Origin of the sequence: Micromonospora sp. CPCC 205546, from assembly GCF_036902715.1 — a bacterium.
Lineage (GTDB): Bacteria > Actinomycetota > Actinomycetes > Mycobacteriales > Micromonosporaceae > Micromonospora.
Genome location: NZ_JBAKHL010000010.1, coordinates 55208 through 153863, shown reverse-complemented (window position 1 = coordinate 153863; position 98656 = coordinate 55208). Strand labels below are relative to the sequence as shown.

At 74.7% G+C, this 98656-nt stretch carries 87 protein-coding genes, 5 tRNA genes and 1 pseudogene; 42 read left to right on the top strand and 51 right to left on the bottom strand.

Translation table 11 applies throughout. The annotated features are described in order from the left end of the window. The 4 genes and pseudogenes from V6U77_RS08915 to V6U77_RS08900 form a co-directional block, all read right to left on the bottom strand. Positions 1–210, bottom strand: a pseudogene (locus V6U77_RS08915) (DUF4870 domain-containing protein); the annotation flags it as partial. Positions 211–372: 162 nt separating this feature from the next. After that, positions 373–2442, bottom strand: a complete 2070-nt coding sequence (locus V6U77_RS08910) for a 3-hydroxyacyl-CoA dehydrogenase NAD-binding domain-containing protein (RefSeq protein ID WP_334605755.1) — start codon at positions 2440–2442, stop codon at positions 373–375. Then, positions 2439–3635 (bottom strand): thiolase family protein, encoded by a 1197-nt coding sequence (locus V6U77_RS08905; protein WP_089001369.1) that lies wholly within the window; start codon positions 3633–3635, stop codon positions 2439–2441. The genes V6U77_RS08910 and V6U77_RS08905 overlap by 4 nt, the downstream gene beginning before the upstream one ends. Before the next feature lie 156 nt (positions 3636–3791). Continuing rightward, the gene (locus tag V6U77_RS08900) at positions 3792–5120 is read right to left on the bottom strand and encodes a ribonuclease D (protein WP_334605754.1); all 1329 of its coding nucleotides are present in this window, start codon (positions 5118–5120) and stop codon (positions 3792–3794) included. Between the two features lie 203 nt (positions 5121–5323). Between V6U77_RS08900 and V6U77_RS08895 the strand changes: the two genes are divergently transcribed. Then, positions 5324–6526: a S1C family serine protease gene (locus tag V6U77_RS08895; RefSeq protein ID WP_334605753.1), complete on the top strand. Its 1203-nt coding sequence runs from the start codon at positions 5324–5326 to the stop codon at positions 6524–6526. A 73-nt stretch (positions 6527–6599) separates the two neighbouring features. Continuing rightward, positions 6600–7454: a hypothetical protein gene (locus V6U77_RS08890; protein ID WP_334605752.1), complete on the top strand. Its 855-nt coding sequence runs from the start codon at positions 6600–6602 to the stop codon at positions 7452–7454. A gap of 17 nt (positions 7455–7471) precedes the next feature. On the opposite strand, the gene V6U77_RS08885 is transcribed toward V6U77_RS08890, so the two are convergent. Next, a complete protein-coding gene (locus V6U77_RS08885; RefSeq protein ID WP_334605751.1) occupies positions 7472–8044 on the bottom strand; it encodes a DUF3000 domain-containing protein in 573 nt (190 codons plus the stop codon). 169 nt (positions 8045–8213) lie between these two features. Here V6U77_RS08885 and hemE point away from each other — a divergent pair, with 169 nt between their 5' ends. Genes hemE through hemQ form a run of 3 tightly spaced genes read left to right on the top strand, consistent with a single transcriptional unit; the run spans position 8214 to position 11424 of the window. Then, complete coding sequence (gene hemE, locus V6U77_RS08880; protein WP_334605750.1) at positions 8214–9311, top strand: uroporphyrinogen decarboxylase; 1098 nt, start codon at positions 8214–8216, stop codon at positions 9309–9311. Between the two features lie 5 nt (positions 9312–9316). Next, positions 9317–10726: a protoporphyrinogen oxidase gene (gene hemG / locus V6U77_RS08875; protein WP_334605749.1), complete on the top strand. Its 1410-nt coding sequence runs from the start codon at positions 9317–9319 to the stop codon at positions 10724–10726. Beyond that, positions 10723–11424, top strand: a complete 702-nt coding sequence (gene hemQ, locus V6U77_RS08870; protein WP_334605748.1) for a hydrogen peroxide-dependent heme synthase — start codon at positions 10723–10725, stop codon at positions 11422–11424. Before hemG ends, hemQ begins: the two co-directional genes overlap by 4 nt. 84 nt (positions 11425–11508) lie before the next feature. Here the strand turns inward: hemQ and V6U77_RS08865 are convergent, their stop codons facing one another. From V6U77_RS08865 to V6U77_RS08855, 3 genes are all read right to left on the bottom strand, one after another. Beyond that, positions 11509–12612 carry a lytic polysaccharide monooxygenase auxiliary activity family 9 protein gene (locus V6U77_RS08865; RefSeq protein WP_334605747.1) on the bottom strand — a complete coding sequence of 368 codons (1104 nt, stop codon included), beginning with the start codon at positions 12610–12612 and terminating at the stop codon, positions 11509–11511. 111 nt (positions 12613–12723) lie between these two features. Continuing rightward, positions 12724–13182 (bottom strand): GNAT family N-acetyltransferase, encoded by a 459-nt coding sequence (locus tag V6U77_RS08860; RefSeq protein ID WP_334605746.1) that lies wholly within the window; start codon positions 13180–13182, stop codon positions 12724–12726. Between the two features lie 63 nt (positions 13183–13245). Continuing rightward, a complete protein-coding gene (locus V6U77_RS08855) occupies positions 13246–13506 on the bottom strand; it encodes a Prokaryotic metallothionein (RefSeq protein ID WP_334605745.1) in 261 nt (86 codons plus the stop codon). A gap of 162 nt (positions 13507–13668) precedes the next feature. Between V6U77_RS08855 and V6U77_RS08850 the strand changes: the two genes are divergently transcribed. The 3 genes from V6U77_RS08850 to V6U77_RS08840 all read left to right on the top strand — a co-directional run bounded on the left by V6U77_RS08850 (position 13669) and on the right by V6U77_RS08840 (position 15449). After that, positions 13669–13944, top strand: coding sequence for an isoamylase early set domain-containing protein (locus V6U77_RS08850; RefSeq protein ID WP_132233095.1), 276 nt, complete (start codon positions 13669–13671; stop codon positions 13942–13944). Positions 13945–14064: 120 nt separating this feature from the next. Next, the gene (locus V6U77_RS08845; protein ID WP_334605744.1) at positions 14065–14811 is read left to right on the top strand and encodes a lytic polysaccharide monooxygenase; all 747 of its coding nucleotides are present in this window, start codon (positions 14065–14067) and stop codon (positions 14809–14811) included. A gap of 68 nt (positions 14812–14879) precedes the next feature. Continuing rightward, the gene (locus tag V6U77_RS08840; protein WP_334605743.1) at positions 14880–15449 is read left to right on the top strand and encodes a DUF305 domain-containing protein; all 570 of its coding nucleotides are present in this window, start codon (positions 14880–14882) and stop codon (positions 15447–15449) included. 68 nt (positions 15450–15517) lie between these two features. Here V6U77_RS08840 and msrB read toward each other — a convergent pair whose 3' ends face one another. Both msrB and V6U77_RS08830 read right to left on the bottom strand, forming a co-directional pair. Then, positions 15518–15928 carry a peptide-methionine (R)-S-oxide reductase MsrB gene (gene msrB / locus V6U77_RS08835; protein ID WP_334605742.1) on the bottom strand — a complete coding sequence of 137 codons (411 nt, stop codon included), beginning with the start codon at positions 15926–15928 and terminating at the stop codon, positions 15518–15520. 95 nt (positions 15929–16023) lie between these two features. After that, a complete protein-coding gene (locus V6U77_RS08830) occupies positions 16024–17061 on the bottom strand; it encodes a hypothetical protein (protein WP_334605740.1) in 1038 nt (345 codons plus the stop codon). A 67-nt stretch (positions 17062–17128) separates the two neighbouring features. Here V6U77_RS08830 and V6U77_RS08825 point away from each other — a divergent pair, with 67 nt between their 5' ends. Further along, positions 17129–17710: a TetR/AcrR family transcriptional regulator gene (locus V6U77_RS08825; protein WP_334605739.1), complete on the top strand. Its 582-nt coding sequence runs from the start codon at positions 17129–17131 to the stop codon at positions 17708–17710. A 171-nt stretch (positions 17711–17881) separates the two neighbouring features. Continuing rightward, complete coding sequence (ligD, locus tag V6U77_RS08820; RefSeq protein ID WP_334605738.1) at positions 17882–18907, top strand: non-homologous end-joining DNA ligase; 1026 nt, start codon at positions 17882–17884, stop codon at positions 18905–18907. 79 nt (positions 18908–18986) lie between these two features. Here the strand turns inward: ligD and V6U77_RS08815 are convergent, their stop codons facing one another. Next, the gene (locus V6U77_RS08815; RefSeq protein WP_334605737.1) at positions 18987–19280 is read right to left on the bottom strand and encodes a hypothetical protein; all 294 of its coding nucleotides are present in this window, start codon (positions 19278–19280) and stop codon (positions 18987–18989) included. Between the two features lie 157 nt (positions 19281–19437). On the opposite strand from V6U77_RS08815, the gene V6U77_RS08810 reads away from it, so the two are divergent. The 4 genes from V6U77_RS08810 (at position 19438) to V6U77_RS08795 (ending at position 27170) form a co-directional block, all read left to right on the top strand. Then, the gene (locus tag V6U77_RS08810) at positions 19438–22632 is read left to right on the top strand and encodes an FtsX-like permease family protein (protein WP_334605736.1); all 3195 of its coding nucleotides are present in this window, start codon (positions 19438–19440) and stop codon (positions 22630–22632) included. Positions 22633–22636: 4 nt separating this feature from the next. After that, complete coding sequence (locus V6U77_RS08805) at positions 22637–25384, top strand: ABC transporter permease (protein WP_334605735.1); 2748 nt, start codon at positions 22637–22639, stop codon at positions 25382–25384. A 2-nt stretch (positions 25385–25386) separates the two neighbouring features. Further along, positions 25387–26385: an ABC transporter ATP-binding protein gene (locus V6U77_RS08800; protein ID WP_334605734.1), complete on the top strand. Its 999-nt coding sequence runs from the start codon at positions 25387–25389 to the stop codon at positions 26383–26385. A gap of 62 nt (positions 26386–26447) precedes the next feature. Then, positions 26448–27170, top strand: coding sequence for an ABC transporter ATP-binding protein (locus tag V6U77_RS08795; protein ID WP_334605763.1), 723 nt, complete (start codon positions 26448–26450; stop codon positions 27168–27170). Positions 27171–27332: 162 nt separating this feature from the next. Here the strand turns inward: V6U77_RS08795 and V6U77_RS08790 are convergent, their stop codons facing one another. After that, positions 27333–27785, bottom strand: a complete 453-nt coding sequence (locus V6U77_RS08790; protein WP_334605733.1) for a GNAT family N-acetyltransferase — start codon at positions 27783–27785, stop codon at positions 27333–27335. Between the two features lie 74 nt (positions 27786–27859). On the opposite strand from V6U77_RS08790, the gene V6U77_RS08785 reads away from it, so the two are divergent. Beyond that, positions 27860–28372 (top strand): potassium channel family protein, encoded by a 513-nt coding sequence (locus tag V6U77_RS08785; protein ID WP_334605732.1) that lies wholly within the window; start codon positions 27860–27862, stop codon positions 28370–28372. On the opposite strand, the gene V6U77_RS08780 is transcribed toward V6U77_RS08785, so the two are convergent. After that, the gene (locus V6U77_RS08780; protein ID WP_334605731.1) at positions 28299–29888 is read right to left on the bottom strand and encodes an alpha/beta hydrolase; all 1590 of its coding nucleotides are present in this window, start codon (positions 29886–29888) and stop codon (positions 28299–28301) included. The genes V6U77_RS08785 and V6U77_RS08780 overlap by 74 nt on opposite strands. A gap of 34 nt (positions 29889–29922) precedes the next feature. Next, positions 29923–31035: an ATP-dependent DNA ligase gene (locus V6U77_RS08775; protein ID WP_334605729.1), complete on the bottom strand. Its 1113-nt coding sequence runs from the start codon at positions 31033–31035 to the stop codon at positions 29923–29925. A 136-nt stretch (positions 31036–31171) separates the two neighbouring features. Between V6U77_RS08775 and V6U77_RS08770 the strand changes: the two genes are divergently transcribed. After that, positions 31172–31384: a hypothetical protein gene (locus V6U77_RS08770; protein WP_334605727.1), complete on the top strand. Its 213-nt coding sequence runs from the start codon at positions 31172–31174 to the stop codon at positions 31382–31384. A gap of 141 nt (positions 31385–31525) precedes the next feature. Continuing rightward, a complete protein-coding gene (locus tag V6U77_RS08765; protein WP_334605726.1) occupies positions 31526–31948 on the top strand; it encodes an SRPBCC family protein in 423 nt (140 codons plus the stop codon). Here V6U77_RS08765 and V6U77_RS08760 read toward each other — a convergent pair. Then, positions 31923–32414 (bottom strand): GNAT family N-acetyltransferase, encoded by a 492-nt coding sequence (locus V6U77_RS08760; protein ID WP_442934401.1) that lies wholly within the window; start codon positions 32412–32414, stop codon positions 31923–31925. The genes V6U77_RS08765 and V6U77_RS08760 overlap by 26 nt on opposite strands. Before the next feature lie 74 nt (positions 32415–32488). Here V6U77_RS08760 and V6U77_RS08755 point away from each other — a divergent pair, with 74 nt between their 5' ends. After that, positions 32489–32992, top strand: a complete 504-nt coding sequence (locus V6U77_RS08755) for a DUF1990 family protein (protein ID WP_334605724.1) — start codon at positions 32489–32491, stop codon at positions 32990–32992. A 124-nt stretch (positions 32993–33116) separates the two neighbouring features. Here V6U77_RS08755 and V6U77_RS08750 read toward each other — a convergent pair whose 3' ends face one another. The 10 genes from V6U77_RS08750 to V6U77_RS08705 form a co-directional block, all read right to left on the bottom strand. After that, positions 33117–34037 (bottom strand): DNA-3-methyladenine glycosylase family protein, encoded by a 921-nt coding sequence (locus V6U77_RS08750; protein WP_334605722.1) that lies wholly within the window; start codon positions 34035–34037, stop codon positions 33117–33119. Between the two features lie 133 nt (positions 34038–34170). Then, positions 34171–34815, bottom strand: a complete 645-nt coding sequence (locus V6U77_RS08745; protein WP_334605721.1) for a COG4315 family predicted lipoprotein — start codon at positions 34813–34815, stop codon at positions 34171–34173. Between the two features lie 219 nt (positions 34816–35034). Continuing rightward, positions 35035–35814, bottom strand: coding sequence for a zf-HC2 domain-containing protein (locus V6U77_RS08740; protein WP_334605720.1), 780 nt, complete (start codon positions 35812–35814; stop codon positions 35035–35037). Beyond that, positions 35811–36506, bottom strand: a complete 696-nt coding sequence (locus tag V6U77_RS08735; protein WP_334605719.1) for a sigma-70 family RNA polymerase sigma factor — start codon at positions 36504–36506, stop codon at positions 35811–35813. The genes V6U77_RS08740 and V6U77_RS08735 overlap by 4 nt, the downstream gene beginning before the upstream one ends. A 108-nt stretch (positions 36507–36614) precedes the next feature. After that, positions 36615–37472: a spermidine synthase gene (locus V6U77_RS08730; RefSeq protein WP_334605718.1), complete on the bottom strand. Its 858-nt coding sequence runs from the start codon at positions 37470–37472 to the stop codon at positions 36615–36617. Further along, on the bottom strand, positions 37472–38431 hold the full coding sequence (locus V6U77_RS08725; RefSeq protein WP_334605717.1) for a hypothetical protein: 960 nt from the start codon (positions 38429–38431) through the stop codon (positions 37472–37474). The genes V6U77_RS08730 and V6U77_RS08725 overlap by 1 nt, the downstream gene beginning before the upstream one ends. Positions 38432–38468: 37 nt before the next feature. Next, on the bottom strand, positions 38469–40943 hold the full coding sequence (locus V6U77_RS08720) for an SMC family ATPase (protein WP_334605716.1): 2475 nt from the start codon (positions 40941–40943) through the stop codon (positions 38469–38471). Continuing rightward, positions 40943–42094: an exonuclease SbcCD subunit D gene (locus V6U77_RS08715; protein WP_334605715.1), complete on the bottom strand. Its 1152-nt coding sequence runs from the start codon at positions 42092–42094 to the stop codon at positions 40943–40945. The genes V6U77_RS08720 and V6U77_RS08715 overlap by 1 nt, the downstream gene beginning before the upstream one ends. Positions 42095–42161: 67 nt before the next feature. Next, positions 42162–43916 (bottom strand): ATP-binding protein, encoded by a 1755-nt coding sequence (locus V6U77_RS08710; RefSeq protein WP_334605714.1) that lies wholly within the window; start codon positions 43914–43916, stop codon positions 42162–42164. 144 nt (positions 43917–44060) lie between these two features. After that, the gene (locus tag V6U77_RS08705; protein ID WP_334605713.1) at positions 44061–44807 is read right to left on the bottom strand and encodes a pyrimidine reductase family protein; all 747 of its coding nucleotides are present in this window, start codon (positions 44805–44807) and stop codon (positions 44061–44063) included. A gap of 150 nt (positions 44808–44957) precedes the next feature. On the opposite strand from V6U77_RS08705, the gene V6U77_RS08700 reads away from it, so the two are divergent. The 6 genes from V6U77_RS08700 (at position 44958) to V6U77_RS08675 (ending at position 51698) form a co-directional block, all read left to right on the top strand. After that, positions 44958–45503 (top strand): plasmid pRiA4b ORF-3 family protein, encoded by a 546-nt coding sequence (locus V6U77_RS08700; RefSeq protein ID WP_334605712.1) that lies wholly within the window; start codon positions 44958–44960, stop codon positions 45501–45503. A 360-nt stretch (positions 45504–45863) separates the two neighbouring features. Continuing rightward, a complete protein-coding gene (locus V6U77_RS08695) occupies positions 45864–47153 on the top strand; it encodes an ABC transporter substrate-binding protein (protein ID WP_334605711.1) in 1290 nt (429 codons plus the stop codon). 157 nt (positions 47154–47310) lie between these two features. After that, a complete protein-coding gene (locus V6U77_RS08690) occupies positions 47311–48282 on the top strand; it encodes a carbohydrate ABC transporter permease (RefSeq protein ID WP_334605710.1) in 972 nt (323 codons plus the stop codon). An 11-nt stretch (positions 48283–48293) separates the two neighbouring features. Beyond that, the gene (locus V6U77_RS08685; RefSeq protein ID WP_089001331.1) at positions 48294–49136 is read left to right on the top strand and encodes a carbohydrate ABC transporter permease; all 843 of its coding nucleotides are present in this window, start codon (positions 48294–48296) and stop codon (positions 49134–49136) included. Further along, positions 49133–50566, top strand: a complete 1434-nt coding sequence (locus V6U77_RS08680; protein WP_334605709.1) for a GH1 family beta-glucosidase — start codon at positions 49133–49135, stop codon at positions 50564–50566. Before V6U77_RS08685 ends, V6U77_RS08680 begins: the two co-directional genes overlap by 4 nt. Before the next feature lie 85 nt (positions 50567–50651). Next, complete coding sequence (locus V6U77_RS08675) at positions 50652–51698, top strand: LacI family DNA-binding transcriptional regulator (protein WP_334605708.1); 1047 nt, start codon at positions 50652–50654, stop codon at positions 51696–51698. A gap of 644 nt (positions 51699–52342) precedes the next feature. Here V6U77_RS08675 and V6U77_RS08670 read toward each other — a convergent pair. Further along, positions 52343–53557 carry an acyl-CoA dehydrogenase family protein gene (locus V6U77_RS08670; protein WP_334605707.1) on the bottom strand — a complete coding sequence of 405 codons (1215 nt, stop codon included), beginning with the start codon at positions 53555–53557 and terminating at the stop codon, positions 52343–52345. After that, positions 53557–54645, bottom strand: coding sequence for a phosphotransferase family protein (locus V6U77_RS08665; protein WP_334605706.1), 1089 nt, complete (start codon positions 54643–54645; stop codon positions 53557–53559). The genes V6U77_RS08670 and V6U77_RS08665 overlap by 1 nt, the downstream gene beginning before the upstream one ends. Positions 54646–54796: 151 nt before the next feature. Here V6U77_RS08665 and V6U77_RS08660 point away from each other — a divergent pair, with 151 nt between their 5' ends. Both V6U77_RS08660 and V6U77_RS08655 read left to right on the top strand, forming a co-directional pair. Then, a complete protein-coding gene (locus V6U77_RS08660; RefSeq protein WP_334605705.1) occupies positions 54797–55501 on the top strand; it encodes an amino acid-binding protein in 705 nt (234 codons plus the stop codon). A gap of 116 nt (positions 55502–55617) precedes the next feature. Next, on the top strand, positions 55618–56679 hold the full coding sequence (locus V6U77_RS08655) for a GNAT family N-acetyltransferase (RefSeq protein WP_334605704.1): 1062 nt from the start codon (positions 55618–55620) through the stop codon (positions 56677–56679). Between the two features lie 21 nt (positions 56680–56700). Here V6U77_RS08655 and V6U77_RS08650 read toward each other — a convergent pair whose 3' ends face one another. From V6U77_RS08650 to V6U77_RS08640, 3 genes are all read right to left on the bottom strand, one after another. Continuing rightward, entirely contained in the window at positions 56701–57096 is a 396-nt protein-coding gene (locus V6U77_RS08650; RefSeq protein WP_334605703.1) for a VOC family protein, read from the bottom strand. Positions 57097–57167: 71 nt separating this feature from the next. Further along, a complete protein-coding gene (locus V6U77_RS08645) occupies positions 57168–58733 on the bottom strand; it encodes an aldehyde dehydrogenase family protein (protein ID WP_334605702.1) in 1566 nt (521 codons plus the stop codon). Positions 58734–59066: 333 nt separating this feature from the next. Continuing rightward, the gene (locus V6U77_RS08640) at positions 59067–59849 is read right to left on the bottom strand and encodes an LPXTG cell wall anchor domain-containing protein (RefSeq protein WP_334605701.1); all 783 of its coding nucleotides are present in this window, start codon (positions 59847–59849) and stop codon (positions 59067–59069) included. A gap of 415 nt (positions 59850–60264) precedes the next feature. On the opposite strand from V6U77_RS08640, the gene V6U77_RS08635 reads away from it, so the two are divergent. Then, on the top strand, positions 60265–63195 hold the full coding sequence (locus V6U77_RS08635) for a glycoside hydrolase family 9 protein (RefSeq protein WP_334605700.1): 2931 nt from the start codon (positions 60265–60267) through the stop codon (positions 63193–63195). 190 nt (positions 63196–63385) lie between these two features. Here V6U77_RS08635 and V6U77_RS08630 read toward each other — a convergent pair whose 3' ends face one another. Continuing rightward, positions 63386–64204 (bottom strand): hypothetical protein, encoded by an 819-nt coding sequence (locus V6U77_RS08630; RefSeq protein WP_334605699.1) that lies wholly within the window; start codon positions 64202–64204, stop codon positions 63386–63388. Positions 64205–64315: 111 nt separating this feature from the next. On the opposite strand from V6U77_RS08630, the gene V6U77_RS08625 reads away from it, so the two are divergent. Further along, entirely contained in the window at positions 64316–64840 is a 525-nt protein-coding gene (locus V6U77_RS08625) for a DUF488 domain-containing protein (RefSeq protein WP_334605698.1), read from the top strand. A gap of 32 nt (positions 64841–64872) precedes the next feature. On the opposite strand, the gene V6U77_RS08620 is transcribed toward V6U77_RS08625, so the two are convergent. From V6U77_RS08620 to bioB, 3 genes are read right to left on the bottom strand one after another with little or no spacing between them, the layout of a single operon-like run. Beyond that, the gene (locus V6U77_RS08620; protein ID WP_334605697.1) at positions 64873–65379 is read right to left on the bottom strand and encodes a GNAT family N-acetyltransferase; all 507 of its coding nucleotides are present in this window, start codon (positions 65377–65379) and stop codon (positions 64873–64875) included. Positions 65380–65384: 5 nt separating this feature from the next. Next, positions 65385–65606, bottom strand: a complete 222-nt coding sequence (bsaP, locus tag V6U77_RS08615; RefSeq protein ID WP_334605696.1) for a biotin synthase auxiliary protein BsaP — start codon at positions 65604–65606, stop codon at positions 65385–65387. An 8-nt stretch (positions 65607–65614) separates the two neighbouring features. After that, complete coding sequence (gene bioB, locus V6U77_RS08610; protein WP_334605695.1) at positions 65615–66610, bottom strand: biotin synthase BioB; 996 nt, start codon at positions 66608–66610, stop codon at positions 65615–65617. Between the two features lie 154 nt (positions 66611–66764). On the opposite strand from bioB, the gene V6U77_RS08605 reads away from it, so the two are divergent. From V6U77_RS08605 to V6U77_RS08590, 4 genes are read left to right on the top strand one after another with little or no spacing between them, the layout of a single operon-like run. Then, positions 66765–67901 (top strand): 8-amino-7-oxononanoate synthase, encoded by a 1137-nt coding sequence (locus tag V6U77_RS08605; RefSeq protein ID WP_334605761.1) that lies wholly within the window; start codon positions 66765–66767, stop codon positions 67899–67901. A 41-nt stretch (positions 67902–67942) separates the two neighbouring features. Next, positions 67943–68647, top strand: coding sequence for a dethiobiotin synthase (bioD, locus tag V6U77_RS08600; protein WP_334605760.1), 705 nt, complete (start codon positions 67943–67945; stop codon positions 68645–68647). Between the two features lie 54 nt (positions 68648–68701). Continuing rightward, the gene (locus tag V6U77_RS08595; RefSeq protein ID WP_334605694.1) at positions 68702–70306 is read left to right on the top strand and encodes a sensor histidine kinase; all 1605 of its coding nucleotides are present in this window, start codon (positions 68702–68704) and stop codon (positions 70304–70306) included. Then, complete coding sequence (locus V6U77_RS08590; protein WP_334605693.1) at positions 70303–70980, top strand: response regulator transcription factor; 678 nt, start codon at positions 70303–70305, stop codon at positions 70978–70980. The genes V6U77_RS08595 and V6U77_RS08590 overlap by 4 nt, the downstream gene beginning before the upstream one ends. Positions 70981–71034: 54 nt before the next feature. On the opposite strand, the gene V6U77_RS08585 is transcribed toward V6U77_RS08590, so the two are convergent. The 5 genes from V6U77_RS08585 to V6U77_RS08565 all read right to left on the bottom strand — a co-directional run bounded on the left by V6U77_RS08585 (position 71035) and on the right by V6U77_RS08565 (position 75629). Further along, the gene (locus tag V6U77_RS08585; RefSeq protein WP_334605692.1) at positions 71035–71787 is read right to left on the bottom strand and encodes an ABC transporter permease; all 753 of its coding nucleotides are present in this window, start codon (positions 71785–71787) and stop codon (positions 71035–71037) included. Beyond that, complete coding sequence (locus V6U77_RS08580; protein WP_334605691.1) at positions 71784–72716, bottom strand: ATP-binding cassette domain-containing protein; 933 nt, start codon at positions 72714–72716, stop codon at positions 71784–71786. Before V6U77_RS08580 ends, V6U77_RS08585 begins: the two co-directional genes overlap by 4 nt. Positions 72717–72835: 119 nt before the next feature. Beyond that, positions 72836–73975 (bottom strand): MFS transporter, encoded by a 1140-nt coding sequence (locus tag V6U77_RS08575; protein WP_334605690.1) that lies wholly within the window; start codon positions 73973–73975, stop codon positions 72836–72838. Positions 73976–74048: 73 nt separating this feature from the next. Further along, complete coding sequence (locus V6U77_RS08570; protein ID WP_334605689.1) at positions 74049–74900, bottom strand: EamA family transporter; 852 nt, start codon at positions 74898–74900, stop codon at positions 74049–74051. An 87-nt stretch (positions 74901–74987) separates the two neighbouring features. Then, a complete protein-coding gene (locus V6U77_RS08565) occupies positions 74988–75629 on the bottom strand; it encodes a mycothiol-dependent nitroreductase Rv2466c family protein (protein ID WP_334605688.1) in 642 nt (213 codons plus the stop codon). A gap of 265 nt (positions 75630–75894) precedes the next feature. On the opposite strand from V6U77_RS08565, the gene V6U77_RS08560 reads away from it, so the two are divergent. Further along, a complete protein-coding gene (locus tag V6U77_RS08560) occupies positions 75895–76770 on the top strand; it encodes a LysR family transcriptional regulator (RefSeq protein ID WP_334605687.1) in 876 nt (291 codons plus the stop codon). Positions 76771–76863: 93 nt separating this feature from the next. On the opposite strand, the gene V6U77_RS08555 is transcribed toward V6U77_RS08560, so the two are convergent. Next, positions 76864–78027 carry a cytochrome P450 gene (locus tag V6U77_RS08555; protein WP_334605686.1) on the bottom strand — a complete coding sequence of 388 codons (1164 nt, stop codon included), beginning with the start codon at positions 78025–78027 and terminating at the stop codon, positions 76864–76866. Between the two features lie 9 nt (positions 78028–78036). Further along, complete coding sequence (locus tag V6U77_RS08550; RefSeq protein WP_334605685.1) at positions 78037–78705, bottom strand: class I SAM-dependent methyltransferase; 669 nt, start codon at positions 78703–78705, stop codon at positions 78037–78039. Positions 78706–78986: 281 nt separating this feature from the next. On the opposite strand from V6U77_RS08550, the gene V6U77_RS08545 reads away from it, so the two are divergent. Beyond that, complete coding sequence (locus V6U77_RS08545; RefSeq protein ID WP_334605684.1) at positions 78987–79868, top strand: hypothetical protein; 882 nt, start codon at positions 78987–78989, stop codon at positions 79866–79868. A gap of 65 nt (positions 79869–79933) precedes the next feature. Here the strand turns inward: V6U77_RS08545 and V6U77_RS08540 are convergent, their stop codons facing one another. The 3 genes from V6U77_RS08540 to V6U77_RS08530 all read right to left on the bottom strand — a co-directional run bounded on the left by V6U77_RS08540 (position 79934) and on the right by V6U77_RS08530 (position 84397). Next, on the bottom strand, positions 79934–82864 hold the full coding sequence (locus V6U77_RS08540; protein WP_334605683.1) for a M36 family metallopeptidase: 2931 nt from the start codon (positions 82862–82864) through the stop codon (positions 79934–79936). Positions 82865–83141: 277 nt separating this feature from the next. After that, the gene (locus V6U77_RS08535) at positions 83142–83717 is read right to left on the bottom strand and encodes a TIGR03086 family metal-binding protein (RefSeq protein WP_334605682.1); all 576 of its coding nucleotides are present in this window, start codon (positions 83715–83717) and stop codon (positions 83142–83144) included. Positions 83718–83794: 77 nt separating this feature from the next. Further along, entirely contained in the window at positions 83795–84397 is a 603-nt protein-coding gene (locus V6U77_RS08530; RefSeq protein ID WP_334605681.1) for a TetR/AcrR family transcriptional regulator, read from the bottom strand. Between the two features lie 435 nt (positions 84398–84832). Here V6U77_RS08530 and V6U77_RS08525 point away from each other — a divergent pair. The 3 genes from V6U77_RS08525 to V6U77_RS08515 all read left to right on the top strand — a co-directional run bounded on the left by V6U77_RS08525 (position 84833) and on the right by V6U77_RS08515 (position 85098). Then, positions 84833–84905, top strand: a tRNA-Gly gene (locus V6U77_RS08525). 34 nt (positions 84906–84939) lie between these two features. After that, positions 84940–85010: transfer RNA gene (locus V6U77_RS08520), tRNA-Cys, on the top strand. 13 nt (positions 85011–85023) lie between these two features. Beyond that, a tRNA-Val gene (locus tag V6U77_RS08515) sits at positions 85024–85098 on the top strand. Between the two features lie 155 nt (positions 85099–85253). Here V6U77_RS08515 and V6U77_RS08510 read toward each other — a convergent pair. Continuing rightward, the gene (locus tag V6U77_RS08510) at positions 85254–85493 is read right to left on the bottom strand and encodes a DUF6458 family protein (RefSeq protein ID WP_091620076.1); all 240 of its coding nucleotides are present in this window, start codon (positions 85491–85493) and stop codon (positions 85254–85256) included. A 163-nt stretch (positions 85494–85656) separates the two neighbouring features. On the opposite strand from V6U77_RS08510, the gene V6U77_RS08505 reads away from it, so the two are divergent. The 3 genes from V6U77_RS08505 to V6U77_RS08495 all read left to right on the top strand — a co-directional run bounded on the left by V6U77_RS08505 (position 85657) and on the right by V6U77_RS08495 (position 87036). Further along, positions 85657–85729: transfer RNA gene (locus V6U77_RS08505), tRNA-Gly, on the top strand. Between the two features lie 49 nt (positions 85730–85778). Beyond that, positions 85779–85853, top strand: a tRNA-Val gene (locus tag V6U77_RS08500). Between the two features lie 172 nt (positions 85854–86025). Beyond that, positions 86026–87036 carry an NAD-dependent epimerase/dehydratase family protein gene (locus tag V6U77_RS08495; RefSeq protein ID WP_334605680.1) on the top strand — a complete coding sequence of 337 codons (1011 nt, stop codon included), beginning with the start codon at positions 86026–86028 and terminating at the stop codon, positions 87034–87036. A 23-nt stretch (positions 87037–87059) separates the two neighbouring features. On the opposite strand, the gene V6U77_RS08490 is transcribed toward V6U77_RS08495, so the two are convergent. Continuing rightward, entirely contained in the window at positions 87060–88034 is a 975-nt protein-coding gene (locus V6U77_RS08490) for an Acg family FMN-binding oxidoreductase (protein WP_334605679.1), read from the bottom strand. 239 nt (positions 88035–88273) lie between these two features. On the opposite strand from V6U77_RS08490, the gene V6U77_RS08485 reads away from it, so the two are divergent. Then, positions 88274–88912 carry a response regulator transcription factor gene (locus tag V6U77_RS08485; RefSeq protein WP_334605678.1) on the top strand — a complete coding sequence of 213 codons (639 nt, stop codon included), beginning with the start codon at positions 88274–88276 and terminating at the stop codon, positions 88910–88912. Between the two features lie 12 nt (positions 88913–88924). Here the strand turns inward: V6U77_RS08485 and V6U77_RS08480 are convergent, their stop codons facing one another. Both V6U77_RS08480 and V6U77_RS08475 read right to left on the bottom strand, forming a co-directional pair. Next, positions 88925–90556, bottom strand: a complete 1632-nt coding sequence (locus V6U77_RS08480) for a sensor histidine kinase (RefSeq protein WP_334605759.1) — start codon at positions 90554–90556, stop codon at positions 88925–88927. A gap of 143 nt (positions 90557–90699) precedes the next feature. Next, on the bottom strand, positions 90700–91710 hold the full coding sequence (locus tag V6U77_RS08475) for an Acg family FMN-binding oxidoreductase (protein WP_334605677.1): 1011 nt from the start codon (positions 91708–91710) through the stop codon (positions 90700–90702). A gap of 189 nt (positions 91711–91899) precedes the next feature. On the opposite strand from V6U77_RS08475, the gene V6U77_RS08470 reads away from it, so the two are divergent. After that, positions 91900–94242 carry a heavy metal translocating P-type ATPase gene (locus V6U77_RS08470; protein WP_334605676.1) on the top strand — a complete coding sequence of 781 codons (2343 nt, stop codon included), beginning with the start codon at positions 91900–91902 and terminating at the stop codon, positions 94240–94242. 57 nt (positions 94243–94299) lie between these two features. Here the strand turns inward: V6U77_RS08470 and V6U77_RS08465 are convergent, their stop codons facing one another. The 3 genes from V6U77_RS08465 to V6U77_RS08455 form a co-directional block, all read right to left on the bottom strand. Next, positions 94300–95172 (bottom strand): universal stress protein, encoded by an 873-nt coding sequence (locus tag V6U77_RS08465; protein ID WP_334605675.1) that lies wholly within the window; start codon positions 95170–95172, stop codon positions 94300–94302. A 52-nt stretch (positions 95173–95224) separates the two neighbouring features. Then, positions 95225–97627, bottom strand: coding sequence for a phosphoketolase family protein (locus V6U77_RS08460; RefSeq protein ID WP_334605674.1), 2403 nt, complete (start codon positions 97625–97627; stop codon positions 95225–95227). Positions 97628–97722: 95 nt separating this feature from the next. Then, positions 97723–98580: a universal stress protein gene (locus V6U77_RS08455; RefSeq protein WP_334605673.1), complete on the bottom strand. Its 858-nt coding sequence runs from the start codon at positions 98578–98580 to the stop codon at positions 97723–97725. Between the last annotated feature and the right edge of the window lie 76 nt (positions 98581–98656).

Here is a 98656-nt window from a genome sequence, read left to right as displayed (position 1 = left end):
ACGATCCGACTTCAGCGGGGGGGTGGGCCACCCGCCTCGGGGCGGGGGCTGGCCGCCGGGCGGCGGGTTGCCGGGCGGCGGCTGGCTGCCGGGCGGGGGCGTCCAGCCGCCGGCGGGCGGTCCCGGGTAGCCGTCCGGTCGCGGATGGAAGTCGTAGTGCGTGTCGTGCTCCGGCTGCCCGGACCAGGGATCGACCGGCGGTGAGGACATGATCAGCTCCAGGCGAGGGTGCGAACGGGTGATCGTAGCCAGCCACGGCACGGTACCGCTGTCCCGATCCCGACCGTACCGTCCGGCCGCAACGACGATCGCGGTGGCCACCACCATCCAAGCGGGACGGGGCAACCACCGCGAACGCGGGGGCGGTGTGGATCAGGCGGGCAGGCTGGCCACCCCGTGCGGCAGGAACCGGCGACCGGTGACCCGCTCGGAGGTGCCGGTGCGGTCCAGGTACGGCGTGACGCCGCCCAGGTGGAACGGCCAGCCCGCGCCGAGGATCATGCACAGGTCGATGTCCTGCGCCTCGGCGACGACGCCCTCGTCGAGCATGAGCCGGATCTCCTGCGCCAGCGCGTCGAGCGCGTTCTGGCGTACCTGCTCGGCGGTGAGCGGCTGGTCGCCGACCACGAGCAGCTTGGCCACCTCGTCGTTGATCTGGTCGTCGACCACGATCGGCTGACCGGAGTCGGCGATCCGCTTGAGGTTCTCGCTGACGGCGAAGCGGTCCGGGAACGCGGCGTGCAGGGTGCCGCCCACGTGGTACGCGACGGCCGGCCCGACGAGCTGGAGCAGGGCGAGCGGGCGCATCGGCAGGCCCAGCGGGTCCAGCGCGGCGTTCGCCACGTCCAGCGGGGTGCCGGCGTCGACGGCGGCGAAGACGGTGCCCAGGAAGCGCGTGAGCAGCCGGTTGACCACGAACGCCGGGGCGTCCTTCACCAGCACGCTCGACTTCTTCAGCTGCTTGCCGACCGCGAACGCGGTGGCGAGCGTGGCGTCGTCGGTGCGCTCGCCCCGGACGATCTCCAGCAGCGGCAGCACCGCGACCGGGTTGAAGAAGTGGAAGCCGACCACCCGCTCGGGATGCTCCAGCTCCTCGGCCATCTCGGTGATCGACAGGCTGGAGGTGTTGGTGGCGAGCACCGTCTCCGGCTTGACGATCTTCTCCAGGTCGGCCCAGACCTGCTTCTTGACGCCCAGGTCCTCGAAGACGGCCTCGATGATGAAGTCAGCGTCGGCGAAGACGCCCTTGTCGACCGAGCCGCTGACCAGGCCGTACAGCTTGGCGGCCGTGCCCTTGTCCATCCGGCCCTTGCTGACGGCCTTCTCGATCTGGGTGTGCACGTAGCCGACGCCCTTGTCGACGCGGGCCTGGTCCAGGTCGGTCATGACGACCGGCACCTGGAGGCGGCGGGCGAAGAGCAGGGCGAGCTGGCTGGCCATCAGGCCGGCGCCGACGATGCCCACCTTGGTGACCGGGCGGGCCAGACCCTTGTCCGGCGCGCCGGCCGGCCGCTTGGCCCGCCGCTGCACCAGGTCGAAGGCGTAGAGGCCGCTGCGCAGCTCCTCGGAGAAGACCAGGTCCGCGAGGGCCTCGTCCTCGGCGGCGGTGCCGGTGGCGAAGTCGGCGTCCTTCGCCGTCTCCAGCAGGTCCAGCGCCTTGTACGCGGCCGGGACCCCGCCGTGCAGCCGCGCGTCGAGGGTCTGCCGGGCGAAGTAGAGCACGCCCGCCCACATGTCCTTGTCGACCTCGGGCCGGGTCACGGTGACCTCGCCCCGGACCACGCCGGCGGCCCATTCGAGGGACCGCTCCAGGAAGTCCGCCGGCTCCAGCAGGACGTCCGCGATGCCCATCTCGGCGGCCTGCTTCGGCTTGAGCATCTTGTTCTGCATCAGCGGGTTCTGGATGATCACCTGCGTCGCGGCCGGGATGCCGATCAGGTTCGGCAACAGCTGGGTGCCGCCCCAGCCGGGGACCAGGCCGAGCGAGACCTCGGGCAGGGCCAGCGCCGCCGCGCCACCGGAGAGCGTCCGGTAGTGGCAGTGCAGGGCCAGCTCCAGGCCGCCGCCCATCGCCGCGCCGTTGACGAAGGCGAAGGTCGGGATCTCGCTGTCCTTGAGCCGGGCGAAGACCCGGTGGCCGAGCCGGCCGATCTCCAACGCCTGCTCGCGGTCGGCGAGCTGCGGGAGGCTGGTGATGTCCGCGCCCACGCAGAAGACGTACGGCTTGCCGGTGACCGCGATGAACGCCGGGTCCGCGGCGAGGGCGGCGGTGATCGCCTCGTCCAGGCTGGTCAGGCCGCCCGGGCCGAAGCTGTTGGGCTTGGTGTGGTCGAAGCCGTTGTCGAGGGTGATCAGGGCGGCCGGCCGGTCCAGCCCCGGCACGTTCACCTGGCGCAGCAGCGCCCTGGTGACGACCTCGTTCGTAGCGGCGAGCGCGCTCACTTGTCTCCACCCTCCCAGTGCGGGTTCTCCCAGATGACCGTGCCGCCCATGCCGATGCCGATGCACATGGCGGTGACGCCGTAGCGGACCTCGGGGTGCTCGGCGAACTGCCGGGCGAGCTGGGTCATCAGCCGGACGCCCGAGGAGGCGAGCGGGTGGCCGATGGCGATCGCGCCGCCCCACGGGTTGACCCGCGGGTCGTCGTCGGCGATGCCGAAGTGGTCGAGGAAGGCGAGCACCTGCACGGCGAACGCCTCGTTCAGCTCGAACAGGCCGATGTCGTCGATGGTCAGGCCGGCGAGGCGCAGCGCCTTCTCGGTCGACGGGATCGGGCCGACGCCCATCACCTCGGGCTCGACGCCGACGAAGCCGAACGACACCAGCCGCATGGCGACCGGCAGGCCCAGCTCGCGGGCGACGTCCTCCGAGGCGAGCAGGCTGGCCGTGGCGCCGTCGTTCAGGCCGGCCGCGTTGCCCGCGGTGACCTTGCCGTGCGGGCGGAACGGGGTCTTCAGGGTGGCGAGCTTCTCCAGCGAGGTGTCCCGGGGGGCCTCGTCGACCGTGGCCATTCCCCAGGCGTTCTCCTCGTCGCGGACCGCCACCGACACGAGGTCGTCCTGGAGCTTGCCGTTGGCGTACGCCTTGGCGGTCTTCTGCTGCGAGGCGAGCGCGAACGCGTCCGTGCGCTCCTTGGTGATGTGCGGGACCCGGTCGTGCAGGTTCTCCGCGGTCGCGCCCATGACCAGCGCGGACGGGTCGACCAGCTTCTCGGCGACGATCCGCGGGTTGGGGTCGACGCCCTCGCCCATCGGGTGGCGGCCCATGTGCTCGACGCCGCCGGCGATGGCGACGTCGTAGGCGCCCATGGCGATGCCGCTGGCGACGGTGGTCACCGCGGTCATGGCGCCGGCGCACATCCGGTCGATCGCGAAGCCGGGGACGGTCTTGGGCAGGCCCGCCAGCAGGGCGGCGGTCCGGCCGATGGTCAGGCCCTGGTCGCCGATCTGGGTGGTGGCGGCGATCGCGACCTCCTCGACCCGCTCCGGCGGCAGCTGCGGGTTACGGCGCAGCAGCTCGCGGATGCAGCGGATCACCAGGTCGTCGGCGCGGGTGTTGGCGTACATCCCACCCGCCTTGCCGAACGGGGTACGGACGCCGTCGACGAAGACGACATCCCGGACTTCACGGGGCACTTGAGCCTCCTCTTCGACCACGATCCGGCCGCCGCGCCGACGGGCGGCACCACGGACGGAACGAAGGTCGCCGGCACGGGCGTGTTCCTCCGGATGCTACTTGCCAGTAACCACTGCTCGCACCCACTTCGGTGTGGCCCACCCCACACCCACAGGTCAGGGGGTCGGGGGCGGGTCGGCGAGCGCCTCGGCGAGGGCGGGCAGGAGCAGGGTGATCTGCCACTCCCGGGCGTTGAGGCCCCGGAGAGTCTCCGCGACCGTCGCCTCCGTGACCTCCTCCGGCGGCACCCAGGCCAGCCGGCGGACCGAGTCGGGGGCGATCAGGTTCTCCGGCGGCAGGTGGTGCGCGCCGGCGACGCGGACCACCACCTCCCGGCAGCGGGCCAGCCGGGCCGCCGCCACCGGGTCGCGTTCCGCCCAGCGGTGCGGCGGCGGGGGCCCCTCGACCGTCGGGGCGACCGGCAGCGCGTCGTCGGGCAACTGCCGCGCGTCGTCCAGCGCGGCCAGCCAGGTGCGGGCCAGCCGGCGCACCGAGCGGCCGCCGAAGCCGGGCAGGGTGAGCAGGGTCTTCTCGTCCTTCGGGTCCAGCTCCGCCGCCGCGACGATGGCCGAGTCCGGCAGCACCCGCCCCGGAGCGGCGTCCCGCCGGGCGGCGATCTGGTCCCGCGCGTACCAGAGGGAACGCACGCGGGCCTGGGCCCGCGCCCCGCGCACCCGGTGGATGCCGGAGGTGCGGCGCCACGGCTCGGCCCGCACCTTCGGCGGCCGGGCACCCGTGCGCACCAGCGCGGCGAACTCCTCCGCCGCCCACGCGGACTTGCCCTGGCGGGTCAACTCCTCGTCGAGCGCGTCGCGCAGGTCGACGAGCATCTCCACGTCGAGCGCGGCATAGGTCAGCCAGGACTCCGGCAGCGGGCGGCTCGACCAGTCGGCCGCCGAGTGGTGCTTCTCCAGGCTGAACCCGAGTAGCTGCTCGGTCAGCGCGGCCAGGCCGACCCGCTCGAATCCGGCCAGCCGGGCGGCCAGCTCGGTGTCGAACAGCCGGCGCGGGCGCAGGCCCACCTCGGCCAGGCAGGGCAGGTCCTGGCTGGCCGCATGGAGCACCCACTCGGCCTCGCCGATGACCGTGTCGAGGGCGCTCAGGTCGGGCAGCGGCAGCGGGTCGATCAGCGCCGTGCCGGAACCCGCCCGGCGCAGCTGCACCAGGTAGGCGCGCTGGCTGTAGCGGTAGCCCGAGGCGCGTTCGGCGTCCAGGGCGACGGGGCCCGTGCCCGCCGCGAACCGGGCCACGACCTCGTGCAGCTCGTCGGGCGTGGCCGCGGGCTGCGGTGTGCCATCGCGTGGCGCGGTCAGCGGAACGGGCCCGTCGGGGCTCGGTTCGGTCCCCGCGGCCTCCGGCTCCGGTCGGGCCGACGGCGGGTGGTGCGCATCGTTTCCCGTACGGCTTTCGGCGGGCCGACGGCGCAGGGGTGGTTCGTCGGTCACCTGACAACCCTAGTGCGCGACGCGACGCGGTGGGTGAAGCCGGTCCCGTGTGTGTCGGCCGGACGGCCGCCCGGCGTCCTCCCGACGGCCGGACATAGGGGAAGACAAAGCCCGTTGACGCAGGTACGGTCCAGCGAGCCGTTGCGCGGGTAGGGCATCATCGGTCCCGGAACGGAGCGGGGCGTCTAGGGGAGGCAAGGCGAATGACTGCTGGCTACGGGTCGGCGGACACGGGACCGGGCGACGGCGGATTCCCGCCGGGGACGGCTCGGCCCGGGCCACTGCCGCCCCGGATCGAGCCCGCCGCCTCCGCGTACCGTCCGCCGGGCGCCCCCGCGCAACCCCCGTCCCCCCGGCCCGCCTGGTCTCCACCGGCGCAGCCCGGCCAGTGGGGCGCGGCCCCCGCCAAACCGTCGGCGCCGCCCGCCGCCCCCGCCGGTGGCTGGGGGCACGGCGGAGCGTCGCCCACACCCCCCGGCCCGTCGGCGCCGCCGCCCGGGAACCCGCCGGGGCCCGCCTGGCCCCCCGCGTCCCCGTCGCTGCCGCCGCAGGCCGCCGGTCAGCCGCCCGCCCACGGTCACGGTCAGCCTCCCGCGCCTGGACAGCCGTACCCCGCCGCTCCGGCGACGAAGGGGCGCGGGCTCACCGTCACCGCTCTCGTGCTCGCCGGCCTGCTGGCCGTGGTGACGGGCCTGCAGGCATACCAGATCAACCGCCTGTCGAACCGGCTGGGCGACACCGACAGCCGGGTGGCGGCGGCGCAGGCGGCCGACAACACCCGGCTGGACGGCCTGGAGTCGCGGGCGGGGGCACTGGAGAAGCAGGCCGGCGCCGCCTTCAACCCCGAGGCCGTCGCCAGCGCCGTGCTGCCCAGCGTGTTCCGGGTCCGGGCCGGCAACTCCACGGGCACCGCGTTCGCGATCGGCAAGCCGTCCGCGGGCGGGGGCACGAACCTCTTCACCAACTACCACGTGGTGGACGCGCTCTGGCAGACCGGCGAGCGCGAGGTCTTCCTGGAGCGCACCAACCAGCGTTTCCCGGCCACCATCGTCCGGGTCGACGAGGCGAACGACGTCGCCCACCTGCGTACCAACGGCAAGTTCACCGGCCTGGTCGCCGCCCCCGCCGCGGTGAAGTCCGGGCAGCAGATCGTGGTCGTCGGCGCGCCGCTGGGCCTGGAGGACAGCGTCACCACCGGCGTGGTGAGCGCGTTCCGCGAGGCCGGCGGCGGCGAGGGCCCGGTCATCCAGTTCGACGCCCCGATCAACCCCGGCAACTCGGGCGGCCCGGTCATCAACGGCAGCAAGCAGGTCGTCGGCATCGCCACCGCCAAGGCCCGCAACGCCGAGGGCATCGGCCTCGCCGTGCCGATCAAGGTCGCCTGCAACGGTTTCAAGATCTGCTGACCCGGTCAGCGCCCAACCACCCCCGGCCCGGCGGATCACGCGCCCGGACCAGCACACGTGGAGGAAGAACGAGATGTCCCAGCCACCGACCGGGCCGGAGGGCTATCCGCCGTACCCGCCGGCCGCGCCCGGTCAGCCGCCGTCGGGCGGCACCACGTACGGCAGCCCGCGCCAGTACACGCCCGAACAGCCGGACGCCGGCCAGCAGTACGCCCCGGCCCCGCAGCAGTACGCCCCGGCGCCGCCCGCCGGTCACCCGCAGTCCGCCCCGCCGGCCGGGCCCGGCGGCTTCCCCCAGTCCGCGCCGCCGGCGTCGCCGGGCTTCCCCCAGTCCGCGCCGCCCGGCTACACCCCCGGCACCGCGTCGCCCGGCTACGGCGGCCAGGCATCCGGCGGGCCGGCCTTCGGGCAGCCGATGTCCGTGCCCCCGGCCTCCGGCCCGGCCTACGGGCAGCCGATGTCCACCCCGCCCGGCTCCGCCCCGCCCTTCGGCGCCCCCGCGCCCGGCGGCCCCCGCAAGAGCCACAAGGTGCTGATCCTGGCGGTCGTGGCCGGGCTGCTCTTCGTCCTGGGCGGGGTGATGACCGGCCTGTTCGTGACGACCAACAACGAGCTCGGCCGGACCGAGAAGAAGATGGCCAGCGAGATCAGCCAGCGCGACGGCACCATCGCGGCGAACGGCAAGGAGATCGAGAAGCTCAAGACCGACCTCCAGGCGGTCCGGGACAAGCTCGGCGACACGGAGCAGGACCTCACCGGCACCCGCAACGACCGGGACGAGCAGGCCCGGCAGAAGAAGGTCATCGCCAACTGCCTCGACAAGCTCACCACCGCGCTCGCCGCGGCGGCGAACGGCAACAAGGCGGCCTACGACAGGGCCATCCAGGGCATGGACAAGGTCTGCAACGAGGCCGAGAAGTATCTGTGAGGTGATCCGTCGCGGGGTCAGGCCGCGCCGGCGGGGCGACGCTCCGGCAGCGCGGTCACCCCGGGCGGGGGAAGCCCGGCGGTCGAGGCCAGCAGCGCGCACCAGGCCAGCAGGTGCGGGGCGAGGTCGTCGTCGACCGGCGTCCAGGAGGCGCGGATCTCGATGTCGGCGGCGGCGGGCGGCCCGGCCAGGTCACCGAAGCGCGTCGACATGGTCTGGGTGATCGTGCCGCCGATCGCCCGGTGCTCCGCGTCCTGCGCCTCCAGCGCGTCGGTCAGCCACGTCCAGCCCACCCCCGGCAGCAGCGGGTCGGCGGCCAGGTCGACCTCCAGCTCCGCCGTCACGTAGGTGACCAGCCGCAGGGTGCCCTGCCACGCCTCGTGCCCGGCCGGGTCGTGCAGCAGGATCAGCCGCCCGGAGGCCACCTCCTCGCCGTCGCGCAGGACGGTGGCGGAGAGCGCGAAGGCGTACGGGGCGAGTCGCTGCGGTGCGCCGACCTCCTCCAGCACGATCTCCGACCGGGGCGCCGCGGACCGCAGCCCGGTGACCGCGCGGGCGAAGGTCTCCGGGAGCGCGATCGGGGGGGCCATGCCGGCAGCCTATGCCGCCGGCCGCCCGCCCGCCCGAGAGGCGCGCCGATGCCGCCCGCGCCACGGCGGCGCCAGCGCGCGGGGCACCCGGCCCCCGCCGGGCCGACCCGGGTCACAAAAGGCGGCGCTGCCCGCTGTGCGTCGCGTCCCCCGTGGCACGATGGCCGCGATGACCACCACCACGACGGGCGCCGACGCCCGAGACGAAGACCCCCGCCCCGGCGGACCGGCCGACTCGGCCTTCGTCCGGGCCTGCCGGCGCCAGCCCGGTCCCCACACCCCCGTCTGGTTCATGCGCCAGGCCGGCCGGTCGCTGCCGGAGTACCGCGCGATCAGGGCCAACGTGGCGATGCTGGAGTCCTGCCGCCGCCCCGACCTGGTCACCGAGATCACCCTCCAGCCGGTCCGCCGGCACGGCGTGGACGCCGCGATCCTGTTCAGCGACATCGTGGTGCCGGTCGCCGCCGCCGGGGTGGACCTGGACATCGTGCCGGGCACCGGCCCGGTGGTCGCCGAGCCCGTACGCACCCTGGACGACGTGGAGCGGATCCGGCCGATCACCCGCGACGACGTGTCGTACGTGGACGAGGCGGTCCGGATGCTCGTCGCCGAACTGGGCGACACCCCGCTGATCGGCTTCGCCGGCGCGCCGTTCACCCTGGCCAGCTACCTGGTCGAGGGCGGCCCGTCGCGGACCCACGCGAAGACCAAGGCGATGATGTACGGCCAGCCGGAGCTGTGGCACGCGCTCTGCGGCCGGCTGGCCGAGGTGACGCTGGAGTTCCTGCGGGTCCAGGTGGCCGCCGGGGTGTCCGCGGTGCAGCTCTTCGACTCGTGGGCCGGGGCGCTGTCGGAGGCCGACTACCGCCGCTTCGTGCTGCCGCACTCGGCGGGTGTGCTGGCCGGGCTGGCCGACGCGGGCGTGCCCCGGATCCACTTCGGGGTGGGCACCGGCGAGCTGCTCGGCGCGATGGGCGAGGCCGGCGCCGACGTGGTCGGCGTCGACTGGCGTACGCCACTGGACGCGGCGACCCGGCGGATCGGCCCGGACCGGGCGGTGCAGGGCAACCTGGACCCGTGCGTGCTGTTCGCGCCGTGGCCGGTCGTCGAGACCGAGGTGCGGCGGATCCTGGAGCAGGGCCGGGCCGCCCCCGGGCACGTGTTCAACCTGGGGCACGGCGTGCTGCCGGAGACCGACCCCCACGTGCTGACCCGGGTGGTCGCCCTGGTGCACGAGCTGTCCGCCCAGTCGGCCGACCGGGGCTGAGCGGCATGCGGGGGCCGTGGCGGGTGGCGGTGGTCGGCGGCGGGATCGCCGGGCTGGCCGCCGCGCTCCGGTTGCGCGACCGGGCCCCCGTCGGGACCGAGATCACGGTGTACGAGCAGTCGGGCGCGCTGGGCGGCAAGCTGCGCACCGGCGAGGTGGCCGGCTCGGTGGTGGAGTTCGGTGCCGAGTCGTTCCTGATGCGCGACCCGGCGGGGGGCGAGTCCGCCGCGGTGGCCCTGGTGCGCCGGCTCGGGCTGGGCGAGCGGATCGTGCACCCCACGGTCGGTCAGGCCGCCCTCGTCATCGACGGCGGGCTGCGCCCGATTCCCGGCGGCACGCTGGTCGGCGTACCCGGGGACCTGGAGCGGGTGGCCACGGTCGCGCGGCCGGCGGCGGACGCCGACGTCGACGCCGGCCGCCCGCTGCTCGGCGCGGACGACGACGTCTCCGTCGGCGCGCTGGTCCGGGCCCGCTTCGGCGACGAGGTGGTCGACCGGCTGGTCGACCCGATGCTCGGCGGCGTCTACGCCGGCCGGGCCGACGACCTTTCCCTGGTCACGACCATGCCCGCGCTGGCCCGGGCCGCGCGGGTGGAGCACACCCTGGTGGGTGCGGTCCGCGCCGCGCAGGCGGCGGCGCCCCGCGCGCCGGGGGCGCCGGTCTTCGGCACCCTGGCCGGCGGGCTCAGCACCCTGGTCGATGCCGCGGCGGCGGCCAGCGGGGCGACGATCCGGCGCGGCGCGGTTGTCCGGGAGCTGACCCCGACCGGGGCCGGGTGGCGGCTGACCGTCGGCCCCACCCGCGATCCGGAGCTGGTCGACACCGACGCCGTGGTGCTGGCCGTGCCGGCCCGCCCGGCGGCCCGGCTGCTCGCCGGCTGCGTCCCGGAGGCGGCCGACGGCGTCGGCGGGCTGGACTACGCCAGCGTCGCGCTAATCACCCTGGCGCTGCCCGAGCCGAAGCTGCCGGAGCTGTCCGGCTTCCTGGTGCCGAGCACCGAGGGCCTGCTGATCAAGGCGTCGACCTTCTTCACCACCAAGTGGGGCCACCTGCGCCGCACCGACGGGCTGGCGCTGGTCCGCGCCTCGGTGGGCCGCTACGGCGAACAACGGCAGGTGCAGCGCACCGACGAGGACCTGGCCGCCACCGTGCACCGGGAACTGTCGGCGGTGCTCGGCGTGCCGCTGCCCGCACCGGTCGCTGGCCACGTGCAGCGCTGGGGCGGGTCGCTGCCGCAGTACACCCCCGGTCACGCCGACCGGGTTGCCGCCGCGCGGGCGGCCCTGCGGGCGAGCCACCCGACGCTGGTCCTGGCCGGCGCCGGGTACGACGGGGTCGGCATCCCCATCTGCGTCCGCTCCGGCGAGACGGCGGCCGAGGAGATCATCACAGCACTGGGAGGATCGGGGACATGACCGAGCAGACCAACGCGGCCCGGCTGCGGGAACTCAACGACAGCATCCGCTACACGATGTGGTCGGTGTACCGGGCCACCAGCCCGCTGCCGTCGTTGCGCGAGAACGTCACCGGCGAGGTCGAGGCCCTCTTCGCGGAGCTGGCCGGCAAGGACGTGGTGGTCCGCGGCACGTACGACGTCTCGGGGCTGCGCGCCGACGCCGACCTGATGATCTGGTGGCACTCCGCCTCAAGCGACGACCTCCAGGACGCGTACCTGCGGTTCCGCCGCACCACGCTCGGCCGGGCGCTCACGCCGGTGTGGTCGCAGATGGCCCTGCACCGGCCGGCGGAGTTCAACAAGAGCCACATCCCGGCGTTCCTCGCCGGCGAGGAGGCGCGCTCCTACATCTGCGTCTACCCGTTCGTCCGCTCCTACGAGTGGTACCTGCTGCCGGACGCCGAGCGGCGCGAGCTGCTCGCCGAGCACGGCAAGATGGCCCGCGGCTACCCGGACGTGCGGGCCAACACGGTCGCCTCGTTCGCGCTCGGCGACTACGAGTGGATGCTCGCCTTCGAGGCCGACGAGCTGCACCGCATCGTCGACCTGATGCGTGACCTGCGGGGCTCGGGTGCCCGCCGGCACGTCCGCGAGGAGATCCCGTTCTACACCGGTCGCCGCCGCTCGGTCGCGGACATCGTCAACGGCCTCGTCTGACACGCGGCCGCCCGTCGCGCGGGCCGGCCGGGGTCGCGTCCCGGAGGGATGGGGACGCGGCCCCGGCCGGGGCTCCGGTGCGGGTCAGACGACGGTCGTGCAGGTGGGCGTCGGCGTGCTGTTGGTGCCGGACCACGAGCCCAGGAAGCCGAACGTGGTGCTCGCCCCGGGGGCCAACGACCCGTTGTGGCCCGCGTTGCGGGCGACGATCCGGGTGCCGCTGGTGGTCACGGTCGCGTTCCAGGCCGACGTGACCTGCTGGCCGTCGGCGTAGGTCCAGGTCACGGACCAACCCTTGACGGCCCCGCCGCCGGCGGTCACCGTCACCTCACCCTGGAAGCCTCCGCCCCACTGCCCGGTGACCCGGTAGGTGGCGGTGCAGGCCCCGGCCGGCGGCGGGGTCGTCGGGGGCGGGGTGGTGGGCGGGGGAGTGGTCGGCGGCGGCGTGGTGGGCGGCGGAGTGGTCGGCGGCGGCGTCGTCGGCGGGGGGTTGGTCGGCCCGCCGGAGAAGTCGACGTCGCTGCACAGGTAGTACGACTGGTCCAGGTGGCTGGCCTGCCAGATGGTGTAGACGACGTGCCGTCCGGTCCGCCCCGGCGCGGTCGCCGGGATCTCGATCGACACACCGGTGGGCTCCGGCTTCCACCCCGACGCCGGGGTGTTGCCGATCTGGCCGGCCAGTTCCAGGTCGTCCCAGCCCAGCGGCTCGGTGAGCGCGTCGAAGCCCTGCTTGGTCACGTACACCCGGATGTAGTCGGCGCCGTGACTGGCCTGGTCGTACAGGCGGACCCGGAAGTTGCTGGAGACCGGGGCGGTCTTCCAGGCGCCGACCGTGTCGAGGGCGTTGTACCGGCCGCCCTCGGTCCGGCCGCCCGAGCAGAGTTGGCCGTTGGGGATGGCGGCCTGGTGGTTGCCGGCGACGCCCTCGCGGAACAGGCCGTTCCAGTTCCACATGGCGTTCGGATTGGCCTGCCAGGCCTGCCAGCACATCGGATCCTCGGTGGCCATCCGGGGATTCTGGAAGTCGCTGCCCCAGCGCTGCCAGCAGCCGTAGTTGCGTGACGCCGGGTCCACCACGGAGCCGTGCGCCGACACGGGATTGGCCAGTGCGGTGGTCAGCAGCAGCACGGCGGTCGCCGCGACGGCCAGCAGCCACGCCAGGCGGGACGATCGAAGTTGAGTGGACATGGAGCCCCCGGGGGGAGAGGTCGGACGACGACGCCCGGACGGCGCGGGAGTTGCCCCTCCCGTGCGCGCTTGCGTGGCTTCCGCGACGGCTCTGCCCGGAGGCTGTCACATCTATTGGCTTCGGTCAATGCCTTCGCGGCGCATCGGGGTGTGCGGGATGCCGTCCTCGACGTACCCGGGGCCGCTGACGGCGAAGCCGTGACGGGCGTAGAGGCCGACCAGGTGGGACTGGGCCTCCAGCGCGCAGGGGCGGTCGCCGACCAGCTCCAGCGCCGCGACCATCAGCCGGCCCGCGTGTCCACTGCCGCGGGCTTCCGGGGCCACCACCACCCGCCCGATCCGTGCCACGCCGCCCGGGTCGGCGAGGATCCGCAGGTACGCCAGGGGCGTGCCGCCGTCGTCGAGCCAGAGGTGCCGGGTGCCCGGCTCGACGTCGCGCCCGTCGAGTTCCGGGTAGGGGCACGCCTGCTCCACCACGAACACGTCGATGCGGAGCCGGAGCAGGTCGTGGAAGGTGCGGGCGTCGAGTTCGGCGAACGAGGCGATCCTCGTCACGGGGGTCTGCGGCACCCCGCGATGGTAGGCCGCGTCCGCCGGTCGTCGCCCCGGCCGTCGTCCGATCCGGTCCCGCGCTCAGGCGGGGCGGGCGCCGACCGCGTCGCGGATCTCGGCGCCCCGGGAGCCCTCCTCCGCGCGGGCGCAGTGCGCGCAGCAGAAGAACCGGCCGGACACCTCCACCCCGTGCCCGACGATCTTGACCTCGCAGTGCTCGCAGATCGGCGCCAGCTTGTGCGCGGCGCACTCGAAGCAGTCGAAGGTGTGCACGTCGCCGCTGACGGTCCGCACCTCGAACGCCATCCAGTAGTCGTTACCGCAGACCTCGCACGTCGCCACGACAGAACCCCCCGAACGCCGACACGGTTTCCCCGAGCGTGCGGCAGCCGAACCGTGCCGGGCGGGCGGAACGGCCCGGGTCACTCCGGGGTGGCGGCGTGTCGCCCCCGGCGTGTCGGGCGTTGTACCGGGTGACCGCGCACGACCCCGGAGGAACACGACATGATCAAGCGAAACAAGCTCTTCGGCAACCAGGTACGGGTCACCTTCAGCCTGCCCCGTGACACCCCGCCCGGCCCGGTCAGCGTGGTCGGCTCCTTCAACGGCTGGGAGCCGGGGCGCCACGAACTCCTTCCGCGCCGCGACGGCACCCGGACGGTCACCGTGCGGCTCGGCCCGGGAGAGTACCGCTTCCGTTACCTCGCCACCGGCGGCGTGTGGCTGGACGACGAGTCGGCCGACCGGGTGGACGAACGGGGCAGCCTGCTGCTGCTCTGACCGTGACGCTGCGTGCTCGGGGCGGCCGACGCCTTTATTGACATGAGTCTTTACTGTTAACAAGCTTTAATTTATGTTGGAGGGCACCTCACCAGGCCGAAGCCCGAAGGAGCTGCCACCATGCGCCGAAGAATCACGATCCCGCTCGTGGCGACGGGTGCCGTCGTCTCCGCACTGGCCGTCGCCGCGCCCGCCCAGGCCCACGGCTACGTCTCCGGCCCGCCGAGCCGCCAGGCGCTCTGCGCGCAGGGGCGGGTCCCCGACTGTGGGCAGATCAAGTACGAGCCGCAGAGCGTCGAGGGGCCGAAGGGGCTGCGCACCTGCCACGCGGGGATCGCCCAGTTCGCCGTGCTGAACGACGACAGCCGGGGCTGGCCCGCCACCTCGGTCGGCAGCTCCGTCACCTTCACCTGGACCAACACCGCCCGGCACGCCACCAGCAACTGGGAGTACTTCATCGGCGGCACCCGGGTGGCCGTCTTCAGTGGCGGCGGGCAGCAGCCCGGCGCCACCGTCTCGCACACCGTCAACCTGGGCGGCTACCCGGGGCGGCAGAAGGTCCTCGCCGTGTGGAACATCGCGGACACGGCGAACGCCTTCTACTCCTGCGTGGACCTCCAGGTCGGCGGGGGCGGCAACCCGTCGCCCACGCCGAGCCCGACGCCGCCGGCCCCGTCGCCCACGCCGACCCCCACCGCCGCCCCGACCACCCCGCCCGCGCCGGGCGGCAGCTGGACGGCGGGCCGGGCGTACCAGGTCGGTGACCAGGTCACCTACGGCGGGCTGACGTACCGCTGCCGGCAGGCGCACACCGCGCTCCCCGGCTGGGAACCGCCGCACGTGCCGGCTCTCTGGAGCCAGGTCTGACCGGACGGGTGCGGCCCGCCTGCCGGCGTCCGCCGCGCCCGTCACCCCTTCGCGGATGGGAGTACGCCATGCGACGGCTGCCCACGGTCGTCCTGCTCACCGCACTGCTGCTGGTCCCCGCCTGCGCCGCGCGGACCGCCCCCGCGCCGCCGGGGACGGCGGCGACCGCCGGGACCGAGATGAACGGCCTCGACGTGGTCTTCCTGGCCACACTGGCGGCGCACACCGAACAGACCCTGGAGATGGTGCGGCTCAGCCGCGACCGGCTGATCGACCGGGAGCTGCGTACGCTGGTCGCCGCCATCGAGGTCACCGAGACCGACGAGCTCGCCACGATGCGCGGCTGGCTGCGCGACGCCGGGCCGGCCGCCGCCGAGGCCGCCCGCCGGCACGACCACGGAGACCACGGCACCGCCGCCGAGGACATGGCCCGCCTGCGGACCGCCCCGGACGAGCAGGTCGACCGCGTCCTGCTCGACCTGCTCTCCCCGCACCAGGACGCGGCGGCCGACCTGGCCCGGGCCCACCAGACGGTCGGCGCCGACCCGCGGGTACGCGACTTCGCCCGGCGCGTCGAGCAGTCCCGTACGGCCGAGGTCTCGCTGATGGCCGGCCTGACGCCGGCCCGGCGGGCCTGACCCCCGGGCGCGCCGCCGCCGGCCCGCGACCCGGCGGCCGGTCCCCGGCCCCGCCGCCGGCGGACGGCTCAGGCGTCGGCGCGCGGCTCCAGCCGGATGGAGACGGAGTTGACGCAGTGCCGGGTGTCCTTCGGGGTGAAGCCCTCGCCCCGGAAGACGTGCCCGAGGTGGCTGTCGCACCGGGCGCAGCGGATCTCGGTGCGGGCCATGCCGAGGCTGCGATCCTCGATCTCCTTGACCGCGCCGGGGATCGCGTCGTCGAAGCTGGGCCACCCGCAGTGCGAGTCGAACTTCGTGTCGCTGGGGTAGAGCTGCGCGCCGCAGGCCCGGCAGTGGTAGGTCCCCGGCGTCTTCGTGTCGACGTACTCGCCGGTCCACGGGCGCTCGGTGCCGGCCTCCCGCAGCACCCGGAACTCCTCCGGGCTGAGCCGGACCCGCCACTCTTCCTCGGTACGGGGCAGTTCACTCTCCACGGTCATGCCTCCAGAGCCACTCACAGATTCGGATGAAAGTACCCGCACTGAACAGGAACAGGCCCCGCGGCCTGGGAATTCCGGTGCGGCGGGTGCGGCCGTCAGTAAGTGCCGGGGTCCGACGTCCAGGAGGCGGACCGGCTCAGCGTGCGGGAACGACCGTACTCGGCGAGGGCGTGAAAAGCGGCCTTGGGCGTCCATGAGCCGTCCGGCAGCACCCGCACGATCCCACGTGCGGCCAGGTCGTAGTCGTGCTCGGGGTCGCCGGTGGTCGGTAGGTGCCGGTTCGCGAAGGTGTACACGAAGGCCGCCTCCACCCCGCCGGCCTCGTAGTCGCGCAGCAGGTCGACGACGTAGCGCGCCTGGCCCTCCTCGTCGCGCTCCAGCTCCGCGGTCAGCTTCACGGCACGACCGTGCTCGTCGTACGTCACCGGTTCCGCCCCGCCGGCCACGTCGGCCGCGCCGCGGAACGTGCAACAGCCGAATTCGGTCGCGGCGTACGGCTTGCCTCGACCCACCGCCGCCGCCAGGGTCCAGGGGAACGCCGCGGAGTTGGTCGCGTCGCGGTAGCCGGCGTCGCTGGCGATGATGTCGAACGGCGTCCAGTCGACGTCCTCGAGCGGGATCGAGGCGTATCCGACGAGACCACCGAACCGCTCGCGCACCGCGGGTACCGCTTCGGCGAGGAAGTCGCGCACCGCGGCCCGGGCGGCCGGGACCGCCTCCCGCATCCGCATCGGATCGGTGAACAGCGCCATCCGCTCCTGCAGGTCACGGCCGGGCAGGAAACCGTCGGTGAACATCGAGATCTCGGAACCGGTGAGATACACGACCGAGGCGCCGCCGCGCCGCAGCCGTTCGGCCCGCTCGGCGCCGTCGAGCACGAACGCCATGAGCCCGTCGCGGTCGAGGCCGTTGGTGAAGGGGCAGTACCACACCTCGAGCCCGATCTCGGCCGCGAGCCGCGCGGTCAGCTCCAGCCGGTCCTGGACACCGCCGGTGACGCGGACCGCGTCGCAGTGCAACTCGTCGCGGATGACCCGCAGGTCGCTCCGGACGGTCTCGGGGTCGAACGGCTCGTGGGTGGTGGATCCGGCGCTCACGAAGCCGGTGTCGTAGTTCATGCCGAAGACGCGCATCGAGAGTTCCTCTCCCTATTACGGTACGCCGCGTACCCTATAAGGTACGTCCAGTACCCTGCAAGCCATGGGCACGAGGCGTCGGGGCGAGGAGCTGGAACAGGCGATCCTGCAGGCCGCGGCGGCCGAACTGCGGGAGTCCGGGTATGCGGGGATGACGATGGACCGGGTCGCCGCCCGCGCCGGGACCAACAAGAATGCGATCTACCGCCGATGGCCGCGTCGGGCGGCCCTGGGCATCGCGGCGTATCGCCAGCTGTCCGACGCCGCCATGCCGAACCCCGACACGGGCACCCTGCGAGGCGACGCACTCGAGATGCTCCGACAGGCCAACGAGACGTGGTCGTCGCCGCACGGAGCGGTCCTGCGCGGTCTGCTCGCCGCCGCGGCCGACGACCCGGAGCTGCTCACCCTCATGCGCGAACGGTCCGGCGCGGACACCATGGACCGCGCGTGGCTCGGGATGCTCGAACGGGCCGCGGCCCGGGGCGAGGCACCGGCGGCGGCCGTCCATCACCGGGTGGCGACGACACCGATGATGCTGCTACGCGCCGAGTACGCGATGCGCGGCATCCCCTCGGTCCCCGACGAAGTGCTGGTCGAGATCGTGGACGAGGTGTTCCTGCCCCTGGTGCGCGGTCGCGGCTGACACGGCACCGACCGGATCGTCGGCCCGGCGACGGAGGGACCGGATGTCGCCAGGGTCGACCGGTACTCGGCACACGCTGGGACCTGGCGGGGAAGCGTCGGTGACCTTTTCGGGCGGGACTCACCCGCCAACGGTGCGCCGGACGTCGGGGGTGTGGCATATGGTCGCGCAATGGGTGGCACGAAGGCCGCGGCCGAACAGATCGAAGTGGCCGGGCGCGACGTCCGGCTGACCAGCCCCGACCGGGTGATCTTCCCGCAGCGCGGCTTCACCAAGGCCGACGTCTTCCACTACTACCTCGCGGTGGGCGACGGCATCATGCGCGCCCTGCGCGACCGTCCCACCACGTTGCAGCGCTTCCCCGAGGGCGTCGAGGGGGAGGCGTTCTTCCAGAAGCGGGTGCCCACCCGGGGCGTGCCGCCGTGGGTGCAGACGGCGACCATCAGCTTCCCGAGCGGTCGCAGCGCGGCAGAGCTCTGCCCGGCCGACCTCGCCCACGTGGCGTGGGCCGCCCAGATGGGCACCATCGTCTTCCACCCGTGGCCGGTGCGCGCCGCCGACGTCGACCGCCCCGACGAGCTGCGCGTCGACCTCGACCCACAGCCCGGCACCGACTTCGCCGACGCGGCCGCTGCCGCCGCCGAGCTGCGCGGGCTGCTCGACGAGCTGGGCGTCACCGGCTGGCCGAAGACCTCCGGCGGCCGTGGCGTGCACGTCTACCTGCGGATCGCGCCACGCTGGACGTTCACCGAGGTGCGCCGGGCCACCATCGCGCTGGCCCGCGAGCTTGAGCGGCGCCGGCCGGAGCTGGTGACCACCGCCTGGTGGAAGGAGCAGCGGGGCGAGCGCGTCTTCGTCGACTACAACCAGATGGCCCGCGACCGCACGATCGCCTGCGCGTACTCGCTGCGGGCCAACGCCCGGGCCACCGTGTCCACCCCGGTCACCTGGGACGAGCTGCCCGACGTCGACCCGGACGACTTCGACCTGCGTACCGTCCCGGCCCGGCTGGCCGAGCGCGGCGACCCGCACGCCGGCATCGACGACACCGCCTGGGACATCACCCCGCTGCTGCAGTGGGCAGACCGGGACGCCGCCGCCGACCAGGGCGACATGCCCTACCCGCCGGACCACCCGAAGATGCCCGGCGAGCCGAAGCGCGTGCAGCCCTCCAAGGACCGCGACCGCCCCCGCTGACCCGCTGACCCGACGTGACCGGTCACGCCCCGCTGACGGTCGCCCCGACTTCACCGTCGCGCCCCCGGCGCGGCCTGCCTCAGCCCTGGCCCCCGTACGCCTCGACGGCCTCCTTGGCCGAGCGCAGGTCGGCCCCCGTCGCCTTCCGGTACGCGGCGATCGCCTTGATCTTGTCGCCCCGGGCCAGGTGCTGCCGCACCTCCGGCGGCACGGGCGAGGTGTCCACCACGCCCAGGTGCTCCGTCACCAGCCGGAGCCGGCGCTCGATCTCGGCGAGGCGGTACGCGGTCCGCGCCTGCTCGGCCCTGCCCGGCAACTGGGCGACGAGCAGGGCGACGACGGCCGCCAGCAGGACGGTGAGGGCGATCTCCATCCGGTGATGGAAGCACATCGGCGCCAACCGGCCACCGCCGCCCGCGTCGGCGGCCCGACACCCTCGATAACGATCAAGTAACGGGCGCGAACCTTTCCCGGCCCGTCGCCGCTCTCCCTGATCGTCGGCCCGACCCCGGGCCAGGGGAGGGCGTCGGATGAAGCTGGTGTGGAGGCGGGCCCGCGAGGCGCGCGGGTTGCTGCTCGCCGCAGTGGTCGCGGCCCTGGTGGCGGTCGCATTGGTCACCGGGCTGTCCGACTACAACCGGCGGGCCGTCGAGGCGGGCCAGCGCGCCCTGCTCGGCGGGGCGTCGTTCGAGGAGCGCAGCGTCCTGGTGGGCGGTACGAGCGGCCGGGACGCGGCCGAGTTCGCCACCCGCGACCGGGCGATCCGCGACGGGTTCGCCGCCCGCCTCGGCGGCACACCGGTCACCGTCGACGCCGCCCGGTACGGCGGTGGTCGCGAGCTGATCGGCGACCTCGGCCCCGTGGCGCGCGACGGCGACGACCCGGTCTTCGCCACCCTGGCGACCCTCGACGACCTGCCCGGCCGGGCCGAGTTGACCAGCGGCGCCTGGCCCACCCCGGGAGCCTCGCCGTTGCAGGTCACGCTGCCGGAGAAGGTCGCCGCCGGGCTCGGGATGACCATCGGCGACCAGGTGCCGATGCTGGACCGCCGCTCCGACGAGGCCAGCCGGGTGGTGCTCGTCGGGACCTGGCAGCCCCGCGATCCGACCGAGGCGTACTGGCGGTTGGCGCCCGGGACCGGCACCGGCGGCGTCGCGGACGCCGACACCTCGTACGGGCCGTTCGTGCTCGACCCGGCGGACTTCGTCGCCACCTACCCGGGCTCGGTGTCGGCGTCCTGGGTCGTCGAGCCGGACCTCGCGGCGGCGGCCGGCGCGGGCCGGCTGCCCGACGTCCGGCAGGCGCTGACCGTGGCCCTCGCCGAGGTGCCCGAGGCCGCCGGGCTCGGCTCGTCCGGTCAGACCGTCACGGCGATCGACCGGCTCCTCGACCGGGTCACCCGGGCCGACCTGGTGGGTCGCTCCTCGCTGGCCACCCCGCTGCTGCTGATCGTCGTCCTCGGCGGGTACGCGCTGGTGCTGGTCGCCGCGCTGCTGCACGAGGACCGGCGCAGCCAGACCGCCCTGCTCCGGGCCCGGGGCGCCGCGCGGCGGCAACTGGCCGGCCTGGCGGCCCGGGAGGCGGCCCTGGTCGTCCTGCCCGCCGGCGTGCTGGGACCCCTGATCGCCGGCGAGGCGTTGCGGCACGTGGGCACCGGCGGCACCGCCCCGCTGACGCTCTCCTCCGGCGACACCACGCTGGTCTGGGCCGCCGCGGCCGCCACCGCCGCCGGCTGCCTGGTCGCGATGGTCGTTCCGACGTTGCGGGGGGCCGGCACGTACGTCGCCGACATGGCGGCCCGGTCCCGTCCCACCCGCGCCGCCAGCGTCCAACGGGCCAGCCTCGACCTGGTGCTGGTCGGCTTCGCGGTGCTGGCCTGGACCCAGCTGCGGCAGTACTCGTCGCCGGTCGCCGGGGCGGCCGGCCGGCTCGGGGTGGACCCGCTGCTGGTCGCCGCGCCGACGCTGGGCGTGCTGGCCGGCGCGGTCGTGGCGCTGCGACTGCTGCCGCCCGCGACCCGCTTCGCCGAGCGGTTCGTCGACCGCAGGCCGTGGACGGCGACCATGTTCGGCATGTGGCAGGCGGGGCGGCGCCCGCACGCCGGCCCGGTGCTGCTGCTCGCCCTCGCCGTCGGCGGCAGCACCCTGGCCTGGTCGCTGGTGACCACGGGCGAGCTGTCGCAGGCCGACCAGGCCGACCACACCGTCGGCGCCGACCTTCGGGTCGTCGAGCGCACCGGCGCGGCACCCGACGACCGGGCCGGTCAGCTCGCCGCGCTGCCCGGCGTCGGCGGGGCGCTGCCGGCCTGGCGCGACGAGATCCGCCTCGGCCGTGCCGACCTGCCGACGACGGTGGTGAGCCTCGACGCCGCGGCCGCGGCCGACGTGCTGCGCCTCAACGAGCGGCTGGCCGACGAGCCGATGCCGACGCTGCTCGACCGGCTGACCCGGGCGCGCGCCGCACCGGCCGGCCTGGAGCTGCCCGCCGGGACCCGGTCGCTCACCGGCACGGTACGCACGCCCGTGCGCGACGCCGTCACGCCGCACCGGGTCGGCCTGTGGGTGCTGCTGACCCGGGCGGACGGGCTGGCCTTCCGGATCCCGGCGGGCGACACCGGCAGCGACGGCCGGCCCGCGCCGTTCACCGTCGCCGTCCCCGCCGGGGAGGGCCCCGTGCGGCTGTCCGGCTTCGAGGTCGACGGCGGGAGCGCGCGTGGGCAGGCGTACCGCGTGGAGGTGTCGGACCTGCGACTGGTCGGCGCCGACGGCGCGGCCCGACCGGCGTCGCTGCCCGGCGGCTGGTCCGCCGTCGACGGCCAGGGCAAACCGGTCGGCGCGAGGGTCACGGCCACCGGCCTGAGCGCCGACTGGGCGGTCGAGTACCGGGCGGGCGGCCGGTTCGCCTACCAGCCGCCGAGCCGTTTCGCCGTGGTGCCGGCCGACGAGAACCGGCCGGTACCCGCGCTGATGACCCCGGCCGTACGCGACGCGTTGAGCCTGGAGGTCGGTGAGACGGTCGACCTCGTGCTGTCCGGCGCGACGGTGCCGGTGACGCTCGTCGGCGAGCTGGACGAGGTGCCCTCCACGGCCGGCGAGGGCGTGCTGCTGGACCTGCCGGCGGCGGCGGAGTGGCTGATCCGGGACCGGGGCGGCGTCCGGCCGGTCGCCGAGTGGTGGCTGGGCACCGACGGCGGCGGCCACGCCGAGGCGGCCCGCGCGGCGGCCGGGCTGACCGGCACCACGCTGCTCGACCGGCGGGCGGTGGCCGAGCGGGCCGCCGACGACCCGTACTGGCAGGGGGCCCGCACGGGGCTGCTGGCCGCCGCGCTCGGCTCGGTGCTGCTGGCCCTGGTCGGCCTGATCGTCGACGTCTGGGCGACCGCCCGGCACCGGTTGGGGGAGTTCGCCGTGCTGCACACACTCGGTGCCAGCCCCCGGTTGCTGGCCCGGGCGTTGCTGGCCGAGCAGACCTTCCTGGCCGGGATCGGCGTCGGCGTCGGCCTGCTGCTGGGCGCCGCGGTCGGCGCGACCATGGCCCCGCTGGTCATCCTCACGCCGTCCGCCGGGCGGCCGGTGCCGGAGGCCGCCTTCGTGCTGCCCTGGCTGCCCATCGGTCTGACCGCGCTCGGCCTGCTGCTGGCGGCACTCGCCTTCAGCGCGTTCATCGCCCTCGGCATCCGGCAGCGGGTGGCCGTGGCGCAGCTGCGGATCGGGGGAGACCGGTGACCGGGTGGAACGTAGGGACGAGCGGGATCGGAGCCGGGGCGTGGTGAGCATCGGGGCGGTCGTCCGCCGGGTAGGGGCGTACGGCGGGCAGTTCCTGCTGCTCGCCGCGCTGGCGCTGGTCGCCACGCTGATCATCAGCGGGGTGCCGAGGATCGTCAACGGGCACGCCGAGAAGGGTCTGCGGGCGCACCTGGGCACCGTGCCGGCGCAGCAGCGGGACGTGACGTACTCGACCGGTCCGCTCGTCCCGACGAATGAGGGCGGCTCCCCGGTGGCCACCCGCCAGGGCGACCTGGCGACGCTGGAGGCCGGGATGCCGCCGGTCGTACGCCGGATGGTCGAACGGCGGTGGTTCACCGCGGAGACCAGGCCCAGCCGGGTGGTCGGCCCGGACCTGGCGGCGAAGAACCTCCTGGTCGACCTCGGCCTGCGGGCCGTGCCCGGCACCGAGGAGGCCGGCACGCTGGTCGAGGGGCGCTGGCCGGCCGACGCGCCGAAGGGCGGGCCGGTGCAGGTGGCGCTGGCCGCCGACGTGGCTCGCCAGCTGAACCTGCGGGTCGGCAGCCGGCTCACCCTCGCCGCGCCGGGACCCGTCTCACCCGCTGCCCCGCTCCGCGCCCCGGTCGACGTGGTCGGTCTCTTCGCGCCCCGCGACGACACCGACGGGTTCTGGGACGGCCTGCCGCCGTTGCTGCGGGTGGGCGAGCCGCCCTCGGACGGCGATCCCTTCATCGCCGTGGGGGTCGTCGACGCCGCCGCGTTGAATCGTCAGGCCGTCGCAGGCTGGCCGCTGACGTACAACTGGCGCTACCGCATGGGTGCCGACGGCATCGACGTCCGCGAGCTGGACCAGGTGATCGACGGCCTGCAGCAGCTGACCCGGGAGTCGGCCGGCCGCAACGTCGTCCAGGGGCTGGACATTCCGCTGCGGCAGTTCTCCGCCGAGGTGGACAGCGCCCGGACGGTGCTCGGGGTGATCGCCGCGGGCGTACTGGCCACGCTGGCGGGGCTCGTCGTGCTGGCCGCCGGGCTGCTCGTGCGCCGACGCCGGGCGGAGTTCGCCCTGCTGCGCGCCCGGGGCGGGGCGAGGACCACGAGCGCCGGCCGCAGCCTGGCCGAGGCACTGCTGGTGGTGCCGCCCGCCGGAGCGCTCGGCTGGCTGGTCGGCAGTCTCGCCCCCGGGACACCGGGGGAGACGTGGTGGCTCGCCGTCGCCGCGACCGTCCTGGTGGCGGCGACGCTGCCGGTGGCCACCCTCGCCGCGTCCACCGGCGGCGCCGGGCGACGCGACCTCGTCCGGTCGCGCCCCGGCGTGCGTCGGCTCACCATGGAGGCGGGACTGCTGGTCCTCGCGGGTCTCGCGGTCGTGCTGCTGCGCCGCCGCGGCCTCACCCCGGGGGAGGTCGACCCGCTGCTGGTCTCGGTCCCGGTGCTGCTGGCCGTCGCCGCGGCGGTGGTCGCGATGCGGGCGTACCCGTGGCCGCTGCGGCTGGTCAGTCGGCTCGCGGCCCGGGCCCGGGGCAGCGTGGCCTTCCTGGGCACCGCCCGGGCCGGCCGGTCGGTCGTCGCCGTGCCGCTGGTGGTCGTCGTGCTGGCCATCGCGACCGCGGCGTTCTGCGCGGTGACCGCCGCCGGGATCGAGGCGAGCCGGGACCGGGCCGCCAGCCGGGTGGTCCCGACCGACGCCCTGATCCTGGGGGACCGGATCGCCCCCGACACGGGCGTCGAGCTGGAGCGGCTGCCAGGGGTCCGGGCCGCGAGCCCGGTGCTGTACGAGGCGGGCCAGCGCCTCGCGAAGGACGCGGTCGGCACCGACACCCGGCTCGGCGGGGTGACCGTGCTCATGGTCGACGGTCCCGCCCTGGCGCGGATGGTCGAGCAGGCCGACGTCGACGTGTCGGTGCCCATGGCGCTGCTCGCCCCCGCCGGGGGAGCCGGTCCGCTGCCCGCGGTGGTCTCCCCGACGGTCGCCGCCGAGTTGGCCGGCGCCGGCCTGGCCGGCTCCGCCTTCGTCGGCGCCCAGGGCCAGCGCTACGAGTTCCGGGTCGCCGGGCAGGTGGAGAGCTTCCCGCTGCTGCGCGCGGACAGCAGCCGCTTCGTGCTCCTGCCCTGGCAGTCCCTGCCCCGCCGCGACTACGCCGCCGTGCCGACCGGCTTCCTGGTGACCGGCGACGACCTGGACGCCGACGTCCTGCGCCGGGTCGGCGACGCGGGGCAGTCCCGCTTCCAGACCGGCGGGACGGTGGTTGGCCGGGAGCCCCCGCGCGGCGTGGAGGTGTTGACCTTCGCGGACATCCGTCGCCAGGTGGGCGAGGGCGGCGCGAACGGGGTGCTCGCCTTCGGCTTCGCCGCCGGCGCGGCCGGCGGGACGGCGCTGGGCCTGCTCGCGATCGCCTTCACGGTGCTCGCCGGCGCCCGCGAGCGCGGCCAGGTGCTGTCCCGGCTGCGCACCCTCGGCCTGTCCCGACGCCAGTGGCGCGGGCTGCTGCTGGTGGAACTGGCTCCGCTGGTGGGCGTCTCGGTGGTGACCGGTGCGCTGGTCGGCACGGCCCTGCCGCTGCTGCTGACGCCGGTGCTCGGCCTGTCCGCCTTCACCGACGGCGTCGAGGTCCGGGTGGCGTTCGAGCCCGGCCTGCTGGTCGCCGTCGTCGCGCTCGGGGCCCTCGCCCTCGGCTTCGCGGTCGCCGTCGAGGCCCTGAACAACCGCCGGATGCGCCTCGGTGAGGTGCTCCGGCTCGGAGAGGAGAACTGACAATGACGGCTACCGCGGAGACCACCGCCGTGCCGGACCTGGCCGCCCTGCAACAGCGGGCCGCCGAGCGTGCGGCGCAGCGGGCCGGCGGCCGGGACCGGTTGCGTGGGCACATCGTCTGCGACGGACTGGTCCGGATCTTCAAGACCGAGGGGATGGAGGTGGTCGCCCTGCAGGGGCTCGACCTGGTCATCGACCGGGGTGAGCTGGTGGCGATCGTGGGCGCCTCCGGGTCCGGCAAGTCGACGCTGCTGAACATCCTCTCCGGGCTCGACACCCCGACCGCCGGCATCGCCCGCGTCGGGGAGTACGACCTGCTCAACCTCTCCGCCGGGCGGCGGCTGAGCTACCGGCGGAAGATGGTCGGGTTCGTCTGGCAGCAGACCGGCCGCAACCTGCTGCCGTACCTGTCGGCGCTGGAGAACGTCGAGCTGCCGATGCGCCTCGCCGGGCGGCGGGGTGGCCGGCGGGCCCGCCGCGAACGGGCCCGGGAGCTGTTGGACATGGTCGGGGTGGCTCACTGCGCCGACCGGCGGCCCGGGCAGCTCAGCGGTGGCGAGCAGCAGCGCTGCGCGGTGGCGGTGGCGGTGGCCAACGATCCCGAGGTGCTCTTCGCCGACGAGCCGACCGGTGAGCTGGACGAGGCGACCGGGGCCGACGTCTTCGGGGCGCTGCGCACCATCAACGCGGAGCTGGGCGTCACCATCGTGGTGGTCACCCACGACCACGCCGTCGCCACCCAGGTCCGCCGCACCGTCGCGATCCGCGACGGCCGGACCGCCTCGGAGGTACGCCGGACCGCGCGGATCGGCGCGGACGGCAGCACCGAACTGGTCAGCGAGGAGTACGCCGTGCTCGACCGCAGCGGCCGGTTGCAGCTGCCGGCACCGTTCGTGGACGCGTTGTCGCTGCGCGACCGGGTGCGGCTCAACCTGGAACCGGACCACGTGGAGGTGCGCCCGGGCGACCGGCCGCAGGACGAGCGGGAGGCGAAGCAGTGAGCGAGCGGGACGCGGCACGGGCCGGACGGCAGGCCGGGGCGGAGGTCGCCGACGTCGCGCTGGTGGGCGCGGGGAGCACCGACGGAGCGGCGGTCGGCGCCACGGTCGTCGACGAGGTGGTCCGGGTCGAGGGGGTCAACCGCACGTTCGGCCGCGGCGAGCACGCCGTGCACGCCGTACGGGACGTCTCGTTCTCGGCCGGGCGGGGCGAACTGGTCGCCGTGCGGGGCCGCTCCGGGGCGGGCAAGACGACCCTGCTGAACCTGGTCGGTGGGCTGGACCGGCCCGACTCGGGCCGGGTGGTGGTCGCCGGGCACGACGTCACCGGCGCCGGGGAGAAGGAGCTGCTGGAGTTGCGCCGCGGCACCGTCGGCTTCGTGTTCCAGACCTTCGGGCTGGTGCCGATCCTCTCCGCCGCCGAGAACGTCGGCGTACCGCTGCGGCTGGCGCGGGTCCCGGCGGCCGAGCGGGAGGAACGGGTGGCGGTGCTGCTGGAGCTGGTGGGCCTCGGCGGCCACGCGGGCCAGCGGCCGTACGAGCTCTCGGGCGGGCAGCAGCAGCGGGTGGCGGTGGCGCGGGCCCTGGCCAACGAGCCCGACCTGCTGATCGCCGACGAACCCACGGGTCAACTCGACTCCGAGACCGGCCGGTCGATCATGGACCTGCTCCGGGCGGTCGTGCACGCCCGCGGCATGACCGCGCTGGTGGCCACCCACGATCCGGCCCTGATCGACCTCGCCGACCGCGTCCTCACCCTCCGCGACGGCCACCTCCTCCCCACCTGACCCGCCCGTCTTCCCCTCCCGTCCCCCCTCCCGCCCTTCCGCCCTCCCCGCGTCGATCATGCAGTTGTGGTGGGGCATTTCATCTGGCCTATCCCTTTTGTCGAGCAGCACAACTGCATGATCGACGGGATCAGGGGGCGGGGCGGGGGTGGGAGGGGTGGGTCAGAGCGGGAGTTTCATGCCCTCGTGGGTGGGGAGGAAGCCCAGGCCGAGGTAGAAGCGGTGGGCGTCGTGGCGGGCCTTGTCGGTGGTGAGCTGGACCAGGGCGCAGCCGCGCCGCCTCGCCTGGTCGATCGCCCAGGTGATCATCTGCCGGCCGAGGCCACGCCCGCGCAGGTCGGAGCGGACCCGGACCGCCTCGATGAGCTGCCGTTCCGCGCCGTGCCGGCCCAGGCCGGGGATGTAGGTGAGCTGCATGCAGCCGAGCAGCTCACCGTCCGTGTCGGCGACGATCAGCTGGTTGCGCGGGTCGGCGTCGATGTCGGCGAACGCCTTCTCGTACGCGGCGTCGACCTCCGTGAGGTCGCGGGTCCTGCCGAGCACGTCGTCGGCGAGCAGGGCGATCACGGCGGGCAGGTCGGCTCGGACGGCCTCGCGGAAGATCACGTCACTCATGCGGCTCAGCGTGGCACAGTGAGCCGGACCGATGGGCGGGCAGCGCTCGCGTGCGGGGTGCAACATGACTGTCCATGGACGTCCTGCTGTTGCCGTTCCGGTTGATCTACCGGGGGCTGGTCTGGTTCGCCAACTCGCCCCGTACGTTGATCATCTCCTACCTGCTGATGATCGTGGTGGCCGGCGTGATCTACGGCCACGTGGAGAAGCGCAGCCCGGCGGACGCCGTCTGGTGGGCGGTGGTGACCGCGTCCACCGTCGGCTACGGCGACATCTCCCCGGTGAGCTGGCAGGGCCGTACCCTCGCCGCGCTGCTCATCTCGACCATGGTGCTGCTGGTCATCCCGTTGATCACCGCGCACTTCGCCAGTCAGCTCATCGTCGACGACGACGCCTTCGAGCACGAGGAGCAGGAGCAGCTGAAGGCCGACGTGCGCCGGATGCGGGCGCTGCTGGAGGAGATGGCGGCCCGGCAGGGCATCGACCTGCCCGACCTGCCGCCGGAGCGACCGGTCAGCGGGCCGGGCAGCGCAGCCCTTCCCTGGGCACGACCAGGTCGATCAGGTAGGCGTCGACCGCCTGGGTGACGCAGGAGGTCTGCGGGTACGCGGTGTGCCCCTCGCCCTCCCAGGTGAGCACCCGGCCCACGCCCAGCATCGCGGCCAGCGCCGGGGTCTGCTCGTACGGCGTCGCGGGGTCGCCGGTGGTGCCCACCACCAGGATCGGCGGCGCCCCGGCGGCCGGGCCCGTCGGGTACGGGTCGCGCCCCCCGGGCCACTCGGCGCAGGAGAGCAGGCCGACGGCCAGGGCCGGGCCGAACAGGGGGTACTTCGCGCGCCACTGCGACTGGAGCTGCCGGATCCGTTCGTGGCTCGGCTTCTCCTGCTCGTCGGCGCAGTTGATCGCCAGGTTGGCGTCGAACATGTTCGAGTAGCGCCCGTCGGCGTCCCGGTCGGCGTACGCGTCGGCGAGGCGGAACACGTCCTTCGGGTCGCCGCCCTCCAGCTTGTCGATGGCGCCCGCCAGCTCCTGCCACCCCGACTCGGTGTAGAGCGACGAGATGATCGCGTAGAAGACCCAGCCCGCGGTGGCCTCCCGGCCGTCGTCGCCGCGCACCGGGGACACCCGCGCCTTGTCGATCGCCGAGGTGACCGCGGCCCGGGCGTCCGGGGCGATCGGGCAGCGCCCGGCGTTGGCCGCGCACCACGTGGTGAAGTTGCCGAAGGCCCGCTCGAAGCCCTTGGCCTGGCCCTCCGAGCCGGCGATGAGACCCTGCCGCGGGTCGACCGCGCCGTCGAGCACCAGCGCCCGCACCCGCCGGGGGTAGAGCTGGGCGTAGGTGGCGCCGAGCAGGGTGCCGTAGGAGTAGCCGAGGTAGGTCAGCTTGTCGTCGCCGACGGCGGCGCGGACCGCGTCCATGTCCCGGGCGGCCTGCTCGGTGCCGTAGAGCGGCAACTGGTCGCCGTAGCGTTCGCCGCAGCCGCGCCCGATCTTCCGGCTGAGCGCGACGAACCCGTCGAACGACTCCTGGCTCCGGGGGTCGGGGTCGTAGCCGAAGCTGGCGTCCAGCTCGGCGTCGGGGATGCACTCGACCGGGCTGGACCGGGACACCCCGCGCGGGTCGAAGCCGACGATGTCGAACCGGTCGGTGACCGAGGCCGGCAGGCCGCCGAACGCCGGGCCGAAGGAGAGGTAGACGGCCGTGTCCACGCCGGAGCCGCCGGGACCGCCCGGGTTGATCACCAGCGAGCCGATCCGGTCGCGCTGCTTGGTCGACCGGGCCCGCAGCAGCGCGATCTCGAAGGTCTGCCCGGCGCCCGGGCCGGTGGTGGCCCCGCCGCCCGCGTCCGTGCCCCAGTTGCGCGGCACCTTGATCCGCGCGCACTCGTAGCGCATGTTCGCGGCCCGGCGCCCGACCAACTCCTCGGCCACCTCCGGGCAGGCCCGCCAGGTGGGCGTGGTGCCGGGTGCGGCGGCCTCGCCGCCGGCCTCCGTCCGGGGCGCGATCGCCGGCAGGGTGCAGCCGGCGGCGACCAGCGCGGCGGCGGCCAGCCCGACGAGGGCGAGCCGGAAGCGGCGGATCCGGTCGGGGGTGCGGGTCACGAGCGGGCCTTTCGTGGTCGAGTCGACGGCCAGGCTACGCCGGACCGGTGGCGGGCCCCACGGTCACCGTGGGATCGCCGCGCAGCACCTGGTCCACATCGAACCGTACGGGCCGCTCGAGCTGGTCGTAGCGGCAGGAGCGGGGATCACGGTCGGGCCGCCAGCGGACGAACCGGGCGGTGTGTCGGAACCGGTCGCCCTCCATGGCGTCGTAGCCGACCTCGACCACCAGCTCGGGGCGCAGCGGCTCCCACTCGAGGTTGCGGGTGCCCGTCCAGCGGCTCACCCCGCCGGGGAGGCGCTGGCCGCGCTCGTGGTCGCCGTGCACCCACGGGTGGTCGGCGCCGACGTCGCGGTAGGGCTCCAGCTCCTCCAGCAGCTCCGCGCGGCGGGCCATGGTGAACGACGCGCTCACCCCGACGTGGTGCAGGACCCCGTCGTCGTCGTGCAGGCCGAGCAGGAGCGAGCCGACCACCGGACCGGACTTGTGCCAGCGGAAGCCGGCCACCACCACGTCGGCCGTGCGGGCGTGCTTGACCTTGAACATGAGCCGCTTGCCCGGCTCGTAGGGCAGGTCGGCCGGCTTGGCGATCAGACCGTCGAGGCCGGCGCCCTCGAAGACGTCGAACCAGCGGTGGGCGGTGTCGACGTCGGTGGTGACCTGGGTGACGTGCACCGGCGGGCGGACCCCGGCCAGCGCCGACTCCAGCCGGGCCCGACGCCGGGGATAGGGCTCGTCGAGCAGCGTCTCGTCGTCGAGGGCGAGCAGGTCGAAGGCGACGAAGTCGGCGGGCGTGGTCTCGGCCAGCAGCTTCACCCGGGACGCGGCGGGGTGGACGCGCTGGGCCAGCAGCTCGAAGTCGAGCCGGGGCTGCCCGTCCGGGCCGTCGCGCCGGATCACGATCAGCTCGCCGTCGACCGCGCACCGTCGGGGAAGCTGGCGGCGCGCCTGCTCGACCACCTCGGGGAAGTAGCGGGTCATCGACTTGCCGCCCCGGCTGGCCAGCTCGACCTCGTCGCCGTCGCGGAACACGATGCACCGGAAGCCGTCCCACTTCGGCTCGTAGGTCATCCCGGGCGCGGTCGGCACCCGTGCGACGCTCTTGGCCAGCATCGGCTCGACCGGCGGGGAGATCGGCAGCTTCACGGCGACCAGTCAACCAGACCGCACCGACAGTCGTGAGGCAGATCACGCGCGGTGAACGGGCGGCGTGTCCGGTCGCGCGCTGCCCGTACCGCACCGGGCGAATCAGGAAACCGCAGGTCAGAGCTACTTTCGCGGGGTGTCGGAGTGGGCCTGCGGGTGCTGCGGACGGTGGCGGGTCAGCGTCGAGCTGATCCGGGGCCGCTACCGCTACCGCCTGGTGCGCCGCTATCCCCGCCGGTTCGGCGGGGGCAAGGACGTGCTCGGCGAGGTCGGCTCCGTGGCGGAGCTGGAGGAGCTGCTGCGTCGGCGTACCCCTCTCGGGCTGGCCGACCTGCGCGAGGCCGCCTGACCCGGCGGCGGCCGAGCCCGGCGGACCCCGCTCGGCCCGGCGCCGGCCCGTCCGGTGCGACGGCCCCTGTCACGATCCGCCCCGCGGCCTCGTCGAGACTGGCAGCGGCGCCGCCGGGCGCCACCACGGGGAGGGGACGCGATGAGGTTCGAGGCCGGTACGGAGGTGGCCGCCGAGGCCGGACGGGTCTGGGCGGTGCTGGTGGACGTCGAGCGGTGGCCGGAGTGGACGCCCTCGGTGCGCCGGGCGCTCCGGGGGGAGCCGGGGCCGCTCACGCCGGGCGCCACCGCCCGGCTCGCGCAGCCGAAGCTGCGAGCGGCGGTGTGGCGGGTCACGGAGCTGACCGAGGGGCGGTCGTTCACCTGGGTCTCGGGCAGCCCGGGGGTGCGCACCATCGGCGAGCACCGGGTGCTGCCGCTGCCCGACGGACGCAGCCGCGTCGAGCTGGCGCTCACGCAGTCCGGGCCGCTGGCCGGGCCCGTCGGCTGGCTCTACGGCGACCTGATGCGTCGCTACCTGCGACAGGAGGCCGACGGGCTCAGGCGTCGCTGCGAGCGGGACTGACCGCCTTCTCCAGCAGGGCGAGCCGGATGCCGTTCGGGTCCGGCCGGTGCCCGACGACCCGGTAGCCGTGCCGCTGGTACAACCGCAGGTTCTGCGCGCTGTCGGCGCCGGTGAAGAGCGCGAAGCGGCGTACCCGGGCGGCACAGGCCGCCTCCACCGCGCGCAACAGCCGCCCGCCGACGCCCCGGCCCTGCTGGTCCGGGGCGACGGAGAGCCGCCCGACGTGCGCGGTGTCGCCGTCGACGTGCGCCCGCACGGAGCCGACCAGCCGGTCGCCGAGCCGGGCGGCGAGCACGGTCGCGGGGCCCGCCAGCGCGGCCCGCACCTCGTCCAGGGTCTCGGTCAGCGGGGGCAGGAACGGATCGGTGTAGCGCTGTGCCTCGGTCAGGTACGCGGCGCGCTGCACGGTGAGGATCTCTCCGGCGTCCGTGACGTCGGCGGGAACGATGCGCGGCTCGGTGATCACCGCGACAGCCAACCACAGGCCGCCGGACGTGCGCCCGTACGCTGGCGGTGTCCGTCGAGCCGTGGGGGTGAGCCGTGCCGGCCCTGACCTATCCGCACGTGGGCGCCACCGAGACCGGCGAACTGCCGGCCGGCTGGCGGCACGTGCGCCACCGCGTCCGGCTGCCCGACTCCTGCTTCGCGGCGGCCGGGGACGCCGTGCTCGGCTGGCGCCTGCACCGGGCGGCCGGCATCCGCATCGACGCCGGCGCCGAGCGGGCCGCGCCCGGGGTCCGGGTGGTCTCCGGGCTGGGCGTCGGCGCGCTGCGGCTGGCCGCGCCCTGCGAGGTGGTCTGGGCCGTCGACGACGGGCGGCGCGCCGGCTTCGGCTACGGCACGCTGCCCGGACACCCGGCGCGCGGCGAGGAGGCGTTCGTGGTCAGCCGCGACGCCGCCGGCCGCGTCTGGTTCGAGGTGCTCGCGTTCAGCCGCCCGGACCGCTGGGTCATGCGCGCCGCGGGGCCGGCCGGTCGGGCCTTCCAGCGGGCGTACGCCTGGTGGCTCGGGCGTACCCTGCGCCGCCTCTGCGCGCGCCCCTGACCCGCACCGCCCCCACCCGTCGGCCGTCGTCGCGGCCCTCCACGACGACCCGCATGCCGGCCGTCGCCGCGCCGCACAGCGGTGGCACCCCGGGCGCGAAGCCCGCCGGGGCGGCGGGACCCGGTCAGAACCGGGCGAAGGAGCGGATCGGCATCCGCGGGCCGTACTTCGGCGCCTGGACGCCGCCCGCCGCCAGCAGCACGCAGACCCGCCCCCGGTGCCCCCGGAACGGCTCCAGCAGGGCGAGCATCCGGGCGTCGTCGCCGCGCGGCTCGCCCGCCAGCGCCCAGGTGACCGTGTTCGGCACGTGGAAGTCGCCGACGCTGACCGCGTCCGGGTCGCCGTACGCGATCCGCACCACCTCGGCGGCGGTCCACGCGCCGATGCCGGCGATCGCGGTCAGCCGACGGGTGGCCTCGGCGGAGTCCGCGCAGCGCTCCAGCCGGTCGGCGACGGCCGCCGCGCGCCGCAGCGTCTCGGCCCGGCGCTGCTCCACGCCGAACGGGTGGAACACCCAGTACGGCGTGGCGGCCACCGCCGCCGGGTCCGGCGGCAGCAGCAGCGGCTGCATCGGTCCGGGCGCCGCCTCGGCGAAGTGCCGCACCGTCGCCGCGTACGCCCGGTAGGCCTCCTTGCCGGTCACCTTCTGCTCGAAGACCGCCCGCAGCAGCCGGGGGAAGACCTGCCCGGTGGCCGGCATCCGCAGCCCCCGGTACTGGGCCGCGAGCCGCGCCACCACGGGGTGGGCGGCGGCGAGCGCCGCGAACCCGGACACGTCGTCGCGGAGCCCGGCGACCGCGTCCGCCCGCTGCACCACCCGGTCGGCGCCCGGGCCGTAGCCCTCGGCGAGCAGGGCGCCGCCGGCCGGCCGCAGCGCGAGGGTGGCCGGACCGTCCGGGGTGCGGGCGGCCCACCAGAAGGTGCCGGCCGCGACCCGCGCGCAGGGGTCGTACGGGCTGAAGGTCAGCGTCCGCACCGACGCGGCCAGCCGGTACCCGGCGGGCGGGCGCAGCTCCCGACGCGCGGTGGGTTCGGTCCCGGTCACCCGCACATGCTGTCACGTCCCCGCCCCGTGACCGGCGACACCGCCGGCGCGCGGCGGCGTCGCCCACGCCGGCCGGCGTGCGGTGACCGGCCAGGCCGTCCCGCGGCTGCGACCGGCCACCGGTCCCCGGGAATCAGTACGAGTAGTTCGGGTCGCCCTGCCCGGCCTGCTGGCCGGCCGGCGGGGCGACCGGTTTCGGGGTGCCCGTCGGCAGGCAGCTGAGGTTCTTCCTGCCGTCCGGGGCCACCACGAACCAGGTGCCCCCGACGCCCTGGCCCTTCCACTGGCCGGGCTTCTTGTCCCCGACGTAGCGGTACAGCGGCCAGCCGTCGAGGGTGAGCTGCCGGCTGCCGTCCTGACGGGTCACGGTGCCGACCTTGTCGTCGGAGACGCCGTTGAGCTCCGGGTCGCCGTCGGTCAGCGCCGGGGGCCACACCTGGGCGCACTTGTCGACGCAGTTCGACGAGGGCGGGTCGTTGCTGTCCTTGTCGAAGCGGTAGAGGATCCAGCCGTCCTGGTCGGTGACCACGCTGCCCATCCGGGCGACCTTCCGGCCGTTCAGTTCCTCGGTCAGGTCCGCGTCGGCGGGCGGCGCGTCGGCAGCCGGAGCGGCCGGGGACGGCGAGGTCTGGGGCTCGGCCGCCGCGGTGGGTTCGGCGGCGGTCACGGCGACCGGTTCGGCGGCGCCCGGGTTCGCCCCTTCGTAACCCGCGGGAGCGCAGGCCGTCAACGCGACCATCGCACTCGCGACGATGACGGTTCGCTTCATCTGTGCCACGTGCCCTCCTCGGTAATGGCGGTTCACCGGTTGATACGGCAGCGGGCACTGTCAAAGTTGAATGCGAAACCGTGGTCGATGTCACGGAGAATCGTTGAACCGAAAGGGCCGTGAATTCGTTTCCGCGACGAGGGCGAACACCGCGGGACAACTGCCGGAAACGGCAGGCGGCATCGGCGCCGGTCGTCGTGCCGACCGGCGCCGATGCCGCGACGGGTGCTACATCTGCACCGTGACCAGCGGGCTCGCCACCCCACCGGCGTCCACCGACTGCACCTGGAACTGCTTGACGTCGCTCAGCCGCGTCGACGTCGACGCCGACAGGCTCAGCTTCTCGGGGCGCGCGTTGGTGCCGTACCCGGTGCCGGGCACCGACCAGGTGGAGACCACCTCGATGCTGTTGTTCTTGCGCACCACGACGAGGCGGCACGTCCGGGGGCCGGGCAACTTCGCGAGGATGAAGTCCACGGCAGTGCCGAAGTCCTTCGACACCACGAAGAAGGTCGCCTCGACGCCGGTGGTCGGGTCGACGACGTTGACGGGGTCGCCCTCCGGCAGCGTCCCGCCGATGTCCGGGTCGTTCGGGTCGCTGGAGCGGCTGACCGTGGGCGGGTCGACCGGCGCCGTGGCGGCCGGCTCGGCCACCACCCGGGGCGCGTCGTCGCCGACGACGCTGACGAGGCCGAGCCCGGTCAGGCCACCGAGCACCAGCACCGCGGCCGCCGTGGCGAGCAGCTGCCGGACCCGGTTGCGCCGCCGGTGGGCGCGGACCGCGACCAGCGTCCGGTCCAGCAGGGCCGGATCCGTACGCGCCTGCTCCATCGCGGCCATCGTCTCGCCGTCGATGTCGGAGAGCAGGCCGGCGACCGGCACCATCGTCTCCAACTCGGCCGCGCACGCCCAGCAGGTGGCGAGGTGTTCCTCGAACCGTTCCGTGTCGCGCTCGTCCAGCACGCCCAGCGCGTACGCCGCGACGTCCATGTGGTCCGCCCGGCTCATTCCGTCACCCCCCGTTCCTGCAGGGCCGTGCGCAGCGCGCGCAGCGCGTAGTAGACCCGCGACTTGGCGGTGCCGAGCGGAAGGCCCAGCTCCTCCGCCGCCTCCGGCACCGTCCGACCCCGGAAGTACGTGGCCACCAGGATCTCCCGGTGCGACTGGCTCAGCGTACGCAGCGCGTCCGCCACCGTCATCGTGCGCAGCACCCGGTCGGTGCTGTCCGACTCGGCGAACGCCGTCAGGTCCCGGTCGTACGTCTCGGCCGGCCGGGCCTGCACGCTGCGGTGCTCGTCGATGGCGATGCGCCGGGCGACCGTGACCAGCCACGGCCGCAGGGAGCCCTGCCCCTGCGCGCCCAGCCGGTGCGCGTTGCGCCACGCCCGCAGCAGCGTCTCCTGGACGATGTCCTCCGCCCGCTGCCGGTCGCCGCCGGTGAGCCGCATGACGAACGCCAGCAGCGGCCCGGCGTGCTCGGCGTAGAGCAACCGGATCAACCGGTCCGAGTGACCCGCCTCCGTGGACGGTGTCGCCTGGTGGCGCCCGGGGGCGGATCTCGGCGTCACCGGCCCATTCTGGCGAGGCGCCTCGCGGGCGTCGACCCCACGGGCCGCCGTGCCCGGCCGGGACTGGGACCGCGCGGACAACCAGTCCCCGCGCGCCCCGTCGCCGTGCCAACCGGCCGCCACCGCATGCATGCAGACCTCCGGGTGTCCGATGACATCGGCCGTCCCCCACGGGTACGGCCGCCCGGTGGTACGCAACGCCGGCGCGAACGGATCAACGGCCCCCGGAAAAGATCGCGGTCAACGTCGCACGGAGAAGATGCCGGGCGGCGGCGGGGTCGAGTCGGTGGCGTCGGCGTCGCGCACCACCGCCGCACCGCCCGCGAAGCGGTCGAGTTCCTCGCCGGCCAGCACCCGGCCCGGGAACCAGTCCCCGGCGGCGCGCCGGGTCAGCTCCGGCACCGGCGGCTCGACCCGCCCGGCCACCAGCACCAGGTTGCCGTGCCGCCGCCCGCGCAGCACCGCCGCGTCACCGACGAGGCAGGCCCGGGGCAGCACCGACCGGACCGTGGCCACCTGCCGCCGGGCGTGGCGCAGCGGCGGGCCGTCGGCGACGTTCGCCAGGTGGAAGCCGGCGGGACGCAGCACCCGGGCCACCTCGGCGGCGTACTCCACCGAGGTCAGGTGGGCCGGGGTGCGGGCACCGGCGAAGACGTCGGCGAGCACGACGTCGTAGCTGGCGTCGCGGCTGGCGGCGAGCACCGTGCGCGCGTCGGCCACCCGGACCTTGAGCCGGGGATCCGGCTGCCACGGCAGGGCCCGACGGACCAGCTCCACCAGCGCGCCGTCCACCTCGACCACCCGCTGGGTGGAGCCGGGCCGGGTGGCCGACACGTAGCGGGGCAGGGTGAGCGCGCCGCCGCCGAGGTGCAGCACCCGCAGCGGCGCGCCGGCCGGCGCCACCAGGTCGATCGCGGCGGCGAGCCGCCGGACGTACTCGAACTCCAGGTGCGTGGGATCGTCGAGATCCACGTGCGACTGCGGGGCGCCGTCCAGCAGCAGGGTCCACGACCCCGGCCGGTCCGGATCCGGCACCAGCTCGGCCTGGCCGGTGTCCACCCGCGTGGCCACCGTGTCGGTCGCCCGCCTGCGGCCCATCAGCGCCGTCCCCGGGCGGCGGCGGTGAGCACCCGGTGCAGCAGCCGCGCGTCGCCGAGCAGCGCCCGCAGCCGCCGCTCCAGGCCGGCGATCGGGATCAGGTTCTGCGGCGCCCGTGGGTCCTTGTAGGGGGTGGAGGCGAACCGGGGCAGCGTGACCAGCGACAGGTCGGCCAGGCCCACCGCCTCGTCGATGCCCAGCTCGGCGGAGCACTCCATCCGGACGATGCCCGCCCACGGCGCGCCGAGGGCGACCGGCAGCCGCAGGTACCACGACCAGCCGCCCCAGGCGGTGCCGAGCTTGAAGACCGGGGAGCGCTCGCCGGCCGCCAACCCGGTGACCACGGCGGTCAGCCGGGCGTCCAGGTACTGGCTGTGCTGCGTCTTGATGTAGCCGAGGGTGCGCGGCAACTGCCGCCGGTTGCGCAGCGGACCGTCGACCACCAGCAGGTCCCCGTCCGTGCGGGCGGCCCCCGAGACCTCCACCTCCAGCGCGGTCAGCGGCCCCTGCACGGCGGCCGGGAGCTTGTTCAGCTCGCCCGTGCCGCTGACCCGGTGCACGGGGTAGCGGACGCTGCCGGCCACCACGTCCACCGCCGAGGGGCTGGCGGTGAACAACCCCCGACCGACCCGGGCGCCGGCGAGCTGCGCCGCGCCGCGCTCCAGGTCGCAGCGGACCACGCCGGCGGCGTACGAGGCGGCCAGGCCGGGAAAGGACGCCCCGTCCTCCTCCGCCGTCCACACGCTCGCGTCGATGCGGCGCACCCCGTCGACGAGCAGCACCACGTCGGGGGCGCGCACGTCGGGGCGTGGCCCGATCGCCCGCCAGTCCACCGCCGGCAGCTCGGCGTCCGGGTCGACCTGGGCGCTGCTCGGCGCGGCGGGACCGCCGCCGCCCGCCTCGAACGAGGCGCCGTACGCGGGATCCCACGCGTCGACGAAGAACCGGGGATCGGTCACCGCGGCGGACCTCCCGTCACGCGCGCCGGGGCCCCGCTCACCGGCCGGTCCGTTCGACGCGGGCCGACCGGGCGTCCTTGCTGACCTCGAAGCGGACCGGGATGCGCTCGGCCAGGGCCGGCACGTGGGTGACCACGCCGACCATCCGGTCGCCCCGGGCGGCCAGGTTCTCCAGCGTGGCGGCCACCGTGTCGAGGGTGGCCGCGTCGAGCGTGCCGAAGCCCTCGTCCAGCACGATCGACTCCAGGCTCGCCGCCGTCGTGGACATCCCCGCGAGCTGCTCCGACAGGGCCAACGCCAGCGCCAGCGACGCCTGGAAGGTCTCCCCGCCGGAGAGGGTGCGCACGCCGCGACGCAGCCCCGCGTCGTGGTGGTCGACCACGAAGAACTCGCCCTTGTCGTGCACCAGGTCGTACTGCCCGCCGGAGAGCTCCCGCAGGATGCCCGAGGCGCCGTCGACCAGCAGGTCCAACGCCTCGGCGAGCAGCCACCGCTCGAAGTTGTTGGCCCGCAGGTGCCCCGCGAGGGCCCGCGCCACCTGCGCCTGGCGCTCGTAGCCGGCCCGCTGCTCGCGCAGGCCACCGGCCTGCTCCCGGCGCCGCTCCAGCTCGCGCAGGTCGGCCTCGGCCCGCTGCAGGGCGCGATCGGTGGCGCGTACCGGATCGTCGGCGGGCGGCAGGCCGGCGGCGGCGAGGACGGCCGCGATGCGCTCGCCGACCCCGGCGGCCACCGCCTCGGCCTGCGCCACCGCCGTGGCCCGCCCGGCCCGCTCCGCGCGGCGACGCTGCGCCTCCTCGCCGGCCCATCCGGTGAGGACCGCCCACGCGGCGCCCAGGTCGTCCCGGTCCGCCGCCGGCGGCCCGAACCGGGCCAGCCCGTCGCGGGCCGCGTCGAACGCCCGCCAGGTCGCCCGCAGCCGCTCCTCGGCGGCGTCCACCGCCGCCCGGGTCCGCCGGGCGGCGTCCCGGCCCGCCCGCACCGCCGCCGCCGACTCCTCCAACGCCCGGCGCAGCCGCGCGTGGTCGTCCAGCTCACGGCGCAGCACCGCCGGCTCGGCCGACCCGGCCAGCTGGTCGTCCAGCTCGGCCAGCCGGGCCTGCACCTGGTCCTGCCGGGCCCGCGCGCGCACCAGCACCCGCTCCAGTTCCCGGGCCGCGCCGTCGCGCTCCTGCACCACCGACTGGGCGGCCTTGCTGGCGGCCCGCGCCGCCCGTCCCGCCGCCGTCGCGGCGGCCACCGCCGAGTCGGCCGGCACCGCCGGCACCGCCGCCACGGTCTGCTCGCAGACCGGGCAGGACGCCCCGGCGCGCAGGTGCGCGCGCAGCGCCACCGCCTGGTCCGTCGCCTTCGCCTCCTCGTGGGCGCGGAAGGCCGCCTCCAGCTCCGCCTCGGCCCGCTCGGCCGCCGCCCGCGCCTCGGCCAGCGCCGCGACCGCCGCGCCGTGCTCGGCCTGCGCCCCGGTCACCGCCGCGCGCACCGCCGCCGCCTCGCCGGCCAGCTTCTCCCGGTCGGTGTGCGCGCGCAGCAGCAGCCGCAGCGCGCTCTCGTCACCGGCGGCGGCCAGCTCGCCGCGCAGCTTCTCCTCCCGCTCCTCGGCCAGCGACACCACCGTCGCCGCCTCGTCCGCGCCGGCCCGCGCCGCCGCGACCGCCCGGGCCACCTCCGCCACCCCGTCCGGCGCGCGCACGGCGGCCAGCACCGCCAGATCGGCGTCGAGCGCCGCCAGGACCGCGCCCGCCTCGCGCGCCGTCGCCCGGGCCGCCGCCAGCTCCGGTACGGCGCTCGCCACCACCCCGGCCAGCTCCCGCATCCGGTCGACCTGCCCGGTCGCCGCCTCGAGCGCGGCGTCGTCGACGTCGGTGAGCCCGGCGAGCGCCCGGTCGACCGCCTCCAGCTTCGCCTCGGCCTGCGTGGCCCGCGCGGTCGCCCGCTTCTGCACGTCCTCGTAGACCCCGAGGCCCAGCAGGTTGACCAGGATCTGCTGCCGGGTGGCGGGCTTGGCGTGCAGGAAGTCCGCGAACTGCCCCTGCGGCAGCACCACGCAGCTGGTGAACTGCTCGTACGGCAGCCCGACCGCCTCCAGCACCGCCTCCTCCATCTCGGCGGGGGTGCCGGCCACCACCTCCCCGAGGTCGTCCGGGCTCAGCCCGGTGTCGAGCTTGGTCACGTCGAAGCCGGCCGGCATCAGCTGCAACCCGGCGTTGGCCGTCTTGACGTTGCCCCGGCCGTCCCGGCGGACCACCCGGGTCGCCACGTAGCGGGAGCCGGCGGACTCGAAGACCAGCCGGACCCGCCCCTCGGTGGTCGACGGCGCCAGGGCGTTGGCCAGCCCCCGCGCCCCACCCCAGCGGGGCACGGTGCCGTAGAGGGCGAAGCAGATGGCGTCGAGCACCGTCGACTTGCCGGAGCCGGTCGGCCCGACCAGCGCGAAGAAGTCGGCGTCGGTGAAGTCGATCGTGGTCTCGTCGCGGAAGACGGTGAAGCCCGCCATGTCCAGCCGGATCGGCCGCATCAGTGGTCGACCTCCTCGAAGAGCTCGTCGAAGAGCTCCCGCACCCCGTCGTCGGTGTGCCCCCGGCTGTCCAGGTAGTCGGCGAAGAGCTGCCGGGGCGAGCGGCCCGCCCGCTGCGCCGCCCGGGCGCCGCCGCCCGGGGCGGGCACCAGCTCCGGGTCGATCCGGATCTCCAACGCCGAGGGGAGCAGCTCCTGCACCTCCTCGCGCAGCCCGGCGCGCGGCTGCTCGCGGACGAACACCCGCAGCCAGGCCTCGTCCGGGACCTGCATCTCGGCGAGCTGGGCCAGGGTCCCCCGGACGGTGCGCAGCGTGGTGGCGGCGGTCACCGGCACCTCCCGCACCTGCGCCGCCGTGGTCGCGGTGACCTCGACGACGGTCACCGACGGCACGTTCTCCTGCTCGCCGAAGTCGACCGCCAGCGGGCTGCCGCTGTAGCGGATCGGGCAGGGGCCCTGCACCCGCTGCGAGCGGTGCAGGTGACCCAGCGCCACGTAGTGCGCCGTGCCCGGGAACACGGTCGCCGGCACCGCGTAGCCCAGCACGGTGTGCGCGTCGCGCTCCCCGCCGCCGGTGGTCGCGCCCACCACGGTCAGGTGGGCGGTGACCAGGTGCACCCGGTCCGGCTCGGTGAAGCTCTCGGTCAGCCGGCCCAGCACCCGGCCCAGGTGGTCGGCGTAGGTCTGGGTGGTCTCGGCGGCGGTCAGCTCGTACATCTCCACGGCGCGGATGGCGTAGCGCTGGGAGAGGAACGGCAGCGCGGCCAGCCGCCAGCGCTCGCCGCCGGCGGTCGTACCGTCGACGACGTGCTCGTCCGGGTTGTCCCGGACCCCGCCGCGCAGCGTGATCCCGGCGGCCTCGGCCCAGGGCCGCAGCGCGTCGAGGGCCTGGCCGTTGTCGTGGTTGCCGCCGATGGCCACCACGTCGGCGCCGGTGCGGCGCAGCGCCGTGAGCGCCCGGGTGACCAGCCGGGTGGCCTCGGGCGACGGCGCGGCGGTGTCGTAGAGGTCACCGGCGACGATGACCAGGTCGGGCGCCTCGGCGCGGGCGACGTCGATCACGCCGGCCAGGACCCGCTTGTGCTCCTCGGCCCGCGACTGCCCCTTGAGGACCTTGCCGACGTGCCAGTCGGAGGTGTGCAGGATCTTCACGGTGCCAGCCTTTCGTTCGCGACTGCGGGGCTCGCAAGCTCACTCCTCGCGCTCACCGGTGTCTCCCCTAGAACGGGATGTCGTCGTCGCTGGTGCCGCCGCCGGAGCCCACGACCGCGAACGGGTCGGCGGACTGGGTGATCGACCGGAGCGTCTCCGACGGGGCGCGGCCGGCCTCGGAGACCCGGGTGGCCCAGGCCGGGAACGGGAACTCCAGGCAGAGCGGCACCGGGATGTCGGGCTGGTTGACGAACATCGTGCCCGGCTTGGCCAGCAGCGCGCGCTGCCGCTGGGCGGGCGGTAGGAAGCCGTATTCCGGGCGGGACGCCTCGGCCGGGTCGAGCCGGCCCACCACCCGGATCGCCGAGTTGGTGACGATCCGCCGCTCCACCTCGCTCGCCGTCTGCTGGGCGCCGACCAGGATCACCCCGAGCGAGCGACCCCGCTCGGCGATGTCGAGCAGCACCTCCTTGATGGGGGAGGAGCCCTCGCGGGGGGCGTACTTGTTGAGCTCGTCGAGCACCACGAAGAGCAGCGGCTTGGCGGTGCCGGACTTCTCCTTGCGCTCGAACTCGCTCTTGAGCGTCACGCCGACCACGAACCGCTGCGCGCGGTCGGGGAGGTTGTGCAGGTCGACGACGGTGACCTGGGCGCTCTCGGCGGTGTTGATCGAGTGCGGGCGGCGGGTGGCCAGGTCGCCCCGGATCAGCCGGGACAGGTCCTTCTTGCTGCCGATCAGCCGGCGGGCGAACGCGTTGACCGTGCCCAGCCCGACGGCGCTGCCGGCCCAGTCGGATCGGGTCTCGTCGTCGTTGAGTTGCTCGACGACGTGGTCGACCAGGTCCGCGTACGAGCCGAGCCGCACCCCGTCGATGCTGATGCCGCCGTCGGCGGGCTGGGCGTGGCGGGCCAGGTGGGCGGTGACCGAGTGCACCACCATCGTGTACTGCTGGCGTTCGTCGTCGGCGTCGGCGAACACGTAGGGCAGCAGGCGGTCGGCGCAGAACTCGGCGAGCGTCCAGTAGAAGCTGTCCACCCCGGTGAGCCGGCTGCTCACGTCGGGCGTGCCGGTGGAGTCGCCGACCCTCGGCGGGGCGTAGACCCGCACGTCGGGGAAGGCGCCGGCGACCAGGCCGAGCTTCGCGTAGGCGGCGCGGGTGGGGTCGTCGAGCCGGGTGTTGGGATGGTCGAGGAAGAGCAGGTCCTCGCCCTTGACGTTGAAGATGAGCGCCTTGGCGTTGACCGCGTCGCCGCCGAGCACGCCGGAGCGGAAGACCGAGTAGAGCAGGAAGGTGGCGAAGCTCGTCTTCGTGGCGACCCCGGAGATGCCGGAGATCGACACGTGTGCGCCCCGGCTGCCGTCGAGGAAGTCGGCGTTGAGGTAGACCGGCACCCCGTCGCGGCCCATGCCCATCGGGATGCGCCGCTCCATCCGGTCGAAGTGCAGCGCCCGGGCCCGGGCGTCGCCCTCGGCGCGGTGCACCACGGCGCCGGGCGTCGGCGGCACGTAGAGCTCCGGGTCGACGCGGGTGGTGGTGACCTCGGCGGCCTCCTGCACCTGGGCGGGCAGGGTGCCGTCGGCGATGGCGAAGACGTCGGAGTCGAACTGGGCGCCCTCGTGCCGGGCGCGGACCTGGGTGACCACCCCGGCGATCGTCACCGGCTCGCGGTCGGGCAGCTCGCGGCGGGTCACCACGACGTCGTCGAGCTGCAGGTAGCTGCCGGGCGAGACCGCGGTCCAGAACTGCAGGGGGGTGGCGTCGGCGGTGCCCAGCACCCGGCCGACCACCTCGCCCGGGCCGTCGAACCCGTCGTCAGTCATCGGGCAACTCCGGTCGGCTGGTCGTCGCGGTCGGGGCACACGCCCTGCATCCTGCCCGAGGAGTACGACAGGTCGCCACGCGACGCGGCGGACGCCACGCGGCCGTCGGCGGCCCTCAGCCGCAGCGTGCCCGCGCGAGCACGGTCAGTCGCGTGCGTAGCGGAGCATGAGCACCCCGTCGGCGGCGGCGAGCACGTGCCGCAGCGGCAGATGGCGTACGTCGCTGGCGGCACCGGCGGTGATCCGCCCCGGGCCCGCCCCGGCGAGCAGCGGGGCGACGGTGAGGCAGACCTCGTCCACCAGGTCGGCGGCGGTGAGCGCGCCGAACAGGTGCGGGCCGCCCTCGCAGAGCACCTGGTCGAGCCCGCGGCGGCGCAGCTCGGCCAGGCCCGCCGCGAGGTCGACCCGGTCGTCGCCGCAGCGCACCACGTCGGCGACCCCGGTCAGGCCGGGCGACGCCACGGCGTCGGCCCGGGTGAGCACCACGGGCCGCACCGGCGCGTCGGCGAACGCGGCCTGCGCCGGGTCGAGGTCCAGCGAGCCGGAGACGACGACCAGCGTCGGGTACTCGGGCAGGCCGTGCCCGCGGCGCCACGCCCGGCGCCGCTCGTCGAGGCGTACCGCCCGGTAGCCCTCGTGCCGCAACGTGCCGGCGGCCACGACCAGGGCGTCGCAGAGCATGCGCAGCAGCCCGAAGACGCGCTTGTCCGGCTCCCCGGAGAGCCCGGCGGAGTAGCCGTCGACGGAGACGCCGCCGTCGACGCTGGTCACGAAGTTCACCCGCAGGTGGGGGCGGTCGGCCCGGCCGTAGAAGGCGGTGAGGGCGGCGTCGTCCAGCGGACGCGCCGACGGCTGCGGCCAGAGCGCCGAGATCGGGATTCCGACGCTCATTCGCCGGCCGGACCCGTGACCGGAGGGGTGGGTCGGGGGGTACGGTGCTGGCAGTCGCACCAGTTGCGCCCCGGACAGTCGTCGTGCCGCCTGGCCCGGCACGCTCGGCAGATCATGCCCGCAGCCTATGCCGAGGAAGGATGGGACAGCATGCCGCGTCAGATCTTCCAGCTGAAGATTTCCCTGGCCGGGGTCCGGCCGTCCGTCTGGCGCCGGGTGCTCGTCCCCGGCGGCTACACCCTGGACCGGCTGCATCGGGTGGTGCAGCACGCCATGGGCTGGCGGGACTGTCACCTGCACTCGTTCGAGATCGAGGGCCGCCAGTACGGCGAGCCCGACCCCGACGGCGAGCTGGCCCTGCACGACGAGCTGGACGTCCGGCTCGACGCGGTCGTCGGCAAGGGCAGCCGCCTGCACTACACGTACGACTTCGGCGACTGGTGGGAGCACGACCTGGTGGTCGAGGACGCCTTCACCGCCGACCCGGACGAGCGGTACCCGTCCTGTCCGGACGGCGAGCGGGCGTGCCCGCCGGAGGACGTCGGCGGCCCGGCCGGCTACCAGGCGCTGTTGGCCGTGCTGGCGGACCCGGGGCACCCGGAGCACCCGCGGACGCGGGACCGGGTGGGCGACCGGTTCGACCCGGCCGCCTTCGACGCGCACCGCGCCGGCACCCTGCTGCGTCGCTTCTGCTGAACGTTCCGCCCCGCCGCCTGCCACGGGTGCGCGGCCGGCTGCGCGGCGTGCCCGTCGCCCCTGGTAGCACGCGCTGAACCGCTTCATCGGGCGGATCCCCAGGTGGCGTGGGTCCGGTCGGGTGGCGCGGCCCGGCCGGACCGGCAAACGTACGTGCGGTAACGATCTGGGAACGCTCCCACGGGCCTATTGACACTCCCGACACCTGCCGGCAACCTCATGGGAGCGCTCCCGCGAATGTGGCACGACTCACCCGCGCCCCGCTCCGGTCGTCGACCGCCGGCCCCGCCCGGTGTCGACGGCGCGCACGGCACCCCCCACCACACCCAGTCAGCCTCACCACCGAAAGAGGGGTCTCCGATGAGCCTCACCACGCGGCGCACCCGCATGGCGGCTGCCGCCCTGGCCGCGATAACCGCCCTCGGCGGTCTCGCGGCCTGCGGCAAGGACGACGCGCCCGCGGCCGGCGAGAAGCCCGCCAAGCTGGTCGTCGACACGTTCGGCGAGTTCGGTTACGACGAGATCATCAAGCAGTACGAGAAGGACACCGGCATCAAGGTTGAGCTGCGCAAGACCGCCCAGCTCAACGAGTACCGGCCGAAGATCGTCCGGGCGCTGGCCACCGGCAAGGGCGCGGCCGACGTGGTCGCCCTGGAAGAGGGCATCCTCAACGAGTTCAAGGCCAACCCCGCCAACTGGGCCGACCTCGCCCCGCTGGTCGCCGACCACAGCAAGGACTACCTGCCTTGGAAGTGGGAGCTGGGCAAGGCGCCCGACGGCCGGCTGATCGGCCTGCCGACCGACGTCGGCAGCCTCGCCGTCTGCTACCGCCGGGACCTCTTCCAGGCCGCCAAGCTGCCGGTCGAGCGCGACCAGGTCGCGGCCCTCTGGCCCGACTGGAACGCCTTCATCGAGACCGGTAAGAAGTACCGCACCGCCACGGGCAAGGGCCTGCTCGACTCGGTCACCACCGCCGCCAGCGCGGTCATGTTCCAGCAGGGCGGCGAGCTGTTCTACGACAAGGACGACAACGTCGTGGCCGACAAGAGCGCGGCGGTGAAGACCTCCTGGGACACCGCGGTCGCGATGGCCGACGCCAACATCACCGCCGAGACGGCCACCTGGTCGCCGGAGTGGTCGGCCGGCTTCAAGCAGGGCACCTTCGCGGCCACCTTCTGCCCGTCCTGGATGCTCGGCATCGTCGCGGACAACTCCGGTCCCGAGAACAAGGGCAAGTGGGACGTGGCGCCCGTGCCCGGCGGCGCCGGCAACTGGGGTGGCTCCTGGCTCGGCGTGCCGACCCAGAGCAAGTACCCCAAGGAGGCGGCGAAGCTCGCCGAGTACCTGACCAACGCGCAGAGCCAGGTGGCGGCGTTCAAGCTCAAGGGCCCGCTGCCCACCAACCTGGAGGCGCTGAAGAACCAGGAGTTCCTCGCCTACACCAACGAGTACTTCAACAACGCGCCGACCGGCAAGATCTTCGGTGAGAGCGTCGCCAAGATCCAGCCGCTGCACCTCGGCCCGAAGCACCAGGCGGTGAAGGAGAACGCGTTCGAGCCCGCGCTGCGCTCGTACGAGCAGGGGCAGGCCACGAAGGACAAGGCCTGGGAGCAGTTCGCCAAGGACGCCAAGACGCAGGGCGCCTTCTGACCCACCTCGTCGCCAGGTGGCGTCCGGGTCCCCACACCCGGACGCCACCGCGCCGTCCCCGTTCCGCCCCCGGACGCCATCGGCGCCGTCCCGTTTTCGCGTAACAGCGCCTGGGCGTCGGCGCGCGCCCGCGCCGACGCCGGGAAAGGACCCCCGCATGAGCCTCTCGGCCACGACGGCGCCGCCGTCACCCGCCGCACCGCCACCCCGCCCGCCCGCGCGGCGCCGGTCCCGGTCGCACTCGCTGACCCGGTTGGACCTGAAGTACTCGCCGTACCTCTACATCGCGCCGTTCTTCGTCGTCTTCGGCATCTTCGGCCTCTACCCGATGCTGCGGACCGCCTGGATGTCCCTGCACGACTGGAACCTGATCGGCGAGCACAGCTTCATCGGCTTCGACAACTACGTTGCCCTGGTCAAGGACGAGTACTTCTGGAACGCCACCCTCAACACGTTCGGCATCTTCCTGCTGTCGACCATCCCGCAGCTGCTGCTCGCGCTGTTCCTGGCGAACCTGCTCAACCGCACCTTCCTGCGCGCCCGCACGTTCTTCCGGATGGCGATCTTCATGCCGAACGTGGTCTCGGTGGCCGCCGTGGCGATCGTCTTCGGCATGCTCTTCCAGCGCGACTTCGGCGTGATCAACTGGCTGCTGAGCTTCGTCGGGATCGACGCGATCGACTGGGACGCCGAGCGCTGGAGCTCCTGGACCGCCATCGCCTCCATGGTCAACTGGCGGTGGACCGGCTACAACACCCTGATCCTGCTCGCGGGCATGCAGGCCATCCCGCGCGACCTGTACGAGGCGGCGGCGCTCGACGGCGCCAGCCAGTGGAAGCAGTTCTGGCGGATCACCCTGCCGATGCTCACGCCGACCTTCGTCTTCGTGGTGATCCTCTCCACGATCGGCGGGCTCCAGCTCTTCACCGAGCCGCTCGTCTTCGCCAACGGCAACATCATCGGCGGCGACCAGCGCGAGTTCCAGACCCTGGCCATGTACATGTACGAGCTGGGCATCGAGAACCTCAACACCGCCGGCTACGGCGCCGCGGTCGCCTGGGCGATGTTCCTGATGATCGCCCTCGTCTCGGGGATCAACTTCCTGCTCGTCCGCCGCACGGTGAAGTGAGGAACGCCCAGATGAACTCGGCATCCCGGCGCCTGTGGCGCACCAGCCCGTTGACCTACGTCGCGCTCGTCCTGGCGACGCTCTTCTCGATCTACCCGTTCTACTACATGGTGGTCATCGCCACCCGCAGCCTCGACTCGATCAACGACGTCCCGCCGCCGGTCGCGCCCGCAGGGTCGTTCGGCGACAACTTCGGCCGGGTGCTCGACAACGAGGCGGCGAACTTCCTCACCGGCCTGCTCAACTCGGTGATCGTCTCCGGCATCGTGACGGTCTCCGTGGTGATCACCGGATCGCTGGCCGGATTCGCCTTCGCCAAGCTGCGCTTCCGGGGCCGCAACGCCCTGCTGCTGACGATCATCGTCACCATGATGATCCCGACGCAGCTCGGGCTCATCCCGCTGTGGGGCATGATCCAGGACCTGAACTGGTTCGACACCCTCTACGCGGTGACCGTGCCGTTCCTGGTCAGCGCGTTCGGCGTGTTCATGATGCGGCAGTACGCCACCCAGGCCATCTCCGACGAGCTGATCGAGGCGGGCCGGGTGGACGGGGCGAGCACCTTCCGGATCTACTGGAACATCGTGCTGCCCGCGCTGCGCCCGGCCGCCGCCGTGCTCGGCCTGCTCACGTTCATGGAGACCTGGAACTCGTTCCTGTGGCCGTACGCGGTGCTGACCAGCGAGAACCCGACGCTCCAGGTCTCGCTGGCCTTCCTGTCGTACGCCTACTACACCGACTACTCGCAGGTGTTCGCCGCCACGGCGGTGGGCACCCTACCGTTGGTCATCGTGTTCATCGTGTTCGGCCGCCAGATCGTGGGCGGCATCATGGAAGGTGCCGTCAAGTCGTGAGCAACCCCGCCAGCCCGCCCGCCGTCGGCGTCGTCGACGACCGTCCGCCGCTGACCTTCCCACCCGGCTTCCTCTGGGGCGCGGCCACCGCCGCGTACCAGATCGAGGGCGCCGCGGCCAAGGGCGGCCGGACGCCGTCGATCTGGGACACGTTCAGCCACACCCCGGGACGGGTCGTCGAGGGGCACACCGGCGACGTGGCCTGCGACCACTACCACCGCCTCGGCTCCGACGTCGCCCTGATGGCCGAGCTGGGGCTGAGGTCGTACCGGTTCTCGGTCTCCTGGCCGCGGGTGCAGCCGGGCGGCACGGGCCCCGCGAACGCCGAGGGGCTCGACTTCTACCGGCGGCTCGTCGACGAGCTGCTGGCGCACGGGATCGAGCCGTGGCTCACCCTCTACCACTGGGACCTGCCGCAGCCGCTGGAGGACGTCGGCGGCTGGCCGGCCCGGGACACCGCCGCGCGCTTCGCCGACTACGCCACGCTCGTCGCCGACGCGCTCGGCGACCGGGTGCGCTACTGGACCACGCTCAACGAGCCGTGGTGCTCGGCGTTCCTCGGTTACGGCTCCGGGGTGCACGCGCCGGGCCGCTCGGACGGCGCCGACGCCGTCCGGGCCGGACACCACCTGATGCTCGGCCACGGCCTCGCGGTGCAGGCGCTGCGCGCGGCCCGGCCGACCGCCGAGGTCGGGGTGACGGTCAACCTCTACCCGGTCACCCCGGCCAGCGACGCGCCCGCCGATGTCGACGCCGCGCGGCGCATCGACGGGCTGGCCAACCGCTTCTTCCTGGACCCGCTGCTGCGCGGGTCCTACCCGGCGGACCTGATGGCCGACCTCGCCAAGGTCACCGACTTCGGGCACGTGCGCGACGGGGACCTGGCGACCATCTCCACCCCGCTGGACGTGGTCGGCGTCAACTACTACAGCCGCCACGTGGTCGCCGCGCCGGTCCCCGGCGCGCAGCCGGAGCCGTACTGGCGGGCGCCGTCGTGCTGGCCGGGCAGCGAGGACGTCCGGTTCGTCACCCGGGGCGTCCCCGTCACCGACATGAACTGGGAGATCGACGCGCCCGGTCTGGTGGAGACGCTGCGTCGGGTCCACGAGGAGTACACCGACCTGCCGCTCTACGTCACCGAGAACGGCTCCGCCTTCGTCGACGAGGTGGTCGACGGGCGGGTGGACGACGTCGACCGGCTGGCGTACTTCGACGCCCACCTGCGCGCCGCGCACGAGGCGATCGAGGCCGGGGTGCCCCTGCGCGGATACTTCGCCTGGTCGCTGATGGATAATTTCGAGTGGGCCTGGGGCTACACCAAGCGGTTCGGGATGATCCACGTCGACTACGACACCCAGGTCCGCATCCCCAAGTCCAGTGCCAGGTGGTACGCCGAGGTGATCCGACGCAACGGTCTGGCCGCACAATAGGCCAGGGCCAGCCATCAACGGGCGGCCCCGGCACCACCCCGCACCGGGTGGCGCCGGGGCCGGTCCGCCGTCGGAGGAGCAGACAATGACAACGCAGCGCACCCGGTCGCTCGGGCGCCCGACCCTCGACGCCGTCGCCGCCCGCGCCGGCGTCGGTCGCGGGACGGTCTCCCGGGTGGTCAACGGCTCACCCCAGGTGAGCCCCGAGGCGCGCGCCGCGGTGCAGCAGGCCATCGCCGAGCTGGGGTACGTGCCGAACCGGGCCGCCCGCGCCCTGGTCACCCAGCGCACCGACTCGATCGCCCTGGTGGTCTCGGAATCCGGCGACCGGGTCTTCACCGAGCCGTTCTTCGCCGGCATCGTCCGGGGCGTCAGCTCGGGGCTGCTGGAGACCCCGTTGCAGCTCTGGCTGGCCATGGTGCAGTCGCCGATCGAGCGGGAGCGGGTCGAGCACCACCTGACCAACCAGCACGTCGACGGGGTCCTGCTGCTGTCGCTGCACGACTCCGACCCGCTGCCCACCCTGCTGGAGGAGCGCGGCCTGCCCACGGTGCTCGGCGGTCGCCCGGCCCGGATGCTGCAACCCGGGGCGCAGCCGGCGTACTACGTCGACGTGGACAACGTCGGCGGCGCCCGGCGGGCGGTGGAACACCTGGCCGGCCGGGGGCGGCGGCGCATCGCCACGATCGCCGGCCCGCAGGACATGGGCGCCGGCCTCGGCCGGCTGACCGGCTACCGGGAGGCGGTCAGGGCCGCCGGGGGCGCCGTCGACCCCGCCATGATCGCGTACGGCGACTTCAGCGAGGGCAGCGGGGCGGCCGGCATGCGCCGGCTGCTGGAGGTCTGCCCCGACCTCGACGCCGTCTTCGTCGCCTCGGACCTGATGGCGTTCGGGGCGCTGCGCGCGCTGCGCGAGGCGGGCCGGCGGGTGCCGGAGGACGTCGCGATGGTCGGCTTCGACGACGCCCCGATCGCCCGGCAGGCCGAGCCGCCGCTGACCACGGTCTTCCAGCCGGTGGAGGAGATGGGCCGGCAGATGGCCCGCCTGCTGGTCTCCCGCATCCGCGGCGACGAGCTCCCGTCGCCGCACATCCTGCTCGACACCCAGCTGATCGAACGCGCCTCCGCCTGATCCCCGGTCGCCGCACCTGCCCGACCCGGGGACGCAGCCGGCAGCGTGCCGCAGCGACGGTCTCCTCCGGCTGGACAAGTCGGCCTCCGTCCGCCACGGGGCCCGGCCTCCGTCCGCTGCGGGCCGCCGCGGGTCCCCGCCCCGCCGCCGGCCGTGGCCTTGCCCCCGGCTGCCGGCCCCGGGCCACCGCCTTCGCCGGCGACGACCGGCCTCGTGCCGCACCCTCCGCCCCCGGGCGGTATTCCGCCAGCGTGCCGGTCGAGCTGAGTCGTCTACGACATCACCGGCGACGGGCGAGCTTCTTGTCCGGCGGATGGGGCGGCGGTGTCTCGCGGGTGTGCCTGTCGAGCTGAGTCGTCTACGACATCATCGCCGGCGCTGGTCGGCGACCGCGTCGCTCCGGGACGGGGGCGGCGGGTCCGCGAAGGTCACCCGTCGTCGTTGAGTCGTCTGTGACATCAGCTCGACAGCGTCGATACCGCAGCATGCCCCGCCGCCCGCTGCTCATCCGCCCGCCGCTCGTCCGTCGGCCGCCGCCGCCCGTACGCAGCTCGTCCGGGCGGGCTGTGGCGTGGGCCCCGTCGGGGTGCCGGACGGGCGTCCGGCGGGCGTGTGGCGGGGAGGGGCCCGGCCAGGTGCCGTGGTCAGTCCGACCAGCGGCGCAGTTCGCGCTTGGCCAGCGAGGAACGGTGGACCTCGTCGGGGCCGTCGGCCAGGCGCAGCGTGCGGGACTGGGCCCAGAGGGCGGCGAGCGGGGTGTCCTGGCTGACGCCGGCGCCGCCGTACGCCTGGATGGCCTTGTCGATCACCCACTCGGCCATGGCGGGAGTGGCGATCTTGATGGCCTGGATCTCGGTGTGCGCGCCCTTGTTGCCGACCGTGTCCATCAACCAGGCGGTCTTGAGCACCAGCAACCGGGCCTGCTCGATGCGCACCCGCGACTCGGCGATCCACTCGCGCACCACGCCCTGCTCGGCGAGCGGCCGACCGAACGCGACCCGCTCCAGGGCCCGCCGGCAGAGCAGCTCCAGGGCCCGCTCCGCCATGCCGACCAGCCGCATGCAGTGGTGGATCCGGCCGGGGCCGAGCCGGGCCTGGGCGATGGCGAAACCGGCGCCCTCCGCCCCGACCAGGTTCTCCGCCGGCACGCGGACGTCGGTGAAGTCGATCTCGGCGTGGCCGCCGTGCGAGGCGTCGCTGTAGCCGAACACCGTCATGCCCCGCCGCACGGCGACGCCGGGGGTGTCCCGGGGCACCAGGATCATGCTCTGCTGGCGGTGCCGGTCGGCCTCCGGGTCGGTCTTGCCCATCACGATGAAGATCTCGCAGCGCGGGTCCATCGCCCCCGACGACCACCACTTGCGCCCGTCGACCACGTAGTGGTCGCCGTCGCGGGTGATCCGGGTCGCGATGTTCGTCGCGTCCGAGGACGCCACCTCCGGCTCGGTCATGCAGAACGCGGAGCGGATCTCGCCCTCCAGCAGCGGTCGCAGCCAGCGCTCCTGCTGCTGCGGCGAGCCGAACTCGGCGAGCAGCTCCATGTTGCCCGTGTCGGGCGCGGCGCAGTTGAGCGCCTCCGGGGCCAGGTGCGGGCTGCGCCCGGTCAGCTCGGCCAGCGGGGCGTACTGCAGGTTGGTCAGGCCGGCGCCGTGGCGCGGGTCGGGCAGGAAGAGGTTCCACAGGCCGCGCCTGCGCGCCTCGGCCTTCAGCTCGGCCATCACGGGGGGCCGGGCCCAGGGGTCGCCGGCGGCGGCCACCTGCGCCGCGTGCACCGGCTCCGCCGGGTAGACGTGCTCGTCCAGGAACGCGGTCAGCTCGGCCCGCAACTGCTCGGTGCGGGTGTCGTAGGCGAAGTCCATCAACGCTCCCTGGCGGCGGTCAGCCCGTGTTCGACCAGCGGTGCCACCATGTCGCCGATCCGGTCGAAGCCCTCGCCGAGCGTCTGCCCGAGAGTGTGCCGGTAGTGGATGCCCTCGCAGATCACCGCGAGCTTGAAGCAGCCGAGCGCGACGTGCCAGTGCAGCGGCCCGACGTCGACGTCGCCGCGCCCGGCGTACCGCGCGATCAGCTCCGTGCCGGTGGGGAACCCGGCGCGCGGGCCGAGCCCGTCGGCGACGGGGTTGCCGGCGGCCGAGTCGCTGCCACCCAGCACGTCCCAGTAGGTCAGCAGCAGCCCGAGATCGGCGAGCGGGTCGCCGAGGGTGGCCATCTCCCAGTCGAGCACGGCCCGTACGGCCACCGGGTCGACGGTGGCCAGCAGGTTGTCCAGCCGGTAGTCGCCGTGCACGATCCGGCCGGCGTTGGCGCCCTCCGGCGCGGTGCCGGCGAGCAGGTCGCGCAGCTCCTCGATGCCGGGCAGCGGCCGGCTGCGGGACCGGTCGAGCTGACCGGCCCAGCGGCGGACCTGCCGAGCCAGGTAGCCCTCCGGGCGGCCGAAGTCGGCAAGCCCCACCGAGGCGGGCTCGACCGCGTGCAGGGCGGCGAGGGTGTCCATCATCGCCATCGCCAGCTCGCGACGCTGGTCGGCGGTGAGCGGATCCGTCTGGGCGCGGGTGCGGAACACCTCGCCGTGCACCCGTTCCATCAGGTAGAAGGGCGCGCCGATCACCTCGGCGTCCTCGCAGAGCAGCAGCGCGGCGGGCACCGGCACGTCGGTCGGCGCCAGCGCGGAGATCACCCGGTACTCCCGGGCCATGTCGTGCGCGGTGGCCAGCACGTGCCCGAGCGGCGGGCGGCGCAGCACCACCTCCCGCTCGCCGACGCCGAGCAGGTAGGTCAGGTTGGACTTGCCACCCGCGATCAACCGGGCGCGCAGCGGGCCGTCGGCCAGCTCGGGCCGGTGCCGGGCCAGGTGACCGGCGAGCCGGTCGAGATCCAGCCCGCGGGGGGAGGCGGCGGGGACAGGCACGCTGCCCGGCCCGTGCGCGTCGACGGCCGGCTCGGTCATCCGAATAGTTGATGGCACCTCCGCCATGTTGTCAAGGTCGGGGTGTGACCCTCGGGACATGCCGCGGCAACAGGGGCGAAACGGCCGCCGGCCAGGCTGGGGCCCAGCCTGCCGGCCAACGGCGCCGGCCCGCCGAGCGGAGGGTTCAGACATGTTGCTGCGAGTTCGGGTCACCCTGCCGGACCGTCCCGGCACGCTCGGTCAGGTGGCGCGCACCATGGGCGTGTCCGGCGCGGACATCGTCCAGGTGGTCGTCCTGGAGCGGCTCGGCGGGCGGGCGGTGGACGACTTCACCGTGGTCTGGCCGGGCGCTGCGCGGGTCGAGCGGCTGCTCGCCGGGCTGGCGGCGATCCCCGGCGTCCGGGTGGACGGGGTGTGGCGGGCGATCGGCACACCCACCACGTCAGGGCAGGACGCCGAGCTGCTGGCCCAGGTCGCGGCCAACCCGGTCGAGGGCGCGGCCACCCTGGTCGACGCCGTCCCCGGCCTGCTCGCCGCCGACTGGGCGGTCGCCGCGGTGGTGCCGGTCGACTGGGCCGCCCGCACCGGCGCCGCCGGGGAGGCGAGCGTCGGGTACGCGAGCTGGCGCGCGCCCGTACCGCCGCCGCTGCCGGAGGTGACCCCGCTGCGCGCGCGGGCGATCAGCGTGCCGGGCGGCGCGCACTTCGCGGTCGCGCCGTTCGGCCGGGCCGGCCTGGTGCTGGTGGTGGCCCGGGAGTGCGCCGGGACGCCGGCCGCGGCGGCGTTCCACGCCACGGAGGTGGACCGGCTGGCGCAGCTCGTCCGGGCCGCCGCGGTGATCCTCGGCGACCGGCTCGACCCGGTCGGGGCGCCGCCGGTGGCCGCGAACCCCTGAGCCGGACCGGCGGCCGGTGTGGCGCAGGTCGCCGCGGTGCGACCGGAGCCGTCACCCGGGGGCAACCGGCCCGCAACAGCGACCCGCGAGCCTCGTACGGGGGAAGGGAGCGAACCATGACGCTGTGGCGGATCCGGGCGACCGTGGACGACCGGCCGGGCTACCTGTCGGTGCTGACGGCGAGCCTGGCGTTGCGAGGGGTCAACATCCTCGCCGTGCAGGTGCACACCACCGAGCGGGGCGCCGTCGACGATTTCCTGGTCGACGCGCCCGACTCGCTCGACGAGGCCGGCCTCGTCGCCGCCGTGCACCGGGGGCGGGGGCGGGACTGCTGGGTGGCGCGCAGCGAGGCGCGCGGGCTCGCCGACCAGCCGACCCGGGCGCTCGGCCTGGCCACCCGGCTGGTGCGGGACCCGGACGCGACCGGCGAGACGCTGCGCGCCCTGCTCGGCGCGGACGCGGTCGCCTGGCGGCCCGCGTCGACCGGCTCCGGCGGCGGGCTCGCCGAGACGACGATGCTGCTGGACGACCCGGCCGGCGGGTCGTTCGCGCTGCGCCGCGCCGTGCCGGGCTTCACCCCGGCCGAGTACGCCCGCGCCCAGGCCCTGGTCGAGCTGTCGGCGGCCGTCGCGCGCCGGGCCGCCGAGCAGGTCACCCTGGTGCTGCCCGACGGCGCCGAGGCGGCCGTACGACCCGCGACCGTCGACGACCTGCCCGGCGTCGTCGAGTTGCACGAGGGCTGCTCGGCGCGCAGCCGGCACCGCCGCTACCTGGGCGGTGCGGCGGCTCCCTCGCCGGCCCGGCTGCGCCGGCTGCTGGAGCCGGCCCGGGGCGTGACCCTGCTCGCCACGGCCGGCGGCGCCGGCGCGACCGGGTCCGTGGTGGCGATGGCGAACCTGCTCGCCGAGGGCGACGAGGCCGAGGCGGCGCTGCTGGTGCGCGACGACTGGCAGCGGCGGGGCCTCGGCTCGGCCCTGCTGCGCCGGCTGGTCCGGCACGCCGAGCAGGCCGGTCACGCGGCCCTTGTGCTGCACGTCCACGCGGAGAACGCGCCGATGCTGCGCACCGTGCGGCGGCTCGACCGGCCGGCCGCGGCCGAGCGGGACGGCGCGCTGGTCAGCCTCACCGTCCCGCTCACCGCGGGCGTGCCCTCGGTCAACGGAAGGGGCCCCTGCTGACGCGGCGGGCGCGCGGAGGCGTCACGTCGCGGGTGCGCGCGTCCCCTGCACGCAGAACCGGTTGCCCTCCGGGTCGGCGAGCACCACGTACGGCGGTTCGGCCGGGTGCGGGTCGGTCGGGTAGTGCCGCCAGTCGACCGGGTGCGCGCCCAGCGCCACGAGCCGCGCCACCTCCTCGTCGAGGTCCCGGTCGCCGGCGTCGATGTCGAGGTGGATGCGGGGGAACTCCTCGGCCGGGCTCTCGCTGACGTCCATGGCGATGGCGGTGCCCGGCACGCCGGGCGGCGGCTCCAGCACGATCCAGTCGTCGCCGGCGTACCGGGGCGGGCGGCGGTGGTAGCCCAGCGCGGCTGACCAGAAGGCCGCCGCCCGCTGCGGGTCGGACACTCCCAGGGAGAGTTGCGCGATGATCGACATCACTCGACGGTACGCGTCCGTGGTGTCGGCAGGGCCCCCTGCGACGTGCACAGGGGGCGCTGCCTCACGTCTCAGGTGGCGGGGTAGCTGCTGTAGTCGGGGAAGTTGCCGTAGAGCCGGCCGTCGCCGCCCTGGGTGACCGCGTGCACCAGCAGGTCTCCACCGACGAAGGCGCCCTTCCAGGACGCGCCCCGGCCGCCGAACGGCTCGTCCCGGTCGCCCCGGGAGCGCGGCTTGTTGATGCCCACCTTGAACGCCTGGAGGTCGACCGCGAGCTTGCCGGCCAACTCCTCGTCGTCGCAGGCCAGCGAGGCGACCAGCGCGCCGTTCGAGGCGTTCATCGCGGCCAGCAGCTCGTCGGTGGTGTCGACGACGACGATGGTGTCGACCGGGCCGAACGGCTCGGCGTGCATCAGCCGGGACCGTCCGGGCGGGGCCAGCAGCACCGACGGGGCCACGTACGCCGACGTGTCCTGCCCGTCGAGGAACGGCGCGCCGTGCAGCTTGCCCCGGTGCAGCGGCACGGCGCCGCCGCGTACCGCCTCGTCGACCTTGCGGCGCAGCTCGTCGGCCTTGGCGGCGCTGATCAGCGGGCCGAAGTCCAGCTCGGGCAGCGGGTCACCGGCGCTCCAGTCGTCGCCGACGGCGAGCGGGTGCCCGAACCGGACGGAGCGCACCACGGGCAGGTACATGTCGAGGAACTCGTCGACGAGGTCCCGCTGGACCACGAAGCGCGGGTACGCGGTGCAGCGCTGCTTGCCGTACTCGAAGCCCTTCTTCAGGTGCCCGGCGAGCAGGTCCCACTGGGAGAAGTCCCAGATGCCCCAGGCGTTGAGGCCCTCCTGCTCGATGAAGTGCCGCTTGTCGCTGTCGAGCAGCGCGGCGGCGACCTTGCCGCCGTTGGAGCGCCCGCCGACGAACGCGACGGCGCCGATCTCCGGCGCCCGTACGAGCACCTCGGACAGCTCCTCGCCGCCGCCGGAGACCAGGGTGGCGGGCAGCCCGGCCCGGTGCATCAGCGCGTGCGCGACCGTGAGGCAGACCGCCCCGCCCTGCGACGGGGTCTTCGCGATGACGGCGTTGCCGGCGAGCAGCTGCACCAGCTCGGCGTGCACGAGGACGCTCATCGGGTAGTTCCACGACGCGATGTTGCTGACCGGCCCCGGCAGTGGCTCCCGGCCGTCGGCGAGCATCCGGTCGATCTCGCCCGCGTACCACCGGACGCCGTCCAGCGCCCGGTCCACGTCGGCGCAGGCCAGCCGCCACGGCTTGCCGATCTCCCAGACCAGCAGCAGGGCGAGCAGGTCGCGGTGGGCGGTGAGCGCGTCGAGCGCGTCGCCGACCCGGGCCTTGCGTTCGGCGAGCGGGGTGTCGGCCCAGGCCCGGTGCGCGGCGGCGGCGTGCGTGACCGCGGCGCGGGCGGACTCGGCGTCGAGGCGGGCCAGGTTGACCAGCACGGTGTTGTCCACCGGCGTGCGCACCGGGCTGGGCGAGCCCACGGCGTGCCAGTCGCCGCGGACGAGGTTGTGCAGCGTGGTGACGTCGTCGACCGGGGAGCCGAACGCCTCCGGCACGGCGGCCACCGCGCGGGCGAGGGTGTCGGACCAGGAGGTGCCTTCGGCGAGTCGTAGAGCCATCGCGATCTCCTCAGGGTTGACCGGGGGAGCGGCGGCGTCGATGGCACCGCTGGTGAGGCGTACTGTCGCGCGTCGGGAAGCGGCCCGGCAACAGTACGTTCGTATGCCGGAACGCCAGCCCCGCGTCCCGCCGGTCCCACCGCGTTCTTCCGGATCCCGTCCGATGGCCTGGCCTGGGCACATGACGGCATTGCATCGACCTACTTAGATGATGTGATGAACGTCCGGTGGTCGCGGGAGGCCCGCCGGCGTCGGGTGGCGGGCCGTCCGGGGCGGAGACGAGGACCGGCCGCCGGACGAGGTGTCCGGCGGCCGGGTCGGCGCTGGGTGGGGTCAGCTCGTGAAGGTGACGTCGTCGCGACGACGGCGCATCATCAGCAGCGCGCCGCCGCCGATGAGGGCGAGGCCGCCCAGCGCGATGCTGGTGGTCGCCACGCCCGTCAGCGGCAGGCCGCCCTCGCCGCCGCCGCTGCCACCGGGGCTGGCCGTCGGCGACGCGGTGGCCGGTGCCGATGGCGAGGCGGAGCCCGACGGCGACTCCGACGGCGACTCCGACTCCGACGGCGGGGCGGACGCGCTCGGGGAGGCCGACTCCGACGGGGACTCCGACGGCTGCGGCGACTCCGAGGTGGTCGCCGACGGGCTGGGGCTCGGCGACTGCGACGGCGCGGTGCCCCCGCAGGTGTGGCTCAGGTTGAACTTGCCGGTGGTGCCGGTGATGACGGCGCTGCCGTCCAGCAGGGTCCAGCCGGCCGGGGTGAAGAGGTAGGCGTGGATCAGCCGGTCCTCGTTCTTCCCCGCCGGGTAGAGGGCGTCGGGGTGGGCGTCGTCGGCGTCCGGCACGGTGACGGTGACCTCGCCCGTGCCGGTCCCGAAGGTCAGCGTCAGGCTCTCGAACCCGCCCGAGGCCTTGCCGCCGGGCAGGACGAAGTGCCAGCCGTCGTGGTCCGCCGGGCGGTCCGCGAACCGCGGGTCGGCGCAGTCCCGAGTGGAGAAGCCGCCGGCCGACTCGTCCCGGTGGTCCGGGTTGATCGCAATGCTGCTCGACGCCCAGGCCGGGGTGGCGAGGGCGAGGCAGGCGGTGGCGGCTGCGGTGGAAACGGCCGCGCGCGCCACGCGCCGACGGTGTGGCATGAGGATTCCTCCGGAATTGATCGAGGGGGCGGCCCATGATCGCACGATGAGTGACGGTCCTGGGTATCGGGTGATCGGCCTGAGCTGCCGATACGCGTCACCCCTCTTCTCGGCGGCAGGGGAATCCGTCACTCTCGGTGGGCGCGTCGCTGTAACGCTTTCGCTCCCGCGGGCGCTCCCGCGGCGTCGGCCCACCCCCGTCCGGCGCCGCGGTGCTTCCCAAATCGCCCGCGCCCGTCTTACATTGTCGACTATCCATGGGAGCGCTCCCGGCGACCATGGTCGTACCGCGCTCACCCCGCCCGTGCCCCCACCACCCCCTCGCCACGCGGACGCACCGCCCGCAGCGTCGCGCCCGCCGGTGCCCGACGGGCGACACCACCGACAGGAGCACCTGATGCGCCATCCGAGTTCTCCGCGCCCGCCGGGCGCCCCGCCCCGGTCACGCCGCCTGTTGGCCGCCGGCACCGCCCTCGCCGCCGGCCTCGCCCTCGCCGTCACCGGCCCGGCGCCCGCGTCCGCCGTGGACGCCACGCCGACCGCCGCGACCGCCGGCACGGCACGGACCGCACCTGCCGCGGCCGGCGCGTTCAACTACGCCGAGGCGTTGCAGAAGTCGCTCTACTTCTACGAGGCGCAGCAGTCCGGCCCGCTGCCGGACTGGAACCGGGTCTCCTGGCGCGGCGACTCCGCGCTCACCGACGGCGCCGACGTCGGGCTGGACCTCACCGGTGGCTGGTACGACGCCGGCGACCACGTCAAGTTCGGCTTCCCGATGGCGTTCAGCGCCACCATGCTCGCCTGGGGCGCCGTCGAGTACCGCGCCGGCTACGTCGCCTCCGGCCAGCTGCCCCACCTGCTCAACAACCTGCGCTTCGTCAACGACTACTTCATCCGGGCGCACCCGGCCCCCAACGTCCTCTACGGACAGGTCGGCAAGGGCGACGACGACCACAAGTGGTGGGGCCCCGCCGAGGTGCTGCCGATGGCGCGGCCCGCGTACAAGATCGACGCGAGCTGCGGCGGCGCGGACCTGGCCGGTGAGACGGCGGCGGCGATGGCCGCGTCGTCCATGGTGTTCCGGCCCACCGACGCCGCCTACGCCGACCGACTGCTCGGTCACGCCAGGCAGCTGCACACGTTCGCCGACACGGTGCGCAAGAACTACCACGAGTGCATCACCGACGCGACCAGCTTCTACCGCTCCTGGAGCGGCTGGCAGGACGAGCTGGTCTGGTCCGCGATCTGGCTGCACCGGGCCACCGGCGAGGCCGCCTACCTCGCCAAGGCCGAGAGCGAGTACGACAGGCTCGGCACCGAGAACCAGAGCACCACCCGCTCCTACAAGTGGACCATCGCCTGGGACAACAAGCAGTTCGGGGCGTACGTGCTGCTGGCCAACCTGACCGGCAGGCAGAAGTACGTCGACGACGCCAACCGCTGGCTGTACTACTGGACCGTCGGCGTCAACGGACAGCGGGTGCCGTACTCGCCCGGCGGGATGGCCGTGCTCGACTCGTGGGGGGCGCTGCGCTACGCCGCGAACACCGCCTTCGCCGCCCTCGTCTACAGCGACAGGACCACCGACGCCACCCGCAAGGCCCGCTACCACGACTTCGCAGTCCGGCAGATCGACTACGCGCTCGGCGACAACCCGCGCGCCTCCAGCTACGTCATCGGGTTCGGGGCCAACCCCCCGAAGAACCCGCACCACCGCACCGCGCACGGCTCCTGGTGGGACAGCCAGACCGTGCCCGTCGAGACGCGGCACACCCTCTACGGCGCGCTGGTCGGCGGTCCGTCGGCGGCCAACGACGCGTACACCGACAACCGGTCGGACTACGTGATGAACGAGGTCGCCACCGACTACAACGCCGGCTTCAGCTCCGCGCTGGCCCGGCTCACCCAGGAGTACGGCGGCACCCCGCTCGCCGGCTTCCCCCGCGCCGAGACGCCCGACATCGACGAGCTGACCGTGGAGACCACGGTGATGCAGGCCGAGCCGCGCGCCACCGGCCTCAAGGCCATCGTCTACAACAAGTCCGCCTTCCCGGCCCGCGCGCTGACCGACGGGAAGTTCCGCTACTACTTCCGCCCCGACGGCACCGGCCCGGTCACCGTGACCCCCGGCTACACCCAGGGCTGCCCGTCGCCGTCCAGCGCCAGGCAGTTCTCCGGCGACGTCTGGTACGTCGAGGTGGACTGCACCGGGCACACCATCGCGCCCGCCGGGCAGTCGCAGCACCGGATGGAGGTGCAGTTCAAGATCGGCGTGCCCGAGGGCGGCACCTGGGACCCGACGAACGACCCGTCGTACCAGGCGACGGCGGGGCCGAACCGCAAGGTCACCCTCTACTCCGGCGCCACCCGGATCTGGGGCGAGGAGCCCGCGCCGGCCACCCCCGACACCACCGCGCCGACGGTGCCCGGCACCCCCGTCGCCTCGGCCGTCACCGCGACCGGGCTGACCCTGACCTGGCCCGCGTCCACCGACGCCGGCGGCAGTGGGCTGGCCGGCTACGAGGTCACCCAGGCGCAGGTGGGCAGCGACGCGCTCGTCCTGCTCAACGCGACCACGAACACCCTGGCGGTGACCGGGCTGCTGCCCGAGCGCACGTACCGGTTCACGGTGCGGGCCCGCGACGGCGCGGGCAACCGCTCCGCCGCCTCGCCCGTGGCCGAGGTGAGCACGCCCGTCGCCCCGGCCCCCGACACCGTCGCACCGACCCGCCCCGGCACCCCGACCGCCTCGGCGGTCACCGCCACCGGGCTCACGCTGAGCTGGGCGGCGTCGACCGACAACGTCGGCGTCACCGGCTACCGGGTCTACCGGTCGGCCGCCGGTGGGGACACGCTTGTCGGCTCGCCCACCGGCACCACGCTGGCGCTGACCGGGCTGACCGCGGCCACCGCGTACCAGTTCTTCGTGGTGGCGGTGGACGCGGCCGGCAACGCCTCGGCGGCGTCCGCGCCGGTCGCGGTCACCACCGCCGACCCGCCCGTGTCCGGCGGCTGCGCGGTGGCCTGGACGACCAGCACCTGGGACAGCGGCTTCACGGCGAACGTCACCGTCACCAACACCGGCACGACCGCGATCGACGGCTGGACGCTCGCCTTCGGCTTCCCCAGCGCCGGCCAGAAGGTCGGCCAGGGCTGGTCGGCGACCTGGACCCAGACCGGCACCGCGGTCACCGCCACCAACATCTCCTACAACGGTCGCCTCGCGCCGGGGGCGTCGACGAGCGTCGGCTTCAACGGCACCCACACCGGTACGAACCCGAAGCCCACCGCCTTCACCCTCAACGGCACCCCCTGCACGGTCTCCTAGCCGCACAAGATCTTGGACAGTTGCCGTTCCCTGCGGACGGCAACTGTCCAAGATTTACATCCCGGCTCGCCAGCCGGCGGCCGTCAGGGCGCGGCGGACCGAGGCGGCGACCTCGTCGGGGCGGGCGCGGACCAGCCACGCGGGAAGCGGAGGATGCGGACCCCCGAGGTCCAGACGTCGTTCTGGCGTCTCATGTCGGCCGCCCAGTGCCGGACGTCCATGTGGTGCGCCCCGTCGATCTCGACGTGCAACCCCCACTCCCGCCAGTACGCGTCGAGCCACCGCGTCCGCCCGAGGCGTCGGTGCGCCGCTGTTGGAGGCGGGGCGCGGGCAGGCCGTGACGGCGGCAGAGCCGGACGAAGTCGATCTCCGAGAGCGCCTCCGCGCCGCCGGCGATGTCGGCCACGGTCTGCCGGATCAACGCCCGTCGACGGGCCTGGGGCAGCGCGTCCAGCACCGCCGACAACTCTTCCGGCGTGACCCGCCGCTGCTGACAGCCGGCCGCCAACGCCGCCTGCGCCTGATCGACGGTGCGGGCCCAGCCAGCCGCGTCCACCAGCGCCGGGGCCGTGGTCGTCCGCGGCGGGCGGGCGAGCTGAAGATGCTCCGGCGGCAGCTTCGACGCGCGGTGCACGACGACCGCCGGCATGTCGGTCGGCAGCCGGCCCAGCACGGTGCGGCCCGCCCGCCGGTGCGCTGGCACGAGCACGTGCAGCGGCTCACTGCGCAACCCGCGTACGCCCGCCTCGGCGGCGGCCGTCGGACCGGCCAGCACCGCCCCGGGACCCGCGGCGAGCACCGCCACCCACAACTGCTGGTCGCGGGTGAGCCGGCCGTTGCCCATCAGCACGACGCCCCGGCAGACCGAGCGCCACCGCCCGGAGCGCACGCGTCCGCGTACGGTGCCCTCGGTCAGCGACCGGGTCACCTGGGCGGTGGTGACGACGCCGGCCTGCGCGAACGCCAGCCAGTCGAGCGCGTCGGCCTCGGCCGGGAGGTCGGGGTTCACCCGTGCCACCCTCGCCGCCGGCCGCGCCGCCCACCGCCCCGCGCGCAGATCCCGGGCGGTCTCCGCCTCCCGCGAGCGGTAGCCGGCCGGGAATCGGGGCATAACCTCCTCGTGGAACTGGTGACGGTGGGGCACGGGACGGCGGACCGGCAGCGGCTGGGCGAGCTGCTGACCGGCGCCGGGGTCGCGCTCGTCGTGGACGTGCGGCGCTTCCCGGCGAGCCGGACCAACCCGGACGTACGCCGGGAGGAGCTGGCCCGCTGGCTGCCGGCGGCGGGCGTGGACTACCGCTGGGAGCAGCGCCTCGGCGGCCGGCGGCACACCCCGGCCGGCGCCGACGAGCCGGACAGCTGGTGGACCGTCGCCGCCTTCCGGGCGTACGCGGCGTACACCCGTACCGCCGACTTCCGGGCGGCGCTGGACGCGGTGCTGGCCGACGCGGCCGCCCGGACCACGGCGGTGATGTGCAGCGAGAGCGTCTGGTGGCGCTGCCACCGGCGGCTGATCGCCGACGTCGCCGTGCTGGCCCGCGGCGTGCCGGTGCGCCACCTGATGCCCGACGGCCGGCTCACCCCGCACCGCCCCGCCGAGGGCGCCCGCCGGCTGCCCGACGGCGGCCTCGTCTGGGACGGGTGACCGACGGGCGGCGCGTTCGGTGCGCAGTCGACTCAGTCGGCCAGTTCGTCGGCGAGCAGGTCCATCAGCAGCCCGTCGTGCCAGCGTCCGTCCTCGCCGCGCTCGTAGCCGCGCAGCACCCCGACGGGGCGGAAGCCCACCTTCGCGTACGCCCGCACGGCCGCCGTGTTCGCCGCCGCCGGGTCGATGGTGAACCGGTGGTGGCCGTGCTCGTCGATCAGGTGCCGGACCAGGGTGCGGATCGCGTCACCGCCCAGCCCCGCGCCGCGTACCGCCGGGTCGAGGAAGAGGTCCATGCTGGCGTGCCGGTAGTCGGGGTCGTCCTCGGCGTACCACTGGATCGCCCCGACGACCCGGCCGTCGTGCTCGATCGCGTACACCGACAGGGACTCGTCGGCGAGGTCGGCACGGACGGACGCGACCAGGTCGTCGCCGCCGCGCCACCAGCGCCGGACCTCCGGGGTGGCCCGGATCGCGGCGAGCGCCGCCACGTCCGCGGCCGTCGCCGGCCGCAGGGTCACCGCCCGGCCCCGCAGCATCCGCCTCAGCCCCGCATCTCGCCGTGCTCGACGCAGACCGCCGCCCAGCCGACCGGCAGCACCTGCACCTTCATCCGGCGGCGGCAGTACGCGCAGAAGCGCGGCGGCTCCAGCACCCGGGCCGCCGCGCACCCGTCGTGCGACCCGACCGCCACGGCCTCGCCGCAGCGGTCGCACCAGGCGGCCGACGCCCCGTCGGCCGCCGTCGCCGCGTCACTCGTCGTCACCGGGGCGCTCACAGCGTGGCGGAGAGCGCCTTGACGGGCATCTTCAGGTCGTCGAGCAGCTCCAGGTCGGCGTTCGCCGGCCGACCCAGGGTGGTCAGGTAGTTGCCGACGATGACCGCGTTGATGCCGCCGAGCAGGCCGTCGCGGGTGCCCAGGTCACCGAGGGTGATCTCCCGGCCGCCCGCGTACCGCAGGATGGTGCGCGGCATGGCCAGCCGGAAGGCGGCGATGGCGCGCAGCGCGTCCTTGCCCTCGACCACCGGCCGGTCGCCCAGCGGCGTGCCGGGGCGGGGGTTGAGGAAGTTCAGCGGCACCTCGTGCGGGTCCAGCTCGGCGAGCTGCGCGGCGAACTCGGCCCGCTGCTCCACCGTCTCGCCCAGGCCGAGGATGCCGCCGCAGCACACCTCCATGCCCGACTCGCGGACCATCCGCAGGGTCTCCCAGCGCTCCTCCCACGAGTGCGTGGTGACCACGTTGGGGAAGTAGGAGCGGCAGGTCTCCAGGTTGTGGTTGTAGCGGTGCACGCCCATGTCGACCAGCTCGTCGACCTGCTCCTTGCTGAGCATCCCCAGCGACGCGGCCACCTGGATGTCGACCTCGGCCTTGATCGCGGCGACGCCCTCGCGCATCTGCTTCATCAGCCGGGCGTCCGGGCCGCGCACGGCCGCCACGATGCAGAACTCCGTCGCCCCGGTCGCCGCGGTCTGCTTCGCCGCCTCGACCAGCGAGGGGATGTCCAGCCAGACCGACCGGACCGGGGAGGTGAACAGCCCGGACTGCGAGCAGAAGTGGCAGTCCTCCGGGCACCCGCCGGTCTTCAGCGAGACGATGCCCTCGACCTCCACCTCCGGCCCGCACCAGCGCATCCGCACCTCGTGGGCGAGCTGGAGGGCGGCGGGCAGCTGCTCGTCGGGCAGGTTCAGCACGGCGAGGACGCCGGCCTCGTCGAGACCGACGCCGTTCTCCAGCACCTGGGTTCGGGCCTGGTCGAGGATCTCTGGCATGGCTCGTACCCTACAAGGCCAGCTCGCCGGGATGAACGGCCCGCGTGTCGGCACCCGGGGAGGCGGGGTGGACACGCCGGGCGCTGGCCGGTGGGTGGTAATTTCGCCCGGCGGAAGCGGCCGACGACGGCCGGCGCGGCGTGTGGGGGTGACGGTGGCGGACTGGCTGGCGGCGCTCGGCCGCCGCGCCGAACTACGCGCGAAGGCGGGACTGACCCGCCGGCTGCGACCCCGGGCCGCCGGCGACGCCGTCGTGGACCTGGCCGGCAACGACTACCTCGGCCTGGCCACCCACCCCGAGGTCACCGCCGCGGCGGCGCGGGCCCTGTCGGCGTACGGGCTGGGGGCCACCGGGTCGCGGCTGGTGCGCGGCTCCACCGACGCCCACCACGCCCTCGAGGACGCCCTCGCCGACTGGCTCGGCGCCGAACGGGCACTCGTCTTCTCCTCCGGCTACCTGGCCAACCTCGCGGCGGTCCGGGCGCTGGTGCGGCCCCGTACGCTGCTCGTCTCCGACGCCCACAACCACGCGTCCCTGATCGACGGGTGCCGCATCTCCGGCGCGGAGACCGTGGTGACCCCGCACGCCGACGTGGCGGCGGTCGCCGCCGCGCTCGCCGCCGCACCGGGTCGACCGGCGGTGGTCGTCACCGAGTCGGTCTTCTCCGTCGACGGCGACCTCGCCCCGCTGGCCCGGCTGCACGCCGTCGCCCGGGAGCACGGCGCGCTGCTGCTGGTCGACGACGCGCACGCCCTCGGGGTGACCGGCCCGGCCGGTGCCGGGGGTGTGGCCGCCGCCGGCCTCGCCGGTCAGCCCGACGTCGTGGTCACGGCCACCCTCTCCAAGGCCCTCGGCGGCGCGGGCGGGGTCGTCGCGGGGCCGGCGGAGTTCGTCCGGCACGTGATCGAGACCGGCCGGACCTTCATCTTCGACACCGCGCTGCCCCCGGCCGTCGCCGCCGGCGTGCACGCCGCCCTCGGGCTGGCCCGCGCCGGCGACGACCTGCGCGCCGAACTGGCCGAGCGGGCCGCCCTGGCCGTACGCCGGCTGGGCGCCGCCGGGCTGGCGGTCTCCGCCCCCGACGGCGCGGTCGTCTCGGTCACCGCCCCCGGCCCCGAGGCGGCGACCGCCTGGGCGGCCGACTGCCGCGACCGGGGGGTCGCCGTCGGCTGCTTCCGGCCGCCGTCCACGCCGGACAGCCGGTCCCGGCTGCGGCTGACCATCGGCGCCGGCGTCCCCCGGGCGGACTTCGAGCGGGCCCTGGAGACCATCGTGGAGTGTGCCCCGTGAGCGCGAGGAGTCACGACGTGACGGGGCCGTGGCGGGGGCCGGTGCTGGTGACCGGCACCGACACCGACGTCGGCAAGACGGTGGTCACCGCCGCGATCGCCGCCGCCGCGCAGGCGGCCGGGCTGCGGGTCTCGGTGGTCAAGCCCGCCCAGACGGGTACGGCCGGAGGTGGGCCGGGCGACGTCGACGCGGTCAACCGGCTGGCGGCCCCGCTGACCGGCCGGACCCTGGCCAGCTTTCCCGACCCGCTCGCCCCGCTGGCGGCGGCCCGCGTCGCCGAGTTGCAGCCGCTGGCGCTGCAGCCCGTCGTCGACGCGGTCCGCGAGGAGGCCGACAAGCACGACCTGGTGCTCGTCGAGGGCGCGGGCGGCCTGCTCGTGCCGATGGGGCTGCGGCCGGAGGGGAAGTCCTGGACGGTGGCGGATCTGGCGGTGGAGCTGGGCTGCCCGGCCGTGGTGGTGACCCGGGCGGGTCTGGGCACCCTGAACCACACCGCGCTGACGCTGGAGGCGCTGGAGCGCCGGGGCGTGCCGGCCGGCGTGGTGGTCGGCGCCTGGCCGGCCGCGCCGGAGCTGGTGCACTGGGCCAACCTGACCGATCTGGTGCCGAGGTTGCTGGGTGCCCTGCCGGCCGGGACCGGCGCGATGGATCCGGGGGTGTTCCGGCGGTCCGCGTCCGGCTGGCTCACCCCGCTGCTGTACGGGGTGCTCGACGACTGGCGCGCGTGGGCCGAGGAGATCAGCTGAGCACCTGACTTTCGTCGGTGCCGCCGCAGGTCGGGCGTGGGTAGCCTGGCCGCCGTGGGGAACTGGTGGTCCGTCCGGGCGGGCGGCGCGGTGCGGTCCCGGGAGGTCGTCCGGCGGCTGCTCGGCGACCTGCTCCTGTGGGCGACGACCGCTGCCCCGATCGCGTCGGCGCTTGTCACCCCGCCGCACTCGGGGCCGGCCACCGCCCGGCTGGCCGGCGCGTTGCTGCTGCTCACGGTGGCGGTCGCGGTGAGCCGGCGCTGGCCGGTGGCCGCCCTGGTTGGGGTGGTGCTCGGGTCGCTGCTGGACGGCAACTTCCTCTTCGCGATCCCGGTGTTCAGTTATCTGACCGGTCGCCGCAGCGCCACCGCCCGCACGGCCGCCGTCGCCTTCGCCGCGCTCGCGGCCGGCGGCACCGTGCTCAACCTGGGGCTGCTCGGCACCGGCGCGGCCACCTGGTTCCTGCTCGCCTCGGTGCTGCTCTTCGCCGGGGTGTTCCCGTGGCTCGTCGGGCGGTACCGGCGGCAGCAGGCCGCCCTGACCGAGGCCGGCCGCCGGCACGCCGAGGCGCGGGAGCGGGAGCGGCGGGGCACCGCGGAGCGGGTCCGACTGCGGGAGCGGGCCCGCATCGCCCAGGAGATGCACGACTCGCTCGGGCACGACCTGAGCCTGATCGCCCTGCGCGCCGCCGCGCTGGAGGTCGCCGGCGATCTTCCGCCCCGGCACCGGGCCGCCGCCGCGGAGCTGCGCGCCAGCGTCTCCGCCGCCACCGAGCGGTTGCACGGGATCATCGGCGTGCTGCGGGAGCCGGACGGCGCGGCGACCACCCGGCCGGCCGACGAGAGCGTCACCGAGCTGGTCGACGGGGCCCGGGAGGCGGGCATGGCGGTGCGGCTGGACGGCGCGCAGGCCCTCGCGCAGCTGCCGCCGATGGCCGCGTACGCCGCGCACCGGGTGGTCCGGGAGGCGCTGACGAACGCCGCCCGGTACGCCCCCGGCGCGGCGGTCACCGTCGTTCTGGCCCGCGACGGCGAGCAGGCCGAGGTGGCAGTCGTCAACGCGCCGCCGCCGGCCGGGCCGCTGCCGGGTCCGCCGTCCACCGGTTCCGGCCTGCTCGCCCTCGCCGAACGGGTCCGGCTCGTCGGCGGCGCCCTGACGACCGGTCCACGCGACGGTGGCGGCTTCGCCGTCCGCGCCCGGCTGCCGGTCGCCGGACCGGGCGGCGCCGACGCCCTCCCGCCCGCGGCCGCCTGGCCGGACGTCGGGTCGCCGGATGTCGGGTCGCCGGACGTCGGGGCGGCGGGGGAGCGGGCGGGCGAGGCCGAACGGCGGCTGCGCGACGCCCGCCGGCGGGTCCGGCTCAGCCTGCTGACGGCGCTCGGCGCCCCGGCGGGCCTCGCGCTGGTCCTCGCGTTGGTCTACTACCCGGTCGCCACCGCCGGGACGGTCCTCGACGACGGGGCCTTCGCACGGATGCCCCTCGGCGCGCAGCGCGGCGAGTTGACCGGGCTGCCCCGACGACAGCTCGACCCGCCCGCCGGGACGGCACGCCCCGGCTGCGAGCACTACACCGACGGCAACTTCCCCCTGGCCCAGCCGACGTGGCGGCTCTGCTTCGTCGAGGGCCGGCTGGTCAGCAAGGAGCGGATCGACGGATGAACGCCGACACGGCCGGCCCGGTACGGGTCGTCCTCGCCGACGACGAGGCGATGATCCGGGCCGGGGTCCGGGCCATCCTGGCCACCGACCCGGGCATCGAGGTGGTGGCCGAGGCCGGTGACGGCCGGGCCGCGGTGGAGTTGGTCCGCGCGCACCGGCCGCGGGTGGCGCTGCTGGACATCCGGATGCCGAGGCTGGACGGGCTCACCGCCGCCGCCGAGATCCGCCGGCTCGTGCCGGAGACGGCGACGCTCATGCTGACCACGTTCGGCGAGGACGACCACGTCGCCCGGGCGCTCGGACACGGGGCCAGCGGGTTCCTGCTCAAGGCGGGCGACCCGCGCGAGCTGATCGCCGGGGTGCACGCCGTCGCCGACGGCGGCGCGTACCTGTCGCCGCGGGTGGCCCGCCGGGTCATCGAGCTGGGCGGGGACCGGGTGGCCCGCCGGCCGGTGGCCCGGGACCGGGTGGCCGGGCTGACCGAGCGCGAACAGGAGGTCCTCGCGCTGGTCGGGGCGGGGCTGTCCAACGCCGAGATCGCCCGCCGGCTGCACCTGGTCGAGGGGACCGTGAAGAGCTACCTGACGAGCGTCTTCACCCGGCTCGAGGTGCGCAACCGGGTGCAGGCGGCGATCCTCGCGTACGAGGCGGGGCTGGTCGAGCCGACCGGCTGACCCGCCCCGCCCCCGTGTCTCACGCGGCCCGGCGGCGCAAGACGTCCCGGCGGCTCAGGCGTCCCGGCGGCGCAGCGCGGCGCGGCCCAGCAGCAGCGCCGCGCCGGCCCAGCCGGCGAGCAGCAGCAGACCGACCGGCGCCGGGTAGGGATCGGTGTCCCCGGCCAGGAAGTGCCCGCCGGCGACCCCGGGGAAGGCGTCGGCGATCCGGTCGAGCACGGCGATGTCCGGCTCCTGCAACGACAGCGGGACGATCATCAGGGTGGCGACGAGCACGGTCAGGGTGAGCACCGCGCTGCGCAGGGCCGCGCCGAGCCCGAGGGCCAGCACCCCGCCCAGCGCCAGGTAGGTCGCGACCGCCAGCACGTCGCCGACGGTGCCGCCCGCCGGCGCGGCGCCCCAGCGGCCGAGCACCGGCCGGGCCACCAGCGCGCCGACCGCGCCGAGCAGCAGCCCGAGCGCGAAGGTCACCGCCCCGGTGACCGCGGCCTTGGCCAGCAGCACCCGGCCGCGCGACGGCGTGCACTGCAGGGTGGTACGGATCGTGCCGCTGGTGAACTCACTGGTGACCACGAGCAGGCCCAGCGCCAGCACGGCGTACTGGGTCAGGTCGACCGAGCCGATCACGACGCTGCCGACGGTGACTATCCCGGCGTCGTCGGCCGGGTCGTCGTTGGTGTTCGCGTTGGCGGCGTAGATGGCGAGCTGACCGGCGGTGGCGGCCATCAGCAGCACCCCGGCCAGCAGCGACCACCAGGTGGAACGCACGGACCACAGCTTGGTCCACTCGGCGGAGATCGTGTTCATCGTGCCTCGCTCCGGGTCGGGGTGCCGGCGTACTCGACGCTGTCGGCGGTCAGTTCCATGAAGGCCTGTTCCAGGGAGGCCGCGTGCGGGCTGAGCCCGTGCAGTCGCACCCCCAGCTCGTACGCCAGGTCACCGATCCGCTCGACGGTGGCGCCGGTGACGGTGAGCTCGTCCGGGCCGGCCGGCTCGACGGCGGCGCCGGCGGCGGTGAGCCGCCCGGCGAGCGCGGCGAGGCCGGCCGGCTGCGGGCTGCGTACCCGCACGGCCACCGCGCTGCCGGCGATGACCTCGTCGATCGGGGCGTCGGCGAGCAGGCGGCCCCGGCCGATCACCACCAGCCGGTCGGCGGTGAGCTGCATCTCGGTCATCAGGTGGCTGGAGACGAGGACCGTCCGGCCCCCGTCGGCCAGGGACCGCATCAGCTGCCGCACCCAGCGCACGCCGTCCGGGTCGAGGCCGTTGACCGGCTCGTCGAACATCAGCACCGGCGGGTCGCCGAGCAGCGCACCGGCGATGCCGAGCCGCTGACCCATGCCGAGGGAGAGGGTGCGGCCGGGCTTGGCCGCGGCGCGGGCGTCCAGCCCCACGGTGGCGAGCACCTCGTCCACCCGGCGGTCCGGTATCCCGTTGCTGCGGGCCATCGCGAGCAGGTGCGCCCGACCCGAGCGGGCGGGGTGGACGGCCCGGGCGTCGAGCAGCGCGCCGACCTCACGCAGCGGGCGCCGCAGCTCCCGGTACGCCCGCCCGCGCACGAGCGCCTGCCCGGCGGTGGGCCGGTCCAGCCCGAGGATCATCCGCATGGTGGTGGACTTGCCGGCGCCGTTCGGGCCGAGGAAGCCGGTGACCCGGCCGGGTCCGATGTCGACGGTCAGGGCGTCGACGGCGGTCGTGCCCCCGAACCGCTTCGTCAACCCACGTAATGTGATCATGCGCTGACGCTAGGTCCGGGCCCCGTGTCGTCGCCGCGCCCGAACGGCACCACCCGACACTGACTTTCGTCAGCCCTCCCGCCGCCACCCGTCCCGCTCGGCGACGCGTGCAAGCGTCTTCAGCCTGCCCTTCGTGGTCCGGCGTGGCCGGTGGCGGCACGGAGGATCGCGGCGAGAGCGACCAGGACGATGCCGAACCAGACGACACTCTTGACGCCCAAGTGGTCGGCGAACAGGCCGCCGACGAGGGCGCCCAGGGCGATGCAGGTGTTGTAGGCCATCGTGTTGAGCGACATCGCGGCCTCGAACTGCTCGGGAGCCGCCGAGAGCGTCATGTTGATCTGGCTGAGCTGGACGATGCCGAAGGCGAGACCCCACAGGACCATGGCGATGATTACGCCGACCTTGTTCGCGCCGATGGTGAGCAGCATGATGAGTGAGGCGGCCATGATCAGGCTGCCCACGATGAAGCTGCCGGGCAGACTCTTGTTGACGGTGTGCCCGCCGATGAAGTTGCCGACCGCGCCACCGATCCCGAAGACGATGAGGATGACGGTGATGAAGCCGGTGGTTGCGGAGGTGCTCTCCTCCAGGTACGGCCGGACGAACGTGTAGGCGCCGAAGTGGCCGAGGACGAAGAACACGACCATGGCCAGGACCATCCGTAGCTGCACGTTCCTGACCGGCAGGGTGAAGACCTCGCGGCCCGGGACCGCGTTGGTCGAGGGCAGCGACGGGACGGTAACGGCGACCGCGAGGAAGACCACGGCGCTGAGGGCGGACCAGATCAGGAACGTGGTGCGCCAGTCGCTGGCGCTCTCCAGCAGGGTCCCGAGCGGGATGCCGACGACGGTGGCGATCGAGATGCCGGACATCACGACGGCGGCGGCCCGGTTGGCGTGCTTCTCCGGGACGATGCGCATGGCCATGCTGACGCCGATGGCCCAGAAGACACCGCTGGCGAAGCCCATGATCAGGCGGGTGCCCAGGATCAGCGGATAGTTCGGGGCGATCGAGGTGATCAGGTTACCGATCGCGAGGACGGCCAGCAGCAGCGTCAGCAGCTTGCGCCGGTTGACGCGCCGGCTCCACGCCACGATGAACGGCACGCCGAGACCGGCCGCGACGCCCTGCGCCGTGACCATGAGGCCGGCCGCGCCGACTGAGACGTTGAGGCTCTCACTGAGCGGGGTGAGGAGGCCGATCGGCATCAGTTCGGTGGTGAGGAAGACGAACAGGCTGGCGGTGATGGCAGCCACGCCCAGCCATCCCCTGGTCGGGGACACCTGATCCCGCGTGGTGGATGGGTATGTCTCTTCTCGAATCGTCATGTCATCTCTCCGGATGCGGTTTCGGTTCGGGTGGGCGCGGCTGGCCGAGCGTGATCGCCGCGAAGATGACGGCCATGCCGACGATCTGCAGGGGGGAGAGCGTCTCGTTCCTGACGAGATAGCCCAGCAACGTCGCCACGACCGGGCTGCCCAGTGCGAGGAAGGAGACCGCGACGGCGGGCAGGCGTTCGATGCCTCGGAACCAGACCAGGTAGCTCAGGACCGCGCCCAGGGTGATGAGGTAGGTGAACCCGATGACGTTGGGTCCGGTGAGCGTGTCGGGGAGGTCTTCCAGCGCCAGCCAGAACGGCAGCAGGACCAGACCACCCGCCGTGAGGTGCCATCCGGTGAATGTCAGCAGACCGACGCCCGCCGGCCGGCCCCACCGCTTGGTCAGCGTGATGCCCAGGGCCATGCTCAGCGCTCCGCCGGCTGCGGCGAGGACTCCGACGGTGTCGAGGGAGGCCCTGCCCTTGAAGACGAGCAACACCACGCCCGCGGCGCCCACGGTGCAGGCCAGGGCGTGGATGGCTCTGATTCTGTCACCGAGGAGAAGGGCGGCGAGGAGCACGACGAACATGGGCTGGGCTGACATGATCATGGCGGCGATGCCGCCCGGCAGCCGGTAGGCCGCGAAGAAGAGCAGGAAGTTGAAGGCGCCGATGTTCAGCACGCCCAGGACCAGCGCGCGCAACCACCAGACGCCGACCGGAAGCTTCCGGCCGAGGGCCAGCAGGAACAGGCCGCCGGGCAGGGCCCGCACGGCGGTCGCCAGAAGTGGCCGGTCCGGAGGCAACAGCTCGGTGGTGACCAGATATGTGCTGCCCCAGACCGCCGGGGCCAAGCCGGTCACGGCCGCTGTGAGCACATTCTGTCTGCTCTTCATCTCGCCTCGAATCCCGCGGGAACCAACGTGGCTCCCGGCGTCCGTACGGCCGGCTCAGTCGAAGATCGGGTCGCGGTCGCGGCCGCGCTTCAGCTCGAAGAAGCCGTCGATGCTGGCCACGGCCAGCACGCTGTCCCAGAGCCTTCCGGCGTCCTCCCCGCGGGGGGCGGGGGTGAGGACGGGGCCGAAGAACGCCAGCGGCATCCCGTCCGGGCCGGGCACGTGGATGACGGGGGTGCCGACCTCGGAGCCGACCGGGTCCATCCCCTGGTGGTGCTCGGTGCGCAGCGGCTCGTCCCAGGAGGTGTCCTCCACGGCCTCGATCAGGTCGGCGGAGAGACCCGCCACCTCGAGGGCGGCGCTGATCATGTCGTGGCCGAGCCCGGCCCTCTCGTGATGGATCAGACGGCCCATGGCGTTGTAGAGGGGGCGCAGCGTCTCGTTGCCGTGCCGCTGCTGCGCCGCGATGCACACGCGTACACAGGCCCAGCCGTCGATCATGTCCTGGCGGTACTTCTCCGGTACCTCGCGGCCCTCGTTGAGGACCGACAGGCTCATGATGTGGAAACGGGTTTCCAGCGGCCGGACCTGCTCCACCTCCAGCATCCAGCGTGAAGTGACCCATGCCCAGGGGCAGCGGGGGTCCACCCAGATGTCGGCGACGGTCGTCTCGGAACGCGGTGGCGTGGTGCTCATGGCGGTCGCTCGTCCTATCGATGTCACGGGCGCGAGAGCGCGCGGGGGCGTGCCTCGGCGGTGTGCGCCCAGGTGCGGAGGTCGGGGAGGGAAGTGGAGGCGCGGCTTTCAGGCACGCCGGAGGGACCCCGATCACGGGTCCGCCCGGCGGAATCGGCCCGAGGGGCGCTCCTGCCAGCTGCGATCGTCACCAGTGTCGACGCAGGAGTATCGATGAGTCCAACACATGCTTGTCACGTGATGGATCTCGTATCACGATTGATCCGTGGAGCTCCAGCAGATGCGGTACGTGATCGCCGTGGCCGAGACGAACAACTTCACCCGGGCCGCCCAACGCTGTCTGGTGGTCCAGTCCGCGCTCAGCCACCAGATCGCGCGCCTGGAGAACGAACTGGGCGCGAGGCTCTTCGAGCGCACCAGCCGCCGGGTCCGGCTGACCCCCGCCGGCGCGGCGTTCCTGCCCGTCGCCCGTCAGTGCCTGAACGCGGCGGAGCGGGCCGCCGCGGAAGTCGCGGCGGCCGTCGGAGAGGTGCGCGGACGGCTTGCGGTGGGACTGATCCCCACGGTCGCCGCCATGGACGTTCCCGCCGTCCTCAAGAGCTTCCACCAGCGCCATCCGAAGGCGCGGATCAGCCTCAGTGTGGGAGCGAGCAACGAGCTCGTCGAGCAGGTGAAGCTGGGCGAGATCGAGGTGGCCTTCCTCGGCATCCCGGTCACGGCCCACCCCCAGGGCGTCATGGCGCGGGAACTGGCCCGGGAGCGGCTGGTCGCCGTGGTCTCCCCGGACCATCCCCTGGCCGGCGAGACCTCGGTCGACCTGCGCCGGCTGTCCTCGGAGGTCTTCGTGGACCTCCCGGCGAAGACCGCCGGCCGGGCCCAGTCCGATCTGGCCTTCACCGCCGCCGGCCTCACCCGCGAGGTCGCCTTCGAGGTGACCAACGCGGACTATCTGGCCCGTCTGGTCGGCGCGGGCCTGGGCGTGGCCCTGCTCCCACCCACGTACGTGGCGGGCCTCGCCGGGATGGTCACGATCGAGGTCACGGACGGACCCTCCCGCGCCGAGTACGTGATCTGGGGCCGCGAGGGCCGCACCCCGGCGGCCACCGCCTTCCTGGAGCTGTTGGGTATCGAGCTGGAGTGAACGCCGGGTACCGCTGCCCCTGCCCGTCCGCCCTGGCTCAGGCGTGCGCCGCCAGGGCGCGTTCGGTCCCGGCGGAGCCGACCAGCGCGCGGTTCAGCGGCGGCGGACGACGAACGCGTCGGGCATCCGGAAGGTCAGGTTGTCCGGGCACCACGGCTCGCGGAGCACGGTCACCCCGTCCAGCAGCGCGGCGGTCTCCGCGACCACCACCGCCGCCTCCATCCGGGCCAACTGGTCGCCGACGCAGCGGTGCGCGCCGGCCCCGAAGGCCAGGTGCCGGCGTGAGCCCCGCTGCCCGGGCCGGAACTCGTCCGGCGCGTCGACGGTGGCCGGGTCGCGGCCGGCGCGGGCCAGCCAGAGCACGATGCTGGTGCCCGCCGGCACCGCCGTCCCGCCCAGCGTGGTGTCCACCGCCGCCACCCGTCGCCAGGTCACGATCGGCGGCTCCAGCCGCAGCCCCTCCTCGACCACGTCGCCGACCGCGACGGTGCCGTCGCGCAGGGCGGCCAGCACGGCCGGCTCGCCGGCCAGCCGGTGCAGCAGCAGGGTGAGGAACTGCGAGGTCGTCTCCTGGCCGGCCACCAGCAGGAAGAACAGCGCGCCGACCACCACGTCGGGCGGGTGTCCGGCGGCCCGCAGCGACCCGGCCAGGCCGCCCCCGGTCGCGGCGAACTCCCGCAGCACCCGGTGGAAGCGGCCCACCTCGGCGGCGAGGGCCTGCTGCCGTTCGGCGTCCAGCGGCGCCCAGAACAGCTCCAGCGCGGCGCGGGCGAACTCCTTCACCGCGCCGACCGGCGCGTCCGGCAGCTCGACCAGCCGCGCCAGCACCAGCAGCGGCAGGTCGGCGGCGAGTTCGGCGTACAGGTCCACCGCCCCGCCGGCGTCCAGGGCGGCGGCGATCCCGCCGACGCGCTCCCGGACCAGCCCGGTCAGCCAGGGGCGCTGGGCGGCGACCCGCGTCGGGTGCAGGGCGTCGGCGACGATCGCCCGGATCGCCGGGTGGCTGACGCCACCGTTGTTCGCCAGGGTCGGCGGCAGCCGGAACCGGTGCCCGGCCAGCACCCGCAGCGCGGCCACCGGGACCGGGGTCACCGCGTCCAGCGCGTTGTCCGGCCGGTACGTCGCCGGGTCGGTGAGCACCTGGCGGACGAGGGCGTGCCGGGTCACGACCAGGTGTGCGACCCCTACGTGGTCGGACACCCGGGCCACGTCCGGCCAGTGCGCGTCGGCGGTCTGCGCCCAGCTCCGGAACAGCACGCCGACACGCTAGCGGCCCGCCCCCGGCAGCCCCGCCCGCAACTGCCACACCGTGGTGCGCTTCACCCGTACGCTCTCCAGCGTCTCGGGCACCGGTACGTCGTAGACGGCCAGCTCGTCGAAGCGGTCGTGGGGCAGGAAGGCCCGGCCGGGGTCGCCGACCAGCACCGTCGCCCCGGCGCGGGCGGCCCGGAGCAGGAAGCGCAGCACCCGGTTCGCCATCGCCTGGCTGTAGAACACGTCCCCGGCGAGCACCACCTCGGCCCCACCGGCGTCGCCGTCGAGGACGTCGCCGAGTTCGGCGTCGACGCGTACCCCGTTGGCCTCGGCGTTGACCGCGACGGCCGCGACGGCCAGCTCGTCGATCTCCACCGCGCGCACGGCGGCGGCGCCGGCCCGCGCGGCGGCGATGGCGACCAGGCCGGAGCCCGCGGCGAGGTCGAGCACCCGGCGGCCGGCGACCAGCTCCGGGTGATCGGTGACGTACCGGGCCAGTGCCTGCCCGCCGGCCCAGGCGAAGGCCCAGAACGGCGGCGGCTGCGAACTGCGGAACTCGCCCTCGGTCAACTCCCACAGCCCGATGGCGTCGTCCGCCTGGTGCAGCCGCACCTCGGGAACGAAGGCGACCGGGGCGAGGCTGGCGTGCAGCCGGACGAAGGCGGCGGAGAGCTCGGACACGCCGGCGATTGTCCCCCGCCGCCCGAACCCGCCGCCCGGCGCCACCCCGGGTCGCCCCCGCCCGGTCGCCGCGCACGGCCGCCCCCAATCGGTCGCCGGAGCCCGGTCCCCGTCACGCGGTCGTCGGGGCCGGCGTGTCGCGGGGGAGGGGTGACCGGTTCACCACCGTCGGTGAAATCGGCCCCCGCGCTTGGCGACCGGTGCGAACACGCCCGTCTACCGGCCGGCCGGCGGCGCTGGCAGCGTTGCGGGTTGGCGGCGACCGACGGGAGGTGGGAACGGTGGCGACCAGGTGGCGGTACGCGCTACGGGCCGGGGTGGTGCTCGGCTGCCTGACCGGGGCGGGTCTGCCCGCGCCCGCGCAGGCGGCCTTCGCCACCGAACTGAGCGGCCTGCCGGACGAGTTCACCGCCGGGGGCCGGGTGGAGACCGTCTCCGCCGTGGTCTCCCGCGACGACGGCGGCTGCGTCAAGGTCCGCTGGTCGATGGTGCTGCGGGTGCGCGGGATGCGGCTCGACCAGGTCAGGATGGACCGGGTCGAGGAGACCGGCTCGTTCCCGCTGGACATCCGCGCCGACGGAGAGGTGGCCCGGCTGACCGACCGCCGGCTCGACCCGGGCACGCTCTGCCCCGGGCGGACGGTCACCGCCCGCTACCGGTTGGCCTTCGCCGGGGACGTCACCCGGGGGCGGATCACCCTCGCGGCGGAGGCGTACGACGCGAACCTGCGGCTGCTGTCCCGGCAGACGGCGACGCGGTCGGTGGTCGGGTCGGCCGCCCCGACGGCCGCGCCCGAGGAGCCGGAGCCCCGCGCCACCACGGCGGATACGACCGGACCGGCCGCCACGACCGCAGCAGCGGCGGAGCCCGGGGAGGCGCCCGCCGCCGACGAGCCCGTTACCGATGAGCCCGCTACCGAGGAGCCTGCGGCCGCAGGGGCGCCGCCGGCGGCCGGCGCGGGGCGGCCGGTGGCGGGGTCCGGCGGCTTCGGGGCCGTGCAGGCCGCGTTCCTGCTCGGCGGGCTGCTGCTCTCGCTCGGCCTCGGCCTGCTGCTGCGGCTGCGCCACCTGACCCGGACGGCCGGCGGGGACGACGACGCCGGGCCGGACCGGCGCTGGGAACGGACCGCCGCGCCTGGGCGGTGGCGGGCCGCCCGCCGCTGACCGGGCCGGCCACCGGAGGTGGTCCGTCGGGGCCGGCTGGCGCGCCGACCGGCCCCGACGAGCGGTCACTTCGAGAACGCCTGGAACTCGGCGATGCGCACCTGCGTACGCGCCGGGCTGGCGGTCGCGCAGTCCGTGGTGGTCGCCGGGTCGTCGTCCTGCTCACCGGCGTACGCGGGGCCGCCGGTGCACTGGCTGGCCAGCACCTCCAACCGCAGGTGCGTGGCCAGCGTGGTCGGCACCGGGAACCCGCGCAGGTTGATGTCGGGCACGTACGCCCGGTAGGCCCCGCCCGGGAACGCGTCCGGCGCGCTGGTGTGGATCCGCCGCCAGTTCGCCGGATCCGCGCAGTCGGTCGTCTTCGCGTTGCACGCCGACACCGCGAACGAGCGCAGCGCGCTGAGCGCGTTCTGGCTGCCCGCGTCGGCGTCGCCGGCGATCGCGGGGCGCAGCATGGCGCTGACGTTCACCCGCTTCACGACCTGCGGCGCGTCCCCGGGCAGCGCCACGGTCACCTGCCGGCCGGCCACCCCGTCCAGGGAGGCCCAGTTGGTGGCCTCGGTGTCGTCGGCGATGCGCTCCAGGTTGACCCCGTCGCCGGTGACGGTCGCGCCGGACGCCGTGGACGCCAGGTTCCGGCTCATCCGCAGATCGACGTATCCCTGCCTGCCGGCCTTGGCGACGACGGTGAGCCGCTGGTGGCCGAAGCCGGGCGCGACGGCGAGCAGCTGGTACGTGCCGGGCACCAGCTCGACGGTGTCCGGCAGGGCGGTGGCCGGGTCGGTGTCGGCCACCGGCACCGCCCGCGCCTCGTACGCCCCGACGTACACCCGGATCGGCGCGTCGGCGCTGTCGCCCTTCGGGCGGAGGGTGAGCACCGCGTTGTCTGCGCCGGGAGCGGCGAAGCTCGGCGTGGGGTCGGTGTCGGCGGCGCCGTTGGTGGCGGCGTCGCGGCCCATCCCGGAGCGGGCGAACTCGGCCCAGAGCAGGTCCTGGTTGGCGCCGCCGAAGCGCAGCAGGTCGGCGGTGAGCATGTTGTCCCGCATGTCGAGCATGCTCACCTGGCTGGCGGCCTGGAGCAGGAACGAGTCGAAGACGAGCTGCGACCAGCGCCGGTTGCCCGGGCACTGCTCCACCGTCACCTTGCCGCGCGCGCAGTCGAGCTGCCGCTGCGGGGTGCCGACGCCGTACCGCTTCATCAGCGCGGCGCGCACCCGGAAGTTGGTGGCGCTCCAGATCTCGCCGTCGGCGTGCACTGCGGGACCGCCGGTGTTGTAGCCGACGTCGGAGTAGTTCAGCGGGCTGCGGCTGAAGTCGTGGTTGCGGATGCCGCTGACCAGGTTTCCGGTGACGTAGCCGCCGGTGACGTAGGGCGTCTCGCCGGGGGCGCGCAGCCCGTGCTGGAACAGGTACTCGGCGGCGAGCAGGTCGCTCCACGACTCGCCCATCGAGCCGCCCTGGTGCCCGCCGATGCCGCTGTCCGGGCCGGCGATCATGCGGTTGGTGATGGCGTGGGTGTACTCGTGCCCGATCACCGTCATGTCGTAGTCGCCGTCGACGCAGGGCGGGTACGGCCCGCCCGCCTGCGGCTGCCACAGGTACATGTTGGTGGTGGGCGGCAGGCCGTCGCGGGGCGTGCCCTGGTTGGCGTTGTTGCGGTTGCCGCTGAGCGCGCCCTGCTGGGCGCGGCCCTGCTCGGCGTCGCCACCCAGGCCCTGCGGGGTCAGGTTCACCGCCTGGAGGTTCCAGGTCGCCTCCGTGAAGCCGAGGTGCCAGGCCCAGTCGTGCATCCGGTTGTGCATGGCGAACAGGTTGGCGATCGCGGCGTCGCCGTCGTTGCGCCGCGCTGAGGTGAACACCTCCGGGTTGCAGCGGGCCTGGTGCCACTGGTCGGTGAACGGGTACTCGTAGCGGCGCTCCGGGCTGGGCGTGGCCGGTACGGCCGGCGTGCCGCCGCCCCAGGAGAGCACGGTGTTGGCGGAGTTGCCGCGGGCGGTGGCGGTCGGCGTGCCGGTGGCCGCGTCCACGTCCCACGGCTGGCCGGTGGCCGGGTCGCGGAAGGCCGCCTGGCAGCCCGGCGCGGGGTCGCCGCACCAGCGCACCCGCGGGTCCTGCCCGGGGCCGAGGTCGCGCGGCGGGGTGGCCGGGAAGACCGCCCAGCTCGGGTTGCCCGAGTCGAAGTCGACCAGGTCCTCGCGGACCAGCACCTGCCCGGTGATCCCGTCGAGGTAGGTGGTGAACGCCTCCGGGTGGTCGGCGTCGGCGCCGATCAGGGTCACCTCGTAGGCGGCCCGGGGCCCGTCGAGCGGGGTGGGCACGGCGACGGCCCGGACGCTGTGGCTGCGTACCGCCTCGGCGGTCAAGCCGGCGTCGACGCGCGCCGCGGCGTACGCCTGCTCGTCGGTGAGGGTGGCCGGGGCCGGCGCCGTGGTGTCCCGGGACAGCGAGGAGCTGACCGCGAGGACCTTGCCGCCGGCGACCGCGACGGTGACCAGGCCGTCGTGCCCGGCCGGCAGGTCGCCGAAGCGTTGCCGGAGCGTCACGACCGCGCCGGCGCCGATCGGCCGGACCAGCACCCGGTCCATCGCGTCGACCGCCGTGGCGTCCAGGCCGAAGAGGTCCTGGTGGCCGGTCAGGTACGCGCGGGCGGCCGCCTCCGGTTCGGCGGGGAGACCGGTGGCGAGGGGCGCGCGGCCGGGGCCGAGCGCTTGCGGGGTGCCGAGCCGGTTCCAGCGGGTGTCCGGGTCGGCCTTGCGCGCCAGGCCCCGCTGCCGCGCGTCGGGGGCGGCGGTGCCGGGGCGGTTGTCGACGTCGGCGTGCTGGTGCTGCCCCTCGGCGAACGGGCCGGAGCGCCGCTCGGTGGAGGCGCCTGCGGTGCCGGCCGCGGCGATCGGGCCGGCGGGCAGCAGCGCGGCCGCCACCGCGGTCGCCGCCAGGACGGGGACGAGCCGGCGTCGTCGCCGGCTCAGCCAGGGTGTCCACTCCGGTTGTGCCACGGGACCTCCTCGTGGGAGCGGGTGGCCGGCCCTCCGCCGGCCCACGCAGCGTGCTTACGCATGCGCATCTGTGGATATCAGTCCGCTCCGGAAGGAACAAGGGTCGCGCCTACTCAAGGCCGCGCGGCACCGCCCGCGGCTCCTCGTGCAGGCCGGATCGCCCGCGCCGGTGTCGACCGCCCCTCGGCCCGCGGGGACGGCCGTCTACCCGCGGCGACGGGCGCCGGCCCGCGGTGAGGGGGGTGTCGACCGGTGGCGTGACGCGCGCCGGGACCGCTCAGGGCGTCCAGTCGGGGTCGCGGCCGAAGGCGGCGACGAGGCGGTCCTGCTCGTCCGCCCGTGCCGGCACGTCGACCTCGGGACGGACCAGCCGGCCCCGCCGGTAGTCGTCGACGTGCCGGCCGAACCAGCGCGCGCACGCGGCGACCGCGTCGGCGTCCAGCCGGGGGTCCGCGCCGATCGCCACGGCGAGGTCCCAGCCGTGTATGAGGTGCTCCGCGGTCAACTGGTGCAGGTACTCGTCCGCGGGGGTCTCGCCGGAGGAGAGCGCGACGGTCCGCTCCAGCGCCCCGGGGTGGGTGAACGCCAGCTCCGCCTGCCCCGCCGCCTCCCGTGCCGTACCCGCCGGGTCAGGGCCGAGCACGTCGCCGTCGTAGCGGTCGCCGACCTCCTCGATCGTGCGGCCCGCGAGCAGCGCGACGCTCCACCGGTCCTCGCCCACCACGTGGTTGACCAGCGTGCGGACGTCCCAGCCGGGGCAGGGGGTCGGATCCGACCACTGGGCGGGGCCGACCTGCTCCACCCGGTCGGTGAACTCGGCCAGGCTGCGGCGGTACGTCTCCAGCGGGTCCATGCCGACGATTGTTCCGGCTGGCCCCGGGAGCCGAGCCGTTTTGCCGGCTTCGCGCCCGACCGCCGGGGCGTGCCCGCTCAGTCCAGCTGCGCCGGGTCCAGCCCCAGCTCGCGGGCGGTGAGCAGGCGCACCCACTCGGCGAACTGCCGGCGGGAGATCACCCGTTCGTGCACCGCGAGCTGCACCGCCAGCCCGTCGACCACCGCGCTGATCCGCCACGCGGCCCCGGCCGGGTCGGCGCACTGGAAGGTGCCCTCTCGGACCCCGTCCGAGATGACCGTCGCCAGGTCCTCGCGCCACCGCAGGTCGAGCCGGCGGGAGACCTTCTCCAGTTCGGGGGTACGCAGCGACTCCGCCCAGCCGTCGATCCACATGGCCCAGGACGTCGCCCGGCCCGTCGGCGTGTAGAGCCGCACGATCCGGCGGAGCTTGGTCAGCGGCGGGGCGCTGGAGCGCATCACCGCGTCGAGTCGGGCCAGGTCCTGCTCCACCGCGTACGCGAAAGCCTGCGCGAGCAGCCGGTCCTTGGTGGCGAAGTGGTAGAAGACCAGTGCCTGGCTGACCCCGGCGGCCTGTGCCACGTCGGCCGTGCGGGTGTTGGCCAGACCGCGCTCCACGATCACGTCGCACGCCGTGCGCAGCAGGGCATCCAGGCGGATCTCGGCCGCACGTCTCGTCACGCCGTTACCGTAGCCCATCCGGTCGAACACGAGCAGTTACGGATCACGACCCACCGATCCTGCGAGAGTCGGAAGCCGGACAGTTCCGGAGCGCACCCGGGTGGCGTTCACGGGGGAGCTGGCGCCGACGGTCGTCCGGGGCGCCCGCTGCGGCGCCCGCCCCGGAGGAACGGCGCCCCTCCGGCCCGCGGCACCCTTCGGACCGCGCCGCCGTTCCGGAGGAGACGACACCGGCGCGGAAGGCGATCCCGGCTCCACGGACGCTCCCAGCCCATCCTCCTAGGAAGCCCTGCGCGCAGGGCCGGCCGTCACCGGACCGGCCGCCGGACGGCGGCGGTGGTCTGCGGCCTGACGCGCCGGAGACCACCCCGATTTGGCAACCGATCGCCGGCTCGGCTAAAGTTTCCACCCGTCACCGGTTAACGCCGGAGACAAGCGGACGTAGCGCAGCTGGTAGCGCATCACCTTGCCAAGGTGAGGGTCGCGGGTTCGAATCCCGTCGTCCGCTCGGAGCTGCCGCCACGCATGACGGGGGCAACCTCGGTGGGGTGGCCGAGAGGCGAGGCAACGGCCTGCAAAGCCGTGTACGCGGGTTCAAATCCCGTCCCCACCTCGGTAGTAGACGAGGGCGATTGGCGCAGTGGGAGCGCGCTTCCTTGACACGGAAGAGGTCACTGGTTCAAACCCAGTATCGCCCACCAGCACGAAGGCTCGTCACCATCCGGTGACGAGCCTTCGTCGTTTCCCTCCGCAAGCGGCGCACGGACGCGACGTGCCGGCCACCCCTCCTCGGGTGACCGGCACGTCCACGGTGTGCTGCGCGACCGTTCAGCTCCGGCGGCCGCGGACAGCGGCGTCAGAGCGGCGGGGCGACGTCCCGACGCTCCTCGACCCGTCGGTACTCGACCGGCTCCGTCGTGCTGACCACCTGGCGGCGGCGCCCCCAGATGAGCGTGGTCATGATGAGGCCGAGCACGCCGGCGGCCATCAGGATCCATCCGACGACGTCGAGGTTGATGCCGCCGAGGCTCGCGTCGAGCGCGAAGGTGAGGATCGCGCCGAGCGCGATCAGGAAGATGCTGGTGCCGATACCCACGACAGCCTCCTTGGTCAGGGGATGTGGTGTGCTGTCGATGGATCTCATTACCCCGCGGTTGAGCAGCGCAATCATCGCCTGCGGTGGGCGCCGGCGGGGCGGCGTGCCAGGCGATCTTGTCGTCGGGTAGAGTTTGCCCGTCGCCGAGGAACACCGGCGGCACGCGGACGTAGCGCAGCTGGTAGCGCATCACCTTGCCAAGGTGAGGGTCGCGGGTTCGAATCCCGTCGTCCGCTCGCGATCCGCCCCTCGTGGCCCGGCATGCCGGGCCGGGCGGTCGGCCCCGGGCGATTGGCGCAGTGGGAGCGCGCTTCCTTGACACGGAAGAGGTCACTGGTTCAAACCCAGTATCGCCCACCACGTCTTCGACACGTCCCGCCGCGCGGCGAGCCGGGGCAGCCCCCACCGCCTGCGACGGTGTCAGCAGTCTTCCCGAGACCACCCTCCCGTCCGCGCGGGGTTCTGCCGTGGGCAGATCCGCCGACGGTGAACTCGGGGCCGCGCCGCGCCCCGAGCCGGCACAGTGGAGCGCATGAGGCTCCTGGTGCTGGGCGGAACGGGATTCGTGGGCGGCGCGACGGTCGCCGAGGCGGTGCGTCGGGGCTGGACGGTGACGGTGTTCAACCGAGGGCTGCACGGCGCGACGCCGCAGGGCGTACGCCGGTTGCGGGGTGACCGGAGCGCGCCCGACGGCCTGGCGGCGCTCGCGGACGGCGAGTGGGACGTGGCGGTCGACACGTGGGACGGTGCGCCCCGCGTGGCGCGGGACGCCGCCCGCGCGCTGGCCGACCGGGTCGAGCGGTACGTCTACGTCTCCAGCGGCTCGGTCTACGCGCCGCCCGTCGCCCCCGGGGTGGGCGAGGAGGCCACCGTGGTGGACGCGGAGCCGGACGCCGACGACGGCGACTACGCGGCCAACAAGGCCGGCGCCGAGCGGGCCGTGCGGGAGGCGTTCGGGGACCGGGCGCTGATCGCCCGGGCGGGGCTGATCCTCGGGCCGGGGGAGGACATCGGCCGGCTGCCCTGGTGGCTGACGCGTGTCGCGCGGGGCGGGGACGTGCTGGCGCCGGGGCCGGTCGACCTGCCGGTGCAGTACGTCGACGTGCGGGACCTGGCCAGCTGGATGCTGGAGCTGGGGGCGGCCCGCTCGGGCGGGACATTCAACGCGGTGGGCCGAGCCGGGCACGCGACGATGGGGGAGCTGCTCGACGCCTGCGTCGCGGCCACCGGTGCCGACGCCCGGCTGCGCTGGACCGACCCGGAGCCGATCCTGGCCGCCGGGGTGGAGCCGTGGAACGACCTGCCGGTCTGGATCCCGGCCGGGCACGAGTACCGCTGGTTGCAGGAGCGCGGCGTCGAGCGCGCATACGCGACCGGGTTGACCTGCCGCCCGGTGGCCGAGACGGTCGCCGACACCTGGACGTGGCTGCGGGAGGTGGGCGTGGTCCCACCGCGGGCGGGCCGCCCGCAGCGTGCCCCCGTCGGCCTCGACCCCGACCGGGAGGCGGCCCTGCTCCGCGCGACGGACGCGGCGTCCGCCTGAACCGGCGGCCGGGACGCTGCCGATCAGGCCCGGGCGACCGGCAGTTCGAGCACCTCGTCCACGTCGCGGCGTGGCGTCGGCCAGCCCGGCTGGCCGTAGCCGACGCGCAGCACCATCTGCGGCGTGCCGAACCGCCCCAGCGACAGCCGAAGCTGCTCCCGCGCCGACGCCACCTCGATCGGCTGGGACAGCATCGACACCGACAGTCCCGAGTCCGTCGCGGTCAGCAGCACCCGCTGCAACGCCTGCCCGGCGACGACCTGGTCGACCGCCGTGTTGCCCGGCGAGCCGAGCACCGCGACCAGCGGCTCCGGTTCGAAGTCGCGCCCCGGTGCCCGGTTCAGGCCGCCGAAGCCCCGGGAGGGCAGCAGGTCCTGCGGCTCGCCCTGCGGGCCCCCGGAGGAGGCCGGGACCCCGTCGGGGGTGGTCCTGGCGCGCACCCACTCCTGGCGTTCGGCCCGGTAGGCCGGGTTGCGCTCCAACACCCGGTGGGCGCTGCGGGCGATCTCGCCGAACGCGTTCACCGCGCTGACGCCGACCAGCAGTTCCAGCCAGCACCGCTCGGCGCGGGCCGCCTCGCTGAGGCGCCAGCGGGCGTCGGCGGGCACCGGGTCGGGCCAGAACGGCGCGCGGTTGCTGAACCGGCGGGGGATGGCCCCGTGCAGGGCCTGCTCGGCGGGGGTGGGGCGGCGCGGCACGTCCGGGACCAGCCGGGCGACCACGTCCGGCTCGGCGGGGTAGGGGCGCAGCCGGACCGTCGCGGGCGTACCGGCCACGGCCAGGGCGAGCCGCAGGTTGAACAGCGCGGCCCCGCAGGCGATCCGGACCCCCCAGCCGTTCGGGTCGGTGGCCGGCAGCCGCCGGTCCGGGTCGACGAGCACCTCGATGCCCCCGTCGCGCAGCCGGAACCGCCACGGTTGGGTGTTGTGCAGCGACGGCGCGCGTACGGCGTCGGTGGCGGCGGCCCGTAGCTGCTCGACGGTGAAGCCGGTGTCCATGGTCGTGCTCCCTTCCGTGGCAGTCGTGCCGGGCGGGTGGTACACGTCCACGGTGCGTCACCTCGCCGTGGCCCGGGCAGGGCCGGACGTCCCGTCCCGTCGGGCCCGACCGGCCCCGTCGCGGGCCCGGGGATTCCGGGACGCCGGTGACCGGCTCCGGGCGGCCCGGGACGTGGCCGTTTCCCGATCGGGACCTTCGGCCCGTGCGGGAACCGGTGGCCAGGGGGTACAAACGAGGGATGATCCGCGTGTTCCTGCTCGACGACCACGAGGTCGTCCGTCGTGGCCTGGCCGACCTGCTGGAGAGCAGCGGGGACATCGAGGTGGTCGGCGAGTCCGGCCTCGCCCAGGAGGCGGCCCGGCGTATCCCGGCCCTGCGTCCGGACGTGGCGATCCTCGACGCGCGGCTGCCCGACGGCAACGGCATCGACGTGTGTCGCGACGTGCGGGCCGTGGACTCCTCGATCAAGGGCCTGATCCTCACCTCGTACGAGGACGACGAGGCGCTCTTCGCCGCGATCATGGCCGGCGCGTCGGGCTACGTGCTGAAGCAGATCCGCGGCACCGACCTCGTCGACGCGGTGCGCCGGGTGGCGGCCGGGCAGTCGCTGCTCGATCCGGCGATCACCACCCGGGTGCTGGAGCGCATCCGCAGCGGCGTCGAGCAGCCCCGCGAGCTCAAGTCGCTCACCGAGCAGGAGCGGCGGATCCTGGAGTACGTGGCCGAGGGCCTCACCAACCGGGAGATCGCCGGCAAGATGTTCCTCGCCGAGAAGACGGTGAAGAACTACGTCTCCAGCGTGCTGGCCAAGCTGGGCCTGGAGCGGCGCACCCAGGCGGCCGTCCTCGCCACCCGCCTCCTCGGCAAGCACCCCTGACGCCCCGCGGGGTCAGTCGCGCAGCGGCACCGACCAGCACACCTCGGTGCCCCGGGGCTGCGCGGGGCGTACGTGGAACTCGCCGCCGTGACGCTCGGCGCGCTCGCGTAGGTTGACCAGGCCGCCCCGCGCGGCGGCCGGGTCGCAGCCCACCCCGTCGTCGGTGACGGTCACGGTCACCCGGCCCGCGTCGACCCGCACCGCCACGGTCACGCGGTCGGCCTGCGCGTGCCGTACCGCGTTGGAGAGCGCCTCGCGCAGCACGGCGGTGAGGTCGGGGCGGACCGCGTCGGGCACGGCGCTGTCGATCGGCCCGGTCAGCTCCAGGCGGGGGCGGTGGCCGAGCGACTCGGCGGCCACCTCGACCGCCTCCCGGATCTCGGTGCGCAGGGCGGCGCTCATCGGGGTGCGCAGCTCGAAGATGGTGCGGCGGATGTCCTTGATCGTGGCGTCCAGGTCGTCGACCGCCGCGTTGATCCGCCGGGCGACCTCCGGCTTCGTCGTCATCGGGGCGGCGCTCTGCAACTGCAGACCGGTGGCGAAGAGCCGCTGGATGACCACGTCGTGCAGGTCCCGGGCGATGCGCTCGCGGTCCTCCAGGACCACCAGCAGCTCCCGCTCCTCCTGCCCGCGGGCCCGTTCCATGGCCAGCGCGGCCTGCCCGGCGAAGCTGCTCAGCAGGGCCATGTCGTCGTCGTTGGCGACGGGCGCCCGGTCGGCCCGGTGCGCGATCACCAGCACGCCGTGCAGGATGTCGGCGGTGGCCAGCGGCGCGACCATCGCCGGGCCGGTGCGCAGCAGCGCCGGCCAGGGCGCGGCGTGGGCCAGGTCCGCCACCCGGTCGTGCCGGCCCTCGACGACGGCGGCGGCGAAGCTCGTCTCGGCCGCCGGCAGCACGGTGCCGACGAGGGCGCCGGCCTGCTCGTCGGCGCCGTCCACCACCTCGACGGTGAACTCCTCGGCGTCGGGGTCGTAGAGCAGCACCAGGGCGACCTCCGCCTCGGCGACCTCGCGGGCGCGCCGCGCGACCAGCGCCAGCGCGTCCGTGCGGCGTACCTCGCCCAGCAGCACGCCGGTGATCTCGGCGGTGGCCGCCAGCCAGCGTTCCCGGCGGTGGGCCAGCGCGTAGAGGCGGGCGTTCTCGATCGCCACGCCGGCCGCGGCGGCGAGCGCGACGACGATCTCCTCGTCGTCCTCGGAGAACTCCGCGCCGCCCTGCTTCTCGGCCAGGTAGAGGTTGCCGAACACATGGTCGCGGATGCGCACGGGCACGCCGAGGAAGCTGTGCATCGGCGGGTGGTGCGCCGGGAACCCGTAGGACTTCGGATGCTGGGTGATGTCGGGCATCCGCAGCGGGCGCGGGTCGTCGATGAGCAGGCCGAGCACGCCCCGCCCGTGGGGCAGGTCACCGATCCTGGCGTGCAGCTCGGGGTCGATGCCGTGGGTGATGAAGTCGTGCAGCAGACGGTCGTGGCCGATCACGCCGAGCGCGCCGTAGCGGGCGCCGACCAGTCCGCAGGCCGACTCCACGATCCGTTGCAGGGTGCTGCGCAGATCCAGGTCGGTGCCGATGCCGACCACCGCGTCGAGGAGGGCGCGCAGCCGCTCCCGGCTGGTCACCACCTCGCCCACCCGGTCCAGCATCTCCTGAAGCAGCTCGTCGAGCCGCACCCGGGACAGCGGGCTGAGCCCGAGGGAGGGGGTCACGTGCGGTTCGGGGCGGAGGTTCGGTTCGCTGGCGGCCACCGGGCGATGGTAGCCGCCAGGTGGCCGTGGCCCAGGCTCCGCTACTCGTCGGTGGAGCGCACCGCCGAGGTGTCGACCACCTGCGCGACGGCCAGGCGCGGGGTGTGCGGCGGGCCGGCGTGCGCCGGGTCCGCGAGCCCCAGCCGGATCACGAGGTACGGGTAGCCGAGGCCGGCCAGCAGCCCGCGCAGCGTCTGCCGGGTGCCCGCGACCTCCACCACCCCGCTCAGCGGCACGACGGAGATCCCGAGCCGGGTGGCGGTCAGCCAGGCGGCCGAGAGCGCCTCGCCCGCGCGCAGCCAGCTGTCCGGCTCGTCCTCGTCGCCGTAGAGCACCCCGTACACGGCGGCCCGGTCGTGGCCCGGACCGACCGGCAGGGTGCCGGGGCGGCCGAAGTCGCGAGCCGGCACGGTGGTCCGGGGCGCCTCCGCGGGCAGCACCTCCGGCGGCAGGCCCGTGCCGGTGCCGTCCCGGCTGGTCCAGTACTCCAACTCCTCGCGCAGTTGCGGGTCCTCCGCCTCGACCGAGGCGGCGCGCCCGGCCGCGGCGGCCAGCTCCAGGACGTTGTCACGGTCGAGGAACTGCAGCTGGCAGCCCTCGGCGGCGACCGTCGAGGCGATCTCGCCGAGGTCGGCGGTCGGCACCGGCTCGTCGCTGACCGGGCGCCGGTCGGTGTGGCGCACCTGCATGCACTGCACCAGGCGCATGGCCTCCGGGTCGGCCTGCGTGCGGGTCGTCGCGGTCAGCCGGGCCAGCAGGTCGCCGTCGGCCGGGTCGGGCATCCGCTCCACCACCGCGGTCCAGCCCTGCGCGGTCAGCGCGACCCGCGCGTGGTGCAGGGCCGCCCCGCAGCTGTACGCCAGCAGCCGGCCCTCCGGATCGGTCGCCGTGAGCTTCGGGTCGCGGACCACCCGCAGCTCCAACGCGTCGGGCAGCACCCGCCACCGCCACGGCTGGCTGTTGTGCACCGACGGGGCGTGCCCGGCCGTCGCGGCGGCCTCCGCGAGTGCGGTGGTCAGCGGACGATCCGTCGCCGGCGTCTCGTGGCTCATGGTCACGACCTTTCGTTTCTCCCCATCGTGCCCCAGCCCGACGGTGCCCCGGGCGGGGTTGCCGCTCCATCCTGCGACATGCCCGGCGACCACGCACGGTACGCAGGTCCCGGCGCGGCAGGACACTTCGCCCCCGGCGGTTCGCCCGGATGCCCTCCCCGACCCCGCGGACGCTGAGACGATCCGCAGGTGGGGACGGAGCCGCGGGAGTGCGTGCCGGAGCAGCCGGTACGCAGGGACCGGTCGCGCCTGCTGCTGTGGGCGCCGCTGGCCGGGGTGACGGCGCTGGTGCTGGCCGGGACGGCGCTGTGGCTGGGCAGCCGGCGGGACGCGGCCGAGGCGGTGTGGGCGTCCGCCACCGTGGCCGCCCTCGCGCCCGCCGCCTGGTCGGTGCTGCGGCAGCTGTGGCGCCGGCAGTTCGGGGTGGACGTGATCGCCGTGCTGGCCCTGATCGGGGCGCTGGTCGTACGGGAGTACCTGGCCGGGGCGGTGATCGCGGTGATGCTGGCGACCGGGCGGGCGTTGGAGGCGTACGCCCAGGGGCGGGCGACCCGGGACCTGCGTGCGCTGCTCGCCCGCGCCCCCCGCACCGCCCGGCGGCGCGCTCCGGGCGGGGGCGTCGAGGAGGTGCCGCTGGACCGGGTGACGGCGGGGGACCGGCTGCTGGTCGGCCCGGGCGACGTGGTGCCGGTCGACGGGCAGGTCGACGAGCCGGTCACCCTCGACGAGTCGGTGGTGACGGGCGAGTCCCGGCTGGTGCGGCGCGCGGCCGGCGAGCGGGTCGCCAGCGGCGTGGTCAACGCCGGTGCCGGCTTTCCGATGCGTGCGACGCGCGACGCGGCGGGAAGCACCTACGCGGGCATCGTCCGCCTCGCGGAGGAGGCGACCGCCCACAAGGCGCCGATGGTCCGCCTCGCCGACCGGTACGCCGCGGCGTTCGTGCCGTTCACCCTGGTCCTGGCCGGGCTGGGCTGGCTGCTCTCCGGCGAGTTCGTCCGGGCGGTGGCCGTGCTGGTGGTCGCCACCCCGTGCCCGCTGCTGCTGGCGACGCCGATCGCCATCGTGTCCGGGCTGTCCCGCACCGCCCGGCGCGGGATGCTGGTGCGCGACGGCGGCTCGCTGGAACTGCTCGGCCGGGCCCGCACCCTGCTGGTCGACAAGACCGGCACGCTGACCGCGGGCCGCCCCCGCGCCGCCGAGGTGGTGGCCGCCCCCGACGGCGACCGCGACGACGTGCTGCGCCTGGCCGCCTCGGTGGAGCAGCTCTCCCCGCACGTGCTGGCCCGCGCGCTGGTGGCGCAGGCGCGCGAGCGGGGCCTGCCGCTGACCGAGCCGGCGGGGGCGACCGAGGAACCCGGCCGGGGCGTACGCGGGTCGGTCGACGGGCGGCAGGTCCGGGTCGGCCAGCTCGACGGCGACCTGCCCGACTGGGCGGGGCGGGCCAGGTCCCGGGCCGAGTTGGCCGGCCGCTCGGTGGTCTGGGTCAGCGGCGAGCGGGGCCCGCTCGGGGCGATCCTGCTGGAGGACCCGGTACGCCCCGACGCCCGCCGCACCGTGCGCCGGCTGCGCGAGGCGGGGCTGGAGCGCATCGTCATGGTCACCGGGGACCGGCCCGACGTCGCCGCCCAGGTAGCGCGGGTGGTGGGCGTGGACGACGTGGTCACCCGGTGCTCGCCAGCGGAGAAGGCGGCCCGCGTACGCGAGGAGGCGCGCCGGGCGGTCACCGTGATGGTCGGCGACGGGGTCAACGACGCACCCGCCCTCGCCGAGGCGCACGTCGGCGTGGCCATGGGCGCCACCGGGGCGACCGCCTCGGCCGACGTCGCCGACGCGGTGCTCACCGTCGACCGGCTCGACCGGCTCGCCGACGCGGTGGAGATCGCCCGGTACGCCCGCCGGATCGCGGTGCAGAGCGCCACCGTCGGGATGGGCCTCGCGGTGCTGGCGATGCTGGCCGCCGCCCTCGGCCGGCTGCCCCCGGTCGCCGGGGCGTTCCTCCAGGAGGGCATCGACGTGCTGGTGATCCTCAACGCGCTGCGCGCCCTCGGAGGCGGACTGCGCCGGCGCGACGTGCCGCCGGGCACGCGTGAGCTGCTCGACCGGTACGCGGCCGCACACCGCGGGATCCGTGACGTGCTCGCCGCGCTGCGGGACACCGCCGACATGCTCGCCACCGCCCCGTACGCGCCGGAGTGCCTGCCGGCGCTGCGCGAGACGCACCGCAGGCTGACCGATGAGGTGCTGCCGCACGAGGCGGCCGAGGAGCGTCAGCTCTACCCGGCGCTGGCCGACCCGCTGGGCAGTGCCGAGGCCACCTCGACGATGAGCCGCGCCCATGTGGAGATCCGGCGGCTGGTGGACCGTGTCGGCGTCCACCTCGCGCAGGCCGGCGACGGTCCGCTGCGCCAAGACCAGCTCACCGACCTGCTCGCCGCCCTCTACGGCCTGGAGGCGATCCTGCGGCTGCACCTCGCGCAGGAAGAGGAGGACTACTTCTCGCTGAGCCCGGCGGAGCCGGCCGGGATCCGGTGAGCGCCCGCCGGCGGGCGGTGCGTGACGGAGGGGCCCCGCGCGGGGCCCCTCCGTTCGTCACCGTTCCCGGACCACCGCCACCGGGCAGTGCGCGTGCTGGATGAGCTGCTGGCTGACCGAGCCGAGCAGCATCCCCTTCAGGCCGCCCCGGCCCCGGGTGCCGACCACCACCAGGCACGCGTTGCGGCTGCCGTCGACCAGCAGGGACGCCGGGCGACCCTCCGCCACCTCCACGGTCACCGGCACGTCGGGGAACGTGGCACCCCACCGGGCCAGCGGCTCGTCCAGCTCGGCCCGGTCGGCCGCCGCGGCCTCCCGCGCGTCCGGACCCGACGGCGGACGCTGGCCGGTGGGCGGATGCCAGGCCCGCACCACGTGCAGGGGTACCCGTCGGGCAGCGGCCTGCTCGAACGCGAAGCCCAGGGCCCGCAGTGAACACTCGGATCCGTCCACGCCGACCGCCACGTGCCCGCTGCGTCCCCCGAGGGCAGCCTCACCACGGACGACGACGACCGGGCAGTGCGCGTGCGCGGTGACGGTGACGGCGGTGGAGCCGACCAGCAGCCCGCCGAAGCCGCCATGCCCCCGGGTACCCAGCACCAGCAGGTCGGCCTGCGCCGAGCGTTCCTGCAGCACCAGCGCGGGCGGCCCGTCGAACACCTCAGCCGTGACGGTCAGTTCCGGGTGCGCGGCGGACGCGTCCGCCGCCGCCTTGCGTACCAGCTCCTCGACCTGCCGGCGGGCCGTCTCGTCCGGCCAGACACCGGGGGCGATGCCGGGACCGATCCAGCCGGCCACGGTGAGCCACTCGAAGACGTACGCCAACCGCACCGGCCGCCCGCTGCGACCGGCCTCGTCCAGCGCCCACTCCAGCGCGGCGGAGGCGTCGGCGGAGCCGTCGTAGCCGACCAGGATCTCGTCGCCGCTCATCGGTCCCACCTCTCGTTCGCGGCCGCTGGGCTCGCAGGCTCACTCCTCGCGCTCACTGGTCACCCCGCAGTCCCGGGTCCGTCTCGCGCACCCAGCGCCACTCCGCGACCCGGGGGTCGTCCTCGCCGTGTTCGCGGGTGTAGTCCCGGCAGGACTGCCGCGCGTCGACCATCTCCTGTCGCAGGTGCGCGGCCCGGTCGGCCAGCCCCGGCACCCGGTCGATCACGTCGATGACCAGGTGGAAGCGGTCCAGGTCGTTGAGCATCACCATGTCGAACGGCGTGGTGGTGGTGCCCTCCTCCTTGTAGCCGCGCACGTGCAGGTTGGCGTGGTTGGTGCGGCGGTAGGTCAGCCGGTGGATCAGCCACGGATAGCCGTGGTAGGCGAAGATGACCTGCTTGTCCCGCGTGAAGATGGTGTCGAACTCCTTGTCCGACAGCCCGTGCGGGTGCTCGGTCGGCGGTTGCAGGCGCATCAGGTCGACCACGTTGACGACCCGCACCTTCAGCTCCGGCAGGTGCCGGTGCAGCAGGTCCGCGGCGGCCAGCGTCTCCAGGGTCGGCACGTCCCCGGCGCAGGCCAGCACCACGTCCGGCTCGCTGCCGGCATCCGTGCTGGCCCAGTCCCAGATCCCGATGCCGCGCCGGCAGTGCTGGACGGCCTCGTCCATCGACAGCCAGTTCGGCGCGGGCTGCTTGCCGGCCACCACGACGTTGATGTAGTGCCGGCTGCGCAGGCAGTGGTCCATCGTGGAGAGCAGGGTGTTGGCGTCCGGCGGCAGGTAGACGCGTACGACCTCGGCCTTCTTGTTCATCACGTGGTCGATGAAGCCCGGGTCCTGGTGCGAGAAGCCGTTGTGGTCCTGCCGCCAGACGTGGCTGGAGAGCAGGTAGTTCAGCGAGGCCACGGGCTTGCGCCACGGGATGCCCCGGGTCACCTTCAGCCACTTGGCGTGCTGGTTGAGCATGGAGTCGACGATGTGGATGAACGCCTCGTAGCTGGTGAAGATGCCGTGCCGGCCGGTCAGCAGGTAACCCTCCAGCCAGCCCTGGCACAGGTGCTCGGAGAGGACCTCCATCACCCGTCCGTCGGGCGAGAGGTGGTCGTCGCCGGGCACGGTGCCGGCCATCCAGGCCCGGCCGGTGACCTCGAACGCCGCGCCGAGCCGGTTCGAGGCGACCTCGTCGGGGCCGAAGAGGCGGAACGTCTCCGGGTTGGCGGTGATCACGTCGCGTACCCACGGGCCGAGGGCGCCGGTCGAGCCGGCCACCGTCGCGCCGGGCCGCTGCACGTCGACGGCGTAGTCGCGGAAGTCCGGCAGCGCCAGGTCACGCAGCACCAGCCCGCCGTTGGTGACCGGGTTGGCGCTCATCCGCCGCTCGCCCCTGGGCGGCAGCGCGGCCAGCTCGGCGACCGGTGCGCCGGTGGCGTCGAAGAGTTCCTCCGGCCGGTAGCTGCGCAGCCAGCGCTCCAGCTCGGCCAGGTGCTCCGGGTTCTTGCGTACCTCGGACAGCGGCACCTGGTGGGCGCGGTAGGTGCCCTCGACCTGCTTGCCGTCGACGTCGTGCGGCCCCGTCCAGCCCTTCGGCGTACGCAGGACGATCATCGGCCAGCGGGGGCGCTCGACGGCGCCGCCCGAGCGGGCCCGCCGCTGGATGGCGGCGATCTCGTCCAGCGCCCGGTCCAGCGTGCCGGCGAGGGCCTGGTGCACCGTCGCCGGGTCGTCTCCGGCGACCACGTACGGCTCGTAGCCGAAGCCGCGCATCATGGCCAGCAGGTCGTCCTCGTCGATCCGGTCCAGCACCGTCGGATTGGCGATCTTGTAGCCGTTGAGGTGCAGGATCGGCAGCACCGCGCCGTCGCGGGCCGGGTTCAGGAAGACGTTGGAGAGCCAGCTGCCGGCCAGCGGGCCGGTCTCCGCCTCCCCGTCGCCGATGACGCAGGCCACCAGCAGGTCGGGATTGTCGAACGCCGCGCCGTAGGCGTGGCTGAGCGCGTACCCCAGCTCGCCGCCCTCGTGGATCGAACCCGGCACCTCCGCCGCCACGTGGCTGGGGATGCCACCGGGGAACGAGAACTGGCGGAAAAGCCGGGCCATGCCGGCCTCGTCGCGACCGATGTGGTGGTAGACCTCGCTCCAGGTGCCCTCCAGCCAGGTGTTGGCGACGACCGCCGGACCGCCGTGACCGGGCCCGGTGACGAACAGGGCGGACAGGTCACGGGCGACGATGACCCGGTTGAGGTGGGCGTAGAGCAGATTCAGGCCGGGACTGGTGCCCCAGTGCCCGAGCAGGCGCGGTTTGACGTGCTCGGGAGCGAGCGGCTCGCGTAGCAGCGGGTTGTCCAGCAGGTAGATCTGCCCGACGGTCAGGTAGTTCGCCGCTCGCCAGTAGGCGTCCAGCCGACGCAGCTCGTCTTCGGTCAGGGGGCTGTGTAGGTCGAGAGCGGTGTCCATACTGCATGAGCCTCTCGCGGGTAGGGGAATCCTGCATCCGCAGAGTGCGGATTCGTCCGGGCCGGCCTCAGCATTCCGGTCGACGCCGGTGTGGATCAGGGCCGTTGGTCCCGTGAGGGCTGGGCGTTGCGCCCGTCCATCGGGATCCCCGTCAGCCCGCGCACCACGACCAGCGGCGCGGGGGAGTGGTAGAGCATCGCCTGGCTCACCGCCCCGAGCATGCCCCGCCACGGCTCGTCGCCCCGGGCGGCGACCAGCGCCACCTGCGCCGAGCGGGACTGCTCCACCAGGACCGTGCCGGGGTCACCCCGGATCGTGTGGCACTCCGTGGCCACCGACGGGAACCGGTGCGCCGAGCGCGCCACCATCCCGGCGAGCAGTTCGGGGTCTTCGGCGTCCTCCTCCGGCTCGACGACGCGGACCGCCAGCAGCCGGGCCTCCCGCCCGGCCGCGCACTCGAACGCCCAATCCAGTGCGCCCTGCGAGCTGCCGGTGCCGTCCACCCCGACCAGCACCGGCCCCTGCGGCGGCGGCTCCCGGCGGGCCACCAACACGGGGCAGCCGGCCCGGGCGGCGAGCTGCACCGCCGGCGCGTCGACCGACACGCACTCACCGCTGGTCGCCATGCCGCCGTCGCCCACGGCGAGCAGGAACGCCGACTCCGACCGGCGTACCAGGGTGGTGACGAGGGCACCCTCGACGATCTCACCGCTGACCGGCAGCGCGGGCTCGACCTCGTTGGCGATCCGGGTGGCCCGCGAGATCAGCTCCTCGGCGTCCGCACGCGGCCCCCCGACCGACGGCGCCTCCAGCGCGGCCGCCCAGTTGAACGCGTGCAGCAGGCAGAGCGGACGGCCGTGCGCGGCGGCCTCCTGCGCCGCCAGCCTGACCACCGGCAGGTTGCGCTCCGTGCCGAGCCCGACCAGCACCGCCGCGTCGGTGGGTGCGGCCATCCGAATCACCTCCGCAGGCGTCGCGCCCGGCCTTCCTGTCGAGGCTATCCCCGCAGGTACGACGCTGGCGCGGAAT

What these genes read in the sequence shown, in the direction of transcription:
- V6U77_RS08895 (WP_334605753.1), top strand. Translation starts at nt 5,324, where the DNA reads ATGACTGCTGGCTACGGGTCGGCGGACACGGGACCGGGCGACGGCGGA.
- V6U77_RS08890 (WP_334605752.1), top strand. Translation starts at nt 6,600, where the DNA reads ATGTCCCAGCCACCGACCGGGCCGGAGGGCTATCCGCCGTACCCGCCG.
- V6U77_RS08885 (WP_334605751.1), bottom strand. Translation starts at nt 8,044, where the DNA reads ATGGCCCCCCCGATCGCGCTCCCGGAGACCTTCGCCCGCGCGGTCACC.
- hemE (WP_334605750.1), top strand. Translation starts at nt 8,214, where the DNA reads ATGACCACCACCACGACGGGCGCCGACGCCCGAGACGAAGACCCCCGC.
- hemG (WP_334605749.1), top strand. Translation starts at nt 9,317, where the DNA reads ATGCGGGGGCCGTGGCGGGTGGCGGTGGTCGGCGGCGGGATCGCCGGG.
- hemQ (WP_334605748.1), top strand. Translation starts at nt 10,723, where the DNA reads ATGACCGAGCAGACCAACGCGGCCCGGCTGCGGGAACTCAACGACAGC.
- V6U77_RS08865 (WP_334605747.1), bottom strand. Translation starts at nt 12,612, where the DNA reads ATGTCCACTCAACTTCGATCGTCCCGCCTGGCGTGGCTGCTGGCCGTC.
- V6U77_RS08850 (WP_132233095.1), top strand. Translation starts at nt 13,669, where the DNA reads ATGATCAAGCGAAACAAGCTCTTCGGCAACCAGGTACGGGTCACCTTC.
- V6U77_RS08845 (WP_334605744.1), top strand. Translation starts at nt 14,065, where the DNA reads ATGCGCCGAAGAATCACGATCCCGCTCGTGGCGACGGGTGCCGTCGTC.
- V6U77_RS08840 (WP_334605743.1), top strand. Translation starts at nt 14,880, where the DNA reads ATGCGACGGCTGCCCACGGTCGTCCTGCTCACCGCACTGCTGCTGGTC.
- msrB (WP_334605742.1), bottom strand. Translation starts at nt 15,928, where the DNA reads ATGACCGTGGAGAGTGAACTGCCCCGTACCGAGGAAGAGTGGCGGGTC.
- V6U77_RS08830 (WP_334605740.1), bottom strand. Translation starts at nt 17,061, where the DNA reads ATGCGCGTCTTCGGCATGAACTACGACACCGGCTTCGTGAGCGCCGGA.
- V6U77_RS08825 (WP_334605739.1), top strand. Translation starts at nt 17,129, where the DNA reads ATGGGCACGAGGCGTCGGGGCGAGGAGCTGGAACAGGCGATCCTGCAG.
- ligD (WP_334605738.1), top strand. Translation starts at nt 17,882, where the DNA reads ATGGGTGGCACGAAGGCCGCGGCCGAACAGATCGAAGTGGCCGGGCGC.
- V6U77_RS08815 (WP_334605737.1), bottom strand. Translation starts at nt 19,280, where the DNA reads ATGGAGATCGCCCTCACCGTCCTGCTGGCGGCCGTCGTCGCCCTGCTC.
- V6U77_RS08810 (WP_334605736.1), top strand. Translation starts at nt 19,438, where the DNA reads ATGAAGCTGGTGTGGAGGCGGGCCCGCGAGGCGCGCGGGTTGCTGCTC.
- V6U77_RS08800 (WP_334605734.1), top strand. Translation starts at nt 25,387, where the DNA reads ATGACGGCTACCGCGGAGACCACCGCCGTGCCGGACCTGGCCGCCCTG.
- V6U77_RS08790 (WP_334605733.1), bottom strand. Translation starts at nt 27,785, where the DNA reads ATGAGTGACGTGATCTTCCGCGAGGCCGTCCGAGCCGACCTGCCCGCC.
- V6U77_RS08785 (WP_334605732.1), top strand. Translation starts at nt 27,860, where the DNA reads ATGGACGTCCTGCTGTTGCCGTTCCGGTTGATCTACCGGGGGCTGGTC.
- V6U77_RS08765 (WP_334605726.1), top strand. Translation starts at nt 31,526, where the DNA reads ATGAGGTTCGAGGCCGGTACGGAGGTGGCCGCCGAGGCCGGACGGGTC.
- V6U77_RS08740 (WP_334605720.1), bottom strand. Translation starts at nt 35,814, where the DNA reads ATGAGCCGGGCGGACCACATGGACGTCGCGGCGTACGCGCTGGGCGTG.
- V6U77_RS08735 (WP_334605719.1), bottom strand. Translation starts at nt 36,506, where the DNA reads ATGCATGCGGTGGCGGCCGGTTGGCACGGCGACGGGGCGCGCGGGGAC.
- V6U77_RS08730 (WP_334605718.1), bottom strand. Translation starts at nt 37,472, where the DNA reads ATGGGCCGCAGGCGGGCGACCGACACGGTGGCCACGCGGGTGGACACC.
- V6U77_RS08720 (WP_334605716.1), bottom strand. Translation starts at nt 40,943, where the DNA reads ATGCGGCCGATCCGGCTGGACATGGCGGGCTTCACCGTCTTCCGCGAC.
- V6U77_RS08710 (WP_334605714.1), bottom strand. Translation starts at nt 43,916, where the DNA reads ATGACTGACGACGGGTTCGACGGCCCGGGCGAGGTGGTCGGCCGGGTG.
- V6U77_RS08705 (WP_334605713.1), bottom strand. Translation starts at nt 44,807, where the DNA reads ATGAGCGTCGGAATCCCGATCTCGGCGCTCTGGCCGCAGCCGTCGGCG.
- V6U77_RS08700 (WP_334605712.1), top strand. Translation starts at nt 44,958, where the DNA reads ATGCCGCGTCAGATCTTCCAGCTGAAGATTTCCCTGGCCGGGGTCCGG.
- V6U77_RS08695 (WP_334605711.1), top strand. Translation starts at nt 45,864, where the DNA reads ATGAGCCTCACCACGCGGCGCACCCGCATGGCGGCTGCCGCCCTGGCC.
- V6U77_RS08690 (WP_334605710.1), top strand. Translation starts at nt 47,311, where the DNA reads ATGAGCCTCTCGGCCACGACGGCGCCGCCGTCACCCGCCGCACCGCCA.
- V6U77_RS08685 (WP_089001331.1), top strand. Translation starts at nt 48,294, where the DNA reads ATGAACTCGGCATCCCGGCGCCTGTGGCGCACCAGCCCGTTGACCTAC.
- V6U77_RS08675 (WP_334605708.1), top strand. Translation starts at nt 50,652, where the DNA reads ATGACAACGCAGCGCACCCGGTCGCTCGGGCGCCCGACCCTCGACGCC.
- V6U77_RS08670 (WP_334605707.1), bottom strand. Translation starts at nt 53,557, where the DNA reads ATGGACTTCGCCTACGACACCCGCACCGAGCAGTTGCGGGCCGAGCTG.
- V6U77_RS08665 (WP_334605706.1), bottom strand. Translation starts at nt 54,645, where the DNA reads ATGACCGAGCCGGCCGTCGACGCGCACGGGCCGGGCAGCGTGCCTGTC.
- V6U77_RS08660 (WP_334605705.1), top strand. Translation starts at nt 54,797, where the DNA reads ATGTTGCTGCGAGTTCGGGTCACCCTGCCGGACCGTCCCGGCACGCTC.
- V6U77_RS08655 (WP_334605704.1), top strand. Translation starts at nt 55,618, where the DNA reads ATGACGCTGTGGCGGATCCGGGCGACCGTGGACGACCGGCCGGGCTAC.
- V6U77_RS08650 (WP_334605703.1), bottom strand. Translation starts at nt 57,096, where the DNA reads ATGTCGATCATCGCGCAACTCTCCCTGGGAGTGTCCGACCCGCAGCGG.
- V6U77_RS08645 (WP_334605702.1), bottom strand. Translation starts at nt 58,733, where the DNA reads ATGGCTCTACGACTCGCCGAAGGCACCTCCTGGTCCGACACCCTCGCC.
- V6U77_RS08635 (WP_334605700.1), top strand. Translation starts at nt 60,265, where the DNA reads ATGCGCCATCCGAGTTCTCCGCGCCCGCCGGGCGCCCCGCCCCGGTCA.
- V6U77_RS08620 (WP_334605697.1), bottom strand. Translation starts at nt 65,379, where the DNA reads ATGCTGCGGGGCCGGGCGGTGACCCTGCGGCCGGCGACGGCCGCGGAC.
- bioB (WP_334605695.1), bottom strand. Translation starts at nt 66,610, where the DNA reads ATGCCAGAGATCCTCGACCAGGCCCGAACCCAGGTGCTGGAGAACGGC.
- V6U77_RS08590 (WP_334605693.1), top strand. Translation starts at nt 70,303, where the DNA reads ATGAACGCCGACACGGCCGGCCCGGTACGGGTCGTCCTCGCCGACGAC.
- V6U77_RS08585 (WP_334605692.1), bottom strand. Translation starts at nt 71,787, where the DNA reads ATGAACACGATCTCCGCCGAGTGGACCAAGCTGTGGTCCGTGCGTTCC.
- V6U77_RS08580 (WP_334605691.1), bottom strand. Translation starts at nt 72,716, where the DNA reads ATGATCACATTACGTGGGTTGACGAAGCGGTTCGGGGGCACGACCGCC.
- V6U77_RS08565 (WP_334605688.1), bottom strand. Translation starts at nt 75,629, where the DNA reads ATGAGCACCACGCCACCGCGTTCCGAGACGACCGTCGCCGACATCTGG.
- V6U77_RS08535 (WP_334605682.1), bottom strand. Translation starts at nt 83,717, where the DNA reads ATGGACCCGCTGGAGACGTACCGCCGCAGCCTGGCCGAGTTCACCGAC.
- V6U77_RS08495 (WP_334605680.1), top strand. Translation starts at nt 86,026, where the DNA reads ATGAGGCTCCTGGTGCTGGGCGGAACGGGATTCGTGGGCGGCGCGACG.
- V6U77_RS08490 (WP_334605679.1), bottom strand. Translation starts at nt 88,034, where the DNA reads ATGGACACCGGCTTCACCGTCGAGCAGCTACGGGCCGCCGCCACCGAC.
- V6U77_RS08485 (WP_334605678.1), top strand. Translation starts at nt 88,274, where the DNA reads ATGATCCGCGTGTTCCTGCTCGACGACCACGAGGTCGTCCGTCGTGGC.
- V6U77_RS08480 (WP_334605759.1), bottom strand. Translation starts at nt 90,556, where the DNA reads ATGCTGGACCGGGTGGGCGAGGTGGTGACCAGCCGGGAGCGGCTGCGC.
- V6U77_RS08475 (WP_334605677.1), bottom strand. Translation starts at nt 91,710, where the DNA reads ATGAGCCACGAGACGCCGGCGACGGATCGTCCGCTGACCACCGCACTC.
- V6U77_RS08465 (WP_334605675.1), bottom strand. Translation starts at nt 95,172, where the DNA reads ATGAGCGGCGACGAGATCCTGGTCGGCTACGACGGCTCCGCCGACGCC.
- V6U77_RS08460 (WP_334605674.1), bottom strand. Translation starts at nt 97,627, where the DNA reads ATGGACACCGCTCTCGACCTACACAGCCCCCTGACCGAAGACGAGCTG.
- V6U77_RS08455 (WP_334605673.1), bottom strand. Translation starts at nt 98,580, where the DNA reads ATGGCCGCACCCACCGACGCGGCGGTGCTGGTCGGGCTCGGCACGGAG.